The sequence below is a fragment of the Rhodopseudomonas palustris genome, assembly GCF_003591005.1.
GTDB lineage: Bacteria > Pseudomonadota > Alphaproteobacteria > Rhizobiales > Xanthobacteraceae > Rhodopseudomonas > Rhodopseudomonas palustris_K.
The window spans coordinates 55,096-136,104 of sequence record NZ_QYYD01000017.1 but is presented as its reverse complement, the minus strand read 5'-3'; the positions used below and the strand labels follow the sequence as shown (position 1 = coordinate 136,104).

Sequence of the window (81,009 nt, the reverse complement as noted above, 5' to 3'; positions counted from 1 at the left end):
CGATCGACGCCCTGCTCAAACCGCCGCCGACCATCAAAGATCAGCGACAGTTGAGCCTCAGTATTGATCAAATTTAAACCGGACAGCCGTGGGCTTGACCCGGCCATCCATCCCAACAACAGTCGGCTCTTCTGATTTGATGGATCGCCGGGCGAGCCCGGCGATGACGTTTGGTGAGGTGGCGATGCAACGGATCAATTCGATGCTGGAACGGTCGTGCGGGTTCGTCGCCGCGCTGGCATTATCAGCAGCAGTAACCGTTTCCGCCTCCCCCGCATTCGCCCAGCGCGGCGCCTCGTGTCACGGCGGGCAGAGCTTCGATCAGTTCCTTGCCGGGTTGAAGCAGCAGGCGGTCGCGGCCGGGGTGTCGCAGCGCGCGATCGCGCAGGCGTCGCCGTATCTCGTCTACGACCAGGGCATCGTCAATCGCGATCGCGGCCAGCGCGTGTTCGGGCAGATCTTCACCGTGTTCGCCGGGCGGATGGCGACTGAAGGCCGCCGCGTCAAGGGCCAGCAGCTGATCAAGCAGTACGCGCAAGCGTTCGCGCGCGCCGAGAAGGAGTATGGCGTACCGCCGGCGGTGATCGCGGCGTTCTGGGCGCTGGAAAGCGATTTCGGCGCGGTGCAGGGCAATCTGTCGACGCTGCGCTCGCTGGTGTCGCTGGCCTATGATTGCCGCCGCTCCGAGATGTTTCAGGCCGAGACCATCGCGGCCCTGAAGATCGTCGACCGCGGCGATCTTTCGCCGGACGAGATGATCGGCTCGTGGGCCGGCGAGCTCGGCCAGACGCAATTTCTGCCGCGGCACTACTACGACTACGCGGTCGACTATGATGGCAACGGCCACCGTGACCTGCTGCACAGTGCGCCCGACGTGATCGGCTCGACCGCGCACTACATCGCCGCCGGCCTGAAATGGCGGCGCGGCGAGCCGTGGCTGCAGGAGGTGCAGGTCCCGGCCAATCTGCCATGGGATCAGGCCGATCTGCTGGTGAAGCAGCCGCGCACCCAATGGGCGCAATGGGGCGTGACTTATCCGGACGGCCGGCCGCTGCCGAAGGACGAGATGCCGGCGTCGCTGCTGCTGCCGATGGGCCGGCACGGCCCGGCGTTCCTCGCCTACGCCAACTTTGCCGCTTACACGGAATGGAATAACTCACTGATCTACTCGACCACGGCGGCGTATCTCGCCACCCGCATCGCGGGCGCGCCGCCGATGCGCAAGCCGTCCGCGCAGGTCGCGCAACTGTCGTTCAACGAGATGAAGCAGCTCCAGCAATTGCTGGCGCGCGCCGGCTTCGACGTCGGCAAGGTCGACGGCATCCTCGGCCAGCAGACCCGCACCGGCGTCAAGGCGATGCAGATTAAATACGGCCTTCCGGCGGATTCCTGGCCGACCGCCGAATTGCTCACCCGGATGGGCGGCTCGGCGTCGTCCGCGCCATCCGCTTCCGCCGAGCCGCCATTCCGCCCGGCCGGCGCGCCGCCGGCGCAGCGTCAGCGACGCCTGCCGCCGCCTTTACCGCAATAGCTAAATTTCATCTGCCGGCACGTTCCAACTTTCGTCGTCTTGCTCTAGGGTCGCGCGCAACGACATCCGGAGGAACAACGTGCGTCATCTCTCCATCCTTGCTGCCGCTGCTTTTGCGCTGACCGGAGCGGTCGCCGCCAAGGCCGACGATCTCAAGATCGCGCTGATCTACGGCAAGACCGGCCCGCTCGAGGCCTATGCCAAACAGACCGAGACCGGCCTGATGATGGGGCTGGAATACGCCACCAAGGGCACGATGACGCTCGATGGGCGCAAGATCGTGGTGATCACCAAGGACGATCAGTCCAAGCCCGACCTCTCCAAGGCCGCCCTCGCCGAAGCCTATCAGGACGACGGCGCCGACATCGCGATCGGCACCTCGTCGTCGGCCGCTGCGCTGGCCGATCTGCCGGTCGCCGAAGAGAACAAGAAGATCCTGATCGTCGAGCCGGCGGTCGCCGACCAGATCACCGGCGAGAAGTGGAATCGCTACATCTTCCGCACCGGCCGCAACTCCTCGCAGGACGCGATCTCCAATGCGGTCGCGATCGGCAAGCAGGGCGTCACCATCGCGACGCTGGCGCAGGACTACGCGTTCGGCCGCGACGGCGTCGCCGCCTTCAAGGACGCGCTCGCCAAGACCGGTGCGACGCTCGCCGCCGAGGAATACGTCCCGACCACCACCACCGACTTCACCGCGGTTGGCCAGCGGCTGTTCGATGCGCTGAAGGACAAGCCGGGCAAGAAAATCATCTGGGTGGTGTGGGCCGGCGGCGGCGATCCCTTGACCAAGCTGCAGGACATGGACCCGAAGCGCTACGGCATCGAGCTGTCGACCGGCGGCAACATCCTGCCCGCGCTCGCCGCCTACAAGCGTCTGCCCGGCATGGAAGGCGCGACCTATTACTACTACGACATCCCCAAGAACCCGATCAACGACTGGCTGGTGACCGAGCATCAGAAGCGCTTCAACGCGCCGCCGGACTTCTTCACCGCCGGCGGCTTCTCGGCCGCGATGGCGGTGGTCACCGCCGTGCAGAAGGCGAAGTCGACCGACACCGAGAAGCTGATCGCCGCGATGGAAGGCATGGAGTTCGACACGCCCAAGGGCAAGATGATGTTCCGCAAGGAAGACCATCAGGCGCTGCAGAGCATGTATCACTTCAAGGTCAAGGTCGACCCGGCGCTGGCCTGGGCCGTACTCGAACCGGTGCGCGAGCTGAAGATCGAGGAGATGACCATCCCGATCAAGAACAAGAAGTAACAGCCACAAGGGAGTCATTCCGGGGCGCGCGAAGCGCGAACCCGGAAGCCCGAAGTTGTGGCGACGAGATTCCGGGTTCGCGAGCTTCGCTCGCGCCCCGGAATGACGAACTCTGACGTTGTGCCGGATCCAACTGTTCAGCCATGACCACCCTCGAAACCCAATCCCTCACAATTCGCTTCGGCGGCCATGTCGCGGTCGATGGGGTGAGCTGTGCGTTTCGGCCGGGCGAGCTGACGGCGATTGTCGGGCCGAACGGCGCCGGCAAGACCACGTATTTCAATTTGATGTCCGGCCAGCTTAAGCCGAGCGCCGGCCGCATCCTGTTCGACGGCGCTGACATCACCAAAATGACCGCGCCGCTGCGTACCCGCGCCGGACTCGGCCGCGCCTTCCAGCTCACCAACCTGTTTCCCAATCTCAGCGTCGAGGAGAACGTCCGCCTCGCCGTGCAGGCGCATAGCGGCACGCATTACGACATGCTGCGGCCCTGGCGGACGCGGCGCGATCTGATCGAGCGCGCCGACGCCATCCTCGACAGCGTCGCGCTCGGCAGCCGCCGCACTGTCGCCGCCACCGCGCTGTCGCATGGCGACCAGCGCAAGCTCGAAGTCGCGCTGATGATGGCGCTGGAGCCCAAGGTCTACATGTTCGACGAGCCGACCGCCGGCATGAGCGTCGACGAGGTCCCGGTGGTGCTCGATCTGATCGCGCGGCTGAAGGCCGATCCGTCCAAGATCATCCTGTTGGTCGAGCACAAGATGGACGTCGTCCGTTCGCTGGCCGACCGCATCATTGTACTCCACCACGGCAAACTCGTCGCCGCCGGCAAACCCGCCGAAGTAATCGCCTCGCCGATCGTGCAAGAGGCGTATCTCGGCATCGCGCCGGGGAAGAGCGCGGCGTGAGGGTGATGGTGATCGACCCAGCGCAGGTGTTGGCCGCGACCCCTCCCCGCACGCCAACGCGCCCCCTCTCCCGCTTGCGGGAGAGGGTTGGGGTGAGGGCGACGCGGGCACGGTGCCTGGGGCACCCCCACCCCCGACCCCTCCCCGCAAGGGGGAGGGGAGCAGACCTCGCTTCGGAGAGAGGTCACAGCTCCTCATCAGCGAGCGCAGCATGACCGACCTGCTCACCCTCTCCGGCGTGCATACCAATATCGGCCGCTATCACATCCTGCAGGGCGTCGACTGCGTCGTGCCGGCGGGGCAGACCACGATGCTGCTCGGGCGCAACGGCGCCGGCAAGACGACGACGCTGCGCACCATCATGGGGCTGTGGCCGGCTTCGAAAGGCGAGATCACCCTCGCAGGCAAGCGCATCGAGGCGCTGGCGACTCCGGAGATCGCACGGCTCGGCATCGGCTACGTGCCCGAGACGATGGCGGTGTTCTCCGATCTCACCGTGAAGGAAAACCTGATCCTGGCCGCGCGTGAACGCGCGATGGAGACGGCGCGGCTCGACTGGATCTTCGGCTTCTTTCCGGCGCTGCGGAAGTTCTGGCTGTCCCGGGCCGGCTCGCTGTCCGGTGGACAGAAGCAGATGCTGTCGATCGCCCGCGCCATCATCGAGCCTCGGCAGTTGCTGCTGATCGACGAGCCGACCAAGGGGCTGGCGCCGGCGATCATCGGGGCGCTGATCGAGTGCTTCGCCGAGATCAAGCGCAGCGGCGCCACCATCCTCCTGGTCGAGCAGAATTTTCACGTCGCCCAGCAGATCGGCGACAGCGTGCTGGTGATGGACAACGGCATGATCGTCCACCGCGGCGCCATGGCGGAGCTGGCCGCCGACGTGCCGCTGCAGGAGAAGCTCCTCGGATTAAGCCTGGAGGCGCATCAGTGACGATCGCTCACCGCCCTCTCCCCGTCATTGCGAGAAGCGCAGCGCGTAGCCCGCATGAGCGCAGCGATATGCGGGTCATCGCGTCATCCCCGCATGTCGCTTTCGCTCATGCGGGCTACATGCTCAGCTTGGAGGCGCATCAGTGACCGACTTCCCCGCCTCCACCTCCGATCCGTTGCCGAAGGCCAAGCGCGATCTGTTGCCGGTGCTTCTGCCGGTGATCCTGGCGCTGCTGATGCTGCCGCTGGTCGGGTCGTTCTCGTCGTGGGTGACGCTGACGATCGCGTCGCTGGCGATGGGGATGATGATCTTCACCATGGCGTCCGGGTTGACGCTGGTGTTCGGCTTGATGGACGTACTCAACTTCGGCCACGGCGCCTTCATCTCGGTCGGCGCCTACATCGCCACGCTGGTGCTGCTGCCGCTGGCGGCGATGTCGCAATCCGACTCGCTGCTGATCAATCTCGCCGTGCTGGCGCCGGCGGCGCTGGCCGCGATGGCGGTGTCGGGAGCGCTTGGCCTTGTCGTCGAGCGCGTGCTGATCCTGCCGGTGTACGGCCAGCATCTGAAGCAGATCCTGATGACCACCGGCGGGCTGATCGTTGCCGAGCAAGCGCTGTACGCGCTGTGGGGGCCGCAGATCATTCCGCTGCCGCTGCCGGACACGCTGCGCGGCTCCTTCATCATCGGCGACATCGCCATCGCCAAATATCGCCTGCTGGTGATGCTGGTCGGGCTGATCGTGTTCGCCGGCATCCAGCTGACGCTGAACCGCACCAAGATCGGCCTGTTGATCCGCGCCGGCGTCGAGAACCGGGAGATGGTCGAAGCGCTCGGCTATCACGTCAAGCGGCTGTTCCTCGGCGTGTTCATGGTCGGCTCGGCGCTGGCCGGGCTCGGCGGCATCATGTGGGCGCTGTATCGGGAGCAGGTCCACGCCTCGATGGGCAACGAGCTCACCGTCCTGATCTTCATCGTGGTGATCATCGGCGGGCTCGGCTCGGTGGGCGGCTGCTTCATCGGCGCGCTGCTGGTGGCGATGGTCGCCAATTACGGCGGCTTCCTGCTGCCGAAGCTGGCGCTGGTCTCCAACATCCTGCTGATGGTCGCCATCCTGATGTGGCGGCCGCGCGGGCTCTATGCGGTGACGTCACGATGATGATCCTGTCCGGCGATCCGCCGCGCAGCCGGGTGCTGGCGCTGCTGCTGATCATCATCGTCGCCGTGCTGGCGCTGACGCCATTTCTGTTTCCCGGCGCCAAGCCGCTCAACGTCGCCGCCAAGATCTGCATCTTCGCGGCGCTGGTGGCGTCGTATGACTTGCTACTCGGCTACACCGGTACGGTGTCGTTCGCCCACACCATGTTCTACGGCATCGGCAGCTATGCGGTGGCGATCGCGCTGTACGGCATGGGGCCGAGCTGGGCCGCCGTCGGCGCTGGCATCGTCATCGGCCTGCCGCTGGCCGCGCTGCTGGCGCTGGCGATCGGGCTGTTCTCACTGCGTGTCGAGGCGATCTTCTTTGCGATGATCACGCTGGCGGTGGCCTCCGCGTTTCTCGTGCTGGCGTCGCAGCTGTCGTGGCTGACCGGCGGCGAGGACGGCCGCAGCTTCAGCCTGCCGGAGCTGCTGCGGCCCGGCACGGTGTTCGTCAAAGATTTCTTCGGCGTGCGGATCAATGGCCGCATCCTGACCTACTACATCATCCTGATCGGCTGCGCCGGCATGATCCTGGCGCTGCTGCGGGTGGTGAACTCGCCGTTCGGCCGGGTGCTGCAGGCGGTCCGCGAGAACCGTTTCCGCGCCGAGGCGCTCGGCTATCGCACCGTCTTCCACCTCACTTATGCCAACGTGCTGGCCGCTTTGGTCGCGGCCGCGGCCGGCGTGCTCAACGCGATGTGGCTGCGCTATGCCGGGCCGGATACGTCGCTGAGTTTCTCGATCATGCTGGACATCCTGCTGATGGTGGTGATCGGCGGTATGGGCACGATCTACGGCGCGATCATCGGCGCCACCATCTTCATCCTGGCGCAGAACTATCTGCAGGCACTGATGGGCGCCGCCTCGACCGCCGCCGCCGATGCCGGGCTGCCGCTGCTGCCCGGGCTGCTGCATCCCGACCGCTGGCTGCTGTGGCTCGGCGTGCTGTTCGTGCTCAGCGTCTATTTCTTCCCGACCGGGATCGTCGGCCGGCTGCGCGGTGGCTCAAAACCGGCAGGTTGAACCGCAACCAAAGTCGTAGGGCAAGCCCGATGCGCGGTCCTGACGCGCCAGCCGGGCGGTATGATCTGCGCCAGATCAAACCTATGTGCAGTTGCACAAAGTATCCTGTTGCCGTTCGGGGCGCTCTCTCCCGCGTCGCGCTCCACCGACAAGACAATCCCGCCCATTCCGATACCGGCTTGCGGGTTTGTCCAAGCAAACAGGAAGTTGGACATGACACTGCTCATCGTGCTCACCGCACTGGCTTTCGCCGCAGCCATCGCTCTGGCGCGCGTGACCGCAACCGTAGCTCCGGCCGGCCGGCTGGTCTCGCAGGCCGCAGGCGCCGGCACGATCGTCGTGGCGCCGATCGTCACGCTGGTGATCGCCATCGTGCTCGGCCGCTTCGGCGTCGGTGGCGAGACCCTCGGGGCGAGCGAGATCCTGCGCGCCGCGGCGCTGCCGGCATTCGGCTCGCTGTTCGTGGCGCCGTTCGCCTTTTGGTTCTTCCGCCGCCAGCGTCCGGCGCTGACCAGCAAGAGCCGCAACCGGGCCGCGACCGCCTCCGCGCATTGAGCCGTCATCGCTCGGCGGGGAGAACGTCGCCCCGCCGAGCGTTTTTCCAGCACATTCTTCCGTCCCCCGACAAATTTCATGCCGGCGCATCTATTTTTGGCCAGCCGCTTGTGATTCCGGCCTTTCGCCCCCAGTTCCAGGCCATCCGCAATCGTTCAGGACGGCCTTATGTCGACATCCAAGCTTTTCGAGCCCTTCAAGCTCGGCCCCATCACCCTCGCCAACCGCATCGTAATGGCGCCGCTGACCCGCAATCGTGCGATTCCTGAAGGACTGGTCCCGAGCCCGCTGGCGGCTGAATATTACGGCCAGCGCGCCAGTGCCGGCCTCCTGATCACCGAGGCCAGCCAGGTCTCGCAGCAGGGCCAGGGCTACCAGGACACGCCCGGCATCTATTCGGACGCACAGGTGGCGGCGTGGAAGAAGGTCACCGACGAGGTGCATAAGCGCGGCGGCAAGATCTTCATCCAGCTCTGGCACGTCGGCCGCATCTCGCATGTCGACCTGCAGCCGAACGGCGGCAAGCCGGTGGCGCCGTCGGCCATCAAGGCCGCCACCAAGACGTTCGTGGGCGGCAAGTTCGCCGACGTCTCCGAGCCGCGCGCGCTCGAGCTAAACGAGATTCCCGGCATCGTTGACGATTTCCGCAAGGCCGCCGCCAACGCCATCAAGGCCGGCTTCGACGGCGTCGAGATCCACGGCGCCAACGGCTATCTGCTCGATCAGTTCGCCCGCGACAGCAGCAATAAACGCACGGACGAATACGGCGGCTCGATCCAGAACCGCGCGCGGCTGATGCTCGAAGTAGCGGCGGCCGTGGCCAAGCAGATCGGTCCGGAGCGCACCGGCATCCGCATCTCGCCGGTGACGCCCGCCAACGACGTCTCCGACTCAGATCCGCAGGCACTGTTCGACTACATCACCGACGAGCTGAACAAGCTGAAGCTGGTCTACATCCACGTCATCGAGGGCGCCACCGGCGGCCCGCGCGACGTCGCGCCGTTCGACTACGCGTCCTTGCGCAAGCGTTTCAGCGGCGCCTACATCGGCAACAACGCCTACGACCTCACGCTCGCCAACAGGCAGCTCGACTCCGGCGCCGCCGACCTGATCGCCTTCGGCAAGCCGTTCATCGCCAACCCCGATCTGGTCGACCGCCTGAGGCAGAACGCTCCGCTCAACGAAGGCGACAAGGCCACCTACTACGGCGGCGGCGCCAAGGGCTACACCGACTACCCGACGCTGGAATCGGCCCAAGCGGCGCAGTAAGCCGCCCAGCCCCACCCACTGTCATTCCGGGGCGCGCGTAGCGCGAACCCGGAATCCCGAAGCGTTCTGCGACTCAGCCTTTCCACAACTGCGAGATTCCGGGTTCGCTTCGCTTCGCGAAGCGCCCCGGAATGACTCGCGGAGGGGCCTGCGGAGAACAACTGCAGTCGAAGACAAAAAGGCCGGGATCGCTCCCGGCCTTTCGCTTGTCCGCGGTACGCGCAGCCGATCAGCTCGGATACAGCGTCTGCGTGTTGGCGATGGTCATCATCGTCACGACGAGCGTGTTGATCAGGCCGCCGAGATACGGATTGTTGGTGGCGCGATAGATCTTGCGGGCGATCACTGCGGTGACGAACAGGATCACTACGATCGGGATCATGTAGATGCCCTCCATTGCCTGGATGAACGGGCTCATCTCGCCGGTTGTGAAGAACGTGCCGTATTGCAGCAGCAGCACGATGACACCGCCGAGCACGTTGAACAGCCCCACCACGGTCGTGTTGACCCATTCGCGGCCGAGCAGCGTGAAGCGGTCGAAGGCGTTGAGCGCCACCGAATTTGCGACGAAGTACAGACCGAACAGCGGCAGCATCGCCAGCACGAACGGAATGCGGTCGACACCGAACGGCTTCACCGCCAGCACCCACAGCCGGAAGTCCACCTTGAGCAGATAGTCCGCCGCAAACACGATCGCATAAGCTGCCGCGACGACGGTGATCGCCAGCAGCACCGTCAGCCAGAGCTTGCGCGCCGGCATCGTCACGCCGGTCGCGGCCAGATCCACGCCGTCGCGCCGGCCTGCAGTCCGGTAATACGCCCACATGAACAGGATCGCGAACAGGCCGTTGACGGCGGCCCAGATGCCGATGAACAGCGGCGGATATTGCGTACGGAATCCAGGCTGCAGGTTCTGCACCGGATCGAACAGCAGCAGGTAGGACCCCGCCGAAACGATCGCCGACACCACCAGGCCGCCCCACAGCCAGCGCTGGCCGGACGTGGTGGCAATCGGGCCGACCGGACCGGCCGGCGTATGCAGGGGGGCGAACGTCCTCGTCTCCAACATCCATTTGGTGAACGCCACCAGGAAGATCGCGAAGGCGATCAGGCCGAGGCCGTTGAAGGCTTCCTTGTACTGCCAGATCTGGGAGTGGCTATCGATCGGCACCGGCGCACCGAACACGCGATCGAAGAATTCAACGATCCGCGCGGTCGACCGCTCCGAGAACGGCGCCCACGGATGCGTCATGTTCTGGAACATGTAGATGACACGCGAGGCCTGCTTGCCGTCGATCGTTTCAGTATAGACCGCATCGGCGACGCGCTTGTCGCTCACCGCTTTCGGATCCGCGCCGAAATGCAGGAACGACTGCGCGTTGTCGGTCGAGAGGAACGCGCCCGGCTTGCTCATCTTGCCGTCGGCGCCCTTCTGGCGAAAGAAGAACTCGTCCCATTCGTCGGCGATGATGCCGACGTGACGGGAGCCGTAGTCGTTGAAATACTGCTTGGTCTTCGGGTCGATATAGGTCGCGTCCGCGGTCTGCAGCAACACCGCCGACACCAGCGGCTTGTCGCGCTTGTTGTCGAACGGCATCGACCAGTTCGCCGAGCGGCCGCCGAACGAATGCCCGGTGATGCCGATCTTGTCCTTGTCGACATAGGGCAGCGACGCGATCAGCTCGACGCCGTCATACATGCCGGTGGCGCGGGCGCGGTCACGCTGTGGCCCGGTCACCACCTGCGAGAAGCCGTGGCCATACATGTCGATGGCCAGCACCACATAGCCGCGGCGCGCGAGCTCGACATAGGTCGAGTCCTGCATCTCGCGGCTGTTGAGCATGCCGTGACTGGTGACGATGCCCGGCACCGGCTTGTCGGCGCTGACGCCCTTCGGCTTGAACAGCAGCGCGCTGAGTACCAGACCGGACGGGGTTTCCCAGCGCAGGTCGCGGACTTCGATTTGTCCGGCCGAGGTCTGCACCAGCCAGGCGCCGACCGCAGAGATGACGAAGAAGATCAGGGAGATGGCGAGCCAGAACCGGTTTCGGTTCGGCGACAGTGATGATCGCACGATAGGTTTCCTTGTTGGAGTTTTTTTGCACGCATTGGATCGCCGCCGCCATCGAGGCGGCGCAACCCGCGTGGTCGCTTTGTGGGAATCCAGCGAGCGGGTTCGGCTCGGCTGGCCCTGTATCCGGCAGTGAGCCGAAACGGGTGAGAAGAAGAAAGGAGGCCGGAGACCGGCCTCCTCGATTATCGTGAGAGAGACTTACTTTGCTTCCGCGCGCTTCGGCGGCGAGGCGGGCCAGGACTTGATCAGGGTGTCGTAGTCGACGGTCTCACCCTTCGGCTTCTCGTTCGCCAGCTTGCGCTGCGGCGCGATATTGCCGTCCTTGGCGGACTTCTCGTACCAGTACTCGGCGGTCTCCTTCTTGTTCAGCTTCGGACCGCAGTCGCCTTGCACCTTCGACTTTTCAAGGCGTTCCAGCACGGAGTCCTGCGCGGCGGCGAGCGAGTCCATCGCCGCCTGCGGCGTCTTCGCACCGGACGACGCATCGCCGATGTTCTGCCACCACAGCTGCGCCAGCTTCGGATAGTCCGGGATGTTGTTGCCGGTCGGCGACCACTGCACGCGGGCCGGCGAGCGATAGAACTCGACCAGACCGCCGAGCTTCGGCGCGCGCTCGGTGAACGACTTGTCCCAGATATCGCTCTCACGGATGAAGGTGAGACCGACGTGGCTCTTCTTCAGGCTCACCGTCTTGGAGGTGATGAACTGCAGATACAGCCAGGCGGCCTTGCGGCGATCCGGCGGGGTCGACTTCAGCAGCGTGCCGGAGCCGACGTCCTGATAGCCGAGCTTCATGCCCTCCTTCCAATACGCGCCCTTCGGCGACGGCGCCATCCGCCACTTCGGCGTGCCGTCGGCGTTCATCACCGCAAGGCCCGGCTTCACCATGTCGGCGGTGAAGGCGGTGTACCAGAAGATCTGCTGGGCGACGTTGCCCTGCGCCGGCACCGGGCCCGACTCCGAGAAGGTCATGCCCTGCGCCTGCGGCGGCGCGTACTTCTTCATCCAGTCGAGATATTTGACGATCGAGTACACCGCTGCCGGGCCGTTGGTGTCGCCGCCGCGCTCGATCGACGAGCCGACCGGACGGCAGCCTTCCATGCGGATGCCCCATTCGTCGACCGGCAGGCCGTTCGGCAGGCCCTTGTCGCCGTTGCCGGCCATCGACAGCCAGGCGTCGGTGAAGCGCCAGCCGAGCGACGGATCCTTCTTGCCGTAGTCCATGTGGCCATAGACCTTGACGCCGTTGATCTCTTTGACGTCGTTGGTGAAGAACTCGGCGATGTCCTCATAGGCCGACCAATTTACCGGTACGCCGAGCTCGTAGCCGTACTTGGCCTTGAACTTCTCCTTGTACTCCGGATTGGTGAACCAGTCGTACCGGAACCAATACAGGTTGGCGAACTGCTGGTCCGGCAGCTGATACATCTTCTTGTCGGGCGCCGTGGTGAACGAGCGGCCGATGAAGTCCTCGATGTCGAGCCCCGGATTGGTGACTTCCTTGCCCTCGCCGGCCATGTAGTCCGACAGTGCGATGGTCTGGCCGTAGCGGAAATGCGTGCCGATCAAGTCCGAATCGTTGATCCAGCCGTCGTAGACGTTCTTGCCGGACTGCATCTGGGTCTGCAGCTTCTCGACGACATCGCCTTCCTGGATCAGATCGTGCTTCAGCTTGATGCCAGTGATTTCGGAGAACGCTTTGGCGAGCGTCTTGGCTTCGTATTCATGGGTAGTGATGGTTTCGGAGACGACGTTGATGTCCATCCCCTTGAACGGTTCGGCGGCCTTGGCGAACCATTGCAGCTCTTTCATCTGGTCTTCTTTGGACAGCGTCGACGGCTGGAATTCCTCGTCGATCCACTTCTTCAGCACGGCGTCATCGGCCGACCACGCCGGCGCCGCCAACGTCATCGAAGCCGCGACCAGCGCCGCGGCACTCGCCATCGTCATCAGCCGCGCGCGGCTGTGTGTCTTGCGTCCAACTGAGCGTCGCATCCTTGGATCCTCCGTTTAACGACAAACTTCAGGTCCGGGTTGATCCCGGATCTGGTCCTTATTCGCCGCGCTCAGACGGTGCGAAAGATCGCAACGGCTGAGAGCAGCGACATCCCGGTGGCGAGCCACAGGCTCGACACTTCGACACCTTCTCCGATCGGCAGCGTCAGCAGCGGATCGGTCCCGACCACCGCGATCCACACCAGGTGAATCACCGCGGCAAGAATCAGGGAAACGAACAAACGGTCGCCGCGCGTCGTCGGAATCCGCAGCACGCCGACGCGCTCGACTTCCGAATAGGCCACCGCAAGCCACGTCATGGTCGCAAGCGTGCCCGCCAGCGCGACGAAGAAGATCGCCGTCGGCCAGGTCCACGCCATCCAGGCGAAGGAGTCCATGATCAGAGCGCTCCCCTTTGATCATTACGCGCGACGACATCAACCCCGTCATTGCGAGGAGCGAAGCGACGAAGCAATCCAGCGCCGTGCACCGCGCTGGATTGCTTCGCTTCGCTCGCAATGACGGGGAGACGTGGGTGCATTGTGGCCATCCTCACACCCGCCCCAGCGCAAAACCGCGCGCGATGTAGTTGCGGACGAACCAGATGACCAGCGCGCCCGGGATGATGGTGAGCACGCCGGCGGCGGCGAGCAGGCCCCAGTCCATGCCGGCGGCCGACACCGTGCGGGTCATCACCGCAGAGATCGGCTTGGCGTTGACCGAAGTCAGCGTGCGCGCCAGCAGCAGCTCAACCCAGGAAAACATGAAGCAGAAGAACGCCGCGACGCCGATACCCGAGGCGATCAAGGGCATCAGGATTTTTACGAAGAAACGTGGAAACGAATAGCCATCGAGAAACGCGGTCTCGTCGATCTCCTTCGGCACGCCGGACACGAAGCCTTCGAGAATCCACACCGCCAGCGGCACGTTGAACAGGCAGTGCGCCAGCGCGACCGCCCACGGCGTGTCGAACAAGTTGATCGCCGAATAGAGGTTGAAGAACGGCAGCGCATAGACGGCGGCCGGCGCCATTCGGTTGGACAGCAGCCAGAAGAACAGATGCTTGTCGCCGAGGAAGCGGTAGCGCGAAAACGCGTAGGCGGCCGGCAGCGCGAAGGAGATCGACAGCACGGTGTTGATGACGACGTATTGCAGCGAGTTGATGTAGCCCGAATACCAGCTTGGATCGGTGAAGATCGTCCGGTAGTTTTCCAGCGTCGGCTGGTGCGGCCACAGCGTCATGGTCGAGACGATCTCGCCATTGGTCTTGAAGCTCATATTGACGAGCCAGTAGATCGGCACCATCAGGAACAACAGATACAGCGCCATCACGATGCGGCGGCCGGGGATCGAATGCATCACGCGTTCCCTTCGGTCGGCTGGCGCTCGGCGCCCGCATTGGTCATCACGGTGTAGAACACCCAGCAGACGATGATGATGATCAGGTTGTAGACGATCGACAGCGCCGCGGCCTTACCGAGATCGAACTGCCCAAGCGCGATCTTGACCAGCTCGATCGAGATGAAGGTGGTCGAATTGCCCGGCCCGCCGCCGGTGACGACGAACGGCTCGGTGTAGATCATGAAGCTGTCCATGAAGCGCAGCAGCACGGCGATCAGGAGCACGCGGTGCATCTTCGGCAGTTGGATCGCCTTGAACACCGCCCAGCGCGACGCGCCGTCGATCTGCGCCGCCTGATAATACGCGTCCGGGATCGACTTCAGGCCGGCGTAGCAGAGCAGCGCCACCAGGCTGGTCCAGTGCCAGACATCCATCACCACCACGGTGGCCCAGGCGTCGAAATCATTGGAGACGTAGTTGTAGTTGAAGCCGAGGCTGTTCAGCGTGTAGCCCATCAGACCGATGTCGGGGCGGCCAAAAATCTGCCAGATTGTGCCGACCACGTTCCACGGGATCAGCAGCGGCAGCGCCATGATCACCAGGCAGAACGCCACGCTCCAGCCATGCCGCGGCATCGCCAGCGCCACCACGATGCCAAGCGGCACTTCGATCGCCAGGATGATCATCGAGAACGCCAGATTGCGCCCCAGCGAGGCGAAGAACCGGCCGCCGAGATCGCTCGACGGATCGAGCAGTTCCTTGAACCAGCCCACCCCGTTCCAGAAGAACTGGTTGTTGCCGAAGGTGTCCTGCACCGAATAGTTCACCACCGTCATCAGCGGCAGGATCGCCGAGAACGCCACGATGGCGAACACCGGCAGCACCAGCAACCAGGCCTTCTGGTTGACGACCTTGTCCATCAGGCGACTTGCTCCAATGCACTGCCCTCGACAATCTGACTGTCGGCGTAGACGTGGATGTGCGACGGTTCGAACCGCAACCCGGCCTCTTCGCCGTTCGGCGTGAAGCCGTCCGGCACGCGCGCGGCGAACTTGGCGTCGCCGACCCGCACCGAGGCGAAGCGAACGCGGCCGAGATCGTCGATGCGCTCAATGCGGCCCGACAGCAGCCCCGGCGCCTTGGCGGTGAGGTGCACGAATTCCGGCCGCACCCCGATCTCGATCTTGGCGCCGGCCGGCAGATTGTCGTAGCCGCGCGCGAGCCGGATGGCGTGGTCACTGACCAGCGCCTCGCGGCCCTTCACCTGCGCAGCCACGATGTTCATGCCGGGGGAGCCGATGAAGTAACCAACGAAGGTGTGCGCCGGCTTCTCGAACAGCTGTTCGGGCGTGCCGCTCTGCACGACGCGGCCATCGTGCATCACCACAACTGTGTCGGCGAAGGTGAGCGCTTCGGTCTGATCATGGGTGACGTAGATCATCGTCAGATCGAGCGCGCGGTGCAGAGCCTTGAGCTTGCTGCGCAGCTCCCACTTCAGATGCGGATCGATCACCGTCAGCGGCTCGTCGAACAGGATCGCCGCGACGTCGCTGCGCACCAGGCCGCGGCCGAGCGAGATCTTCTGCTTGGCGTCGGCGGTGAGCCGCGTCGCCTTGCGCTTCAGATTGGCGGTGAGGTCGAGCAGGTCGGCGATCTCAGCGACGCGGCGGTCGATCTCGGCCTTCGGTACGCCGCGGTTCTTCAGCGGGAACGCGAGATTCTCGCGCACCGTCATGGTGTCGTAGATCACCGGAAACTGGAATACCTGGGCGATGTTGCGCTCGCGCGTCGACAGTTGCGTGACGTCCTTGCCGTCGAACAGGATCTTGCCGCGCGACGGCGTGACGATGCCGGAGATGATATTGAGCAGCGTGGTCTTGCCGCAGCCGCTGGGGCCGAGCAGCGCGTAGGCGCCGCCCTGCCGCCAGGTCATCGACACCGGCTTCAGCGCGTAGGCGGCCGGCGGCAGGTCGTCGCCGACGAGATAGGAGTGAGCGAGATCGACGAGGTCAATGCGCGCCATCGGGCTGCCCCTCAGTTCGGCTTCGGCGCGGCGACGAGGCGGTCGGCCGCGTCGAACACGAAGAGATTGGCGGGATCGAGGATGGCGTCGAGCGGCTGGCCGGGCTCGAATTCGTGAATGCCGTGCAGCACCGCGACCCAATTGTCGTCGCCGCGCTTCAGATGCACAAAGCTCTCCGAGCCGGTGATCTCGGTGATCGCCACTTTGGTCTGAAACGCGTGACGATCCGCATCAGCGCCCTTCACCGCGATCTGATGCGCGCGGAAGCCGACCCGGTAGGCGCCGTCGCCGAGCCCGGCGAACACGCCGGTCGCCGGTGCGGTGACGCCACCGGAATAGTGCACCGTGCCGGCCTTCTTCTCGGCGCCGACCAGGTTGAGCGGCGGATCGGAGAACACCTGCGCGACGCGCAGCGTATCCGGCTTGCGATACACCATCGGGGTCGGGCCGACCTGCAGCGCCTGACCTTCCCACATGCAGATGGTGCGGCCGCCGAGCAGCAGCGCTTCCGACGGCTCGGTGGTGGCGTAAACAAAGATCGCCCCCGACGCCTCGAAGATCTTCGGCAGCTCGGTGCGCAGTTCTTCGCGCAGCTTATAGTCGAGGTTGGCGAGTGGCTCGTCGAGCAGCACCAGATCGGCGCCCTTGACCAGCGCGCGGGCGATCGCAGTGCGCTGCTGCTGGCCGCCGGACATCTGCAGCGGCGTGCGCTGCAGATACGGCTCCAGCTTCAACAGCTTGGCGGCTTCCTGCACCCGGCGCTCGATCTCGGCGCGCGGCTTGCCCTGCACGCGCAGCGGCGAGGCGATGTTCTCGTACACGGTGAGCGACGGGTAGTTGATGAATTGCTGATACACCATCGCCACCGAGCGCTTGCGCACGTCGGCGCCGGTGACGTCCTTGCCGTCGACCAGCACGCGGCCGCTGGTCGGCTTGTCGAGGCCTGCGAGCAGCCGCATGATGGAAGTCTTGCCGGACAGCGTCGGCCCGAGCAGCACGCTCAGCGTGCCGCGCTCCAGGGTCAGCGACACGTCGCGGATCGCCGGCTGGCCGTCGATCGTTCGGGTGACGTGCTCCAGGCTGACGCTCATGCCCGGCCTCCCGCGTGTTGCTGGGCGTTTTCGGCGGCGTCGTGGCCGGCCATCCAGGCGTCGAGTTCGGCGATCGCCGCAGGCGTCAGCCGCAGTCCGAGCTTGGATCGCCGCCAGACGACATCGTCCGCGCTGCAGGCCCATTCGTGTTTCATCAGATAGCGGACCTCGGCCTCCGTCAATGTGGCGCCGAAGTCGCGGCCGAGATCGGCCATCGACCGCGCTTCCCCCAGCAATTTGCGCGCGCGGGTGCCGTAGGCGTGCACCAGTCGATACGCATGCGGCTGCGCCAGGAACGGATAGTCACGCGTCAAGTCGGCCACCAGCGCCGGGCCGCCGTCGACCGCGAAATCGCCGCCCGGCAGCGGCTGCTGCGCGGTCCAGCCTTCCTGCGCCTGCGTGCCTTTCAGATATGGCGCGAGCTTCTCCAGCGCCTCTTCGGACAACCGCCGATAGGTGGTGATCTTGCCGCCATAGATCGACAGCAGCGGCGCGCCGCCGGGCTTGTCGAGCTCGAACACGTAGTCGCGCGTCGCCGCCTTGGCTTCGCTGGCGCCGTCGTCATACAGCGGCCGCACCCCGGAGAACGTCCACACCACGTCCGCCGGCTTGACCGGCCTGGCAAAGTAGCCGCTGACCGCGTCGCACAAATAGGCGATCTCCTCCGGCGTCGCTTTCACCTGCGACGGATCGCCCTGGTAGTCGCGGTCGGTGGTGCCGATCAGGGTGAATTCGCCCTGGTACGGGATCGCGAACACGATGCGGCCGTCAGCGTTCTGGAAAATGTAAGCGCGGTCGTGCGCATACAGCTTCGGCACCACGATGTGGGAGCCCTGCACCAGCCGCACCTTGGAGGTCGCGTTGACGCCGGAGCCGGCGGCCAGCACGTTCTCGACCCACGGCCCGGCTGCATTGACCAGCGCCCGCGCCTGGATGGTGCTGCGCGCGCCGCTGCGCCGATCCTCAGTGGTGACGTGCCAGATGCCGTCGTGCTGACGCACTTCGACCGCGCGGGTGCGGGTGCGAATCTCCGCGCCGCGCTCGGCCGCATCACGTGCCGTCAGCACCACCAGCCGCGCATCATCGACGAAGCAGTCGGAGTATTCGAAGCCCTTGGTGAAGCGGCCCGGGATCAGCGGCTTGCCGACCTCGTCATGCGCGAGATCGACCGAGCGCGTCGGCGGCAGCAGCTTGCGGCCGCCGATATAGTCGTAAAGGAAGAGCCCGAGCCGCAGCCGCCACGCCGGCCGGAGCCCGGAATGATGCGGCAGCACGAAGCGCAGCGGCCCGATGATGTGCGGCGCGATCTGCCACAGCCGCTCGCGCTCGATCAGCGCCTCCCGCACCAGCCGGAATTCGAAATATTCGAGATAGCGCAGCCCGCCATGGATCAGCTTCGTCGACCACGACGAGGTGCCGCTGGCGAGGTCGTTCATCTCGCAGAGAAACACGGAATTGCCCCGGCCGGCCGCGTCGCGGGCGATGCCGCAGCCGTTGATCCCGCCGCCAATGATCGCGAGATCGAAAACTTTCCCCACCGGCGCTCCTCGCAAGCTTGCGAATTGCTGCACTGCAGCTTTCGCTTCTGTCGAATTTCTTTCGAAGCGAAATAGATCAGAATACAAAACGAAAGCAAGCGGGATGTGACCGGTCGTGCATCGTCTTGCGAATGCGGTAACGCAATCTGAAGTTGATAAGAGGAGATAGCACCCATTAGAGGTGGCCAGGCCCAAAGCTGCGGCCTCTCGACTCGTCATGACCGGCCTTGTGCCGGGCATCCACGGCTTGCCGCGGAGGCCGCAAGAAAGGCGGGGATGCTCGGCACAAGCCCGGCTATGGCGAGACTTGTCGGTGCGTGGCAGTCGTCTGGATCGTCAGGCCGCGGTGTCGTCGACCTCGTCCGCCCGCTTCGGCAGCGCTTCGATCACCTCGATGCCGTGGGCCTCGCAGATCGTCTGCAGCGCCGGCGGCAGCGCCTCGTCGGTGACGAAGGTCTGGATCTGGCTGAGATGCGCGATGCGCACGGGCGCGCTCCGGCGCAGCTTGGTGGAGTCAGCCACCAGCATCACGCTGCGTGCATTGGCGATGATCGCCTGCGCGGCCTGCACTTCGCGGTAGTCGAAGTCGAGTAGCGCGCCTTCCTCGTCGATCGCCGAAGCGCCGATGATCGCGTAGTCGACCTTGAACTGGCCGATCAGGCTGATCGCGGCCGAACCGATCACTGCGCCGTCGGCGCGCCGCACCGTTCCGCCGGCGACGATCACCTCGATGCGCGGATATTTGTAGAGCTGCATCGCGACGTTGAGATTGTTGGTAATCACCAACAGTTCGTGATGCGCCGTCAGCGCTCCGGCGACTTCCTCGGTGGTGGTGCCGATATTGATGAACAGCGAGCAGCCGTTCGGGATCTGCGCCGCCGCCGCTGCGCCGATCGCGCGCTTTTCATCGGCGGCAACGAAGCGGCGCGCCTCGTAAGCGAGGTTCTCGACCCCGGACGCAATAATCGCGCCGCCATGAATGCGCGTCAGCGAGCGCTGGTCGCACAGATCGTTGAGATCCTTGCGGATGGTCTGCGCCGACACGTCGAAGCGCCGGGCGAGATCGTCCACCATCACCCGCCCCGAAGCGCGGGCGAGGTTGAGAATTTCCGATTGACGTTGGCTCAGAGCAGTCACGCGCACACCTGGACAGAATCTGATCCATGGTGCGACCGTTCGCACCCCGCGTCAACGCGCCGCGCTGACGCCGCCCGACGCGCAGCATCGTCGCTCTCAATTTCCTTCGCCATGCCGGGGGTCTGGCCAAGGCGCCCCGGTCATGACGAAGCACGAGGTCCGTAGCCAACACCCAATGATTGTCAGGACCACCTCACAACAGAACGCCCCGGTTTCCCGGGGCGTCGCGTGTCGTTGGTGAGTGGCGCTGCGGTTAGGCGGCGGCCTTCTCGCCGGTCTGATCGACCACTTGCGGCGCGGCTTGCGCCGAGGTGGTGATCGGAATGCTGCGGGGCTTCTTGGCCTCCGGAATCTCGCGGACGAGATCGACGTGCAGCAGACCGTTCTCGAGGCTGGCGTTCTTCACCGTGACGTAGTCGGCGAGCTGGAAGGCCCGCTCGAAGGCGCGCGCGGCAATGCCGCGATACAGCACCTCGGATTTGCTGCCGTTCTCGTTCGCGGTCTTCTCGCCCTTGATGGTGAGCTGGTTCTCCTTGGTCACGATCGACAGTTCGGCCGGGGAGAAACCGGATACGGCGACGGTGATACGATACGCGTTATCGCCGGTGCGCTCGATATTGTAAGGCGGATAGCCGGGCGCCGACGCATCGCTGGCGTTCTGGTCCAGCAGATTGAACAGGCGGTCGAAGCCGATGGTGGAGCGATAGAACGGGGTGAGATCAAACGTACGCATGGTCAAGTCCTCCTAGAAGCGACTGGTTGAGTACCCGCCCGCCATCGGGCCGGGCATCGTCTGGGTGCAGCCGGAGCAGGTTCTGAAACTCAGGTCCTGCCGTGGTGTGGCCTGCACGAAAATGATATGGGAGGGTCGTTGCGGGGTTCAAGAGGTCTCCGCGATCTTCCGGCCGACGTTTTTTTCTCCCTGTCTCCCAGCGCTTTAACCCTCCGGACATGGCTCATGACGCTCGTCTCGATACCCGCCAATCCGGTCCCGGAGGGAGCGGTCTCCGGCACCATCAAGACGCCGGACGGCACCGAGCTGCGCTATGCGCGCTGGCCGGCGCCGGCGGGTCGCAAGGGTACGGTTTGTGTCTTTACCGGCCGCACCGAACAGATCGAGAAGTACTTCGAGACGGTGCGCGATCTGCAGGACCGCGGTTTTGCGGTGGCGATGATCGACTGGCGTGGCCAGGGCCATTCGGCGCGGCGGCTGCGCGATCCGCGCAAGGGCTACGTCCGCAATTTCGCGGACTACGAAGTCGACGTCGAAACCTTCGTCCGCGAGATCGTGCTGCCGGACTGCCCGCCGCCGCATTTCGCGCTGGCGCATTCGATGGGCGGCGCGGTGATGCTGCGCATCGCGCATTCCGGCAAGCGCTGGTTCGATCGCATGGTGCTATCGGCGCCGATGATCGACCTGCCGGGCCGCGCCACCTCGCTGCCGGTGCGGCTGTTGTTGCGGGCGATGCGGCTGGCCGGCCAGGGCGGTCGCTACGTGCCCGGCGGCAACGACGTGTTGGCCAACACGGAGCCGTTCGTCGGCAACAAGCTGACCTCCGATCCGGTTCGCTACGCCCGTAACGCCGCGATCGTCGCCGAAGACCCGACGCTGGGCCTCGCCTCGCCGACCGCCGCCTGGGCCGACACCGCGTTCCGCACCATGCACGGCTTCCGTGTCGCGGACTATCCGTCGAAGATCCGCCAGCCGATCCTGATGATGGCGGCGAGCCACGACACCGTGGTATCGACTTCCGCGATCGAAGAATTCGCCTATCACCTGCGCGCCGGCTCGCATCTGGTGATCGCCGGCGCCAAGCACGAGATTCTGCAGGAGCAGGATCGCTACCGACAACAATTCTGGGCGGCGTTCGATGCTTTTGTCCCGGGGACGCCGCTGTTTTGATGTGCCATCCTGGTCCGACGCCGCGGCGTCGGACGTGACATTCTGCCGTTAACGACGTCCTGCTACCAACAAGGAACCTTCACACATCCGCCTTGGTTGCAGGCTGCAACGATCCCCCGCTCGTTCCTGCCGCTTTCGAAAGATCATCGCCCCATGAAAATCCGCAAAGCCGTTTTTCCGGTCGCCGGCCTCGGCACCCGCGTCCTTCCCGCCACCAAGGCGATGCCGAAGGAAATGCTGACGATCGTCGACAAGCCGCTGATACAATACGTCGTCGACGAGGCCAAGGAAGCCGGGATCGAGCATTTCATCTTCGTCACCGGCCGCAACAAGGGCGTCATCGAGGATCATTTCGACCGCCAGTTCGAGCTCGATGTGACGCTGGAGAAGCGCAACAAGAAAAGCGAGATGGACATCCTGGCGCGGGATCAGCCGGAAGCCGGCGCGATGAGCTTCACCCGCCAGCAGGCGCCGCACGGGCTGGGTCACGCGGTGTGGTGCGCGCGCGACATCGTCGGCAACGAGCCGTTCGCGGTGGTTCTGCCGGACGAGCTGGTTCTGAACGATCCGGGCTGCCTGAAGCAGATGATCCTCGCGGCCGAAAAGCTCGGCGACAAGACCAACGTCATCGCGGTCGAGGAAGTGCCGACCGACAAGACGCATCAATACGGCATCTGCGGCGTCGGCAAGCGCGACGGCAAGATGTTCGAAATCGACGGCATGGTCGAGAAGCCGGCGCCCGGCACGGCACCGTCGAACCTGTCGATCTCGGGTCGCTATATCCTGCAGCCGGAGATCTTCCAGATCCTGGCCACGCAGGAGCGCGGCGCTGGCGGCGAGATTCAACTGACCGACGCGATGATCGGGCTCGCCAGGACGCAGAAGTTCTACGGCGTCGAGTTCGAGGGCGAGCGTCATGATTGCGGCTCGAAGGCCGGCTTCCTGCGCGCCAACATCGCGTTTGGGATGCGCCGTCCCGACCTGCGCGACGGCCTGGTGGCCGACATGAAGCGCTATCTTGGCGGCTGAGGCAAAGTTCAGGCGACCAGATTAAGGTCGGCGCGGCTGGCCGCGACCACGCAGCGGTTGCGGCCGAGGTCCTTGGCGGCATACAGCGCTTTGTCAGCGGCCTCGAACAGCACCGACCAATGTTGTGACGGTGCCGGGGTCATGCTGGCGACGCCGATACTGACGGTCACGCCGGCCTGCCCTTCCGACCACAGCTCGACCTTGCGGCGGATCGTTTCGGCGACGCCCTGCGACTGCGTTGCATTCATGCCCGGCAGCAGCACGGCGAATTCTTCGCCGCCGAATCGGGCGGCGCAGTCGGCGGCACGTGCCGCCGAGTCGGCGATGCACAGCGCGATGCCGACCAACACCTGATCACCGGCCTGATGGCCGAAATTGTCGTTGAACGATTTGAAGTGATCGGCGTCGATGATCAGCAGCGAGATCGGCGTTGCCGAACGTACCGCGCGGCGCCATTCGCGATCCATCACCAGATCGAATTTGCGGCGGTTGGTCAGCCCGGTCAGCCCGTCGGTGGTCGCCAGCTCTTCCAGCCGGCGCTCGGCGTCGGCACGGCGGTCGATCTCGCGGATGAAGAATACCGTGAAGCCGGCAACGATGACGGCGAGCACCAGCAGAATGGCGCCGATCCGCAGCGCCTCCTGTCGCCACATCACGAAGACGTCGTCCCACGACCGGCCGACCAGCACGATCAGCGGCCGACTGCTGTCGGCCCAGACGTACATCCGGCCGATCTTGTCGATCTTGCCGTGACCGCTGAACCAGCCGCGGCGCTGGCCGAGCAGCTTGTCGATGCCGATATTGGTCATCACGTTGGTGCCGAGCAGCCCGGGATCGAACGGCGTTCGCATCATCAGCGTGCCGTCGCGTGCCACCACCGCGATGACGTCCTGCGGGGCGAGATGCAGGCGGTTGAACAGGTCCTTGAAATAGCTGAAGCGGATCGAGCCGGCGACGACGCCGGCCAAACTGCCGTCGGGTGCCGAGACGCGCCGGCTCAGCACCACCGAATAGGTGCCGCGATGCTGCATCGGCCGGCTGATATACAGGCCAAGATCGGGCTGCTCGACATGGACGCGGAAGAATTCCTCGCCGGCGCGATCGACGCTCTGCGGCGTCAGCGTCGCCGAGTCCAGCCACAGCCTGCCGGTCGGATCGAACACCTGCATCGGGCCGAAATGCTTCGCCGACACCGAGTGATCGAACAGGATCAGATTGCGGATCTTGGCGTCGACCTGCGCCAGTTCGGGCAGAGCGAGACTGCTGACGACCGCTCGCAGCGACAGGTCGTACAGTTCGATGTTGCGGTTGATGTCGGCGCCGATCGTCGAGGCGAGATTTTCCTGCGTCTGGCGCGCCAGTTCCTGGGCACTGCGGCGCATCTCCAGCATGATGCTGCCGCAGACGCCGGAAAAGCCCAACACCGTGACGATCGACGAAATGATCAGGAGCCGGGCCGACATCCGCCGGCCTCGCCGCATTTCCTGCCTGATCCGTTCGAAGAGCCCGCCGCTGCTGTCCATGGCGGACGCTAGCCACGCAAAACTTGCGGAGCGTTTAAGTTGCGACCATGACAGGGGCGGCGGTTAACGGCGCATTTCACCGATACGCGCCGAGCTCGACCGACAACTGACCGGCCCTGTACTTTCCTGCATCGGGCGCGAACGAGGACCTGCAGACGTGAGCAAATTCGATCCGCTGCGCGATCACCTGAAGCGGCAGACCGCGACCGAGCTGGTGCTGAGCATCGACGAGATCGAACAGATGCTCGGCTTCGACCTGCCGCGCGCGTCGCAGCGCGCCTCGTGGTGGGATTCGACCCGTGCGCCGGAAGAAAAAATGCCGCAGCGCGAAGCCTGCCTCGACGCCGGCTATGTGGCCACACGCCTACCCGACGGCAGCGGCGTGCGGTTCCGCAGGATCAAGGCGCGACGGCCGTATTGAGGAGGGCACACTGTGCCTCCCCCCTTCCCCTTGCGGGGAGGGGTTGGGGGTGGGGGGTCCCCGGGCACTGAGTGCGCGTCGCCCTAACCCCAGCCCTCTCCCGCAAGCGGGAGAGGGAGCGTGCTGTGCAGCGGGAGAGGCTTCCTCCATGCCCCAAGCATGGCATTCCGGGGCACGCAGCGCAGCTGCGTGAACCCGGAATCCAGAAGTTTGGACCACTGTTCTTTGCAACAAGCTCGAGATTCCGGGTTCGCAAGCGGGAGAGGGAGCGCGCGGGGCGCGGGGAGAGGCTTAGTTCTGCAACCTGACGCCGAGCATCACCACCGTGGCGTTGTAGCTGCCGCCGACCACATTGGAGTCGAGTTGGTCGCGGCGCAGGGTGCCTTTGACCCAGAGTTGGCGGCTCATCTTGTAGACCAGGTTGCCTTCGACCGAGGTGAAGCGGTCGTTGCGGCCGGAGCCCTGGTAGTCGTAGGTCGCATAGGTGAACTTGCCGATCGCGGTCAGCCAGCGGCGGAAGTCGTGGTCGACCTGGGCCGTGTAGGTGCGGGTGAGCACGCCGGAGACGCCGGCGAGCGGAGATTCATCGATTGAGGTGTCGGCAGTGAGCCGAAACCTGCTCAGCGGCGTCACCGTCCAGATCAGCGACGCGCTGGTGAGCAGGCCGTCGAGCGGAAGCAGCCGCGGATCGGTGTAGGTGCGCGACGCCCAGCCGATCGAGGCCTCACCGGTCAGCAGCCGGCTCAGCTCGAAGCTGGTGCCGCCCTTGAAGTAACCGCCCGTGCTGTCGCGCCGATAGCCGTAGCGGTCGACCGGCGTCTCGTATTGGCGCTCGCTGTACTGACCCTCGACGAACGGCTTGAGCCACGGCAACACTTCGTAGCTGACACGGCCGGTGCCGGCATATTGGTTGAAGTTACGGTCGGTGTTCGGCTCGGTGTTGCCGTCGGTGAACACCGACTGTTGAAAGGTGCGACGATCGACGCCGCCGATCGCCGTGACCTGCAACCGGTTGAAGGTCTGATCGACGCCGCCCGACACGCCGACCTGGGTGTAGACCGGGAATTTCTGTAGACCCGCCACGTTGTTCGGGCTGCCGGGATTGTCGGTGCCGACGATCACACGGCCCTGACCGAGCAGCCTGGTGTCGCGGCTGACATCGAGCCGACCGTCGATATGGCCGTCGAAATCGGGGCGGTCCAGCACCCGCGGCGCCGAGGTGACCCCGCTGGTCGGATTGTTGAACTCGTGGCCGTAGCCGGTGAACGAACCGCGCAGATCGGCGACAAGCGCGTGCCGGTCCCAGTCCGAGCTCACCATCAGCTCGGGCGACACCTTGTAGAAGCCGGACGCCTGCGGCGTGGCAATGCGGCCCGGATTGGTATCGTAGCCGCCGTTCAGCTCGAGCGCGCCCTTGATCAGGAAGCTGCCGGCGTAGTCGCCGACCGGGCCGAACGGATCGTCGTCGACCTTGAGCCGGCGGCGTAGCGGCTGGCCGGGCAGCGTGCCCCGGAAGGCGGCGGCGACCGGCTGCTTGGCGGCGGCCTGTGAGGGCGGCAGCGGCCGGGCGGGCGGCGGCACAGGCGTCACCACCGGCGAGCCGGGGCCGATCGATCTCGGCCGCGGTGCACCGGGCAGAATCTTGGGCTGCTGGCGCTTGCGGCCGAGCGCGTCATAGCCGGTGCCGCCGGCGCCGAGGCTCGGGCGCTGCAGCCCGAATTCAGGCGCGGCGCCCGGCCGGGCCCGCGCGTTGCGCGTTCCGCGCATGTCGTCGGTATCGAACGGATCGGCCTGCCCCGGCCGTGCCGGCTGCGCGAGGCGCTGCAGCGGACGATCCTGGGCTGGGACGAAAGCGCCCGGCTCTGCCCTGAACAGGTCGCGGGTCAGGCTCTGCGCCTGCGCCGGGCCGATCGGCACCAGCAGCGCGCACGCGGCAGCGGCCAGCAGCCATGCTGCTGGCCGGGAAGAGCGCAATGCTGACGCCGCCGTCACGACCTAAAAACCTCAACAAATTCAATTTCATACGCGGACGAGCCAGCGGAGCGGCGCTGATCATCGTTAATGGAGTTAAAACGTTTATGGTTAAGGAGGGGTTGAGAAACGGTCCTAACGAGCGGTTGAGAACCTTTCCGGTTCGTGCCCGGGCGCGTCGCTTCCCGTACCGTGGCATGCTAGGAAGAGGTCCGGCCGCTTCGGCTCATGCTTCGGGAATTTGCATGGCTCTTTCCAAACCCCGCACCACGAAATCCGCGATGACCGCTCCTGCCCTTGCCGCCATTCCCTCGGCCCTGCGCACGCTGGAGTCGGAAGCCGATGGCGTCACGGCGCTTGCCGCGGCGCTGCGCGGCGAGCTCGGCGCCGCCTTCGTGGCCGCCGTGGAGATGGTGCAGTCAGGCAAGGGCCGGCTGATCATCACCGGCCTCGGTAAGTCCGGCCATATCGGCCGCAAGATCGCTGCGACCTTCGCGTCGACCGGCACGCCGGCGTTCTTCGTCCACGCCTCGGAAGCCAGCCATGGCGACCTCGGCATGATCACCGCCGACGATATCATCCTGGCAATGTCGTGGTCCGGCGAGCAGCCGGAAATGAAGAACCTGATCAGCTACGCCAAGCGCTTCAAAATCGCGCTGATCGCGATGACGTCGGACCCGGGCTCGACGCTGGCGCAGGCCGCCGACATCGCGCTGACGCTGCCGAAGGCGCGCGAGGCCTGCCCGCACAATCTGGCGCCGACCACCTCGTCGCTGATGATGCTGGCGCTCGGCGACGCGATCGCGATCGCGCTGCTCGAGAGCCGCGGCTTCACCTCGACCGATTTCAGCGTGCTGCATCCGGGCGGCAAGCTCGGCGCGATGCTGAAATACGCCCGCGACCTGATGCACACCGGCGACGCCGTGCCGCTGAAGCCGCTCGGCACCAAGATGTCGGACGCGCTGGTCGAGATGTCCGCCAAGGGCTTTGGCTGCGTCGGCATCGTCGATGGCAGCGGCGCGATCGCCGGCATCGTCACCGACGGCGACCTGCGCCGCCACATGCGCCCGGACCTGATGACCGCCACCGTCGACGAGGTGATGACCAAGCGCCCGAAGACGATCAGCCCGAACCTTTTGGCCGGCGAGACGCTCGAGCTGCTGAACTCCTCGAAGATCACCGCGCTGCTGGTGACCGAAGGCAAAAAGCCGGTCGGCATCGTGCACCTGCACGATTTGCTGCGGGCCGGGGTGGCGTAAGGCCCACGCCCGTCGGCTCGGCATCTCCCCGCATTCTGCGCCGTCATCCTGAGGCGCTCGCCCGTGAGGCGAGCCTCGAAGGATGCGGACGCGCGCGCCGGCGCATGATCCTTGTGGCCCATCCTTCGAGGCCGCCGCTGCGCGGCGGCGCCTCAGGATGACGCCGGGCGTGAGGCAAAGGACGAAGTCGGCTACACCGCCGCCACGATCAAATTCACCCCGTCCGCCTGCACGATCTTCACGCGGCTTCCCGCCGGGACATCCGGGCCGGTGACGCGCCAGAAGGTGTCGTCGATCCGCACCGAGCCGACGCCGCCGACGATCGGCCTTTCCAAAGTGAATTCGCGGCCGACCAGCGCGTCGGTGCGGCGGTTGAGAAACGGGTTGGTGGCGGTGGATTCCGCCTCGCCGCCGCGCGCCACCCGACGCCACAGCGGCACGGCCGCGACGGCCAGCACGGCGAATAGCAGGAATTGCGCCTGCCACGACAGCGCGGCCACCGCCGCGAACGCAAACGTCGCCAGCCCGGTCAGCAGCGCGGCGAGGCCGAGCCAGAACAGGAAGATCCCCGGCGCCAGCAGCTCCAGCGCCATCAGGATGAAGCCGACGATCAGCCAATTCCAGGCACCGAGCGAGATGAAAAGGTCAGTCATGATCGCACCTTGCAGAGGCGCTCAGTGTAGCCCGTCATTGCGAGCGAAGCGAAGCAATCCAGGGCCGTGTACGGGGCTCCTGGATTGCTTCGTCGCTGCGCTCCTCGCAATGACGGGGAGAGGTGGTTGGCCTTGCTCGAACTTTGCGTGTCACGCTTGCCTCTCCCCGTCATGGCCGGGCTTGTCCCGGCCATCCACGCCTTTTCTGCGTTGTCGTCAGTAAGGCGTGGATGCCCGGCACAAGGCCGGGCATGACGGGTGGAGAGGTGGTGCCTCATTGCGATAGGTCGGTGCGGTCCCGCCAGCGCTCACGACGCCTTCGTCGGCCCGGCCGGCGGCACGGAGCCGCTGCGGCGGGCGGCGGCTTGGGCGGAGGCGGCGCTTTCGCCGAACGTCGCCTTGGCAATTTCGCCGATGCCGGCGAGTGAGCCCAACATGCTCATCGCCTCGACCGGCAGCATGATCACCTTCTGGTTTGGCGACTCGGCGAGCTGGCCGAACGCTTTGATGTATTTGTCGGCAATGAAGTAGTTCAGCGCCGCGACGTCGCCTTTGGAGATCGCCTCGCTGACCATCTGGGTGGCGCGCGCTTCGGCCTCGGCGCTTCGTTCGCGCGCCTCGGCGTCGCGGAACGCGGCCTCGCGCCGGCCTTCGGCCTGCAGGATCTGGCCCTGCTTGGCACCCTCGGCACGGAGGATCTCCGACTGCCGCGCGCCTTCGGCCTGCAGGATGTCGGCGCGCTTGACGCGCTCGGCCTTCATCTGCCGGCCCATCGCTTCGACCAGATCGGCCGGCGGCACGATGTCCTTGATCTCGATGCGGTTGACCTTGACGCCCCATGGCGACACCGCGGCGTCGACAACGCGCAGCAGCCGCTCGTTGATCTCGTCGCGATGCGACAGCACCTGGTCGAGATCCATCGAGCCCATCACCGAGCGGATGTTGGTCATCGTCAGCACGATGATCCCCTGCTCCAGATTGGCCACCTCGTAGCTCGCCTTGGCGGCGTCGAACACCTGGAAGAACGCGACGCCGTCCGCGGTGACGCTGGCATTATCCTTGGTGATGACTTCCTGCTGCGGAATCTCGAGCACCTGCTCCATCACGTTCATCTTGCGGCCGACGCGATCGAAATACGGGATGATCAGATTGAGGCCCGGGGCCAGCGTGCGGGTGAACTTGCCGAACCGCTCGATCGTCCAGTTGTAGCCCTGCGGCACCGTCTTGACGCCGGCGAACAGCGTCAGGATCACCAGCAGCACGATCAGGATGGCGAAGATGTCGAAGCCGGACAGATTATACATTTGGCGTCTCCTGGGGGCCGCCCGCGCGCGCAAGCCGGCGCGGCGACGGCAATGCGCTCGCCCGCGCGGCGAAACTCGGTGATGGGTCGTCGGTCAGGAGTGTAAGGTTAGCGCGCCGCGAAAGCGAGCGGCGATCCTGCGGCGATTGCGGCAGCTGGAGCATGACATCAGATCGATCGAAATGTCCTCAAGCACAGAGTCGTCATCCTGAGGTGCGCGCGTAGTGCGCCTCGAAGGATGCGGCCAAGGTGCCCTGCGGCTCATCCTTCGAGGCCCGCAGGGCCGCGCTGAGCGCGGCCCTGCGGGCACCTCAGGATGACGGCACCGTGTGGAAATGCAGTTTGAATCCATCGAGGAGGATCGGCTCTGTCAGCAGCCGCTACAGCGGGCCGCTACAACCAGCCTTGCAGCTCGCGCACCACGAGCTGATGAATGACGTCGATGCCGTCGTCGCTGTCGTTGAGGCAGGGGATGGCGGAGAATTCCTCGCCGCCATTGTGCATGAAGATCTCGGCGTTCTCTTGCGCGATTTCTTCCAGCGTCTCGAGGCAGTCGGCGGCGAAGCCCGGCATCACCACCGCGAGCTTGCGGACGCCGTCCTTGGCGAGCTTCTCGATGGTCTTGTCGGTGTAGGGCTGCAGCCACTGATCGAAGCCGAAGCGGGACTGGAAGGTCAACAGCAACTTCTTGTCGTCGAGCCCCATCCGTTCGCGCAGCGCCTCGACGGTGGCGACGCATTGCGACTGATACGGATCGCCCTTCTCGATATAGGCCTGCGGCATGCCGTGGAACGACGCCACGATCAGCTCGGGCTCGAACGGCAGCGTGGCGAGGTGCTTGTTGATCGAGTTCGCCAGCGCGTCGATATAGGCGACGTCGCGAAAATACGGCGGCGTCACCCGCAGCGTCGGCTGCGCGCGGAGCTCACGCAGCACGCGGAACGCCTGGTCGCACACTGTGGCCGAGGTGGCGGCGGAATATTGCGGATATAGCGGCACCACCAGGAGGCGCGAGCAGCCCTGGCGCACCAGCGCCTCGATACGGTCGCGCATCGACGGATTGCCGTAGCGCATCGCCCAATCCACCACCAGATGGCTGCGGCCGGCCAGCGAAGCGCCGAGCTTCTCGGCCTGTGCGCGGGTGATGGTCTTGAGCGGGGATTCGTTTTTGTCGGTGTTCCAGATCTTCTGGTAGTCCTTGGCCTTGCGGGCCGGACGGGTGTTCAAAATGATGCCGTTGAGCGCCAGCTTCCAGAAGATGCCCTGGTTCTCGATCACCCGCGGGTCCGACAGGAACTCGCGCAGATAGACCCGCACGCCCTTGGTGTCGCAGGTGTCGGGGGTGCCGAGATTGACCAGCAGCACGCCGACGCGCTCGGGCGCGGGGGCCGGAACGGGCGCGGGGCCGTGGAGGGGTACAATCACCGTCATGATGCTGGTTGGCTTCGCGCTTTGGCCTATCGTTGTCAAGACGACGCGGTGACTGCGGGATCTGCGGTCAACGCGGTCGCACGACTCGGTAGTTGGGGTTCGATCGCCGATTCACAACGGGTGCGGCGCCGCGTCTCCGGGACATCCCCGAAGTTACGACCGGCTGGTTAAAGACAGGTCACGCGTTCGGCCGCCACATAGCCCAGGAGAAGCCCGATGCCGAACAGCAGCACCAGTCCGGCGGCGCCGAATTCGATGCCGCGCATCACCAGCGCGCCGCCGCCGGCCTGACCGGCCGACAGCCGCTTGGCCAGGCCCTTGGCCGAAACCGCGATGCTGGCGATGGCCGCCACCGTGATGAAGGTGCCGAGCCCCATCATGAAGGTGGCGGCGACGCCGGCCCAGAACAGCCCCTGAGCAAGCGCGAACACCAGGACCAGGATTGCACCCGAACACGGCCGAATGCCGACCGTCAGCACCGCCCCGAGCCCACGCCGCCAGCCGCCGGGACCGGCGAGTTCCGCCGGCTCCGGACCGTGCGAATGGCCGCAATGGTCGCAGGCTTCACCAGCAGCGTGATGGTGATCATGATCCTGGTGAGCGTGGCCGTGGTCATGACTGGGATGATGGTCGTGACCGTGGTGATGGTCGTGGCCGGCATGGGCCTGCAAGGCATGGCTGTGGTCGTGACCGTGATGATGATCATGGTCATGATGCGCGTGCTCGTGGCCGTGCCCCGCATGTGCCGGCGCCGGGGCGAGCGCGAGGCCGGGGCGGCGGGTCGCACTCAGCGCGCGGAAGAAGCCGCCGCCCTTGCTCCATACCAGCCGCGCGCCGAACGCCGCGATCAGGCCATAGCTGGCGATCTCGATGACGCGCTCGGCGCTGCACATTGTCTTCGCCGTGGCGTTGAGCAGCCAGGCGCAGACGCCGACGATCAGCACCGCGACCAGCGCCTGCAGCATCGCCGACACGAACGACAGCACGATGCCGCGCCGCGCGGTTTCCTCATTGGCGATCATGTAGGACGAAATCACCGCCTTGCCGTGGCCAGGGCCGGCGGCGTGGAAGATGCCGTAGGCGAACGAGATGCCGAGCAGCGTCCACACCGCGCTGCCGTCCGCCTTGGCGGCACGGATCGTCGCCGACATCTGCTTGTAGAACGCCGACTGCTGCGCCAGCAGCCAGCCGATCACCCCACCCGCCTGCGGCTCAGGCGCCGATTTCGGGGCGCCGAACGGATTCTGCGCCAAGGCGGCGTGCAGGGAGGCGTCGGCGAACAGGCTAGCGGCGAGCAGGGCGACGCAGAGCATGACTAAGGCGCGAGGCGACCACCCCTCCGCGTCATTGCGAGGAGCACCCGGATCGGCGCTTCGCGCCGTCCGAGTACAGGCTCCGCGACGAAGCAATCCAGCGCCGTGCGCGGGGCTTCTGGATTGCTTCGCTGCGCTCGCAATGACGGGGCTGGCTCGGTGCTGACCATCCGACGTGATGACGCGTCTCGGCTCCGTCACGGGCACTTCACCTCGACCTTGTTGGCGAACATCGCGCCGTAGTTCGAGTTGTCGCCGTTCATGAAGTTGTCCTCGCTCATCCGCTGCGCGGTCGCGGTGCCGTCATTGGGGCGCTCGAATTTCAGCGCGCAGCCGGCCGGCGCGCCGGCGAGCTTGATCGGGTCCTTCTCGGCGAAGGTGAAGTCGATGAAGTAGCTCGGATCGAACACTTCGACGGCGAGCTCGGGGCTCTTCACCGGCGCCTTCAGCGGCAGGAAGAAGTGCAGCGTCAGCACGCCGTCCTTGTGGGACAGATAGTAATCGACCGGCTCGCCGAATTTCTGCTTCTTGCCAGCCACCTTGGCGAAGGTGAAATAGGCGAACTCCTTCAGCGATTCGACATTGGTCTGCGCCAGCGGCGCCAGTTCCTCGCGGGTGAACACGCCCTTCTGTTTGGTCTCGATGCCCTGCAACGCGTAGGTCGAGAACATGTCGTCGAACGCCCAGGCGTGGCGGACACCGGTGAACGAGCCGTCCTGTGCGTAGACCAGTTCGCTGGTGGCGGTGATCCAGACGTGGGGATGGGCGTGGGCGGCTGTGAGGCCGAGACCAACGGTGACGATAAGCCCCATCACCACGCGTTTCGTCATTGCGAGGAGCACCCGGATCAGCGCTGCGCGCTGTCCGGGCACAGGCTCCGCGACGAAGCAATCCAGCCCAGTGCACGGAGCTGGATTGCTTCGCTTCGCTCGCAATGACGGCGTGGAGAACTGACCGGACAACACAGCCATCACCTACGCAGCCTCCGGCGTGTCGAGCAGGCCGCGGCGGCGCAGCAGGGCGTCGGGCTCGGGGGCGCGGCCGCGGAAGGCGATGTAGGCTTCCTCGGGATCGCGCGAGCCGCCGGAGGCGTAGATGTCGTCGCGCAGCCGCTTGGCGACGGCGGAATCGAAGATGTTGCCGGCCTCTTCGAAGGCGCCGAACGCGTCGGCATCCATCACCTCGCTCCACATGTAGCTGTAGTAGCCGGAGGCGTAGTGATCGCCGGAGAAGATGTGGCCGAACTGGGTCGGCCGGTGGCGCAGCGCGATCTCCTCGGGCATGCCGATCTTGGCGAGTTCGCGCTGCTCGAATTCCTTCACATCGCCGACACTCGCGGCCGGCTGGGTGTGGAATTCGAGGTCGAGCAGCGCCGACGACACGAACTCCACGGTGGCAAAGCCCTGGTTGAATTTTCGCGCGGCGATGAAGCGCTTCAGGAGATCGTCGGGCAGCGGCTCGCCGGTCTGATAGTGACGGGCAAACTGCTGCAGCACCTGCGGCTGCTCCTGCCAGTGCTCATAGAGCTGCGACGGCAGCTCGACGAAGTCGGTGAATACGGATGTGCCCGACAGCGACGGATAGGTGACGTCGCTCAGCATGCCGTGCAGGCCGTGGCCGAATTCATGGAACAGCGTGCGGGCATCGTCGGGCGACAGCAGCGACGGCTCGCCCTCCGAGCCCTTGGCGAAGTTGCAGACGTTGATGATCAGCGGCGCGACATTGCCGTCGAGCTTCTGCTGGTCGCGCAGCGAGGTCATCCAGGCGCCGGAGCGCTTCGACGGACGGGCATAGTAATCGCCATAGAACAGCCCGCGATGGCCGCCGTCTGCATCCTTGACCTCCCAGACGCGGACGTCAGGGTGCCACACCGGCACGTCCTTGCGCTCTTCGAAGGTGACGCCGAACAGCCGCGTGGCGGTGTCGAACGACGCGGCGATCATGTTGTCGAGCGACAGATACGGCTTGATCGCGGCGTCGTCGAAATTGGCGCGGCGCTGGCGCAGCTTCTCGGCGTAATAGCGCCAGTCCCACGGCGCCAGCTTGAAGTTGCCGCCCTCTTCGGTGACCAATTCCTGCAGCGCGTCGCGGTCGGCGAGCGCGCGGGCCCGTGCCGGCTTCCAGACGCGCTCGAGCAGGCCGCGCACGGCTTCCGGCGTCTTGGCCATCGAATCGGCGAGCCGATAGGCCGCGAAGGTCGGATAGCCGAGCAGCTTGGCGCTCTCTTCGCGCAGGCTCAAGATCTCGCCGATCAGCGCGTTGTTGTCGTTGGCGTTGCCGTTGTCGCCGCGGGCGATGAAGGCGCGGTACACCTTCTCGCGCAAGTCGCGGCGGCTCGACATCTTCAGGAACGGCTCGACCGAGGAACGCGACAGCGTGATCACCGCCTTGCCGGGCAGGCCGCGCTCCTCCGCGGCCGCCTTGGCGGCGGCGACGAAGCTCTCCGGCAGGCCTTCGGTGTCCCCTTCGCCGAGCTCCATGAACCACTCCTGCTCGTCGCCAAGCAGATGGTGGCTGAAGCTGGTGCCGAGCTGCGCCAGGCGCTCGTTGATCTCGGCCATCCGCGCCTTAGCGGCGTCATCGAGGCCGGCGCCGGAGCGGTGGAAGCGGGTATAGGTGCGCTCCAGCAGCCGCTGCTGCTCGGGCGTCAGGTTCAGCTCATTGCGCTTGTCGCGCAGCGCCGCGATGCGGCCGAACAGCACCGCGTTCATCATGATCGGATTCCAGTGCCGCGCCATCCGCAGCGACACGTCCTTGTCGATCTCGAGCAGCGCCGGATTGGAGTGCGCCGACACCAGGTCGTAGAACACCGCCGCGACCTTGTTCAGCAGCTTCCCGGAGCGCTCCAGCGCCGTGATGGTGTTGTCAAAATCCGGCTCGGACGGATCGTGGGTGATGGCCGCAATCTCGGCCGCATGGTCCGCAAAGGCCTGCTCAAACGCTGGCAGGAAATGCTCCGGCGCGATGGCGGTGAACGGCGGGGTTTCGAATGGCGTGGTCCAGGCATCGAGCAGCGGATTGTCCGCGCGCGGGGCTGCGGCAATCGGTCCGGAGCTTTCAGACATCAAGGAATCCTGCGTTGGCGTCGCGACTTGCGAACATATAGCACCCGGTAGGGCTTTTTTGCGCCATCGGGCCCGGCTGGCGCGCGATTATTCATCGCAGGCCGCCATGCCCAAGTCGCCGCCCAAGTGCTGACACTTTAGGGGATCATCGGCTTGCGCTTGCCGCGGCGGCCATTTTCGGAGAGATTGCGCGCCGCCCCAGAGGATTTGAGACCAATGAGCAAGACCTCCGCCCCAACCGCCCGCCAGATCGCCTGGCCGAGCGTCGTCACCGTCATCAGCGCCGCGATCCTGATCGGCGCCGAAGTGTTCGGCGCTGCTTTCGCCGGCGGCTGGGCGCTGGCGATCCTGTTCGGGCTCGATGACATGTCGACCCACATCCTGCAGGCGGTGCTGTTCGTCCTCGGCGTCGTGGTGATGGCCGCGTTCATCCGCAACGCGCAGCGCATCGAGCCATTCTTCAAGCGCTGAGCGAGAACTCCGCGCATGCGCGGGCCGCAGCGATTAACTTCATCTTCATCTCTGGCGACCGCGCCATTATATCACCTGGTACGCGCCAGTTAGTCCCGCAGCACAGCTATTTCTGCGATTGTGACGGTCCGAGCGCCGCCCCTCCGATCGTCACCACTTGTTAGTCAGTTTGAACAGACGTTCATGTTGGCGCGTCTTCCGCGTGGCTCATTAGCAACGCTACGCGGCGACGTTGGAAAAATCCGTCGCGCGACCCAAAAAATCCTTGCGAACGCGGACTGAAACACCTATCTCCCGTCTTGCCCAATTTCGCACGTGCCTGTGGTCGTGTGTCGATCGGTAGGTATCCGGACAAGAGGCCGGACAGCCGCCAAGGGATGAAGAAGCCGAGGGTCGTTCGATCGTCAGATCAAAGCGGCCAGCATCTCTCTCAAGGGATGCCGTTGAAGGTGACTTCTTCTCTTGCAACCGTGATCGGCAGCCGGAGGCGAACCGGCGCACCCCGCTCTCAACGGGGGACGCGACTTAAAGCAACGACGGAGCGGGCTTTTTTGGTCTCTGCTGGCTTTCCATCAGCCAGCGCGAATACCGAAGAGGCTTGTCCTTCATTGCCAGGCGAGCGGGCGGGAGCACTCCCAACCAATCGACGGCAGATCTGTCTTCCCGAGCTGACCGCTCGTCGCGCCTCCATCGCGTGACGGCGTCGCAGTCGTCGGGCCGACGTCACTGTTGAACGCGTCCGTCGCTGGGCGTTTGGGAGAGTGCCATGACCGAACGTATTCGGGAATTTCTGCGCGACCGTCGCACCCAGGGTCTCGATCTCGAGCCGTGCCTGGTCGTCGACCTCGACGTCGTGCGCGACAACTTCACCAGCTTCGCCAAGGCGCTGCCGGACAGCCGCGTGTTCTATGCCGTGAAGGCCAACCCGGCGCCGGAAGTGCTGTCGCTGCTGGCCTCGCTCGGCTCGTGCTTCGACTGCGCCTCGGTGCAGGAGATCCAGATGGCGATGGCGGCTGGCGCGACTCCCGACCGCATCTCGTTCGGCAACACCATCAAGAAGGAGCGCGACATCGCGCGCGCCTTCGAGCTCGGCATTCGCCTGTTCTCGGTCGACTGTGTCGCCGAGGTGGAGAAGATCGCGCGCTCGGCCCCCGGGTCGAAGGTGTTCTGCCGTATCCTGTACGATTGCGCCGGCGCCGAGTGGCCGCTGTCGCGCAAGTTCGGCTGCGATCCGGAGATGGCGGTGGACGTGCTCGACACCGCCAAGCGTCTGGGCCTGGAAGCCTATGGAATCTCGTTCCATGTCGGCTCCCAGCAGCGCAAGGTGAAGGCGTGGGACCGTGCGCTGGCGATGGCCGCGACCGTGTTCCGCGACTGCGCCGAGCGCGGCATCACGCTGTCGATGGTCAACATGGGTGGTGGCTTCCCGACCAAGTATCTGAAGGAAGTCCCGCCGGTGGTGCAGTACGGCCGCTCGATCTTCCGGGCGCTGCGTAAGCACTTCGGCAACCAGATCCCGGAGACCATCATCGAGCCGGGCCGCGGCATGGTCGGCAATGCCGGCGTGATCGAGACCGAAGTCGTTCTGATCTCGAAGAAGAGCGACGACGAGGAGGTCCGCTGGGTCTATCTCGACATCGGCAAGTTCGGCGGTCTCGCCGAGACGATGGACGAGTCGATCCGCTACGCCATCAAGTCGCGCCACGACGGCGCCGAGATGACGCCCTGTGTGCTCGCCGGCCCGACCTGCGATTCGGCCGACGTGATGTACGAGAAGATGCCGTACCCGCTGCCGGTGACGCTCGAGATCGGCGACAAGCTGCTGATCGAAGGCACCGGTGCGTATACGTCGACTTACTCGTCGGTGGCCTTCAACGGCTTCCCGCCGCTGCGGACCTACCACATCTAACGGTCCACTCCTCCGCGCCGCGGAGGCCGGATAGCAGGGTGAGGCAGCGACTCGCGTCGCCCTCACCCCGGCCCTCTCCCGCGCGCGGGAGAGGGAGCAGAACCATTGAGGCCGGCTTTGCCGGCCTCTCCCCGTCACATCGCTATCTGCTGACAACATGCTGCCGGCGCGGTTCGCCGGACAGCGTGGGGATCGACGTGCCATGACCAACGTTCTCGCCACCAACCTGACTGCCTTGAACGTCGCAGCTGTTCCGTTCGCGATCCGTGCGGAAAAGAGCTCCGACATTGCTGCGCGTGAGCGCCTGCTCGATGCGTGCTTCGGCGAAGGCCGACATGCGCGCACCTGCCAGCGTTTGCGTGATGGACGCGCGCCCGCCGAAGGCCTGGCCTTTTCGGCGGTCCGTCAAGGTCGGCTGGTCGGCACCGTTCGGCTCTGGCATGTCGACGCAGGGGGCCGGGCCGCACTCGTGCTCGGCCCCCTCGCCGTCGATTCGTCGTGCCGCGAGTTCGGCCTCGGCGGCGCGCTGATGCGTGCGGCACTGGCCGAAGCGGCGGCGCGCGGCCACGGCGCGGTGATCCTGCTCGGCGACGCGCCTTACTACGCGCGGTTCGGCTTCACCGCCGACAAGATGGCCGATCTGGCGCTGCCCGGCCCGTTCGAGCGCGACCGCCTGCTCGGCCTCGAACTGCGCGACGGTGCGCTGGACGGCGCCGCCGGCCTGATCGTCGCCACCGGCGCTGCCGCCAAGCCGGCGCGCGCCGACCGGCCGCGTCTTCGCCGCGCCGCGTAAGGAGGGGATCGTGCGTCTTTTCCGCTTCCCCCGCCCGACCCACCGCGTCTTCGCCAATCGCGACCCGGCCAAACGCCCCCGCGTCACTGCGCTGGTGCTCACCGTGTTCGTCGTGAAAATCGCCGTCGACGCATTGCGCCGCCGAAAGAACCGCGGCGCCGAGACGACGGCCGCGTAGTTCGCATTCACGAGCGACCCTGCAGGCCGCAGCACTTAGCCCCGAACCGCAGCGCGCTCCCTCTCCCGCTTGCGGGAGAGGGCTGGGGTGAGGGCGACGCGCACTCAGTGCCTGGGGACCCCCACCCCCGACCCCTCCCCGCAAGGGGGAGGGGAGCAGAGGGCACCAGCCTTGATTTACCGACCCGGACGCGGCATTGGCTGCGCGTCCTTTCTCAATTCCAGGATCTACCCATGCCTCGTCGCCTGATTTCCACCGGATCGCCGTTCGAGAAGACCGCGGGCTACAGCCGCGCCGTGGTCGATGGTGATTTTGTCTTCGTCTCCGGGACGACCGGCTACGACTACGCCACCATGACGCTGCCCGAGGACGTCACGGCGCAGACCCGCAACTGCTTCAAGACGATCGGCGCGGCGCTCAAAGAGGCCGGCTTTGCGATGGAAGATATCGTGCGCGCCACCTACTACATCACCGATCCGAAGGACGCCGATGCGGTGTTCGCGGTGTGCGGCGAGAATCTCGCCGAGATTCGCCCGGCGGCGACGATCGTGGCGGTCGCCGGCCTGTACAAGCCCGAAATGAAGATCGAGATCGAAGTCACCGCCAAGCGCCGTAGCTAAGTTCTAACAAACGCTCGACAATCGGCTTCCCGTTGACTTTGCGGCGGGGAGCCCCCAGTTTCAGACCCATGACGAACTTGCCCCGCAACCGTTTGACGCTGCGCGCTGGTCGCCTTCAAGCAGGAAGGTGACCCGGACGCGCGTGTGCGCGATCCGGGCAACTGCACTTTCGTCGACCTTTCCCTTTTCGTCCCATCGTCCTGACACCACCCGAGATGCCGGCGTATTTTTTTGCGCCCGGCATGACAGGAGCCGTTAAACCATGATCCAGTCTCTCGCTCATCGGCGCCCGCCGATCACGCTGCGCAGCACCGACGCCGAACGTCTCAGCCACCTCGCCGACGCCGCCGCCGAGCGCCATCCGGTGACCGCGGAGTTTCTCGCCGTCGAGGTCGAGCGCGCCAAGGTGGCGCCGGACGAGGCACCGCTGCCGGGCGTGGTCTGCATGGAATCCGAGCTGAGCTTCCGCGACAATTCGACCGGCAAGGAAAAGCGCGTCACCCTGGTGTATCCGCCGGAGGCTGACGTCGAGGCTGGCCGCATTTCGGTATTGACCCCGATCGGAGCGGCGCTTATCGGCCTCTCCGTCGGCCAGTCGATCGCGTTCGAGACCCCGTCGGGCGAGCAGCGCTCCCTGACCGTGCTCAGCGTGTCCGAACCGAGGTGACATCCGCTTTTCACGCCCCCGTCGTATTCCCTACCCCGAACTGACCGCCGATCGCGGCGGTGTCCCACCCTGTTTCCTCACCCCTTTTTCCGGAGTTCACACCTGATGTCGCCCACCTCGAAGATCCACGCCAAGATCACCGGCCCCATCGTGATGATCGGCTTCGGCTCGATCGGCAAAGGCACCCTGCCGTTGATCGAACGGCACTTCGAGTACGACAAGTCGCGCTTCGTGATCATCGATCCGCACGAGGATGGTGAACTTGCCAAGCAGCACGGCGTGCGCTTCATCAAGCAGGGCGTCACCAAGGAGAACTACCGCGAACTGCTGATCCCGCTGCTGACCGAAGGCGGCGGCCAGGGCTTCTGCGTCAACCTGTCGGTCGACACCTCGTCGGTCGACATCATGACGATGTGCCGTGAGATCGGCGCGCTTTACATCGACACCGTGGTCGAGCCGTGGATCGGCTTCTACTTCGACAAGAGCGCCGGCCCGGAGAAGCGCACTAACTACGCGCTGCGCGAGACGCTGCTGGCCGCCAAGGCGAAGCAGCCGGGCGGCACCACCGCGGTCTCCACCTGCGGCGCCAATCCCGGCATGGTGTCGTGGTTCGTCAAGCAGGCGCTGGTCGACATCGCGCGCGATACCGGCACCGAATTCAACGAGCCGAAGAGCCGTGAAGGCTGGGCGCAACTCGCCCAGAAGCTCGGCGTCAAGGGCGTGCACATCGCCGAGCGCGACACCCAGCGCGCCAAGACGCCGAAGCCGATGAACGTGTTCGTCAACACCTGGTCGGTCGAAGGCTTCGTCTCTGAAGGCCTGCAGCCGGCCGAACTCGGCTGGGGCACCCACGAGACCTGGATGCCGGATAACGGCCGCACCCACAGCGAAGGCTGCGGCGCGGCGATCTATCTGCTGCAGCCGGGCGCCAACACCCGCGTGCGCAGCTGGTGCCCGACGCCGGGCGCGCAATACGGTTTCCTGGTCACCCACAACGAGTCGATCTCGATCGCCGACTACTTCACGGTGCGCGACGGCCAGAACGTGGTGTATCGCCCGACCTGCCACTACGCGTATCACCCGGCCAACGACGCGGTGCTGTCGCTGCACGAAATGTTCGGCGCCACCGGCAAGATGCAGCCGAAGTGGCACATCCTTGACGAAAACGAGATCGTCGACGGCATCGACGAACTCGGCGTGCTGGTCTACGGCCACGCCAAGAACGCCTACTGGTACGGCTCGCAGCTCTCGATCGACGAGACCCGCGACGTCTGCCCGTATCAGAACGCCACCGGCATGCAGGTGTCGTCGGCGGTGCTGGCCGGCATGGTGTGGGCGCTGGAAAATCCGGAAGCCGGCATCGTCGAAGCCGACGAGATGGACTACAAGCGCTGCCTCGAAGTGCAGATGCCGTATCTCGGCCCGGTTAAAGGCTACTACACGGATTGGACCCCGCTGACCGACCGCCCCGGCCTGTTCCCGGAAGACATCGACACGTCGGACCCGTGGCAGTTCCGCAACGTGCTGGTGCGCTGAGGCGCCACCCCGACCGCTACGCGCTCCCTCTCCCGCTTGCGGGAGAGGGCTGGGGTGAGGGCGACGCAAGCGCAGTGCCTGTTTGAAGACGGAGCGCACCCAGTGCCTGGGGACCCCCACTCCCGACCCCTCCCTGCAAGGGGGAGGGGAGCGCGCCGTGCCTGAAGATCGTCACACCGCTCTCCTGGCCCCACACACCGTCATTCCGGGGCGCGCAGCGAAGCTGCGTGGAATCCAGATGTTGTGAGCACCATCTCGCGAGGCAAAAAAACGGGCCCGCGATGGCGAGCCCGGTGAGGTGATGATCGGTAGTTTCTTCGTGACGGTTGTTATTTCGGCTTGATCGGATCGCCGACCTTCTCCGGCGGCGCGGGTGGCAGCGCCGGTTTGGCACCGGACTGCACGGCGTCGGCGTCCGGGCGCGCGGGTTGCGGCGGAATGTCGTGGGGTCGGGCGTCCGACTTGGTATCCGACGACGGCGCGGCCGGCTTGCTCTCGGCGCCGGGCGTCGATTGCGGCGGCTGAGGTGTCGCCTGGGCGAACTGCAGGCGGCCGCTGTTGTCGACCTGCGTCAGCGCGACGCCTGACACGCCGATGCCGGCGACGATCAGGAACCCGGCCAGCAGCAGATCCCGTCGCAAACCGCTCTGTTTTTCGAACTTGGTCATGGCCCTCATCCCTTGCACGGGATGACAACCGGCGCGCCGGACCATCGTTCCGGGTTCCATCGCCGCACATGCGGCCGATGCGTCGAAATCAGTTACAAAGTGAATCAATCTTTAGTACTGGTTTCCCAGCTGGCGTGATCGACGCCCGGGCGGCGCTCGAGATCGGCGATGACGATATCGAGTTCGTCGGGCTCGACCGCGGTTGAGACCAGCGTAGCGACGATTTCGACCTTGTCCCCGGCATGTTCCAGCGTCTCGACTTCGACGTCGGCGACCGGATAGTTGGCCTGCTCGAGGCGCTCCTCGAGATGGTCGCGGAGCTTGTCGGCCGCGGCGCTGCCGGCGGTGAGCCGCACCGAATAGGTCGCCTCCGACGTGCGCTCGTCGAACGGGATGCGGTTGATGGCATTGACCAGCGGGCGCAGCAGCGTGTTGCCGGCAATCACGAACACCGTCACCGCGACCGCCTGCGCGGCCATATCGGCGCCGGCGCAGGCGCCGACCGCGGCCGAACTCCACAACGTCGCGGCGGTGTTGAGGCCGCGGACGTTCATGCCCTCTTTCATGATGACGCCGGCGCCGAGGAAGCCGATGCCCGACACCACATAGGCGATCACCCGAACCGCGCCGTCAGCGCCGGCGAGATGCATCGCCAGATCGACGAAGGCGGCGGCGCCGACCGCGACCAGCACGTTGGTGCGCAGCCCGGCGGCGCGTGTGCGATACTGCCGCTCGGCGCCGATCAGCATGCCGAGCACGAAGGCGACGGCGAGGCTGAACAGCGTGTCGAAGAAATCGGTGGTCTGGAAGGTCGCGAGAAAGCGCATGAGACTTGCCGGCTGAACAAACCGGCTTTCTCTTACAGCGGAAGCATTCCCGCCGCACCCTCTTCGTCAGCGAACGCCAGCAGCGTGCCCTTGGCATTCCAGGCCAGCGCCGAAATCGGCGCCGGGCCGGTCGGACGCACCAAAATCTCGGCGCCGTCGGTGAGCCGCACCATCAGCACGGTGCCGTTGCTATAGCCGCAGGCCATGATGTCGTTCTTGGGATGGCACGCCACCATGCTGACGCGCGCCTGCAGCGGCGCCAGCATCGCCGGCTCCTTGCCCATCGGCCCGTCCTTGCTGGCGAACGGCCAGATGATCACCGCATCGGCGCCCGAGGTCGCGAGGCCTTTGCCGCCCGTCGTCCAGCCCATTGACCGGACGCGGCCGGGATAGCCGGTCATCCGCATGTGCCGCGAATCGGCCAGCCGCCAGCCATGCAGCGCCGGCTCGTGCATCGCGGTGACAAGGAATCGATTATCGGGCGAGAACATCACGCCGAGATGCGAGCCGGCCCATTCGAGAAATTCGGCATTGGCCGCCATGTTGGGAAACCATAGCGTCACGCCATTGTAATGCGCGATCGCCAGCCGCATTCCCTTCGGCGCAAACGCAAGCCCGCCGACCGTGGACGGCACCTCGAAGAATTTCTCCTCGGCCTTCGGCGCGCGGACGTAAGCAATCTTGCCGGCCGACCACGCCACCGCCCCGTCGGGATGCAGCGCGACGTTGTCGATCCAGCGCCGCTTGGCGTCGGTCGCGAGCACTTCGGTTTTGCCGGCGGCGTCGAGTTGCACCACCTTGCCGTCGTCGCCGCCGGTCACCAGACGCTTGCCGTCGGTCACCGCGCTCAGCACCGCGCCGCCATGCAGCGCGACCGTCGAGGTCTCGCCGGCCAGCGTCGCCAGCACGGCGTTCTCCTCAGCGCCGACGAACACCGCGGTGTCGCCGATGAAGTGCACCGCCGTCACGGCGCCGCCGGTCGCGACGGCAACGACGCGGTCGGTGACGGAGGCGATCGAGCCGGCCTCGCCCGGAGCCTCGAAGGCGCTCATGGCACGATGCACTTGGTGAAGCCGTCGCGGATCGCGTCTTCGGGCAGTTCGCGACCGATGAACACGACACGGCTCTGGCGCGCCTCGCCGTCCTTCCACGGCCGCTGGTGGTCGCCCTCCAGCATCATGTGCACGCCCTGGAACACGTAGCGATCATCGTCGCCGGCGAACGCCAGGATGCCCTTGGAGCGCAGGATCTTGCCGCCCTCGGTCTGCACCAGTTGCTGCAGCCACGGCATGAATTTCTGCGGGTCGAGCGGCTTGTCGCTCTTCAGCGACAGCGATTGCATGTCCTCGTCGTGATAATGCTTCAGGCCGTGGCCGTGATCATGGTGATGATGGCCGTCCCCGTGGTCGTGATCGTGATGGTGGTGATCGTCGGCCTCGAGGAATTCCGGCTCGATCTCGAGAATGCGGTCGAGATCGAACGCGCCGCGCTCCAGCACGTCCGCGAGCGCCACCTGGCAGCGCTCGGTCGGATGCAGCTTGGCGTAGGGATTGATCGCGCGGATCCGCGCTTCGACCTCGAGCAGTTCGGGCTTGCTGACGAGGTCGGTCTTGTTCAGCACGATGACGTCGGCGAAGGCGATCTGGTTCTTCGCCTCGGGCGCGTCCTTGAGGCGGTCGCTCAGCCATTTGGCGTCGGCGACGGTGACCACCGCGTCGAGCCGCGAGTTCGCCATCACGTCCTCGTCGACAAAGAAGGTCTGGGCGACCGGCGCCGGATCGGCGAGGCCGGTGGTCTCGACGATGATGGCGTCGAACTTGCCCTTGCGCTTCATCAGGCCGCCGAGGATGCGGACCAGGTCGCCGCGCACCGTGCAGCAGACGCAGCCATTGTTCATCTCGAACACTTCCTCGTCGGCGCCGATGATCAGGTCGTTGTCGATGCCGATCTCGCCGAACTCGTTGACGATCACCGCGTACTTCTTGCCGTGGTTTTCCGACAGGATGCGGTTGAGCAGCGTGGTCTTGCCGGCGCCGAGATAGCCGGTGAGCACGGTGACGGGGATCTTCGAGGTGGACGGCGTCGTCATCAGGCAGGTGCTCCGAACAAGCCCGCATCCGCGGAGCACGCGACGCGCGTCTCGGAGGCTGCGGGTGAAAGGTGGTTAATCCGTCGAAAGCCTGCCGGGCGGCGGACTCCTCGGGATGGGCGCGGCAGCGGCCGCTAGTGGCCCAGCGCGCTCGTCAGCGTCCTTATATTGTGCCGGACCATATCAATGTAAGTGGGGGCGTCGCCGTTTTCGGCCGTCAGGCTGTCGGAATACAGCGTGCCGCCGATCCTGGCGCCGGTCTCGGCGGCGATGCGCTGGATCAGCCGCGGGTCGCTGATGTTCTCCAGGAACACAGCCGGGATCTTGGCGGCACGGATCTGCTTGATAATCCGGGCGACGTCGCGGGCGCTGACCTCGGATTCGGTCGAGACGCCGAGCGGGGCGATGAAGCTGATGCCGTAGGCGTCGGCGAAATAGCCGAAGGCGTCGTGGGTCGAGATCACCTTGCGGGCGCCGGCCGGGATCTTCGCCACCTGCTCGCGCACCTCGCGATCGAGCGCGTCGAGCTTGGCCAGATACGCCGCCGCATTGGCCTTGTAGCTGGCCTCGCCGGCCGGATCGGCCGCGATCAGCGCGTCGCGAATGTTGGCGACATAGATCTTGGCGTTCGGCACCGATTGCCAGGCGTGCGGATCGGTGTGCTCGTCGCCGTGGTCATGCCCATGCGGTTCGCCGTCCTTGTCTGCATCGCGGGTCTTGATGCCCTTGGTGACGGTGACGATGGTGGCCTTGCCGCCCGACGACTGCACCAGCCGAGGCAGCCAGCCTTCGAGGCCGAGCCCGTTGACCACGACCAGCCTGGCGTCGGCGATCTGTTTGGCGTCGCGCGGCGACGGCGTGTAGACGTGGACGTCGCCGGTCGGCCCGACCAGGGTGGTCACCGCGACCCGCTCGCCGCCGACGCTGCGGACGAAATCTCCGAGGATCGAGAAGCTCGCAACCACGCCGATGCGCTCCTGCGCACGGGCGGGCACCAGCGCAGCCAGCAGCGACAGAGCGACGACGGCAATCCGGATCATGGCCTCACGCCTCGAGATGGCGGCCGGTGAACAGCTTGTGCACCACGCCGCCGTTCCGGCCGAACAGCAGCGAGGCGAGATAGAGCAGCGCCGCGATCAGGATGATCGCCGGCCCCGATGGCACGCGGGTGACGAACGACAGCACCAGCCCGGCGTAGCCGGACAGCATCGCGCTGCCGACCGCCACCATCATCATGCCGGTGATGTCGCGCGCCCAGAATTTGGCGATGCCGGCCGGCAGGATCATCAGACCCACCGCCAGCAGAGTCCCGAGCGCGTGGAAGCCGTTGACCAAATTGATCACCACCAGCGCCATGAAGGCGAGATGCGCCGGCGCACCGGCCCGGCTCACCGTGCGCAGAAACAACGGATCGACGCATTCGATCACCAGCGGCCGCCAGATCACCGCCAGCACCAGCAGCGTCAGCGTGGCGTTGAAGGCGATCACCAGCAAGGTGCGGTCGTCCATCGCCAGGATGTTGCCGAACAGCACGTGCAGCAGGTCGATATTGGTGCCCTTCATGGAAACAATGGTGACGCCGAGCGCCAGCGACACCAGATAGAAAGCCGCCAATGACGCGTCTTCTTTCAATTCGGTGACGCGCGACACCACGCCGGCGAGGATCGCCACCGCGAAGCCGGCGATCAGTCCACCGAACGTCATTGCGAACAGATTGAGGCCCGACAGCAGGAAGCCGATCGCGGCGCCGGGCAGAATCGCGTGTGCCATGGCGTCGCCGACCAGGCTCATCCGTCGCAGCATCAAAAACACGCCGATCGGCGCGCCGCCAAGCGACAGCGCGAGCACGCCGGCGAGCGCGCGGCGCATGAATTCGAATTCGGTGAACGGCGCGATCAGCGCCTCGTAGATCGGCATCGCCTAGGCCGCCCGTGACGGCGGCACGTCGGCCGTGCAGGCGGCGGCGCCGTCGTCGAACGCCTCGCACATCCGCCGCGCCTCGGCCTGATTGGCGGCGGTCAGCACCTCGGCGGTCGGGCCCCAGGCCACCGCCGTCCGGGCCAGCAGCAACGTCTCGGGGAAGCTCGCGCGGACCAAATCCATATCGTGCAACGCGGCGATGACGGTGCGGCCCTCGGCATGCCAGCGGCCGATCAGCGCCACCAGATCGTCGACGGTGCGGGCATCGACGGCATTGAACGGCTCGTCGAGCACGATCACGCGGGCATCCTGCAACAACACCCGGGCGAACAGCATGCGCTGGGTCTGGCCGCCCGACAGCGTGCCGATATTGCGATTCTCGAAGCCGGACAGGCCGACGGCGCCAAGCGCCTGCACGATCTTGCTCCGCGCCGCCTTGCCGAGCCCGCCGAATGGCCCGCTGCTGCGCCACAGCCCGGTGCCGACGAAGTCGAACACCGAAATCGGGAAGGTACGGTCGATATCGGCGGATTGCGGCAGATAGGCGATGTCGCGGACATCGAGGCCACCACGCTCGATCGAGCCGGACAGCGGCTTGAGAATGCCGACGATGCCTCTGAACAGCGTGGATTTGCCGGCGCCGTTAGGCCCGACAACCGCCAGAAGCGCTCCCGACGTGACAGCGCCGCTCAGGTGATGGACGGCGGGATGGCGGTCGTAACCCAATGTGACATTATTAAACTGGAGCTGCGCGGCCACAGGTCACCTCATTGCCAGCAGGACAATCGCCCAAAGAACCACACTGATGGCCCCTGCGGCGAGCAAGCGCGCGCCCAGTGTCATCCGCAGGATCGACCAGGGCGGCGGCTGCATCGGGTGCGGCGAATCGGCACCATGCACGTGGCCGTGGCCATGGATGTGGGCCGACGTGGCCGGAGCGGGACCGGAAAATAATTCTGTTTGGGACGCGTCCATTTGACCGCTCGAACCGGGAAACAGGACCAGTGTGTTACACTATAACAGCACGAATGGCTCGATGATCAACCGGTGGAGCGCAATATTGATGGCGAGTGCGGTATTGGATTAGCTATCGCCGCTCAACAGATCAGCAATCGGTTCACAGCCAAGTAAAAATGCACGTTTTCTGAGCAAGACGGCGGGAACTCAATTAAGGCCAATTTAAGGTTTCTTTTAGGTTCCATTAAGCAAGAAAAATTGTGCAAACTCATGCGTTTAGTTCCGACCTCAGTGTTGCCTCCCGGTGACAGCTTTTTACGCAGGACCGCGCTAATCCTTTGGCAGATGGTGACGACATCACGTTGCCTCTGATGAAGACTCCTGGAGAACCACAATGAAAAAGATCCTTCTCGGCACCGTCGCGCTCGTCGCCCTCGGCGCGGCTCCGGCCCTCGCCGCTGACCTCGCGGCTCGTCCCTACACCAAGGCTCCGGCCTACGCCCCCCCGATGCCGATCTACAACTGGACCGGCTTCTACATCGGTGGTCACATCGGCGGCGCCTTCTCGGGCGACAACAGCATCGGCACCGGCGTCACTGCCAGCAACGATGGCAAGTTCCTCGGCGGTGTGCAGGCCGGTTACGACTGGCAGTTCTCCCCGAACTGGGTGCTCGGTGTTGAAGGCCAGTACTCCTGGCTGAGCGGCACCAACTCGTCGGTGTCCTTCGGCGTTCCGGGCGCGGTCTACACCTACGCTGACAACCAGCGCGGTCTGGCTTCGGTCACCGGCCGTCTCGGTTACACCTGGGGTCCGGCGCTGCTCTACGTCAAGGGCGGTTGGGCCTATGCCGACTACAGCAGCAGCCTGACCTTCAACGGCGTGGGCGTTGCGGTTGACAGCCACACCGATGGCTACACCGTCGGCGGCGGTCTCGAGTACCTGTTCGCTCCGAACTGGTCGGGCAAGATCGAGTACCAGTACTACGACTTCGGCAACGTCACCCTCGCTCCGGGCTTCACCGCCAAGAACGACGAGCACGTTGTCAAGGCCGGCCTGAACTACCGCTTCAACTGGGGTGGCCCGGTCGTCGCGAAGTACTGAGCTCTGAGCTCCTGATCTCTCACGAGATCATTCCCTTCGGGGATGAAAGGGTCGGCCTCGCGCCGGCCCTTTTCATTTGTCTGGTGAAGATCAGACAATTTGCGCTGTGAACGGCGGCAAGCCTTAAGGCTTCAGCAAGTTTGCTCAAATCGGTACGCTCGAAATCGCACAAAAAAGTAACTCCCTACCCGGATAGTGCACTGGACTTGGTCACAACCAAGACAGTGTGAAAGCGTGTTTGGGGGCGGGAATGTTTGGACGACAAGGTAAGGGCGCGCGCCTGCGCGTTCGCATGCCGCAACTTGGGCTTCGCGGCAGTTTGTTCGCAGCCTTTGCGGTGATCGCCGGCACGGCGATTCTGATCAGCGCCGGCGCCGGCGTCAGCCTGCGAAGCTTGGGCGTCACCATGACCGAGCTGAGCAGCCGCGACATTCCCAAACTGACCGCCAGCCTGCAGCTTGCGACCGAAAGCGAGCGTCTCGCCAGCCTGGCGCCGATGTTGCTGGTGTCGGCCACTCCCGATCAGCTCAAAGAGCGGTCGGCGCAGATGAAACAGGCGCAAGGCATCGCCACCGAAAAGCTCGCCGAGCTCACCAGCTATGGCTCGAATCCAACCGTCGTCGCCGCCATGTCGGAGACGCTGCGCAACATCTCCGACACGATTCGCAGCCTCGGCGCCGCGGCGCAGGAACGGCTGGATCTCGCCCAGACCCATAACAAGGTCTACGACTCGCTGCGCCAGTCGCATAACGAGTTCATCGCGGTCGCCAACCCGGCGATGCTGAATGCGCAAACCCAGATGAATGCGGTGCTGGCATCGACCAATCTGTCGCAGGACGACGCCACCGAAGCCGGCCGCCGAATCGATCAGCTCGGCAACGTCATCGCGCTCAGCAACCTCGCTGCCTCCAATCTGATGGCAGCGCTGTCGGCGCGCGATGCCGATGCGCTGGAGTCGGTGGAGACCTCGTTCAAGCAGGCCAGCCAGCAGGTCAATGCCAATATCGAAGCGTTGCCGGCCGGTGAGACCTCCGCCGCCATCAAGGCGGCGGCGCAGAAGCTGCTGGCGCTCGGCGACGGCAAAGCCAGCATCTTCAAGATGCGGCAGAAGGAGATCGACGCCAGCGACTACAGCGACCTGATCCTCGATGAGACCCGCAAGCTCAATGCCGGCCTCGGCATCAGCGTCAAGCAGCTGGTCGACAGCGTCCGCAACGACACCAGCGCCGCGGCGGCCGAAGCCCAGCAGCAGATCGCGCTGGCGACCCGGATCATGATCGGCCTCGGCGCCTTGACACTGATCGGCTCGGCGCTGTTCGTCTGGCTGTATGTCGGCCGCAGCATCCTGCGCCGGATCGGAGGGCTGCAGCGTTCGATGCAGTCGCTGTCCGCCGGCAATCTCGACGCCGAGATCGACCGCGGCAGCCGCCGCGATGAAATCGCCGTGATGGCCGAATCGCTGGAAGTGTTCCGCGACAACATGATCAAGGCGCGGGCGCTGAGCGACGAACAGGACAAGGACCGCGCCGCCAAGGCCGAACGCACCGCCCGAATCGAAGCGCGTATCGCCGACTTCGAGGCGACGGTGCGGACCGCCATGGCCAAGCTGCAGGCCTCGACCGACGCCATGCAGGAAACCGCGCAAAGCATGGCGACGACCGCGGAACGCTCCAGCGCGATGATCACCGCGGTGGCCTCCGCTGCCGAGCAGACCTCGGTCAACGTTCAGACCGTCGCGTCCGGCACCGATCAGCTGTCGTCCTCGATCAACGAGATCAGCCGGCAGGTGACGGCCTCGGCCGAGATCGCCAACCGCGCCGTGCAGGAAGCCGGCGCGACCGACGCCACGATGCAGGGTCTGGCCGACAACGCCGAGCGGATCAGCGCGGTGATCGACCTGATCCAGAGCATCGCATCGCAGACCAATCTGCTGGCGCTGAACGCCACCATCGAGGCCGCCCGCGCCGGCGACGCCGGCCGCGGCTTCGCCGTCGTGGCAGCCGAGGTCAAGGATCTGGCCAGCCAGACCGCCAAGGCAACGGAGGAGATCCGCTCGCAAATCGCCTCGATGCAGGGGGTCACGAGCTCTGCAGTCGGGGCGATCCGAAGCATCGGCCAGACCATCACATCGATCAACGAGGTGACCACCGCCATCACCGCGGCGGTCGAGGAACAGGGCGCCGCAACCCGGGAGATCGCCCGCAACATTCAGCAGGCGGCCGGAGGAACGACCGAGGTTTCGGGCAATATCGTGGGCGTCAGCGCCGCGTCGAGCCAGGCCGGTTCGGCCGCCTCCCAGGTGCTGGCGGCGTCGGGGGTGCTCCGCGACGAGGCCGTGATGCTGCGCGGCGAGATCGACAGCTTCCTGGTCAGCATCCGCGCCGCCTGATCCTGCCGCGGACGGTGACAATGAGCCGGCGACCGCGAGGTCGCCGGCCTTTTTCATGTGGCGGTGCGCGGCTGGCGCGGGCCGCTCCGGCGGTTTTTCGGCTGGTGCAGCCGGGCTTGTCCGGTTAAGCCGGATGTGGGAGCCTGCGCCAAATGCATAAGAAAACCGACGCCCTAGACCATTCGCACCACGAACTGCGCTTTCCGCTCGAAAGCCATCCCGGCCCCGACCAGACCGTCGAGATCGCCCCTGGCGTATTGTGGCTGCGGCTCAAGCTGCCGTTCCGGCTCAACCATGTGAACATCTATCTGCTGGCCGACGGCGGTGGATGGGCGATGGTCGACACCGGCTTCGGCAACGATGCCACCATCGAGGCCTGGGAAACACTGTTCGCCGGCGCGCTGAAAGGCTTCGCTATCAGCCGCGTGATCGTCACCCACGCGCATCCCGACCATGTCGGCATGGCCGGATGGATCGTGCAGCGCTTCCGCTGCCCGTTCTATATGTCGCAAATCGAATATCTGCAGGGCGTCTATCACCAGAACCGCCGCACCGACGAGCGCGTGGTCAATTCGCGCGAGTTCTTTCAGCGCCACGGCATGGACGAGGCGATCACCGCACAGCTGCTCGGCCGTGGCCAGGACTATCTGAAGAAGACTGTGCCGTTGCCGGCCGCCTACCGCCGCCTCAGCGCCGGCGATGATATTCAGATCGGATCACGGACGTTTCGCATCTTCACCGGCGCCGGTCACTCGCCCGACCAGGTGATGCTGTATTGCGCCGCCGACAAGCTGTTCCTGTCCGCCGATCAGGTGCTGAGCAAGATCTCGCCGAATGTCAGCGTCTGGGCGCACGAGCCCGACGAGAACGCGCTCGGCTCCTATTTAAAGTCGCTGGCGGCGCTGGCGGCCGCATTGCCGGACGACGTTTTGGTACTTCCCGGGCACGGGCTGCCGTTCTACGGCGTCAACATCCGCATGAAGCAGCTCGCCGATCATCACCAGGAACGTTGCGACATGATCGCGGACGCTTGTCGCGAAGCGCCGAAAACGTCCGCCGAACTGGTCCCCGTGGTGTTTCATAAACACGTGCTCGACGCCCATCAGACCGGGTTTGCCGCCGGCGAGCTGATTGCGCACGTCAACTACATGCTGGCGGAGGGCCGTCTCAGCCTGGTGCACCAGGGCGACGGCGTGCTGCGCTTCAGGGCCAGCCGACGTTTGTCCGAGTGATCCCGGACAAACCAGAGCCTGGCTGCATATCATTGATCCGTATCAAGCTTTGACCTGCGCAAAGCGCAGTATAGGTCGCTGCGGGCGCAGACAAATCGTCCAATTGCGCCTCGACATCCTTGGTGGAAGGGTTCTAATTAGATAGCCGTCTATGGGCTCCTAAGCGGCTCCAAGCCTTCGTTGCTCGACCCTCGTCCGTTCTCAATCAGGTCTTCGCGATGCAGTACAATCAGTTCTTTCAGGACGCTCTCACCCGCCTGCATGACGAGCGTCGCTACCGTGTGTTCGCCGATCTCGAACGGATTGCTGGCCGGTTCCCGCACGCGCTTTGGCACTCCGCATCCGGTCCTCGCGATGTCGTGATCTGGTGTTCGAACGACTACCTTGGCATGGGTCAGCACCCCAAGGTGATCGGCGCGATGGTCGAGACCACCACGCGGATCGGCACCGGCGCCGGCGGCACCCGCAATATCGCCGGCACGCATCATCCGTTGGTGCAGCTCGAGCAGGAAATTGCTTCGCTGCACGGCAAGGAAGCCGCCCTGCTGTTCACCTCGGGCTACGTCAGCAATCAGACCGGCCTCTCCACGCTCGGCAAGCTGATCCCGAACTGCCTGATCCTGTCCGACGCGCTCAACCACAATTCGATGATCGAAGGCATCCGCCAGTCGGGCTGCGAACGCGTGGTGTGGCGCCACAACGACACGGCGCATCTCGAAGAACTGCTGATCGCCGCCGGCCCGGACCGGCCGAAGCTGATCGCGTTCGAGAGCCTGTACTCGATGGACGGTGACACCGCGCCGCTGGCGAAGATCTGCGATCTCGCCGAGAAGTACAACGCCATGACGTATTGCGACGAAGTCCATGCCGTCGGCATGTATGGCGCGCACGGCGCCGGCGTCGCCGAGCGCGACGGCGTGATGGCGCGGATCGACATCATCGAGGCGACTTTGGCCAAGGCGTTCGGCTGCCTTGGCGGTTACATCACCGGCCGCGCCGAGGTGATCGACGCGGTGCGCTCCTACGCGCCCGGCTTCATCTTCACCACCGCGCTGCCGCCGCCGATCTGCGCCGCCGCGACCGCCGCCATCAAGCATCTGCGCGCCTCGACCTGGGAGCGCGAACGCCATCAGGACCGCGCCGCGCGCGTCAAGGCGGTGCTCAACAATGCCGGCATTCCGGTGATGCCGACCGACACCCACATCGTGCCGGTGTTCGTCGGCGACGCCGAGAAGTGCAAGAAGGCCTCCGACCTGCTGCTCGAGCAGCACGGCATCTACATCCAGCCGATCAACTACCCGACCGTCGCGCGCGGCCTGGAGCGGCTGCGGATCACGCCGTCGCCGTATCACGACGACAAGCTGATCGACGCGCTGGCCGAAGCGCTGGTGCAGGTCTGGGGTGAACTCGGCCTTCCGCTCGGCGCCAAGGCCATCGCGGCGGAGTAAACCGCCGCACTCTGCGCGGCCTGAATTCAGCGGGGCGCTCGCGACGGGATGAACCTGCCGCAGGCGCCCTTTCTGCATGGGTCGCTTGTCTCGAATAGCACTGGCTCATGCGATGGAAGTTGCGCCCCTCCCCGTCATGCCCGGGCTCATACGGTGTCCCGCAGGTTCTGTTTCATTCGCGCTCCAAGCTCTATTAGACTGCTAACCGCTCCTGGCAGATCAGCATCCGATCAGCGAGGAGCGGCCGACTAATCGCCCGACGCAAGGGAGCACCACCACGATGCTGCACGATTGGGGCGTGATCGCAGCGGCGCTCGCCTATATCGGCTTTCTGTTCTACATCGCCAGCATCGGCGACCGGCTGTCGCAGCAGCAACGCGAACGCGCCGGCGGGCTGATCTATCCGCTCTCGCTGGCGATTTACTGCACCTCCTGGACATTCTTCGGCTCGGTCGGCTTCGCCAGCCGTACCAGTGCCGACTTCCTCGCCATTTATGTCGGCCCGATCCTGCTGATCGCGGTGGGGACGCCGTTGCTGCGTCGCGTCATTCGATTGGCGAAGTCGCAGAACATCACCTCGATCGCCGACTTCATCGCGGCGCGCTACGGCAAGAGCCAGAAGGTCGCCGCCACCGTGGCGCTGATCGCGATCGTCGGCTCGGTGCCGTACATCGCGTTGCAACTCAAGGCGGTGGCGTCGTCACTGCAGACCATCCTGGGTGACGACCACAACATCGCCGATATCCCGATCGTCGGCGATATCGCGCTGATCGTGGCGCTGGCGATGGCGCTGTTCGCAGTGCTGTTCGGCACGCGGCGCGCCAGTGCCACCGAGCACCAGCACGGCCTGATGCTGGCGATCGCCACCGAGTCGATCGTCAAGCTGGTGGCGTTCCTGGCCGCCGGCATCTTCGTCACCTTCTGGATGTTCAGCCCGACCGAGCTGATCGAACGCGCGATGCAGATGCCGGAGGCAATGCGCGCGCTGGAATCGACGCCGTCGCCCGCCACCTTCGTCACCATGACGGTGCTGTCATTCTGCGCCTTCCTGATGCTGCCGCGGCAGTTCTATGTCGGCGTGGTCGAGAACACCAACGACGCCGAGGTCAGCCGCGCCCGCTGGCTGTTTCCGCTGTATCTAGTGCTGATCAACCTGTTCGTGATTCCGATCGCGCTCGCCGGCCTGGTGCGGTTTCCGTTCGGCGCGGTCGACAGCGACATGTTCGTGCTCGCGCTGCCGATCGATGCTAACGCCCCGCTGCTGAGCCTCGCGGTGTTCATCGGCGGCCTCTCCGCCGCGACCGCGATGGTGATCGTCGAGTGCGTCGCGCTGGCCGTGATGGTGTCGAACGATCTGGTGATGCCGCTGGTGCTGAAGCGCCACGGCGCGCCGCGCAACGATCAGCGCAGTTTCGGCGGCTTCCTGCTGCTGGTGCGGCGGGTCGCGATCTTCGCCATCCTGATCCTCGCCTATTTCTACTACCGGGCGCTCGGCAACACCCAGCTCGCCGCCATCGGGCTGTTGTCGTTCGCGGCGATCGCGCAGTTCGCGCCGGCGTTCTTCGGCGGCCTGGTGTGGCGGCGCGCCACCGCGCGTGGCGCGATCGGCGGCATGCTGATCGGCTTCGCGGTGTGGGCCTACACGCTGTTCATCCCGAGTTTCATGGAAAGCAGCACCGCCGGGCTGCTGCTGTTGCAGCACGGGCCGTGGGGCTTTGACACGCTGCGCCCGCAGGCGCTGTTCGGCACCGACCTGCCGCCGCTGGTGCACGGCGTGGTCTGGAGCCTGTCGCTCAATCTGCTCGCCTATGTGGCGCTGTCGCTGCTGAGCCAGCCGTCGTCGATCGACCGGCTGCAGGCCGAAGTATTCGTGCCCGACACGCTGACGCCAATGACGCCGGCATTTCGGCGCTGGCGCACCACGGTGACGGTGCAGGACATCGTCGGGGCGGTCGGCCAATATCTCGGCCCCGAACGCGCCCGGGAGTCGTTCCGGTCGTTCGCGATCGGCCGCGGCCTGACGCTCGATCCGAATGCGCCGGCGGACTTTGAACTCCTCAAACACGCCGAGCATCTGATCGCCTCGTCAATCGGCGCGGCGTCGTCGCGGCTGGTGCTGTCGCTGCTGCTGCGCAAGCGCACCGTGTCGGCCGAGGCGGCGCTGAAGCTGCTCGACGATTCGCATGCGGCGCTGCATTTCAACCGCGAGATCCTGCAGACCGCGCTCAACCACGTCCGCCAGGGCATCGCGGTGTTCAATCCGGGTCTGCAGCTGATCTGCTCCAACCGGCAGTTCGGCGAACTGCTCGGGCTGCCGCCGCACATCGTGCAGATCGGCGTGCCGCTGATCGAGATCCTCGAATTCCTGTCGAGCACCAGCAGCAATCCGGCCGACGCCGAAGCGCAGACCCAGATGCGGCTCGCCTCCTACACGACGGAGGGCGAGCCGTTCCTGGAGCGGCTGCACGACCGGCATCTGGTGATCGAAGTCCGCGCCAACCGTATGCCCGACGGCGGGCTGGTGATCACCTTCTCGGATGTGACGCCGAGCTTCGAGGCGGCCGAGGCGCTGGAGCGCGCCAACGCCACGCTGGAGCGCCGCGTCCGGGAACGCACCGAGGAGCTGACCCGGCTGAACTCGCAGCTGGCGCTGGCCAAGAGCACCGCCGAGGAAGCCAATATCTCCAAGACGCGTTTCCTCGCCGCCGCCAGCCACGACATCCTGCAGCCGCTCAACGCTGCGCGGCTCTACGCCACCAGCCTGGTCGAGCGCCAGAACGGCGGCGAGGATTCACGGCTGGTGGAGAACATCGACGAATCGCTGGAAGCGATCGAGGAGATCATCGGCGCGCTGCTCGACATCTCGCGGCTGGACGCGGGGGCAATGACGCCGTCGCTGTCCAACTTCGTGATCGGCGACCTGATGCGCTCGCTGGAGATCGAGTTCACCCCGGCGGCGCGCGCCAAGGGCCTGAAGCTGACCTTCGTGCCGTGCTCGCTGCCGGTGCAGTCGGACCGGCTGATGCTGCGCCGTCTGATGCAGAACCTGATTTCGAACGCGATCAAATACACCCCGCAGGGCCGCGTGCTGGTCGGCTGCCGGCGGCAGGGCCAGTCGCTGCGGATCGGCATCTACGACACCGGCGTCGGCGTGCCGATCCTCAAGCGCGGCGAGATCTTCAAGGAATTTCACCGGCTCGAACAGGGCGCCCGAATCGCCCGCGGCCTAGGCCTCGGCCTGTCGATCGTCGAGCGGCTGGCGCGGGTGCTCAACCACGGCATCGCGCTCGACGGCAATCGCGGCGGCGGCTCGTGCTTCTCGGTGACGGTGCCGGTCGCGGCGGTCGTCAACCACACCACAGCCGTGACCAGCGCGACGCCGCTGGCGCGGTCGTCGATGAGTGGCAGCCTGGTGGTGTGCATCGAGAACGATCCGGCGATTCTTGACGGCATGAAGACGCTGCTCACCACATGGGACGCCAGCGTCATCGCGGTCGCCGATCCGGAGGCGGCGATCCGCGCGATCGAAGCCGCGGGCCGCCGCGTCACCGGCCTCTTGGTCGACTACCACCTCGACCGCGGCAACGGCATCGCGGCCATCCGCGACATCCGCGCCCGGTTCGGCGCCCAGATGCCGGCGATCCTGATCACCGCCGACCGCAGCCCCGGCGTCCGCGCCGCCGCCCGCCAGGAAGAGATCGCCGTGCTGAACAAGCCGGTCAAGGCCGCATCGCTGCGCGCGCTCTTGAGCCAATGGCACGCGCAGCAATCGGTGGTGGCGGCGGAGTAGTTCTGCATCGAGGAGTGCTGCATCCCCTCCCCGTCATTGCGAGCCGAAGGCGACGAAGCAATCCAGCTCCGTGCACCGCGCTGGACAGCTTCGCTTCGCTCGCAATGACGGCCGCGTCATGCCCGGCACTCGGGTCCGGCTTCGCCGGCCCGAGCACAGGCTCTTGTGCCGGGCATCCACGCCTGGCTGACGGAGACACGAGAAAGGCGTGGATGGCCGGGACGAGCCCGGCCATGACGCGTGAGAGGCAAAAGTGTAGCTTGATAGGCCGGGACCGATGAGGCGCCCAAGCCTTCCGTCAGCGCGCCTTCACGCCACCGGTTCGTCCTGGCGCCATTGGCTGCCGGAGATCTTGGCGGCGGCGATCACCGCCTGGGTGCGGCTTTCGACGCCGAGTTTCTGCAGGATCGCCGAGACGTGCGCCTTGATGGTGGCTTCGGAGACGCCGAGCTCGTAGGCGATCTGCTTGTTGAGCAACCCCTCGGACAGCATCATCAGCACCCGCACCTGCTGCGGCGTCAGCGTCACCAGGCGGTCGCGCAGCTTGCTGGTCTCGGGGTCGGCGGCGGCCGACAGGTCGACATCCGGCGGAACCCAGACGTCGCCGTCGAGCACCCGCAGGATCGCGTCACCGAGCTTTTCCACGCCAAATCGCTTCGGCACGAAGCCGGAGGCGCCGAAATCCAGCGAGCGGCGGATCGTCTCGACGTCGTCACTGGCCGACACCACCACCACCGGGATCGCCGGGTACTGGGCCCGCAGATAAATCAGCCCCGAGAACCCGCTGATGCCCGGCATCTTCAGGTCGAGCAGGACGAGGTCGACGTCGCCGTCGCGCTCGAGCAGCGCGGTGAGGTCCTCGAACGAACCGACTTCGCCGATTTTCGCGCCGGGCACCACACTGGAAACGGCGAGCCGCAGGGCGTCGCGGAACAGCGGATGGTCGTCGGCGATGATCAAATGCGTGCTGGCGGGCGTGCTCATGATGTCCCTTGTGCGCAAGCGATAATCAACAGTTTCGCATTTCAGGCCCGCGCGCGCGCAGGTCAGAGGAAGTGTCGCCCCAAAGGTCGACGGCTGGCAAGTCGTGTCCGGCAAGTCCGTGTTCGGCAAATCGTGTTCGGCAAATCGTGTTCGGCTGCCTTCGCGTACCATCATGCCCTCACTTGCGATCCAAAACATTGAGCAAGCGCAAGAACGGAGACGGAACACAGGCCGAAAGTCGTAATGCCTGACAAACTCGACGATGTTACCTTGCATCTAACGTACTGTGTCTGCTGCCGCGGCACAGCAAAAACAACAACAGTTTCCATTGGTCAGAGGGAGGTATTTGCTAATGTCGACTTATGCCGCGACGCAGTCGCGTTCGGGCGGAATGACAAAGGACGAGCGTTTCGTCATTGTCGCATCGTCGCTCGGTACTGTTTTCGAGTGGTACGATTTTTATCTTTACGGGTCGCTTGCCGCGATCATCGGCGCGCAGTTCTTCAGCGCCTACCCGCCCGCCACCCGGGACATCTTCGCGCTGCTGGCTTTCGCCGCCGGGTTCCTGGTGCGTCCGTTTGGCGCCATCGTGTTCGGCCGGGTCGGCGACATTGTCGGCCGCAAATACACCTTCCTGGTCACCATTTTGATCATGGGCCTGTCGACCTTCATCGTCGGCCTGCTGCCCAACGCGGCGACGATCGGCATCGCGGCCCCGATCATCCTGATCTGCCTCCGCCTGCTGCAGGGCCTGGCGCTCGGCGGTGAATATGGCGGCGCAGCCACCTACGTGGCGGAGCACGCGCCCCCCGGCAAACGCGGCTATTACACATCTTTCATTCAGACCACGGCGACGCTCGGCCTGTTCCTGTCGCTGATCGTCATCCTGGCGACGCGTACCGTGCTCGGCGAGGAAAACTTCGCCGCCTGGGGCTGGCGCATCCCGTTCCTGGTGTCGGTGGTTCTGCTCGGCGTCTCGGTCTGGATCCGGCTGCGGCTCAACGAATCGCCGGTGTTCCAGAAGATGAAGGAAGAGGGCAAGAGTTCGAAAGCGCCGCTGACCGAGGCCTTCGCCAACTGGGGCAACGCCAAGATCGTGCTGATCGCTCTGCTCGGCGGCGTCATGGGTCAGGGCGTGGTCTGGTACACCGGCCAGTTCTACGCGCTGTTCTTCCTGCAATCGATCCTGAAGGTCGACGGCTACACGTCGAACCTCCTGATCGCCTGGTCGCTGCTGCTCGGCACCGTGTTCTTCATCTTCTTCGGCTGGCTGTCGGACAAGATCGGCCGCAAGCCGATCATCCTGGCCGGCTGCGCGATCGCGGCGCTGTCGTTCTTCCCGATCTTCAAGGGCATCACCTCCAACGCCAACCCGGCGCTGGAAAAGGCGATCGAGACCGTCAAGGTCGAGGTCGTGGCCGACCCGGCGCAGTGCGGCGACCTGTTCAACCCCGTCGGCACCCGCGTCTTCACCAAGCCCTGCGACACCGCGCGTGCCTTCCTATCGCAGTCGTCGGTCAAGTACTCGACCGCGAAGGCCCCGGCGGGCTCGCCCGTCAAGGTGGTGGTGAACGGCACCGAGGTGCCCTACACCGACGCCAAGACCTCGAACCCGGCAGTGCTGGCGGCGATCCAGGCGGCCGGCTATCCGAAGGCCGGCAACCCGGACATCATCAAGATGTCGAACCCGTTTGACATCTTCAAAGCCCGCACCGCGGCGGTGATCGGACTGCTGTTCATCCTGGTGCTGTTCGTCACGATGGTCTACGGGCCGATCGCCGCGATGCTGGTCGAACTGTTCCCGACCCGCATCCGCTACACCTCGATGTCGCTGCCCTATCACATTGGCAACGGCTGGTTCGGCGGCCTGCTGCCGGCGACCGCCTTCGCGATCGTGGCCTCGACCGGCGATATCTACGCCGGCCTGTGGTACCCGATCATCTTCGCCTCGATCACCGTGGTCATCGGCCTGATCTTCCTGCCCGAGACCAAGGACGTCGACATCAGCAAGACCTGATCTGGCGCGGTCCGGCCGATGCGCGCCGGACCGTCGACCAACACGCAAACGGCCGCGGAGCAATCCGCGGCCGTTTTGTTTGCAGCCGGCATCGTGCCTGGGGCGCCCTCACCCCAGCCCTCACCCGCAAGCGGGAGAGGGAGCGCGCTGCGGCTGTTTCAGTCTGCGCCGAAATCTGCCCCAGCGTCATTGCGAGCGCAGCGAAGCAATCCAGGAGCGCAGTGCACGGAGCTGGATTGCTTCGCGGAGCCTGTCACGCGGAACGCCGACCCGTTGGCTCGCAATGACGAAGTAACTGAGGGACGGCTCTATCCCGTCGTCCCCAGAAACTGCAGCACCACTTCACGTCGGTGCGGGCGGCGGCGGTGTTCGATCAGGTAGATGCCTTGCCAGGTGCCGAGCGCGAGGCGGCCCTGCAGCACCGGGATCTGCAGCGAGGTCGCGGTCAGCATCGACTTGACGTGCGCCGGCATGTCGTCCGGGCCTTCGGTGTCGTGCGCCCAACCGGCGTTCTCGGGTGCGAGGCGGTTCAGGACCGTGGTGAGATCGACCAGCACGGTTGGATCGGCATTCTCCTGGATCGTCAGCGACGCCGAAGTGTGGCGCACGAACACCGTCAGCGCGCCCTCACGGCCACCGGCCTCGGCCACGAATTTCGCGACATCACTGCTGATATCGACAAAGCCGGCGCCGCTGGTCTGCACCGTCAGCAGCGACGATGCGACATGTGTCACCGGGGCCGACGTCACCGGCGCGCGCGCCGCGGTGCGGGGTGCATTCATTCCAACCTCTTGGCGCTCAGGTCTTGCCGTCGCCCGTGGTCTCGCGCTGGATACGCTGCGCCATCTCGATCAGCCGCCGCCACGCCCGTTCGAGGAAGCCGACCACGCGGTCGACGTCCTGATCGCTCGGCAGGGGGATTTCGAGTTTGCGCTGGCCGTCCTTGGTGGTGACCTCGGGCGCCGGGATCTTGTCGGTCTTCGGCATCGCCTCGTCGATCTTGCCGGAAACGGTCGGGCCACGCTGCGCCAGCTTGGTCTTCAGGCTGTCGTTTTCGACCCGCAGCGCCTGCGCTTCCCTGGTGAGCCGGTCGACATCGCCCTGCAGCCGGCCGATCTCGGCGTCGAATGCGGCGCGGTCGTCGGCGACCGCCTCGCAGGCCCAGCCATTGCCCTTGTCCTTGCAGGTCGAAACCTTGCCGGTACGGGTGTCGAGCCGGGTCACGCCGTCGGCGGTCGGGGTGAAGGTGTAGCGGCCGTTCTCGTTGTCGGGCAAAGGCTGCGCCATCGCGCCGCCACCACTCAGCGTCAGCACGACCGACACGGCTGCGATCTGCAGCCGGCGCCGCGCCAGGGCGGCAGCGAACGGTTCAATACGGGCGATGATCATCGGAAGCTCCGCTGGCAGATCGAGATTCGCCCGATATGGGGGCTCAGGCCGGCGGACGGTACGGCCCGCGGCCGGATTTTAACGCATCGGCCAACAGTTCGATCCGGTCCTGGCCCCAGAACACCTCGCCATCCAGCACATAAGACGGCGAGCCGAACACGTCGGCCGCGATGGCATCCTGGCGGTTCTGCTCGTAAGCGGCGCGGATCTGATCCGACGCGGCATGCGCCACCAGCTTGTCGCCCGGCAGGCCGGCGGCGTTCGCGAGCTCGATCAGCACCGCCGGGTCGGCGAGGTCGCGCTCGCTCTGCCAAACCGCCGGAAACGCTCGCTGTACATAGGGCTCGGGATCGAGCCCGGCCGCGAGCGCCGCCAGCACCACGCCGTCGGCGAGCCGCGCGTCGAAGGGCCAATGTTTCGGCCATAATTTGAAGTCGACGCCGCGCTTGTCGCGCCAGCGCTGCAACTCGACCAGCCGATAACGCTGCCGCGCCGGGTGCCGCTTGGCGAGCGGCAGGCCGCCGGTCTCGGCGAACAGCCCGGTCAGCAGCACCGGCTTGTACGTCACGGCGACCTCATAGGTCTCGACCAGCTGCCGGAACGGCGCGTGGCCAAGATAGGCCCAGGGCGATTGAAACGAAAAGTAGTAGTCGATCTGACGCGGCATGCGCACTCCGGCTGCAGGCGGCCGGAAGGAATTGTGAAGCGGTCGCCGTGATCGCCGCATCGGATCAGAGCCGATCCTGCCGCGCAAGCCGGATCGTCGCGCGGGGCGCCATCAAACGCTGCGGACAAGTTATCGCAGGACGCGGCAAATCCTCAATAAAATCAGCCAAAACAACAATGTAATGGGCCGCGACCGAATCTTGACTTGCCAACAGGCGGTCAGTATGGTCCGCCCGGCTTTTCAAGGGTCACGGGGCGTTTACTTCACGATCAACGGCAGCTTTTTCGGGTCTCCACGACATGGCGGACGACACGCACAAGGGCAGCCGGCGGAGTGACGAGAGCAGCACCGGGTCGCCTGAGGAAGCTGCGCTTTCCGCTAGGCTCGGAAGCCTGGAACAACGACTCGCTCATTCGCGGGAGAGTCGGAAACTCCAGTCTGATCAATCCGGTTCAAGTGAAGACGGACCTGCCAAAGCCTCGGCGATGGCGCTCGGTTTTCGCCTGTCCTCCGAATTGGTCGCGGGCGTTCTCGGCGGAGCGGCTCTCGGCTGGGGTTTCGATCGTTTGTTGTCGACCTCTCCCTGGGGCCTCATCGTGTTGTCGCTGGTCGGTTTCATCGCCGGCGTGATCAACGTGATGCGGGCGGCGGGAGTGATGGCGAAGCAGTCCGAGCGGCTCTGAACGGGACCGAAGTGCACACCATCGTTCGAATCCCGCGCAAGCTCGCGACACCGACAGACTGAGAAACGAATGGCCGCCGATCCGATCCATCAGTTCCAGATCACCAAGCTCTTCTCCCTCGGTCACATTGGCGGACAGGAAATCGCGTTCACCAATTCGTCGGCCTACATGTTCGGCACCGTGGCGGTGATCGCCGCGCTGATGCTGGTGCCGGGCCGCCAGCTGGTGCCGGGCCGCATGCAGTCGGTCGCCGAGCTGTCCTACGAATTCGTCGCCAACATGATCCGGTCGACCGCCGGCAAGGAAGGCCTCAAGTTCTTCCCGCTGGTGTTCTCGCTGTTCATGTTCATCGCGGTGTCGAACCTGATCGGCATCATCCCCTACACCTTCACGGTCTCCAGCCACCTGATCGTCACCGTCGCGCTGGCGATGCTGGTGTTCCTCACGGTGCTGATCTACGGCCTCAGCAAGAACGGTCTGAAGTTCTTCAAGCTGTTCGTGCCCTCCGGCGTGCCGATCTACATCCTGCCGCTGGTGGTGTTCATCGAAGTCATCTCGTTCTTCCTGAAGCCGGTGTCGCACTCGGTGCGTCTGTTCGCCAACATGCTGGCGGGCCACATCGCGCTGAAAGTGTTTGCGAGCTTCATCGCGATGCTCGGCGCGCTCGGCGTCGTCGGCTGGTTCGGCGCGGTGCTGCCGCTCGGCCTGACCATCGCGCTGACCGCGCTCGAACTGCTGGTCGCGTTCCTGCAGGCTTATGTGTTCGCCATCCTGACTTGCATCTATCTCAACGATGCAATTCATCCGGGTCACTAACGGCCCATTCCTCGACGTCAAACCAAAACCCCAACAGGAGTTCGTTACATGGATCCGATTGCCGCGAAGTACATTGGCGCTGGTATTGCCTGCATTGGCATGGGCGGCGCTGGCGCCGGCGTGGGCATCATCTTCGGCAACTACCTCGCCGCTGCGGTGCGTAACCCGTCGGCCGCTCAGGGTCAGTTCGGCAACCTGATTTTCGGCTTCGCGGTGACGGAAGCGCTCGGCATCTTCTCGCTGCTGATCGCGCTGCTGCTGCTGTTCGCCCTCTAAGATCCAATCCGGTCGCGCCGCTGAGGTCGTGACCGGCCCCGAACAGGAGAAGCCCGTGGCTACAGGTCCTGGCGACGCCAAGGGAACCACTGCTCACACGGCGGCGGACGGCCACAAGGCCCCGTTTCCGCCGTTCCAGCAGGAAACCTTCGCTTCGCAACTCGTGTCGCTGGCGATCGCGTTCGTCGCGCTCTACCTGATCGTGTCGAAGATCGCACTGCCGCGCGTCGGCGGTGTGATCGATGACCGTCAGAAAGCCATCGAGGGCGATCTCGCAGCCGCGCAGAAGCTGAAGGCCGAATCGGACGAAGCGCTGAAGGCCTACGAAACCGAACTGGCCCAGGCCCGAGCCCGGGCGCAGGCGATCGGCGCGGAAACCCGTGACAAGCTGAATGCGCAGGCGGAAGCCGAGCGCAAGACGCTGGAAGAACGGCTGGCGGCCAAGCTCGCCGATGCCGAGAAGACCATCGCTGCGACCCGCGCGACTGCGATGGGCAACGTTCGCGGCATCGCCGCCGACGCCGCCTCCGCGATCGTGCAGCAGCTGTCGGGCGTGACGCCGGACGGCAACGCGGTCAACAGCGCGGTCGACGCGTCGCTCAAAGGTTGAGGCTGATGGAAATCTTCGCTGAAGCAGAAACCTGGGTCGCCATCGCGTTCATCATCCTGATGGGCCTGTTCGCCTATCTGGGCGTGCACCGGACGGTGATCAAGGCGCTCGACAATCGTCGCGACCGGATCAAGGCCGAGCTCGACGAGGCCCGCAAGCTCAAGGACGAAGCCGCCAAGCTGCTCGCCGACTATCGCGCCCGCCGCGCCCAGGCCGAGCGGGAAGCCGAAGCGATCGTCGCCAGCGCCAAGGCCGACGCCGAACGCATCGCGGCCGAGTCCAAGACCAAGCTGGAAGACTTCGTCGCCCGCCGCACCAAGACCGCGGAAGGCAAGATCGCGCTGGCGGAGGCTCAGGCCGTCGCCGACGTCCGCGCCGCCGCAGCCGAAGCCGCCGTCTCCGCCGCCGCGTCGATCCTGTCGCAGTCGGTCAAGGGCCCGGTTGCCGACGACCTGCTGACCAAAGGCATCCAGGACGTCCGCAGCAAGCTCAACTGAGTTCGCACGAACGCTGAACCAACCAAGCCGGCGCGAGCAATCGCGCCGGCTTTTTTGTGACTGCCTCGCGGTGACTTGGCGCACCCTCCCCGCGCACAGCGCACCTCCCCCGTTTGCGGGGGAGGTCGACGCGCGAAGCGCGGCGGGTGAGGGCACTCCGATCCGCGCATCGCTGAGCCAGTGCCTGGGGCTCCCTCACCCCAGCCCTCTCCCGCAAGCGGGAGAGGGAGTGCGCTGCGGTTCAAGGCGGCCTCTTCGTGATCATATGATGGTCGGCAGCCATTGCGCGTTGGGTCGGTGCGGGGCAGATTGTGCTTTGCGGTAGGCATGAACAGCAACGCCCAAAAACAACAACACAGGGAGCGACCATGGACGCCAAGGTGGAGAGCGCGCATCCGTTCGACGTAGCAACGCAAGTCGCGCAGCGCGACGGGCGCTGGCAGGGGGCCACCAGCGACGATTATCACGCCTTTGTCGGCCAGTTCGGCGGCGCCACCGCGGCGACGCTGTTGCGGGCGTTGATGGCGCAGCAAGAGCGCGCCGGCGATCCGCTGGCCTTCACGGTGAATTTCTGCGCGCCGATCGCCGCCGGCGCTTTCGATCTGACGCCGCGGCTGATCAAGGCGACGCGTTCGACCCAGCATTGGGGCATCGAACTGACGCAAGAGGATGGCGACGTCGAGGCCTTCGCCACCGCGGTGTTCGCACAGCGGCGCGAGACCTGGACGCATCGGCCGACGCAGATGCCGCGCACCCTGCCCTATGACCAAGCGCCGGTGTACTCCCGCGAAGGCGTCGCGGCCTCGTGGGTGCGGCAGTTCGAATTCCGCTTCGTCGAGAACGAGCCGAGCTTCGGCAGCGGCACGCAAGACGGCCCGGCCAGCGCGCATACCAAGGCCTGGATCGCTCACGCCGTGCCGCGCACACTCGACCTCTTATCGCTGTCGGCGATCGCCGACGCGTTCTTCGCCCGGATCTTCCATGTCCGCGGCGAATTGCTGCCGATCGGCACGGTGTCGATGACAACGTATTTCCACGTCGACGCCGACGACCTCGCCGCCGAACCGATCACCGCGGTGCTCGGCGTCGCCGACGCCAACGTGTTCCACAAGAGCTTCAGCGATCAGACCGGCGAGCTGTGGGCGCCCAGCGGCAAGCTGCTGGCGACCACGCATCAGATCACCTATTTCAAGGCCTGATCAGCACGGACGCACGGTCGTCATCCGGCGCGGCTACGCGGTTGTCTGACCTGCGCTCCTCTTGAAAGGCGCCGCGCATGACGCCCTCCTCTTTGCTTCCGCCCGACCCAGCCCGCCGCGTCGCGCTGCTCGGCGTCCCGATCGAGATCGGCGCCGGCCTACGCGGCACGCTGATGGGCCCCGCGGCGCTCCGCACCGCCGGCATCGGCCGCGTGCTCGAGCAACTGCGCTTCACGGTCGAGGACCATGGCGACATGCCGCATCCGCCGGTGACGCGCAGCGACGATCCGGCGCCGGCCAACGCCAATTACTATGACGAGGTGAGGAGTTGGGTCGGAGCGATCTCGGCGCGCGCTTACGATCTCGCCAGAACCGGCGCCGTGCCGCTGTTCATGGGCGGCGATCACAGCCTGTCGATGGGCTCGATCAACGGCGTCGCGCGCCATTGGCAGCAGCAGGGCAAACCGCTGTTCGTGCTTTGGTTCGACGCGCATGCCGACTACAACACGCCGGCGACGACGATCAGCGCTAACATGCACGGCATGTCGGCGGCTTTTTTATGCGGCGAGCCCGGGCTCGATCATCTGCTCGGCGCTGAGCCGCGGGTTTCGATCCCGCCGAGCCAACTCGATCTGTTCGGCATCCGCTCGATCGATCCCTTGGAGAAGGAACTGGTGCGCGCTCGCGCCATCCCGGTGGTCGACATGCGGGCGATCGATGAGTTCGGCGTCGCCGTACTGATCCGCCGCATCATCGACCGCGTCCGCGCCGCGGGCGGCGTGCTGCATTTGTCGTTCGACGTCGACGTGCTCGATCCCGCGGTGGCGCCGGGCGTCGGCACCACCGTGCCCGGAGGCACGACCTATCGCGAAGCGCACCTGGTGATGGAGCTGCTGCACGATTCCGGGCTGGTGCGTTCGGTCGACGTCGTCGAGCTCAACCCGTTCCTCGACGAGCGCGGCCGCACCGCGCGTGTTGCCGTCGAGCTGATCGGCAGCCTGTTCGGCATGCAGATCAGCGACCGCGTGACGCCGAGCAACGCGGTGCTGCCGGAGGGGTGAGTGCTCTCCCCGCGCGCTCATCCTTCCGGAATGAGCGCCCTCCCCGCGGTCGTCATTCCGGGGCGCTCGCCCTTGCGAGCGAACCCGGAATCTCGCAGTTGTGGAAACGGCCGAGTCGCAGAACACTGCGGGATTCCGGGTTCGCGCCGCTTCGCTGCGCGCCCCGGAATGACGTGCGTGGATTGTGCGCGTCTGGCGCATTGCCTCTGTTTCCGCTAAACGCGCCGCAGCATTTTAACGCGCTGTGAGCCCATGATCCGTCTCGACAATATCTCCAAGCAGAACGCCCACCAGATCCTCTACATCGAGGCGTCCGCGACGCTGCTTCGCGGCGAGAAGATCGGTCTGGTCGGACCCAACGGCTCCGGCAAGACCACGCTGTTCCGGATGATCAAGGGCACCGAGACGCCCGACGAGGGCCAGGTCTCGGTCGATCGCGGCCTGACCATCGGCTATTTCAGCCAGGACGTCGGCGAGATGTCGGGCCGTAGCGCCGTGGCCGAGACCATGGAGGGCGCCGGCCCGGTCAGCGAAGTCGCGGCCGAGCTGAAGCAGCTCGAGGACGCGCTCGCCGACCCCGACAAGGCCGACGAGATGGAGCAGATCCTCGAGCGTTACGGCGAGGTGCAGCACCGCTTCGAGGAGCTCGACGGTTACGCGCTGGAAGGCCGCGCCCGCGAGGTGCTGGCCGGCCTGTCGTTCACCCAGGAGATGATGGACGGCGACGTCGGCAAACTCTCAGGCGGCTGGAAGATGCGCGTGGCGCTCGCCCGTATTCTCTTGATGCGCCCCGACGTGATGCTGCTCGACGAGCCGTCGAACCATCTCGACATCGAAAGCCTGATCTGGCTCGAGCAATTCTTGCGCGGCTTCGAAGGCGCGCTGCTGATGACGTCGCACGATCGCGAGTTCATGAACCGCATCGTCAACAAGATCATCGAAATCGATGCCGGCACGCTGACCAGCTACTCCGGCAACTACGAATTCTACGAACAGCAGCGCGCGCTCGCCGACAAGCAGCAGCAGGCGCAGTTCGAGCGCCAGCAGGCGATGCTGGCCAAGGAAGTCGCCTTCATCGAGCGCTTCAAGGCGCGCGCGTCACATGCCGCGCAGGTGCAGAGCCGGGTCAAGAAGCTCGACAAGATCGAGAAGGTCGAGCCGCCGCGGCGCCGCCAGACCATCGCGTTCGACTTCCTGCCGGCGCCGCGCTCGGGCGAGGACGTCGTCAGCCTCAAGCGCGTATCAAAACGTTACGGCAGCCGGACCATCTATGAAGGGCTCGACTTCCAGATCCAGCGGCGCGAGCGCTGGTGCGTGATGGGCATCAACGGCGCCGGCAAGTCGACGCTGCTCAAACTGGTGACCGGCTCGACGCCGCCCGACGACGGCAGCGTCGCGCTCGGCGGCAGCGTCAAGATGGGCTACTTCGCGCAGCACGCGATGGACCTGATCGACGGCGAGCTCACCGTGTTCGCCTCGCTGGAAGAATGGTTTCCGCAAGCCGGGCAAGGCTCGCTCCGCGCGCTCGCCGGCTGCTTCGGCTTCTCCGGTGACGACGTCGAGAAGAAGTGCCGGGTGCTCAGCGGCGGCGAGAAGGCGCGGCTGGTGATGGCCAAGATGCTGTACGACCCGCCGAACTTCCTGGTGCTCGACGAGCCGACCAACCATCTCGACATCGCCACCAAGGAAATGCTGATCAAGGCGCTGTCGGATTTCGAAGGCACCATGCTGTTCGTGTCGCACGACCGGCATTTTCTGGGCGCGCTGTCGAACCGCGTGCTGGAGCTGACCCCCGACGGCATCCACAAATACGGCGGTGGCTACACGGAGTATGTGGCACGAACCGGCCACGAGGCGCCGGGGTTGCATAGTTAGTTACCCGATAGTTAGTTGCCGCGAGGCGCGGCTTCTGCTCCCCTCCCCCTTGCGGGGAGGGGTCGAGGGTGGGGTCCCCAGGCACGGTGCCCGCGTCGCCCTCACCCCAGCCCTCTCCCGCAAGCGGGAGAGGGGGCGCGCTGCGGTCGGGGCGGCGCTTACTTCAACAGATCACCAAGATGCTCAGAACAGCGGCTTCATCTGCGCGACCTTGATCGGGCCGAGCATGACGGCGCCGTCGACGAAGCGCAGCGGAAAGGCGCGGGCGGGGCGGCCTTCTAACGTCGCTTCCTGGCCGAGAGCCTTGATGCCGGCGGCGACGCCGACATTGGCGTTCTGACGGACGATGCGGCCGAGGCCCGGGATGGCGCGGTCGAGTGCGCCAAGCATGTTGTTGACGTCGCCCGCGCGGACGCCCGGCGCCAGCCGGTCGATCGTCGATTGCGACACGCCCTCTTCCAGCACCTTGTCGATGCCGAGCTTCGGCACGACCTGGTCGAGCCCGGCCACCACCATCTGCAGTTCGCCGTCGACATTGCCGGTCGGCGTCAGGCCGAGCGCGCCGATTGCGGTGGCGATGGTCTCGCCCTGCTGCAGCCGTGCCTGGGTAATCTCGATCCGGCCGCCGGCGGCCTGCAATTCGCGGAAGCGTTGCGGCCACGGCTTCGGCCGGAAATCCCGGAGCCCGCTCAGCACCACGCGCAGATGCGCGTCGAACAATTCGGCGAGCAGCGGATGCACGTCCTGGACGCTGGCGGCCTCGAACTGCAAGTCGGTCACGATCCGCGGCGCGGCGCCGGCCGGGCCTTCGAGCTGGCGGGCGTGCATCTCGACATGGCGGGCGCGGGCCAACGGCAGCGGCGCGGCGCCGCCGAGCCGGTCGAGCGCCGGCGCTTCGAACACCAGCGACACCCGTTGCGGCGGCCCCGGAAGGCCGGCGGCACTGCTGCGCGCGGTCGCCCAGTTGAGCTGCAGCGACGGCGGCTGGCCGCGATCGGCGAAGATTGCAGGGCCCTTGAACTCGGCGATCAACAGGCTCGGCTGATAGATCTGGGACACCACCAGAATCTCGCCAAGCTTGGCCGTCACCGGCGTCTGGCTCGCGACCTGCTCGGCGGTCTGCGCCGTCAACGCCACGCTGGCATCGGTGCAGCGGACTTCGAGGCGGAACGGAAAACCGGCGATCGAGCGGTCGCCGCAATCATAGGCGCGGCCGGCGGCGGCTTCGCGCGCCCGCCACGAATCGACGATACGGTCGACCTGGGCGACGGAGAAGAACCAGAAGCCGGTCCAGGCGATCGCCGCGACGAGCAGCAGCGCCGGCAGCAGGAACAACGGCCACAGCCGGCGGCGGGTGGGAAGCGTGTGATCGGTCATCGAGCCTACTTAGAGTGTGCCCCCGAAAAGGCAAATCGCGGGACCGGCCCATAGCCTCCGCCGCGAAAGCGCTGACATTGACCGGCACGATGCGGTAGACACGGAATTTGTCATTTGCGCGAAGTCTTGCCTCGAAGTCGTGCTCCTTGAGTCCCTGAAGTCTTGCCCTGATGTCCGCCAAGATCCTGACCGATGCCGAACTCACCGAGGGCGACCTGTGGGTGTTCGGCTATGGGTCGCTGATGTGGCGGCCGGGGTTCGACTTCGTCGAACAGCAGCCGGCACGGCTGATCGGTGAGCATCGGGCGCTGTGCGTGTATTCTTTCGTGCATCGTGGCACGCCTGAGCAGCCTGGGCTGGTGCTTGGACTCGACCGCGGCGGCGCCTGCCGTGGCATCGCCTTTCGCGTTGCCGACCAGCACCGGGCGCAGACGGTGGCTTACCTGCGGGAGCGCGAGCAGGTCACCAGCGTATACCGTGAGGTCAAGCGCTCGGTGTGGCTGGCGGATGATCCGCGGCGGCGGGTCAGCGCGCTGGCCTATGTGGTGGATCGCGGCCATGCGCAATATGCCGGCCGGCTGACACCCGCCGAACAGCTGCGCCTGGTCCGCCAAGGCCACGGCCGCTCCGGCCCCAACCGCGACTACGTGTTGTCGACCGTGCATTCGCTCGAAGCCCAAGGCTGCCGCGACCCGCATCTGCACCGCCTCGCCGAAGCCCTGCGCGACGAAACGCCGCCGCATCGCTGAGTCAGCGCCTGGGGCGCCCTCACCCCAGCCCTCTTCCGCAAGCGGAAGAGGGAGCGCGCTGCGGGTGGGGAGAGGTGGTTACTGGTTGCTGGCGGTGCGGTCGGGCACTGCGGGCGCGTCGACGGGCGCTGTGCTCGGCACGCCGCCGAACAGCGCTTGTTGTTCGCGCCGGCCGGCTTCGATCAGGCGCTGGCTTGCGGTTTCGATGCGTTCGCTGACGGTGTCGAAGAATTCGCGGCGCGACATCCCCGCGGGCAGCGGATCGAGGAATTCGACCACGATCGTGCCGGGGTAGCGCATGAACTGCCGGCGCGGCCAGAACAGGCCGGAGTTCAGCGCCACCGGCAGACACGGCACGTTGCAATCGGCGTAGATCTGCGCGATGCCGGCCTTGTAGCGCGGCGGCGCGCCGACCGCGGTGCGGGTGCCTTCCGGAAAGATGATCAGCTGCCGGCCGCGATTGACTTCCTCACTGGCGCGCAGCGCCATTTCCATCAGCACGCGACCGCCCTTCTGGCGGTTGATGGCGATCATGTCGGCCTTGAGCAGCAGCCAGCCGAAGAACGGAATCCAGGTCAGCTCGCGCTTGAGGATGTACAGCGGCTCGTCGAAATGCTGCAGCAGCGCGAACGTCTCCCACATCGACTGATGCTTGGGCGCGACGATCAGCGGACCTTTCGGAATTTTCTCGAGGCCGCGGAATTCGACCCTGGTGCCGCACACGATGCGCATCAGCCAGATGCTGCTCTGGCCCCACATCTTGGCAACCTTGATCAGCGCGCGGCGGGGCAGCAGGAAGGTCGGGATCGCCACCAGGATCCAGAACACCAGCAGCAGATAGAACAGCACGTTGTAGATCAACGAGCGGACGAAAATACGCGTCATCAAACGATCCGGTCAGTTGGCGAGCGCCGTCGTCGGCTTATGCGCAGACGGCTCCGGCGCTTGCTCCGACGCCTCAGGCGCGATCTCGATCCCCAGCCGCGCCAGCCGCACCCGCGCTTCGACGGCGAGATATTTGGCGTATTCGGATAGCAGCAGCCGCATTGTGGCGCCACTGCTCCACCACACCTCGTCGCGCCACTTGTCGCCGATCACCGAGAACGGGATCAGTTCGATGTCCGGCATCGCATGCGACATTTCGACGATCGCGCGCGGCATGTGATAGTTGGAGGTGACAACGATCAGCGAATGAAAGCCGCGCTCGCTCGCCCAGCGCTTGGTCTCGGCGGCGTTGCTGCGGGTGTTGACGGCAGAGCGGTCGAGATCGACGCAGCAGCCGAACCAGTCCTTGCTCTCCGGCACCGAGCGCGAGATGTCGCTGGCCCCGTTGGTCCGATGCACACCCGAGATCAGCAGCCGCTTGCCGTAGCCGGAGGCCAGAAGGTCGACGGCGTCCGACACCCGCGACGAGCCGCCGGTCAGCACCACGATACCGTCTGCGACGCGCGACGGCCTGGCCTCCTCGACCCGCAGCTGCATCAGGAATGCCACGAAGCCGCCGGCGCCCACCAGCCCAAGCGCCAGCACCGCCAACGCGGCGGCGCGGAGCATCCCGAACCGGCGCCGCGGCCGGGCCGGGCGCAGATCGGGCTGGAGCTGGGCAGAACGCGGATCCATTGGATGCCGATATAACCTCGATTGCGAGCTTTCGATGCAGCTTCGTTGGTCGAACCCGATCGCCGAAAACTGTCCGGACTCTAGTGCCTTTTCGGGCGAAAGGGAGTCGGAGCCTCCAACTCAGGACCTGCCCGGCGGCGCACCGCCGCCGTCATTCGATCGAATTCAGCGTGCTGAACAGCGTCCGCCGCGATGCCAACGCCGTAATGGCGGCAATCAGCACCGCCTGCCCGGTTAGCGCCAGATACCCCATCGGGCGCAGCGAGAAGGTCCCGAGCAGCGCCGCAAACTGGTCACCGACGGGCGTCCCGGAAAACCACGTCGCAACCGATTCCGAGAAGCCGAACACGAACACCGCGGCGCCACCGCCGATCAGCCCGCCCTGCAGGCCGAGCATCAGAAAGTGGCGGAAGAACCGATCGGCAATGAAGCGATCGCTGGCGCCGACGAAATGCAGCACCTCGACGATCGGCCGATTGGCCGCCATCGCGCCCCTCGTGGCGAACGATACCGAGATGATGGTGGCGATGATCACCAGGGCCAGCACGCCGATCCCGGCGAACACCGTGGCGCCGGTCATCGAACGCATCCGCTCAATCCAGGCGCGATGGTCGTCGACGCTGGCGCTCGGCACGGCCTGAGCAATGCGGCGGCGAAGATCCTCGAGGTCAAGCGTGGTGCCGGGCGCGATGCGCGCCACGATCACTCGCGGGACCGGCAGATCGTCGAGCGAGAGGCCGCTGCCGAGCCACGGCTCCAGCAGCTTGGCGGATTCTTCCTTGGTGAAGGGCTGCACCTCGACGATGCCGGGCTGACTGCGCACCAGTTCGGCCACCGTCGCGGAATCGCGATCGAGGCTGCGGCCCTGCACCGGGCGGACCTGCACGGTGAGTTCGCTGGCGACGTCCGACTGCCATTCCGCCGCCGAGGCGCTGACCAGCAGCACCACGCCGGTGGTCATCGAGGCGAGGAACGCCATGATCGCCACCACCGCCACCAGCGCGCGGCCGGCGATCGACGCCCGCGGCACGATCGGCGAGGCGTTGCGGGCGCGCGCCGGCACCTGCGGCCGCTCGTCGCCGAGATCGACCATTGCGTCGCGCGGGTCGGAGCGGGGGCGCGACGGCCGGTTGGGCGGCGGCTTATTCATAGACGTGCAGCCGGCCCTGATGCAGCACCAGGCGCCGCGCCTCGTACTGGTCCATCAGGGTGATGTCGTGGGTGGCAATGACCACCGCGGTGCCGGATTTGTTGAGCTCGATGAACAGCCGCAGCAGCCGGCGGCCGAGCGTCGGATCGACATTGCCGGTCGGCTCGTCGGCGAGCAGCAATTGCGGCCGGCCGATCACCGCGCGCGCGATCGCAGCGCGCTGCTTCTCGCCGCCCGACAGCACCGGCGGCAGCGCGTCCATCCGCTCGCCGAGCCCGACCCATTTCAACAGATCGATGACTTCCTTGCGATAGCTCGCCTCCTCGCGCCCGGTGACACGGAACGGCAGTGCGACGTTCTCATAGGTGGTCATGTGGTCGAGCAGCCGGAAATCCTGCAGCACGATGCCGATGCGCTGGCGCAGCGCCGAGACTTCGTCCTTGGTCAGCAGCGACACGTCGTTGCCGAACAGATTGACCAGCCCGCGCGTCGGCCGCAGCGACAGGAACAACAGACGCAGCAACGACGTCTTGCCGGCGCCCGAAGGGCCGGTCAGAAACTGGAAGGAATGCGCCGGGATCGCGAAATTGAGATCGCGCAGGATCTCCGGACCGAGCCCATAGCGCAGGCCGACATTTTCGAAGCGGACCACGGTTCAGCTCCGAGACCGAGCGACACAACAAGCCAGGGCAACGCGCGCCGTCTGCCCTCTCCAAGGTTGTGAGGCGGTTATGGTTTCCGGTTCGTTAACGGACGCCGGATAGGATCGAGCGAGGACCACAGCCAGCGATTCGTCATGCATATCGTTTGCCCTCATTGTACGACATCCTATGCGATCGATCCGGCGAAACTGGGCGACAGCGGCCGCACCGTGCGTTGCTCGCGCTGCAAGGAAGTCTGGCTGGCCCATCCCGAAGACGTGATCCAGACCGACGCGCGTGTCGCGGCGATGACGGTGGAAGACAAACGCCCCACCGACGATCTGGCAGACGATCCGGGCTGGGGCGTGACCGAGGATGAACACGAGACGCCGGTGGTCGAAAGCCCGCCGATCGCGGCGGAGATTCCGTCGCCCGACGAGCGCGACGTGTTCGGCCAGCGGCAGGAGCCGCCCGCGGAGCCCGAACTGCCCGCCGGCCGCCAGCGCGGCCAGCGCTCGTTCGGATCGCGCCGGGCGCGCGGCTTCAGAGCGCTGATCGAACCGCTGAAGCAGGACCCGCTCGGAGCCATCAAATCGGTCATGACCGCCTCAATGGCCTGCGCGGCGTTCGGCGCGCTGGTGATGGCGCTGCTGATCTGGCGCGTCGACGTGGTGCGGATGCTGCCGCAGACCGCGACTTTCTACCGGCTGGTCGGCTTCGAAGTGAATCTGCGCTCGCTCGCCATCAAGGACGTCAAGATCAGCCGCGAGACCGTCGAATCCAAGCCGGTGTTGGTGATCGAGGGCACGATCATGGGGCTGGGCCGCAAACCGGCGGATTTGCCGCGGCTCCGCTTCGTTGTCCGCGACGACCGCGGCACCGAGATCTACGCCTGGAACGCCGTGCTGGAGCAGACCGTGCTGCGGCCCGGCGAGCAGGCCTGGTTCCGGTCGCGGCTGGCGTCGCCGCCCGCCGAGGCTCGCACCATCGACGTGCGCTTCTTCAACCGGCGCGATATCGCCACCGGCGGCGCCTAGAAGGTTTTCGTCGAAGACAGCCGAGCCCGATGCCTGGACGCTGCGATGATGTGCTTTTCGAACGGCCGGCCGCACTAAGGGCAGCAAGCCTAGGATCCTGGAATGTCGCGTATCCTGATCGCCGATGACGAAGAATCGATGCGCCTGCTGGTGGCCCGCGCCATCGCGCTGGATGGCCACGACATCACCACCGCCGAGGATGGTAGCGAGGCGCTGGAGATCCTGGTCGAGAGCGCCGGCCGGTTCGACCTGCTGCTGACCGACATCAAGATGCCGATCATGGACGGCATCGCTCTGGCACTCACCGCCGCGCGCGACTTCCCCGACCTCACCATCCTGCTGATGACCGGCTACGCCGACCAACGCGAACGCGCCTCCGGCCTCGACGCCATTGTCCACGACGTCGTCACCAAGCCCTTCTCCGTCACAGACATCCGCACCGCCGTCGCCAACGCGCTGGCGGCGAAAAAGAACTAACCCTCAGCGTTTACAACAAGCGTCCACCCCAAGCACAACGCGCCCCGTTTCCCGCAAGCGGGAGAGGTTGCGTCGTGCGGGGCGCGAGGCTGCCGTCAACAACGCTGCCGATCAGCAATGCTTCGATCAACCTTGATAGATTAACGATGCGCCTCCTCCGCTCCGCAGCGCTCCCTCTCCCGCTTGCGGGAGAGGGCTGGGGTGCGCCCCAGGCAGTGACTTAGCCATGCGTTGAGAGGAGTGCCCTCACCCGCCGCGCTGCGCGCGTCGACCTCTCCCGCAAGCGGGAGAGGTGCGCCGTGCTCGGCGCGAGTTAATTGCTCTAATAATCCTTCAGCAGGCGCTCGATGTAGTCGAGTTCGATCTGCGGACGGTTGGTGTCGCCGAGGCGGCGGCGGAGTTCTTCGAGGATGCGGCGGACGCGCTGGACGTCGATCTCGCCGGGAATCTTCACCGACAGATCGTCGCCGAATTCGCGGCCCTTCAGCGGACGGCCAAGCGGATCGGTGTCGTTGCCGCTGCTCTGCTGACGGCCGGGTCGATTACCAGGCCCCTCGCCCTGCCCGGGCTGATCGCCCTGCTGCATCGCTTCGGCGAGCTTCTGCGCACCCTTGCGCAGCGCATCCAGCGCGCGGCCTTGGGAATCGACGGCGCCGTCGGCATTGCCTTCGCCGAGCCGGCCCTCGGCGTCGCCCATCGCCGATTCGGCCTGATCGAGACCGCCGTCGCCATCGCCCTGCTCGCCTTGCTGACCCTGGCCTTGTTGTCCCTGCTCGCCCTTCTGACCCTTCTGGCCGCGCTGACCCTGCTGACCCTGCTGGCCCATGCCGCGCTTGGCGAGCTCCTGCTGCAGCTTGCGCAGACGCTCCTGCAGGTTCTGCTGATCCTGCTGCAGATCGCCGAGATTCTGTTCGCCCTGCTGGCCGCGCATGCGGTCGCGGCGCTGATCCTGACCCTGCTTGAAGGTCTTGTCGCGCAACTGCTGCTGCTTGCGGATCATGTCGCCAAGCTCGTTCATCGCCTGCTGCATGTCGTCGTCGCCGCCCTGGCCGGGCTGCGCCATCTGCAGGTTCTCGAGCATCTGGGCGAGTTGTTCGAGCAGCTGCTTGGCGGCTTCCTTGTCGCCGGAGCGCGACAGCCGCTCCATGCGCTCGAGCATGTTATTGAGGTCCTGCTGCCGCATCACCTTGGTGTTGGGGTCGAGCGGGCGCGCGAGCTGCTGCGGGTTGTTTTTCAGCTGCTCGGCGAGCTGGCGCATGTAGTTGTCGAGCGCGGCGCGCAAATTCTCGGTGAGCTTCTTGATCTCCTCGTCGGAGGCTCCGCGTTCGAGCGCCTGCTTCAGCGCATCCTGCGCGGCACGCAGCGCCTTTTCGACGTCGGAGGTGTCGCCGTCCTCGATGCTCAGCGCCAGCGACCAGAGATTGGCCACGACCTCGCGCAGCTGCTCGTCGGTGCGGGCGCGCTCGAGCTGATCGGCCACGGTGTAGAGTCCGAGATACTGGCCGGCTTCCGGCGTGAACGCTTCCGGCGCGATCAGCAGCGCGTCGAGCGCCGTGTAGACGTCGCCATTCTTGTTCGCATCGAGCGCCAGGATGCGGCGCTGTTCGATCAGCGCGCGGGCCAGCGGCTTGGTGAACAGCCGCTCCGGCAGCCGCATCGTGTGCGGCTCGCTGCGGCCCTCATTGCCGGCCTCGTCCTTGGCGGTGAGCGTCAGCGTCACCTCGGCGCCCGCATAGGGATCCTCGCTGAGATCCTTGACGGTCTGGCCGACGCCGGCGCGGGTGCGCGCATTCGGCAGCGTCAACGGAAAATGCGGCGGCTCGAAGAGCGGCCGCGGCGTGCCGGCCTTCTGCTCGGCGGACATGGTCGGCGCGATCACGCCGTAGGCGGCGACGACGCCGTAATCGTCCTCGATCTTGTAGGACAGCTGCAGCGAGCCGCGCGCTTGCCGCTCCGGCTCCTTGGCGAGCGCGATCGACGGCGGATGATCGGGCGTCGCCTTGAACGACCATTGCGGCTGACCGGACGGCGCGCGGACCTGCGCGGTGCCGTCGCTCGCGATCGTGAAGTGGCGCTCGGTGGTGCCCTTCGGCGCCTCGGCTTCGGACGCTGCCTCGGTCACGCCGCCGCTGACCGCGACGTCGAGATCGCCGCCGCTGGAGCGCACCAGCAGCTTCGAGCCGGCCGGCACCGGCAGCGCGGCATCGCTCGCGGCGAGATCGCGATTGGCGGCCGACAGGATGATCGGCGGCTTGTTGGTGTAGACCGGCGGCGTCACCCAGGCATCGACCCGGACGTTCGGGCCGGCCAGCGCGCCGTTCCAGTCGAACGCCGCCGCAACCCGGGCGCGGCGCTCCTCACCGGCGGCGATGAAGGTGGCGACCAGCAGCACGGCCACCATCGCGCGCAGTCCCCAGGGATCGTGCTTCGGCAGCCGAGGCGTCGGCAGCCCGGCGCGGATGCCGCGCAGCGTCGCCAGCGTGCGCTCGCGCTGCACCCGCCACAGCGCCTGCGCGACCGGATCGGTCGAGGCCAGCGTGTCGGTCAATGCGGTGGCGGGACGATGCTTCAGGCCTGTGTTGCGATCGAGCCGGGCTAGCGCATCGTCGCGGCTCGGCCAGCGGAACTTCAAGGCAGGATACAGTGCGACCAACGCCAACACGGCGAACGCCGCGAGGCCGATCATGCGGCCGCTGAACGGCAGCACCAGCCAAAGCCCGGCCCAGGACGCCGCGAGAAACAGGCCGACGACGCTCAGCACCCGGACCAGCAGTGGCCAGCTTCGCTCCCAGGCGATCGCGAAGGTCGCGCGCCGGAGCGACGTGTCCAATCGCAGCCGCGCCAACGCGTCTGGATCCTGCGGGGTCTGTGACGGGTCGGGGCTGCGGCCGCTCAACAAGCTCTCCGGGTTGTAGGTACGACAGCCTACCACAGCGGCGGCAATGAGGCACATCACGGGGACGGCCGCGGCCCCCTTGTCGCAGCACACGAATGCGTGACGCAGGATGCGGCAGCGTGGGGCCCACCGCGCATCAGCAGAACAGCTGACGACCTGTCGCGTCGCAAGTCGCGGGATCACCGCCTGGACGCCCTCACCCCGGCGCTGTCCCGCAAGCGGCAGAGGGGGAGCGGCGACGCCCCGGGACACGGCGGGCGCGTTAAGGTTGATAGGTTAGGTTAAGCAACAGTCTGCGTTGCCGACCGACGTCACGCGGATAATCTCGCGCCGTCGCACGTACCCGGCGGACGCCGCACGTTCCCGGCGGGATTGCACACGTGCGAACGGGACCGCCAGATTTTGTACTCCGCGTTCTGGCGGTCCCACTTCGCTTTCCAGTCCAGCTCAACTGCGGCTGAACTCGCCGTCCCGGCCAACGCCCCGTCATGCCCGCGCTTGTCGCGGGCATCCACGCTTTGAGCGTTCGCTCCGTCGAAGATGATACTCGTCGCGCCAGCGCTCATAGCCAGGGCGCAGGCTGATCCATCGCGATCAACTGCTCGACCTCGATACGCGGTCGAACCACCGCGTACTGA

At 65.8% G+C, this 81,009-nt stretch carries 72 protein-coding genes (1 of these 72 only partly in view); 36 read left to right on the top strand and 36 right to left on the bottom strand.

Translation table 11 applies throughout. The features are described 5' to 3' along the window. The first annotated feature begins 202 nt into the window (after window positions 1-202). The 8 genes from D4Q52_RS17205 to D4Q52_RS17165 all read left to right on the top strand — a co-directional run bounded on the left by D4Q52_RS17205 (window position 203) and on the right by D4Q52_RS17165 (window position 8,684). Window positions 203-1,531, top strand: a complete 1,329-nt coding sequence (locus D4Q52_RS17205; protein WP_234831229.1) for a lytic murein transglycosylase — start codon at window positions 203-205, stop codon at window positions 1,529-1,531. A gap of 79 nt (window positions 1,532-1,610) precedes the next feature. Then, entirely contained in the window at window positions 1,611-2,795 is a 1,185-nt protein-coding gene (locus tag D4Q52_RS17200) for a substrate-binding domain-containing protein (protein ID WP_119857790.1), read from the top strand. A gap of 143 nt (window positions 2,796-2,938) precedes the next feature. Continuing rightward, window positions 2,939-3,703, top strand: a complete 765-nt coding sequence (locus tag D4Q52_RS17195) for an ABC transporter ATP-binding protein (RefSeq protein ID WP_119857789.1) — start codon at window positions 2,939-2,941, stop codon at window positions 3,701-3,703. A 211-nt stretch (window positions 3,704-3,914) separates the two neighbouring features. Further along, window positions 3,915-4,637 (top strand): ABC transporter ATP-binding protein, encoded by a 723-nt coding sequence (locus D4Q52_RS17185; protein WP_119857788.1) that lies wholly within the window; start codon window positions 3,915-3,917, stop codon window positions 4,635-4,637. Between the two features lie 175 nt (window positions 4,638-4,812). Beyond that, complete coding sequence (locus tag D4Q52_RS17180) at window positions 4,813-5,796, top strand: branched-chain amino acid ABC transporter permease (RefSeq protein WP_425328492.1); 984 nt, start codon at window positions 4,813-4,815, stop codon at window positions 5,794-5,796. Beyond that, entirely contained in the window at window positions 5,793-6,860 is a 1,068-nt protein-coding gene (locus D4Q52_RS17175; protein ID WP_182915347.1) for a branched-chain amino acid ABC transporter permease, read from the top strand. Before D4Q52_RS17180 ends, D4Q52_RS17175 begins: the two co-directional genes overlap by 4 nt. Window positions 6,861-7,073: 213 nt before the next feature. After that, on the top strand, window positions 7,074-7,415 hold the full coding sequence (locus tag D4Q52_RS17170; protein ID WP_119857785.1) for a sodium:proton exchanger: 342 nt from the start codon (window positions 7,074-7,076) through the stop codon (window positions 7,413-7,415). Window positions 7,416-7,583: 168 nt separating this feature from the next. After that, window positions 7,584-8,684: an alkene reductase gene (locus tag D4Q52_RS17165; protein WP_119857784.1), complete on the top strand. Its 1,101-nt coding sequence runs from the start codon at window positions 7,584-7,586 to the stop codon at window positions 8,682-8,684. Between the two features lie 229 nt (window positions 8,685-8,913). Here the strand turns inward: D4Q52_RS17165 and D4Q52_RS17160 are convergent, their stop codons facing one another. The 10 genes from D4Q52_RS17160 to D4Q52_RS17115 all read right to left on the bottom strand — a co-directional run bounded on the left by D4Q52_RS17160 (window position 8,914) and on the right by D4Q52_RS17115 (window position 20,616). Further along, window positions 8,914-10,758, bottom strand: coding sequence for an alpha/beta hydrolase family protein (locus D4Q52_RS17160; RefSeq protein WP_210210145.1), 1,845 nt, complete (start codon window positions 10,756-10,758; stop codon window positions 8,914-8,916). A 198-nt stretch (window positions 10,759-10,956) separates the two neighbouring features. Next, entirely contained in the window at window positions 10,957-12,702 is a 1,746-nt protein-coding gene (locus D4Q52_RS17155; RefSeq protein ID WP_119857800.1) for an ABC transporter substrate-binding protein, read from the bottom strand. Window positions 12,703-12,824: 122 nt separating this feature from the next. Next, entirely contained in the window at window positions 12,825-13,151 is a 327-nt protein-coding gene (locus D4Q52_RS17150; RefSeq protein ID WP_119857783.1) for a DUF2160 domain-containing protein, read from the bottom strand. Window positions 13,152-13,305: 154 nt separating this feature from the next. Further along, entirely contained in the window at window positions 13,306-14,112 is an 807-nt protein-coding gene (locus D4Q52_RS17145) for a carbohydrate ABC transporter permease (RefSeq protein ID WP_119857782.1), read from the bottom strand. Then, window positions 14,112-15,014, bottom strand: coding sequence for a carbohydrate ABC transporter permease (locus D4Q52_RS17140; protein ID WP_119857781.1), 903 nt, complete (start codon window positions 15,012-15,014; stop codon window positions 14,112-14,114). Before D4Q52_RS17140 ends, D4Q52_RS17145 begins: the two co-directional genes overlap by 1 nt. Continuing rightward, window positions 15,014-16,117, bottom strand: coding sequence for an ABC transporter ATP-binding protein (locus D4Q52_RS17135; protein ID WP_119857780.1), 1,104 nt, complete (start codon window positions 16,115-16,117; stop codon window positions 15,014-15,016). The genes D4Q52_RS17140 and D4Q52_RS17135 overlap by 1 nt, the downstream gene beginning before the upstream one ends. A gap of 11 nt (window positions 16,118-16,128) precedes the next feature. After that, the gene (locus tag D4Q52_RS17130; RefSeq protein ID WP_119857779.1) at window positions 16,129-17,208 is read right to left on the bottom strand and encodes an ABC transporter ATP-binding protein; all 1,080 of its coding nucleotides are present in this window, start codon (window positions 17,206-17,208) and stop codon (window positions 16,129-16,131) included. Beyond that, on the bottom strand, window positions 17,205-18,746 hold the full coding sequence (gene glpD, locus D4Q52_RS17125; RefSeq protein ID WP_119857778.1) for a glycerol-3-phosphate dehydrogenase: 1,542 nt from the start codon (window positions 18,744-18,746) through the stop codon (window positions 17,205-17,207). The genes D4Q52_RS17130 and glpD overlap by 4 nt, the downstream gene beginning before the upstream one ends. A 336-nt stretch (window positions 18,747-19,082) precedes the next feature. Next, the gene (locus tag D4Q52_RS17120; protein ID WP_119857799.1) at window positions 19,083-19,883 is read right to left on the bottom strand and encodes a DeoR/GlpR family DNA-binding transcription regulator; all 801 of its coding nucleotides are present in this window, start codon (window positions 19,881-19,883) and stop codon (window positions 19,083-19,085) included. Window positions 19,884-20,136: 253 nt separating this feature from the next. Beyond that, on the bottom strand, window positions 20,137-20,616 hold the full coding sequence (locus tag D4Q52_RS17115; RefSeq protein ID WP_119857798.1) for an Hsp20 family protein: 480 nt from the start codon (window positions 20,614-20,616) through the stop codon (window positions 20,137-20,139). Between the two features lie 225 nt (window positions 20,617-20,841). Here D4Q52_RS17115 and D4Q52_RS17110 point away from each other — a divergent pair, with 225 nt between their 5' ends. Continuing rightward, window positions 20,842-21,786 carry an alpha/beta hydrolase gene (locus D4Q52_RS17110; RefSeq protein ID WP_119857777.1) on the top strand — a complete coding sequence of 315 codons (945 nt, stop codon included), beginning with the start codon at window positions 20,842-20,844 and terminating at the stop codon, window positions 21,784-21,786. A 153-nt stretch (window positions 21,787-21,939) separates the two neighbouring features. Next, complete coding sequence (gene galU, locus D4Q52_RS17105) at window positions 21,940-22,815, top strand: UTP--glucose-1-phosphate uridylyltransferase GalU (protein WP_119857776.1); 876 nt, start codon at window positions 21,940-21,942, stop codon at window positions 22,813-22,815. Window positions 22,816-22,823: 8 nt separating this feature from the next. Here galU and D4Q52_RS17100 read toward each other — a convergent pair whose 3' ends face one another. After that, window positions 22,824-24,278 carry a sensor domain-containing diguanylate cyclase gene (locus tag D4Q52_RS17100; protein ID WP_425328491.1) on the bottom strand — a complete coding sequence of 485 codons (1,455 nt, stop codon included), beginning with the start codon at window positions 24,276-24,278 and terminating at the stop codon, window positions 22,824-22,826. 217 nt (window positions 24,279-24,495) lie between these two features. Between D4Q52_RS17100 and D4Q52_RS17095 the strand changes: the two genes are divergently transcribed. Beyond that, window positions 24,496-24,759 (top strand): DUF7662 domain-containing protein, encoded by a 264-nt coding sequence (locus tag D4Q52_RS17095; protein ID WP_119857774.1) that lies wholly within the window; start codon window positions 24,496-24,498, stop codon window positions 24,757-24,759. Window positions 24,760-25,050: 291 nt separating this feature from the next. On the opposite strand, the gene D4Q52_RS17090 is transcribed toward D4Q52_RS17095, so the two are convergent. Next, window positions 25,051-26,733 carry an outer membrane beta-barrel protein gene (locus tag D4Q52_RS17090; protein WP_425328490.1) on the bottom strand — a complete coding sequence of 561 codons (1,683 nt, stop codon included), beginning with the start codon at window positions 26,731-26,733 and terminating at the stop codon, window positions 25,051-25,053. Window positions 26,734-26,975: 242 nt separating this feature from the next. Between D4Q52_RS17090 and D4Q52_RS17085 the strand changes: the two genes are divergently transcribed. Next, window positions 26,976-27,989 (top strand): KpsF/GutQ family sugar-phosphate isomerase, encoded by a 1,014-nt coding sequence (locus D4Q52_RS17085; protein ID WP_119857772.1) that lies wholly within the window; start codon window positions 26,976-26,978, stop codon window positions 27,987-27,989. Between the two features lie 191 nt (window positions 27,990-28,180). Here the strand turns inward: D4Q52_RS17085 and D4Q52_RS17080 are convergent, their stop codons facing one another. The 6 genes from D4Q52_RS17080 to D4Q52_RS17050 all read right to left on the bottom strand — a co-directional run bounded on the left by D4Q52_RS17080 (window position 28,181) and on the right by D4Q52_RS17050 (window position 35,754). Further along, window positions 28,181-28,642, bottom strand: coding sequence for an NfeD family protein (locus tag D4Q52_RS17080; RefSeq protein ID WP_119857771.1), 462 nt, complete (start codon window positions 28,640-28,642; stop codon window positions 28,181-28,183). Between the two features lie 308 nt (window positions 28,643-28,950). Further along, a complete protein-coding gene (locus tag D4Q52_RS17070; protein ID WP_119857797.1) occupies window positions 28,951-29,937 on the bottom strand; it encodes an SPFH domain-containing protein in 987 nt (328 codons plus the stop codon). A 401-nt stretch (window positions 29,938-30,338) separates the two neighbouring features. Then, on the bottom strand, window positions 30,339-31,376 hold the full coding sequence (gene hemH, locus D4Q52_RS17065; protein WP_119857769.1) for a ferrochelatase: 1,038 nt from the start codon (window positions 31,374-31,376) through the stop codon (window positions 30,339-30,341). A gap of 167 nt (window positions 31,377-31,543) precedes the next feature. After that, complete coding sequence (locus D4Q52_RS17060; RefSeq protein ID WP_119857768.1) at window positions 31,544-32,689, bottom strand: nickel/cobalt transporter; 1,146 nt, start codon at window positions 32,687-32,689, stop codon at window positions 31,544-31,546. A 197-nt stretch (window positions 32,690-32,886) separates the two neighbouring features. After that, window positions 32,887-33,519 carry a DUF1007 family protein gene (locus D4Q52_RS17055; RefSeq protein ID WP_119857767.1) on the bottom strand — a complete coding sequence of 211 codons (633 nt, stop codon included), beginning with the start codon at window positions 33,517-33,519 and terminating at the stop codon, window positions 32,887-32,889. Between the two features lie 144 nt (window positions 33,520-33,663). Further along, on the bottom strand, window positions 33,664-35,754 hold the full coding sequence (locus D4Q52_RS17050; RefSeq protein ID WP_119857766.1) for a M3 family metallopeptidase: 2,091 nt from the start codon (window positions 35,752-35,754) through the stop codon (window positions 33,664-33,666). Between the two features lie 216 nt (window positions 35,755-35,970). Here D4Q52_RS17050 and D4Q52_RS17045 point away from each other — a divergent pair, with 216 nt between their 5' ends. The 7 genes from D4Q52_RS17045 (at window position 35,971) to D4Q52_RS17010 (ending at window position 41,928) form a co-directional block, all read left to right on the top strand. Beyond that, on the top strand, window positions 35,971-36,225 hold the full coding sequence (locus tag D4Q52_RS17045) for a hypothetical protein (RefSeq protein WP_119857765.1): 255 nt from the start codon (window positions 35,971-35,973) through the stop codon (window positions 36,223-36,225). 766 nt (window positions 36,226-36,991) lie between these two features. Further along, window positions 36,992-38,134, top strand: coding sequence for a type III PLP-dependent enzyme (locus D4Q52_RS17035; RefSeq protein WP_119857764.1), 1,143 nt, complete (start codon window positions 36,992-36,994; stop codon window positions 38,132-38,134). Window positions 38,135-38,336: 202 nt separating this feature from the next. After that, entirely contained in the window at window positions 38,337-38,927 is a 591-nt protein-coding gene (locus tag D4Q52_RS17030) for a GNAT family N-acetyltransferase (RefSeq protein ID WP_119857763.1), read from the top strand. A gap of 10 nt (window positions 38,928-38,937) precedes the next feature. Further along, window positions 38,938-39,105: a hypothetical protein gene (locus D4Q52_RS26540; protein WP_182915346.1), complete on the top strand. Its 168-nt coding sequence runs from the start codon at window positions 38,938-38,940 to the stop codon at window positions 39,103-39,105. Between the two features lie 233 nt (window positions 39,106-39,338). Then, entirely contained in the window at window positions 39,339-39,725 is a 387-nt protein-coding gene (locus D4Q52_RS17020) for a RidA family protein (protein ID WP_119857762.1), read from the top strand. 262 nt (window positions 39,726-39,987) lie between these two features. Further along, window positions 39,988-40,392, top strand: a complete 405-nt coding sequence (rnk, locus tag D4Q52_RS17015; protein ID WP_119857761.1) for a nucleoside diphosphate kinase regulator — start codon at window positions 39,988-39,990, stop codon at window positions 40,390-40,392. Between the two features lie 105 nt (window positions 40,393-40,497). Next, window positions 40,498-41,928 (top strand): homospermidine synthase, encoded by a 1,431-nt coding sequence (locus tag D4Q52_RS17010; protein ID WP_119857760.1) that lies wholly within the window; start codon window positions 40,498-40,500, stop codon window positions 41,926-41,928. 329 nt (window positions 41,929-42,257) lie between these two features. Here D4Q52_RS17010 and D4Q52_RS17005 read toward each other — a convergent pair whose 3' ends face one another. From D4Q52_RS17005 to D4Q52_RS16975, 7 genes are all read right to left on the bottom strand, one after another. Next, window positions 42,258-42,596 (bottom strand): hypothetical protein, encoded by a 339-nt coding sequence (locus D4Q52_RS17005; RefSeq protein ID WP_119857759.1) that lies wholly within the window; start codon window positions 42,594-42,596, stop codon window positions 42,258-42,260. Window positions 42,597-42,700: 104 nt separating this feature from the next. After that, complete coding sequence (locus D4Q52_RS17000; RefSeq protein WP_119857758.1) at window positions 42,701-43,423, bottom strand: MgtC/SapB family protein; 723 nt, start codon at window positions 43,421-43,423, stop codon at window positions 42,701-42,703. A 32-nt stretch (window positions 43,424-43,455) separates the two neighbouring features. Next, entirely contained in the window at window positions 43,456-44,475 is a 1,020-nt protein-coding gene (locus tag D4Q52_RS16995; protein ID WP_119857757.1) for a WD40 repeat domain-containing protein, read from the bottom strand. Then, on the bottom strand, window positions 44,472-45,512 hold the full coding sequence (locus tag D4Q52_RS16990; RefSeq protein WP_119857756.1) for a CobW family GTP-binding protein: 1,041 nt from the start codon (window positions 45,510-45,512) through the stop codon (window positions 44,472-44,474). Before D4Q52_RS16990 ends, D4Q52_RS16995 begins: the two co-directional genes overlap by 4 nt. Before the next feature lie 134 nt (window positions 45,513-45,646). Continuing rightward, window positions 45,647-46,552, bottom strand: coding sequence for a metal ABC transporter substrate-binding protein (locus D4Q52_RS16985; RefSeq protein WP_119857755.1), 906 nt, complete (start codon window positions 46,550-46,552; stop codon window positions 45,647-45,649). 4 nt (window positions 46,553-46,556) lie between these two features. Beyond that, window positions 46,557-47,429, bottom strand: a complete 873-nt coding sequence (locus D4Q52_RS16980) for a metal ABC transporter permease (protein ID WP_119857754.1) — start codon at window positions 47,427-47,429, stop codon at window positions 46,557-46,559. 3 nt (window positions 47,430-47,432) lie between these two features. Beyond that, the gene (locus D4Q52_RS16975; RefSeq protein ID WP_119857753.1) at window positions 47,433-48,191 is read right to left on the bottom strand and encodes a metal ABC transporter ATP-binding protein; all 759 of its coding nucleotides are present in this window, start codon (window positions 48,189-48,191) and stop codon (window positions 47,433-47,435) included. Window positions 48,192-48,783: 592 nt separating this feature from the next. Between D4Q52_RS16975 and D4Q52_RS16965 the strand changes: the two genes are divergently transcribed. The 5 genes from D4Q52_RS16965 (at window position 48,784) to D4Q52_RS16945 (ending at window position 58,350) form a co-directional block, all read left to right on the top strand. Further along, window positions 48,784-49,491: an outer membrane protein gene (locus D4Q52_RS16965; RefSeq protein WP_119857751.1), complete on the top strand. Its 708-nt coding sequence runs from the start codon at window positions 48,784-48,786 to the stop codon at window positions 49,489-49,491. Window positions 49,492-49,741: 250 nt separating this feature from the next. Beyond that, window positions 49,742-51,880, top strand: coding sequence for a methyl-accepting chemotaxis protein (locus D4Q52_RS16960; protein WP_119857750.1), 2,139 nt, complete (start codon window positions 49,742-49,744; stop codon window positions 51,878-51,880). Window positions 51,881-52,032: 152 nt separating this feature from the next. Next, the gene (locus D4Q52_RS16955; protein ID WP_119857749.1) at window positions 52,033-53,112 is read left to right on the top strand and encodes an MBL fold metallo-hydrolase; all 1,080 of its coding nucleotides are present in this window, start codon (window positions 52,033-52,035) and stop codon (window positions 53,110-53,112) included. A gap of 218 nt (window positions 53,113-53,330) precedes the next feature. Further along, window positions 53,331-54,560: a 5-aminolevulinate synthase gene (gene hemA, locus D4Q52_RS16950; RefSeq protein WP_119857748.1), complete on the top strand. Its 1,230-nt coding sequence runs from the start codon at window positions 53,331-53,333 to the stop codon at window positions 54,558-54,560. 280 nt (window positions 54,561-54,840) lie between these two features. After that, the gene (locus D4Q52_RS16945) at window positions 54,841-58,350 is read left to right on the top strand and encodes a PAS domain-containing hybrid sensor histidine kinase/response regulator (protein WP_119857747.1); all 3,510 of its coding nucleotides are present in this window, start codon (window positions 54,841-54,843) and stop codon (window positions 58,348-58,350) included. 309 nt (window positions 58,351-58,659) lie between these two features. Here the strand turns inward: D4Q52_RS16945 and D4Q52_RS16940 are convergent, their stop codons facing one another. After that, entirely contained in the window at window positions 58,660-59,334 is a 675-nt protein-coding gene (locus D4Q52_RS16940) for a response regulator transcription factor (protein WP_119857746.1), read from the bottom strand. Window positions 59,335-59,686: 352 nt separating this feature from the next. Between D4Q52_RS16940 and D4Q52_RS16935 the strand changes: the two genes are divergently transcribed. Then, window positions 59,687-61,351 carry an MFS transporter gene (locus tag D4Q52_RS16935; protein WP_119857745.1) on the top strand — a complete coding sequence of 555 codons (1,665 nt, stop codon included), beginning with the start codon at window positions 59,687-59,689 and terminating at the stop codon, window positions 61,349-61,351. 308 nt (window positions 61,352-61,659) lie between these two features. Here D4Q52_RS16935 and D4Q52_RS16925 read toward each other — a convergent pair whose 3' ends face one another. Genes D4Q52_RS16925 through D4Q52_RS16915 form a run of 3 tightly spaced genes read right to left on the bottom strand, consistent with a single transcriptional unit; the run spans window position 61,660 to window position 63,407 of the window. After that, window positions 61,660-62,133, bottom strand: coding sequence for a secondary thiamine-phosphate synthase enzyme YjbQ (locus D4Q52_RS16925; RefSeq protein ID WP_119857743.1), 474 nt, complete (start codon window positions 62,131-62,133; stop codon window positions 61,660-61,662). A gap of 16 nt (window positions 62,134-62,149) precedes the next feature. Beyond that, complete coding sequence (locus D4Q52_RS16920; RefSeq protein ID WP_119857742.1) at window positions 62,150-62,740, bottom strand: hypothetical protein; 591 nt, start codon at window positions 62,738-62,740, stop codon at window positions 62,150-62,152. A 43-nt stretch (window positions 62,741-62,783) separates the two neighbouring features. Then, window positions 62,784-63,407, bottom strand: coding sequence for a 2-hydroxychromene-2-carboxylate isomerase (locus tag D4Q52_RS16915; RefSeq protein WP_119857741.1), 624 nt, complete (start codon window positions 63,405-63,407; stop codon window positions 62,784-62,786). A gap of 299 nt (window positions 63,408-63,706) precedes the next feature. On the opposite strand from D4Q52_RS16915, the gene D4Q52_RS16910 reads away from it, so the two are divergent. From D4Q52_RS16910 to D4Q52_RS16875, 8 genes are all read left to right on the top strand, one after another. Then, entirely contained in the window at window positions 63,707-64,090 is a 384-nt protein-coding gene (locus D4Q52_RS16910; RefSeq protein WP_119857740.1) for an AtpZ/AtpI family protein, read from the top strand. A gap of 69 nt (window positions 64,091-64,159) precedes the next feature. Beyond that, entirely contained in the window at window positions 64,160-64,906 is a 747-nt protein-coding gene (locus D4Q52_RS16905; RefSeq protein ID WP_119857739.1) for a F0F1 ATP synthase subunit A, read from the top strand. A gap of 48 nt (window positions 64,907-64,954) precedes the next feature. Next, the gene (locus tag D4Q52_RS16900) at window positions 64,955-65,182 is read left to right on the top strand and encodes a F0F1 ATP synthase subunit C (RefSeq protein WP_009796340.1); all 228 of its coding nucleotides are present in this window, start codon (window positions 64,955-64,957) and stop codon (window positions 65,180-65,182) included. A 55-nt stretch (window positions 65,183-65,237) separates the two neighbouring features. Further along, window positions 65,238-65,792 carry a F0F1 ATP synthase subunit B' gene (locus D4Q52_RS16895; RefSeq protein WP_119857796.1) on the top strand — a complete coding sequence of 185 codons (555 nt, stop codon included), beginning with the start codon at window positions 65,238-65,240 and terminating at the stop codon, window positions 65,790-65,792. A 5-nt stretch (window positions 65,793-65,797) separates the two neighbouring features. Further along, the gene (locus D4Q52_RS16890) at window positions 65,798-66,289 is read left to right on the top strand and encodes an ATP F0F1 synthase subunit B (protein WP_119857738.1); all 492 of its coding nucleotides are present in this window, start codon (window positions 65,798-65,800) and stop codon (window positions 66,287-66,289) included. Between the two features lie 368 nt (window positions 66,290-66,657). Further along, window positions 66,658-67,488 (top strand): acyl-CoA thioesterase, encoded by an 831-nt coding sequence (locus tag D4Q52_RS16885; RefSeq protein ID WP_119857737.1) that lies wholly within the window; start codon window positions 66,658-66,660, stop codon window positions 67,486-67,488. 77 nt (window positions 67,489-67,565) lie between these two features. Further along, entirely contained in the window at window positions 67,566-68,549 is a 984-nt protein-coding gene (gene rocF / locus D4Q52_RS16880) for an arginase (RefSeq protein ID WP_119857736.1), read from the top strand. A gap of 252 nt (window positions 68,550-68,801) precedes the next feature. Next, window positions 68,802-70,424 (top strand): ABC-F family ATP-binding cassette domain-containing protein, encoded by a 1,623-nt coding sequence (locus tag D4Q52_RS16875; RefSeq protein WP_119857735.1) that lies wholly within the window; start codon window positions 68,802-68,804, stop codon window positions 70,422-70,424. 183 nt (window positions 70,425-70,607) lie between these two features. On the opposite strand, the gene D4Q52_RS16865 is transcribed toward D4Q52_RS16875, so the two are convergent. Next, window positions 70,608-71,801 (bottom strand): DUF2125 domain-containing protein, encoded by a 1,194-nt coding sequence (locus D4Q52_RS16865; RefSeq protein ID WP_119857734.1) that lies wholly within the window; start codon window positions 71,799-71,801, stop codon window positions 70,608-70,610. A 170-nt stretch (window positions 71,802-71,971) separates the two neighbouring features. Between D4Q52_RS16865 and D4Q52_RS16860 the strand changes: the two genes are divergently transcribed. Beyond that, complete coding sequence (locus D4Q52_RS16860; protein WP_119857733.1) at window positions 71,972-72,550, top strand: gamma-glutamylcyclotransferase; 579 nt, start codon at window positions 71,972-71,974, stop codon at window positions 72,548-72,550. Between the two features lie 78 nt (window positions 72,551-72,628). On the opposite strand, the gene D4Q52_RS16855 is transcribed toward D4Q52_RS16860, so the two are convergent. The 4 genes from D4Q52_RS16855 to ftsE all read right to left on the bottom strand — a co-directional run bounded on the left by D4Q52_RS16855 (window position 72,629) and on the right by ftsE (window position 75,972). Next, a complete protein-coding gene (locus tag D4Q52_RS16855; RefSeq protein ID WP_119857732.1) occupies window positions 72,629-73,435 on the bottom strand; it encodes a lysophospholipid acyltransferase family protein in 807 nt (268 codons plus the stop codon). Window positions 73,436-73,447: 12 nt separating this feature from the next. Then, on the bottom strand, window positions 73,448-74,170 hold the full coding sequence (locus D4Q52_RS16850) for a YdcF family protein (RefSeq protein WP_119857731.1): 723 nt from the start codon (window positions 74,168-74,170) through the stop codon (window positions 73,448-73,450). A gap of 151 nt (window positions 74,171-74,321) precedes the next feature. Beyond that, the gene (locus tag D4Q52_RS16845; protein ID WP_119857730.1) at window positions 74,322-75,320 is read right to left on the bottom strand and encodes a cell division protein FtsX; all 999 of its coding nucleotides are present in this window, start codon (window positions 75,318-75,320) and stop codon (window positions 74,322-74,324) included. Beyond that, window positions 75,313-75,972: a cell division ATP-binding protein FtsE gene (gene ftsE / locus D4Q52_RS16840; protein ID WP_119857729.1), complete on the bottom strand. Its 660-nt coding sequence runs from the start codon at window positions 75,970-75,972 to the stop codon at window positions 75,313-75,315. Before ftsE ends, D4Q52_RS16845 begins: the two co-directional genes overlap by 8 nt. A gap of 144 nt (window positions 75,973-76,116) precedes the next feature. Between ftsE and D4Q52_RS16835 the strand changes: the two genes are divergently transcribed. Both D4Q52_RS16835 and D4Q52_RS16830 read left to right on the top strand, forming a co-directional pair. After that, window positions 76,117-76,998, top strand: coding sequence for an MJ0042-type zinc finger domain-containing protein (locus tag D4Q52_RS16835; RefSeq protein WP_119857728.1), 882 nt, complete (start codon window positions 76,117-76,119; stop codon window positions 76,996-76,998). Window positions 76,999-77,100: 102 nt separating this feature from the next. Further along, entirely contained in the window at window positions 77,101-77,475 is a 375-nt protein-coding gene (locus D4Q52_RS16830) for a response regulator (protein WP_119857727.1), read from the top strand. 322 nt (window positions 77,476-77,797) lie between these two features. On the opposite strand, the gene D4Q52_RS16825 is transcribed toward D4Q52_RS16830, so the two are convergent. Next, a complete protein-coding gene (locus D4Q52_RS16825) occupies window positions 77,798-80,371 on the bottom strand; it encodes a TIGR02302 family protein (RefSeq protein WP_119857726.1) in 2,574 nt (857 codons plus the stop codon). A gap of 562 nt (window positions 80,372-80,933) precedes the next feature. After that, a protein-coding gene (lysA, locus tag D4Q52_RS16815) for a diaminopimelate decarboxylase (RefSeq protein WP_119857724.1) crosses the window boundary here: on the bottom strand, window positions 80,934-81,009 show its 3' end. 1,190 nt of this gene lie beyond the right edge of the window; 76 of the gene's 1,266 nt are visible here — the last part of the coding sequence; its start codon lies beyond the right edge, outside the window; the stop codon is at window positions 80,934-80,936.

Excerpts from the sequence above, each read along its gene's own strand:
- D4Q52_RS17205 (WP_234831229.1), top strand. The coding sequence starts at position 203 with ATGCTGGAACGGTCGTGCGGGTTCGTCGCCGCGCTGGCATTATCAGCA.
- D4Q52_RS17195 (WP_119857789.1), top strand. The coding sequence starts at position 2,939 with ATGACCACCCTCGAAACCCAATCCCTCACAATTCGCTTCGGCGGCCAT.
- D4Q52_RS17185 (WP_119857788.1), top strand. The coding sequence starts at position 3,915 with ATGACCGACCTGCTCACCCTCTCCGGCGTGCATACCAATATCGGCCGC.
- D4Q52_RS17175 (WP_182915347.1), top strand. The coding sequence starts at position 5,793 with ATGATGATCCTGTCCGGCGATCCGCCGCGCAGCCGGGTGCTGGCGCTG.
- D4Q52_RS17170 (WP_119857785.1), top strand. The coding sequence starts at position 7,074 with ATGACACTGCTCATCGTGCTCACCGCACTGGCTTTCGCCGCAGCCATC.
- D4Q52_RS17165 (WP_119857784.1), top strand. The coding sequence starts at position 7,584 with ATGTCGACATCCAAGCTTTTCGAGCCCTTCAAGCTCGGCCCCATCACC.
- D4Q52_RS17155 (WP_119857800.1), bottom strand. The coding sequence starts at position 12,702 with ATGGCGAGTGCCGCGGCGCTGGTCGCGGCTTCGATGACGTTGGCGGCG.
- D4Q52_RS17150 (WP_119857783.1), bottom strand. The coding sequence starts at position 13,151 with ATGGACTCCTTCGCCTGGATGGCGTGGACCTGGCCGACGGCGATCTTC.
- D4Q52_RS17145 (WP_119857782.1), bottom strand. The coding sequence starts at position 14,112 with ATGCATTCGATCCCCGGCCGCCGCATCGTGATGGCGCTGTATCTGTTG.
- D4Q52_RS17140 (WP_119857781.1), bottom strand. The coding sequence starts at position 15,014 with ATGGACAAGGTCGTCAACCAGAAGGCCTGGTTGCTGGTGCTGCCGGTG.
- D4Q52_RS17135 (WP_119857780.1), bottom strand. The coding sequence starts at position 16,117 with ATGGCGCGCATTGACCTCGTCGATCTCGCTCACTCCTATCTCGTCGGC.
- D4Q52_RS17130 (WP_119857779.1), bottom strand. The coding sequence starts at position 17,208 with ATGAGCGTCAGCCTGGAGCACGTCACCCGAACGATCGACGGCCAGCCG.
- D4Q52_RS17115 (WP_119857798.1), bottom strand. The coding sequence starts at position 20,616 with ATGCGTACGTTTGATCTCACCCCGTTCTATCGCTCCACCATCGGCTTC.
- D4Q52_RS17110 (WP_119857777.1), top strand. The coding sequence starts at position 20,842 with ATGACGCTCGTCTCGATACCCGCCAATCCGGTCCCGGAGGGAGCGGTC.
- galU (WP_119857776.1), top strand. The coding sequence starts at position 21,940 with ATGAAAATCCGCAAAGCCGTTTTTCCGGTCGCCGGCCTCGGCACCCGC.
- D4Q52_RS17100 (WP_425328491.1), bottom strand. The coding sequence starts at position 24,278 with ATGTCGGCCCGGCTCCTGATCATTTCGTCGATCGTCACGGTGTTGGGC.
- D4Q52_RS17085 (WP_119857772.1), top strand. The coding sequence starts at position 26,976 with ATGGCTCTTTCCAAACCCCGCACCACGAAATCCGCGATGACCGCTCCT.
- D4Q52_RS17080 (WP_119857771.1), bottom strand. The coding sequence starts at position 28,642 with ATGACTGACCTTTTCATCTCGCTCGGTGCCTGGAATTGGCTGATCGTC.
- hemH (WP_119857769.1), bottom strand. The coding sequence starts at position 31,376 with ATGACGGTGATTGTACCCCTCCACGGCCCCGCGCCCGTTCCGGCCCCC.
- D4Q52_RS17060 (WP_119857768.1), bottom strand. The coding sequence starts at position 32,689 with ATGCTCTGCGTCGCCCTGCTCGCCGCTAGCCTGTTCGCCGACGCCTCC.
- D4Q52_RS17055 (WP_119857767.1), bottom strand. The coding sequence starts at position 33,519 with ATGACGAAACGCGTGGTGATGGGGCTTATCGTCACCGTTGGTCTCGGC.
- D4Q52_RS17050 (WP_119857766.1), bottom strand. The coding sequence starts at position 35,754 with ATGTCTGAAAGCTCCGGACCGATTGCCGCAGCCCCGCGCGCGGACAAT.
- D4Q52_RS17045 (WP_119857765.1), top strand. The coding sequence starts at position 35,971 with ATGAGCAAGACCTCCGCCCCAACCGCCCGCCAGATCGCCTGGCCGAGC.
- D4Q52_RS17035 (WP_119857764.1), top strand. The coding sequence starts at position 36,992 with ATGACCGAACGTATTCGGGAATTTCTGCGCGACCGTCGCACCCAGGGT.
- D4Q52_RS17030 (WP_119857763.1), top strand. The coding sequence starts at position 38,337 with ATGACCAACGTTCTCGCCACCAACCTGACTGCCTTGAACGTCGCAGCT.
- D4Q52_RS17020 (WP_119857762.1), top strand. The coding sequence starts at position 39,339 with ATGCCTCGTCGCCTGATTTCCACCGGATCGCCGTTCGAGAAGACCGCG.
- rnk (WP_119857761.1), top strand. The coding sequence starts at position 39,988 with ATGATCCAGTCTCTCGCTCATCGGCGCCCGCCGATCACGCTGCGCAGC.
- D4Q52_RS17010 (WP_119857760.1), top strand. The coding sequence starts at position 40,498 with ATGTCGCCCACCTCGAAGATCCACGCCAAGATCACCGGCCCCATCGTG.
- D4Q52_RS17005 (WP_119857759.1), bottom strand. The coding sequence starts at position 42,596 with ATGACCAAGTTCGAAAAACAGAGCGGTTTGCGACGGGATCTGCTGCTG.
- D4Q52_RS17000 (WP_119857758.1), bottom strand. The coding sequence starts at position 43,423 with ATGCGCTTTCTCGCGACCTTCCAGACCACCGATTTCTTCGACACGCTG.
- D4Q52_RS16995 (WP_119857757.1), bottom strand. The coding sequence starts at position 44,475 with ATGAGCGCCTTCGAGGCTCCGGGCGAGGCCGGCTCGATCGCCTCCGTC.
- D4Q52_RS16990 (WP_119857756.1), bottom strand. The coding sequence starts at position 45,512 with ATGACGACGCCGTCCACCTCGAAGATCCCCGTCACCGTGCTCACCGGC.
- D4Q52_RS16985 (WP_119857755.1), bottom strand. The coding sequence starts at position 46,552 with ATGATCCGGATTGCCGTCGTCGCTCTGTCGCTGCTGGCTGCGCTGGTG.
- D4Q52_RS16980 (WP_119857754.1), bottom strand. The coding sequence starts at position 47,429 with ATGCCGATCTACGAGGCGCTGATCGCGCCGTTCACCGAATTCGAATTC.
- D4Q52_RS16965 (WP_119857751.1), top strand. The coding sequence starts at position 48,784 with ATGAAAAAGATCCTTCTCGGCACCGTCGCGCTCGTCGCCCTCGGCGCG.
- D4Q52_RS16960 (WP_119857750.1), top strand. The coding sequence starts at position 49,742 with ATGTTTGGACGACAAGGTAAGGGCGCGCGCCTGCGCGTTCGCATGCCG.
- D4Q52_RS16955 (WP_119857749.1), top strand. The coding sequence starts at position 52,033 with ATGCATAAGAAAACCGACGCCCTAGACCATTCGCACCACGAACTGCGC.
- hemA (WP_119857748.1), top strand. The coding sequence starts at position 53,331 with ATGCAGTACAATCAGTTCTTTCAGGACGCTCTCACCCGCCTGCATGAC.
- D4Q52_RS16945 (WP_119857747.1), top strand. The coding sequence starts at position 54,841 with ATGCTGCACGATTGGGGCGTGATCGCAGCGGCGCTCGCCTATATCGGC.
- D4Q52_RS16940 (WP_119857746.1), bottom strand. The coding sequence starts at position 59,334 with ATGAGCACGCCCGCCAGCACGCATTTGATCATCGCCGACGACCATCCG.
- D4Q52_RS16935 (WP_119857745.1), top strand. The coding sequence starts at position 59,687 with ATGTCGACTTATGCCGCGACGCAGTCGCGTTCGGGCGGAATGACAAAG.
- D4Q52_RS16925 (WP_119857743.1), bottom strand. The coding sequence starts at position 62,133 with ATGAATGCACCCCGCACCGCGGCGCGCGCGCCGGTGACGTCGGCCCCG.
- D4Q52_RS16920 (WP_119857742.1), bottom strand. The coding sequence starts at position 62,740 with ATGATCATCGCCCGTATTGAACCGTTCGCTGCCGCCCTGGCGCGGCGC.
- D4Q52_RS16915 (WP_119857741.1), bottom strand. The coding sequence starts at position 63,407 with ATGCCGCGTCAGATCGACTACTACTTTTCGTTTCAATCGCCCTGGGCC.
- D4Q52_RS16910 (WP_119857740.1), top strand. The coding sequence starts at position 63,707 with ATGGCGGACGACACGCACAAGGGCAGCCGGCGGAGTGACGAGAGCAGC.
- D4Q52_RS16905 (WP_119857739.1), top strand. The coding sequence starts at position 64,160 with ATGGCCGCCGATCCGATCCATCAGTTCCAGATCACCAAGCTCTTCTCC.
- D4Q52_RS16900 (WP_009796340.1), top strand. The coding sequence starts at position 64,955 with ATGGATCCGATTGCCGCGAAGTACATTGGCGCTGGTATTGCCTGCATT.
- D4Q52_RS16890 (WP_119857738.1), top strand. The coding sequence starts at position 65,798 with ATGGAAATCTTCGCTGAAGCAGAAACCTGGGTCGCCATCGCGTTCATC.
- D4Q52_RS16885 (WP_119857737.1), top strand. The coding sequence starts at position 66,658 with ATGGACGCCAAGGTGGAGAGCGCGCATCCGTTCGACGTAGCAACGCAA.
- rocF (WP_119857736.1), top strand. The coding sequence starts at position 67,566 with ATGACGCCCTCCTCTTTGCTTCCGCCCGACCCAGCCCGCCGCGTCGCG.
- D4Q52_RS16875 (WP_119857735.1), top strand. The coding sequence starts at position 68,802 with ATGATCCGTCTCGACAATATCTCCAAGCAGAACGCCCACCAGATCCTC.
- D4Q52_RS16865 (WP_119857734.1), bottom strand. The coding sequence starts at position 71,801 with ATGACCGATCACACGCTTCCCACCCGCCGCCGGCTGTGGCCGTTGTTC.
- D4Q52_RS16860 (WP_119857733.1), top strand. The coding sequence starts at position 71,972 with ATGTCCGCCAAGATCCTGACCGATGCCGAACTCACCGAGGGCGACCTG.
- D4Q52_RS16855 (WP_119857732.1), bottom strand. The coding sequence starts at position 73,435 with ATGACGCGTATTTTCGTCCGCTCGTTGATCTACAACGTGCTGTTCTAT.
- D4Q52_RS16850 (WP_119857731.1), bottom strand. The coding sequence starts at position 74,170 with ATGGATCCGCGTTCTGCCCAGCTCCAGCCCGATCTGCGCCCGGCCCGG.
- D4Q52_RS16845 (WP_119857730.1), bottom strand. The coding sequence starts at position 75,320 with ATGAATAAGCCGCCGCCCAACCGGCCGTCGCGCCCCCGCTCCGACCCG.
- D4Q52_RS16835 (WP_119857728.1), top strand. The coding sequence starts at position 76,117 with ATGCATATCGTTTGCCCTCATTGTACGACATCCTATGCGATCGATCCG.
- D4Q52_RS16830 (WP_119857727.1), top strand. The coding sequence starts at position 77,101 with ATGTCGCGTATCCTGATCGCCGATGACGAAGAATCGATGCGCCTGCTG.